This is a genomic window from Brevundimonas sp. FV1ye7S, assembly GCF_058680995.1.
On record NZ_CM178726.1, the window covers coordinates 1,844,262 to 1,955,813 of the forward strand.

Genomic DNA, 111,552 nt, shown 5'->3' on the forward strand with positions numbered 1-111,552 from the left:
CGACTTCCCCCTGGGCCAGTTCTCCGGCGTGACCGAGCAGATTCGCTACAAGCCGGCCGACCTCTATCTTCGTCAGTTGTTGAACCCCTCGCCTCGCGTGCTGGAGACCGCCGGCTCGCGCGGCGAACTGCTGGCCGAGGCCCACGCCCGCATCGCCGCCCCACTCTACGCCCTTGTCGCCATGGCCATGGCCCTGGCCGCCATCATGGGCGGATCGTTCAGCCGCACCGGCTATTCGCTTCGGATCGCCAAGGCGGCGGGCGTCTTCCTTTTGGTCCGGGTGATCGGCTACGGACTGGTGGCCGCCAGCGCCTGGAACCCGTGGATGAACATCCTGCAGTATCTGGCGCCCCTGATCGTCGTCGCAGCGGCCGTGCGGCTGCTGTTCCGCGCCCTCAAGCCCCGCAAGCGCCGAAAGTTGCCGGTCATCGACCGGCTGCGCGCGAGATTCGCATGACCCTGGCCCTTCTCTCGCCTTCCCGATTGCGTCTGCCTCGGCTGGGGCGGATCGAACGCTATGTGCTGATCCAGCAGCTTCGTTCCCTGGGCGTGGCCCTGGCCGTGATCTCCGCCCTGGTCATGCTCATCGACTTCGTCGAGGTGTCGCGCGGCGTGGGTTCGGATCAGGACCTGTCCGCCCTGCGTATCCTGGGCCTCGTAGCCCTGAAATCGCCGTCGGTGATCGTTCAGCTTCTGCCCTTCGTCTTCCTGTTCGGAACCTTGGCCGCCTATATCGGCCTGAATCGGCGCAGCGAACTGGTGGCCATGCGGGCGGCGGGCGTTTCGGCCTGGCGGTTCGTGCTGCCGGCTGCAGGCATGGCCCTGGTCCTGGGAGTTCTGACCGTGACCGTTCTGGGCCCGCTCGCTTCGGCCGGCGACGGGCTGTGGCAGCGCGAACGGGCGCGCATCTCTGGAACAGCCCCCGGCGCCAGTTCCAACGACGCCATCTGGCTGCGCGAGGGCGACGACCAGAGGCAGATGATCATTCGCGCCGGGCGGCAGGACCGCGCCAACGCCCGGCTGCTGGATGTCACCTTCTTCATCTACACGACCGATGCAGAGGGCAACCGGGACTTTTCGGAACGGATCGACGCCCGGTCCGCCGCTCTCAGCGCCGGCCGCTGGCGGTTGACCGATGCGGTGGGCGCCAGCATCGGCCAGCGCGCCGTGACCTATTCCAGCCTCGACCTCCTCTCCAGCCTGGCGGATGAAGAGGCCTTCGAGCGGTTCGCCCGCCCCCAATCGACGCCCTTCTGGTCGTTGCCGAATCAGATCCAGCGAATCGAGGACGCCGGCTTCGCCTCCACCGCCTACCGCCTGCGCTTCCAGCAGCTGCTGGTCACCCCGCTGGTGTTCGCGGCCATGTCGATCCTGGCGGCGGCGTTTTCGTTGCGGCTGATGCGCCTGGGCGACCTGGCGAAGATGAGCGTGGCGGCCGTTGTCCTGGGCTTCGCCTTCTTCTTCCTGAACCAGTTTTCGTCCGCCATGGGATCGGCCGAGGTGGTGCCCCCCTTCGCGGCGGCCTGGTTGCCGCCGATATTGACGGCGCTCGCCGCCTTCACCTTGCTGTTCTATACCGAAGACGGCTAAGCGAGCGCCTCGCTCAAGACAGACGGATGGTTCATGCAGGGTGATCGCGATCAGCGTTCGAAGGCCTTCCGGGCGCGGCTTCTGGCCGGCGCGGCCCTGTTCGTCTGCGTCCCCTTCGCCGGTGTCGCCGCAGCGCAGACGACGCCCGCCTCGGACGGCCTGCCTCAAGGCGCCGTCTATGTCGACGCCGCCAGCACCAGCCGCACCGGCGATCTTATCACCGCCGAAAGCAACGGCGGCGACCGGGTCTATCTGCGCGCAGACGGCAATGTGCTGCGTGGCGACAACCTCGCCTATGACCTGTCCAGCGGCGCCGCCTCGGCCAGCGGGCGCGTCGAAGCCGTGTCGGCGGATGGGACCATCGTCTACGCCAGCCATCTGGAAACCGATCGCGACCTGAAGGCGGCCATAGCGGTCGATTTCGCGACAAGGTTCGAGAACGGCGCCAGTCTGATGGCGGCGACGGCGGTTCGGCGGAGCGAAAACGTCAATGAACTGAACTACGCCATTTTCACCCCCTGCCCGATCTGTGATGCAAACGGTCCCAAACGGCCCAGCATCTCGATCCAGGCGGAAAAGGTGGTCCAGGACGAAGCCCTGCGCGCCGTCATCTATCGCAACGCCATTTTCCGGGTCGGCGGCGTCCCGGTCTTCTACACCCCGTTCTTCGCCCACCCCGACCCTACGGTGAAACGGGCGTCTGGCTTGCTGGTGCCGATCATCAACTATGATGAAGGCCGGGGCGTCTCGATCGAGGCTCCCTATCTTCACGTCGTGTCGCCGTCCGAGGACTGGCTCATCAGTCCGCAGATCAACACGCGCGTCGCGCCGCTGCTGAACCTGCAATGGCGCCGCCGGTTCGTGAACGCTTCGATCTTTGCGCGCGGCGGCTACACCTACGAACGCAATTTCGGCGATTTCGACCTGAACGGCGACGGCGCCTATGAAAGCAACGTCCGTTTCGGCGACAAGGAACACCGCAGCTATCTGCTGTCCCACGGCGAATACGATCCTGACGGCCCCTGGCGTTTCGGCTTCACGGCGGAGCGCACGTCCGACAAGACCCTGTTCGACCGGTATGACGTGCGCAACACCTATCAGGACAACGGGCTGTATTACGGTGACCGTCGTCGGCTGATCAGCCAGATCTACGCCGAGCGTCAGACCGAGCAATCCTATGTTTCGGTCGCCGCCTTCTCCATTCAAAGCCTGCGGCTGGACCCCGCCTTCGAGGCCAACGACTTCCGCGACGCCTCCGGCTTCAAGGTGTTCGAGGAGGACGACGATCTGCCCCTGGTCGCGCCGCTGATCGATGCGCGCTGGGAACCCGCAGGCTACGTCTTCGGCGGTCGACTGCGGCTGAAGGGATCGGCGGTTTCGCTGTACCGCGATAATTTCGTCGGCACGCCGATCCTGAACCCTGACATCGTGCCGGCGGTGACGACGGGCTTGTCCGGCGTGGATAGCCGGCGAGTGACCGCCCAGGCGGAATGGCGTCGAACCTTCATCACTGGCCTGGGTCTGCGGGTCGAGCCGTTTGTCGACGCGAGGGTCGATCTCTACTCCCTGTCCGATCTGCCGCCGATGATGGGGGTCGACAGCGACGAGTCGCTCAGCCGCACGCGCTTCAGCGCCGGGGTCGATGTCAGCTATCCGTTGATCAAACGCACCCAGCGCGCGGACATCATCCTCGAGCCGGTCGTACAGGTTTCGGTTTCCAACAAGGCCGACATAGATCCCCGCATCCCGAACGAGGATTCGCAGGTCATCGAGTTGGACGAGTCATCGTTGTTCCGCATGGATCGCTTCTCCGGATACGATCTGGTCGAGGGCGGATCGCGGGTCACGGCCGGCGGTCGTGCGACGGTTCGCTGGTCCGAAGGCCGTAGCGCCAGCCTGTTCGTCGGCCGAAGCTATCGCGCCGATGACGAAGACGCCTTCCGCACCACGGTGCCGGACAGCACGACCGGCGCGCTTTACGATCCGACCGGTCTTGCGTCCTCGGCGTCGGACTGGGTGGTGCAGGGCAGTTTCTCTCCTTCCGACCGAATTCGCAGCTGGGGTCACGCCACCATTGACGGGTCCGGCGACATTCGTCGCGCCGAGGCCGCAGTAGACGGCCGCTGGGGACGCCGAAATCTCGCGTCCGTCAGCTATATCGTCGATCGATCCAATCCCTTGTCCGGCGATCAGAATCGAAACTACGAATTCGTCCAGCTTTCGGGACAACAGTTCGTCTATGGCGACTGGGGCGTCGCCGTCACGGGCATCGCCGATCTCGAACGGAACGTCATCACCCGTCAGGAGGTCGGCGTGCTGTTCGACGACGACTGTTTCCGCGTCGAGTTCGGATATCGCCGCGACAATACACGCGTGCGGGCCAGCGGACCGTCGGACGGCGTCTATATACGCCTAAACCTCGCCACTTTCGGAGGTTCAGGTTATGGACAGGGTGAAATGCGTTGAGCATGACGCTTTACGGGGCGCGACCGTCTGCCGACCTGGCAAACGGACCGCTGTGAGGAATCAGGACGACCAATGGGTTTGATGCGTTATTCGACGGGGGCTGCGCTCGCGGCGGTCCTCCTCGCCGGTTCGGCTCATGGTCAGACGGCGTCCGCTCCGGCCGCTCCGCAGGCGTCCGCCGCCGGAGCGCCGAATCCTGCGGCCGGCGACGGTCCCGCAACGGCTCGCCCCGCCCCCCAGTTCGAGATGGCCGACGGCATCGTCGCCACGGTGAACGACAAGATCATCACGGGATTCGATCTGCGTCAGCAGATGCTGATGCTGATCGCCTCGTCGCAGGTCCAGCCGACCGAGCAGAACCTGCCGGCGATCCAGCAGGCCGCCCTCAACCGGCTGATTGAGCAGCGCCTGAAGGCGCAGGAGATCACCAAGTTCGAAAGCCTGAAAGTCACCGACCAGGAGATCGACGAGGAAATCGCCCAGATGGCGCGCCAGGCCGGCGTCACCCCCGCCGCCTATATGGAGTTCCTTCAGCAGGGCGGCATCCAGCCGAACGCCTTCCGCGAGAGCCTGCGCACCGAGATCGGCTGGGGACAGCTGGTGCCCGGTCGCTTCAACAGCCGCGCGCGTCCCAGCACGCTTCAAGTCGATCAGGAAGTCCGTCGTCTCAATGACGCGGCCGCCCAGCCCCAGTATCTGATCGGCGAAATCTATATCGAGGCGGCCCGAGTCGGCGGTCAGGAAGCCGCCATGAACGGCGCCCGCCAACTGGTGCAGCAGATTATCCAGGGCGCGCCCTTCCAGGCCGTCGCCCAACAGTTCTCATCGGCGCCTTCGGCTTCGGCCCGGGTGCCCGGCGACGCCGGCTGGGTGGTCAAGGGCACGGTCCAGCCCGCGCTTCAGACCATCTTCGACCAACTCCAGCCCGGCCAGCTGTCGAACCCGATCGCCGTCGATGGCGGGGTGTACATCATCTATATGCGCGATAAGCGCGACGGCGCGGCGACCAGCCTGGTCTCTCTGCGGCAACTGATGGTCGAACTGCCCGAGACGGCGTCGGAAGCCGATCTGGCCGCCGCGACCCGCACTCTGGAAGGCCTGCGTCAGGGACTGAACTGCGACAACATCCTGTCCCAGGCGCGCGCGACCCAGGGCGTGATCGGAGCGGACCTCGGCGAATCAGATGTCGCCAACCTCGCGCCCCAGTTCCAGCAGTTCGCCCGCACCGGCGAGATCGGCTCGGTCTCCACGCCGATCCGCACCCCGCTGGGCCTGCACCTGGTCGCCGTCTGCGGTCGCCGGGTCGGGGGCCCCGAGGCCCCGAACCGTCAACAGGTCGAGGGTCGTCTGCGTTCCCAGAACCTGGCCGTGCTCGAGCGCCGCTATCTGCGCGATCTGCGTAGCGACGCCCTCATCGAGTTCAAATGACCCGGCCTCTGGTCCTGACGCTGGGCGAACCCGCCGGCGTCGGGCCGGAGATCGTGGCCGCCGCCTGGAACGCCCTGAAGACCGAGCCGCTGGCCTTCGCCGTCATCGGCGACGCAGACCTGCTCCGCGCTCAGGGCGTGCTGGTGGTCGAAATCAACACCCCCGCCGATGCGCTGCAGCCTTTCGGGCGCGCCCTGCCGGTGATCCATCGCCCCTTGCCGGCCGCGGTCGAGGTCGGCCGTCCCGATCCGGCCAATGCGCCGGCCGTCGCCGACGGCATCGAAGAAGCGGTCAGTTTCGTCCTGTCCGGCGAGGCGTCGGGCCTTGTGACCGCGCCGATCGCCAAGGCCCCGATGTACGCCTCGGGTTTCCGCTTTCCGGGCCATACGGAATTCATCGCCGAACTGACTGCGGACGCCCCCTATCCGGGCACGCGGGGGCCGGTGATGATGCTGACCGCCAGGGATCTGCGGGCTTGCCTGGTCACCATCCACGTCGCCCTGGGACAGGTCGCGGAACTGATCACCGCAGACCGCGTGGCCCGCACCGCCCGCGTGGTTCACGAAAGCCTCAAGCGCGACTTCGCCATCGCCCGTCCGCGCCTGGCCATGGCCGCCCTGAACCCTCACGCCGGCGAAGGCGGCGCTCTGGGCGTGGAGGAGATCGAGACCCTGCGCCCGGTGGCTGCGCAGCTGCGGGCCGAGGGAATCGACATCACCGACCCCAGGCCCGCCGACACCCTGTTCCACGACGAGGCGCGGGCCGGCTATGACGCCGCCCTGTGCATGTACCACGATCAGGCCCTGATCCCGGTCAAGACCCTGGACTTCTGGGGCGGAGTGAACGTCTCCCTGGGCCTGCCGATCATCCGCACTTCGCCCGATCACGGCACCGGTTTCGACATCGCCGGCCAGGGGATCGCCCGCGCCGACAGCCTGATCGCCGCCGTCCGACTGGCTTCGGAGATGGCGGCGGCGCGCGCCGCGCGCTAACAGGGCCTGTGACCGACCTTCCTTCCCTCCGCGAAACCCTCGACGCCCACGGCCTGCTGGCCAAGAAGAGCTTCGGCCAGCATTTCCTGCTGGACCTCAATGTGACGCGCAAGATCGTCCGCATGGCCGGGCCGTTCGACGGCCGCGCCGTGATCGAGGTCGGCCCCGGCCCCGGCGGCCTGACCCGCGCCCTGCTGGAATCCGACGCCGGTCCCGTGGTCCTGGTGGAAAAGGACCCGCGCTTCATCCCCCTTCTGTCCGAACTCGACGACGGCTCCGGCCGTCTGACCATCGTCGAGGCCGATGCGCTGAAGGTGAAGGAGGCGGACCTGGTCTCCGGACCCGCCCACATGGTCTCCAACCTGCCCTACAACGTCGGCACCGCCCTGCTGATCAAATGGCTGACCGGTCCCTGGCTGCCCTACAGCCTGACCCTGATGTTCCAGAAGGAGGTGGCCGAGCGGGTCGCCGCCGGGCCGGGCGATGACGCCTATGGCCGGCTGGCGGTCATTTCCCAGGCCGTCTGCACCGCCCGCATCGTCATGCACCTGCCCGCCGCCGCCTTCACCCCGCCGCCCAAGGTGGCCTCGGCCGTGGTCCATCTGGTCCCGCTGGACGAGCGGCCGTCGCCTGAACGCCTGAAGAAGCTGGAACGCGTCACCGCCGCCGCCTTCGGCCAGCGCCGCAAGATGCTGCGCTCCAGCCTGAAACAGCTGGGCGGCGCCGCCCTGTGCGAGGCCGCCGGCATCGAGCCGGACGTGCGGGCTGAAACGGTGGACGTGGCGGGCTTCCTGCGGCTTGCGGATGCGCTGGCATGACCGTCGAACCCTTCCGCGCCATCACCATCAGCCGTCTGGCGCACCAGTTGAAAGCCGAAGGCCGGTCGATCATCCATATGGAGTTCGGCCAGCCCTCGACCGGCGCGCCCGCCGCCGCCATCGCCCGCGCGCATGAGGTGCTGGACGCCGACGCCATGGGCTATTGGGAAAGCCCCGACCTGCGCGCCCGGATCACGCGCCTGTACGACAAGCGTTATGGCGTCACGGTCGATCCCGACCGCATCCTCCTGACCTGCGGCGCCTCCCCCGCCCTCGTCCTGGCGCTCAGCACCCGCTTCAGGCCGGGCGACCGCATCGCCCTGGCCCGCCCCGGCTATGTCGCCTATCGCAACACCCTGCGCGCCCTGCACCTTGAACCGGTCGAGATCGCCTGCGGCCCCGAGACCCGTTTCCAGCTGACCGCCGCTCAACTGGAAACCCTGGATCCGGCCCCCGCCGGCGTCATCATCGCCAGCCCCGCCAATCCGACCGGCACCGTCATCCCCGACGCCGAACTCGCCGCCATCGCCGAGGTCTGTCGTGCGCGCGACATCGCCATCGTCTCGGACGAGATCTACCACGGCCTGTCCTATGTCGGCCCGACGCCGTCGATGCTGCAGTTCGCGCCCGACGCCATGGTGATCAACAGCTTCTCCAAATACTGGAGCATGGCCGGCTGGCGCCTGGGCTGGCTGCTGGTTCCCGAGACCCTGATCGACGCCGCCCGCGCCTATATCGGCAACATGTTCCTGACCCCGCCCAGCCTCAGCCAGCACGCCGGCCTGGTCGCCATGGACGCGATCGACGAACTCGAGGGCCATATCCAGACCTACGCCCGCAACCGCGACCTGATGCTGGCGGCCCTGCCGGCCCTCGGTCTGAAGAAGATCGCGCCGCCCGACGGCGCCTTCTACATCTGGGCCGATATCGGCCATCTGACGGACGACAGTGTGGCCTTCTGCGAACAACTGTTGCGCGATACCGGCGTGGCCACCGCGCCCGGCGTCGATTTCGATCCCGTCGACGGCCATCGCTTCATCCGCATCAGCTTCGCCGTTTCCACGGCCGAGGTTGAGACGGCCCTGGCGCGACTTACGCCCTGGTTCGCTGCGCGCACGCCGCTCTGATCGCATCCGCAAAACATCGACCTGGCAATCGTGGGGCGTACCTAAGCAATCGCCCCTAGATAGAAATTTACCCTCTGGAACTCCTGTTGTGGAATAAAGGGTGCAGTTGAGCAGCGCCGAAGTCGACGTCGCGTAGGACGCCCCCGCCTGGCGTGATGTCGGCGCCGCTTCTCAGCCGAAGACGACACCGCGGCGGCACTGTTCCCCCTCCGCCGGCCGCGGTGTCGTTGTTCTTTCCAGGTCGATTGCCCGGATCGGGTTCTTCTCAGACCGGCTCGCGCAGCAGGGCGGCCTTGTAGTCGCCCACCCACAGATTGCGGAAACGACGCGACCGTTCGGCATGATAGATGTGCGCCAGCTCGGCGTAAGACCGGTCGAAATCCTCGTTGACGATCACATAGTCAAAGGCGTCGCAGTGTTCGATCTCGCCCTTGGCGTTGGCGACGCGGCGCTCGATGACGTCGTCCGAATCCTGCGACCGGGTGATCAGGCGACGGCGCAGCTCTTCCAGGCTGGGCGGCAGGATGAACACCCGCACCGCATCCTCCGGGCATTTCTCGGCCACGTCCCGCGCGCCCTGCCAGTCGATGTCGAACAGCACGTCGCGACCCTCGGCCAGGGCGCGGTCCACGGGGCCGCGCGGGCTGCCGTACAGATTGCCGTGCACATCGGCCCATTCCAGGAAGGCGTCGGCGTCGATCAGCTTCTGGAACCGCTCACGATCGACGAAATTATAGTCGCGCCCATCGACCTCGCCCGGCCGGATGCCGCGGGTCGTCATCGACACGGACAGCTCCAGCCCGCCGTGATCCGCCATCAACCGGCGGCACAGCGACGTCTTGCCCGCGCCCGACGGGCTGGCGACGATCAGGAGGACGCCCCGGCGGGGCGTGCGTTCATTCGACATTCTGGACCTGTTCACGCAACTGTTCGATGACGGCCTTCAGTTCGAGGCCGATTCCGGTGAGCGCGGTCGTAGCCGATTTCGAGCAGAGCGTGTTGGCCTCACGCATGAATTCCTGCATCAGAAAGTCCAGTTTCCGCCCGGCGGGCGCCGAGACCAGCAGTTGGCGCGCCGCATCGATATGGGCCGTCAGCCGATCCAGCTCCTCGCGTACATCCGCCTTGGTCGCCAGGGCCGCCGCTTCAAGGAAGATTCGGTCTTCCAGACCCGGCGCATCAGGGGCCAGTTCGGCCATGCGGCGGCTGAACCGATCGCGGATGGCCGCGACCTGGGCCGTGGCCTCGCTTTCAGCCTGGGCCACCAGGGCCTCGATTCGGCGGGTGAACTCTTCCAGCACCGGCGTCAGCTGCGCGCCTTCGCCCTCGCGTGACATCTTAAGAGCGTCCAGCGCCGCTTCGACCGTTCCGGCCATGGCGGCTTCCAGAATGGCGCGGGCCTCGGGATCGTCCACCTCTTCCGGCGCCTCGATCACCCCGCGCAGGGCCAGAAGGCCGTCGGCGGACGGCGGGGTCGCCCCGTCCTCGGCCAGCTCATTGGCCAGGGTCAGATAGCGGGCCAGGACCGCCGCATTGATGGTGACGGCCGCCTCGCCGGTCTCGACCCGTTTGGCCTGAACGCCGATGGTGACCTGGCCGCGCGCCAGACGCGCCTGGGCCGCCGCCTTGGCGGCCCGTTCCAGACCATCGAATCCATTGGGGCCGCGGAACCGGACCTCCAGATTGCGGCCGTTGACCGAGCGGGCCTCGACAGACCAGGTCCAGCCCTCGCCCGCCCCGTCCGCCCGACCGAAGCCGGTCATGCCGGACAGCCGGCTCATGGCGCGCCTCGCGAGGCGCCGACGGGAAGGGTCAGGGTCGCCTGCCCGGACGTCTGAGGCGCCGGTTCGACCGGTTCCGCCATCGGGACAGCGCTGGTTCCCGGCGCGACCGGCGCCGGCGCCTCGGGCGGCAATCCGGCCTTCTGGCGCTCGATCTGACGCCAGCGGGCGACATTGCGCAGATGCTCCTCATAGGTGGCGGCGAAGGCGTGACCGCCCGATCCGTCCGCGACGAAGAACAGGGCCTGTTCAGCCGGCGGATTCAGCACGGCCTGCAGCGCCTCCTTGCCCGGATTGGCGATGGGCGTCGGCGGCAGACCATCGATCTGATAGGTGTTCCAGGGCGTCTGACGGTCCAGCTCCGACCGACGGATGCCCCGCCCCAGCGGACGACCCTGGGTGACGCCATAGACGATGGTCGGATCGCTCTCCAGCCGCATCCCCTGACGCAGCCGGTTGGAAAACACCGCCGCCACACGTGGCCGCTCCGCCGCCAACCCGGTTTCCTTTTCGACGATGGAGGCCAGGATCACCGCCTCCTCGGGGTTCCGCACCACGGTTCCCGGCCCACGTTGCGCCCACAGGAGACGAAGATTTTCGCTGGCGGCCCGCTGCATCCGGTCGATCACCGACTGGCGCGTGTCGCCGCGTGCGATCTCATAGGTGTCGGGCCACAGGCTGCCTTCCTCCGGCAGGACATCGACTGTGCCGGTCAGCACCGGCTCCTTGTTCAGGATGTCGAGCGCCTGGGCCGAGGACCAGCCTTCCGGCAGGGTCACGAAATGGCGCACCACCCGGCCATCGACCAACAGTTTGAGCACTCCGCCCAGCGACGTGCCCGAGGGCACCTCGTATTCGCCGGCGCGCAGCTTGCGGTCCGCCCCGGTGAAGGTCGCCGCCGCCTTGAACAGGTCGGTCGAGCGGATGACCCCCGCCGCCTTCAGCTGGGCGGCGATGGCCGAGACGCCCGATCCGCTGGCCAGGGTCACGACCGTGCGGTCTCCCTGACGGGCGCCAGGCCCCGGGCCGTAGTAGACGCCCCAGACAATCGCCAGGGCGGCGATCAGGAACAGGCTGAACGTCGCCGAGGCGGTCAGCAAGGTCACCGTCAGACCCGAACCGCCCCGCACCCTTTCAACCCGCCCCCGTCCGAACATGTCAGTCGACCTTCTTGAAGATCACCGAGGCGTTTGTGCCCCCAAAGCCGAAACTGTTGGACATGGCGACATCGATCTTCATCGGCCTGGCCTTGTTCGGGACCAGGTCGATCGGCGTCTCCATCTCCGGGTCATCCAGATTGATCGTCGGCGGCGCCACCTGGTCCCGGATGGCCAGGACACAGAAGGCCGCTTCTATGGCCCCGGCGGCGCCCAGCAGGTGGCCGGTCATCGACTTGGTGGAACTGACGGCCAGGTTCTGGGCGTGATCGCCGACCAGACCCTCGATCCCCTTCAGCTCAATCCAGTCGGCCATGGTCGAGGTGCCGTGGGCGTTGACATAGTCGAGGTCCGAGGGCTGCATTCCGGCCCGCTTCAGCGCCATCTTCATGGCCCGCACCCCGCCCTCGCCGTCCTCGGACGGGGCGGTGATATGGTGGGCGTCGCCGCTCATGCCGTAGCCCACGACCTCGGCGTAGATCTTGGCCCCGCGCGCCTTGGCGTGTTCGTATTCCTCCAGCACCAGGATCCCGGCGCCCTCGCCCATGATGAAGCCGGCGTGGCCCCGGTCATAGGGACGAGACGCCTTGTCCGGCGTGTCGTTATAGGCGGTGCACAGAGCCTTGCAGGCCAGGAAGCCGGCGATGCCCAGCGGCACGACCGAGCTTTCCGCTCCGCCGGCCACCATCACGTCGGCGTCGTCCAGGGCGATCATCCGGGCCGCATCGCCGATGGCGTGGGCGCCGGTGGCGCAGGCCGTCACGACCGCATGGTTCGGTCCCTTCAGGCCGTGGCGGATCGAGATCTGCCCCCCGGCCAGGTTGATCAGGGCGCTGGGGATGAAGAAGGGGCTGACGCGGCGCACCCCCTGTTCCTTCAGCACGATGGCCGTCTCGGCGATCGCGCCCAGGCCGCCGATGCCGGAGCCGACCATGACGCCGGTCCGTTCCTTGTCCTCGTCGGTCTCGGGCTTCCAGTCCGCGTCGGCCAGGGCCTCGTCCGCCGCCGCTATGGCGTACAGGATGAAGTCGTCGACGCGCTTGCGGTCCTTGACCGACATGATCTTCTCGGGGTCGAAGTCGCCTTCGCCGCCGCCGCCGCGCCCATTCACGCTCGGCACTTCGCCGGCGATGGTGCAGCCATAGCCTGTGGTGTCGAAGGCGGTGATCGGGCGGATGCCCGACCGTCCCTCGACGATGCCCTTCCAGCTCTTCTCGACACCCCAACCCAGGGGGGTCAGCAGACCGATGCCCGTAACGACGACGCGGCGCATGGTGCGTGCTCCTAAAATTCTCCAGTCCAAACCCGGAGAATCACTTCGGATTCGCATGGGTCAGAAACAGTAAAGGCCGCCGGGCGTCTCCGCTAGGAGCGCCGGGCGGCCCTGTGAACCGTCGGCCCAGCGGGCCGCCAGTCGGGGGCTGAAATCAGCCGGCCGACTTTTCGTCGATGAACTTGACCGCATCGCCGACCGTCTGGATGTGCTCGGCGGCGTCATCCGGGATCTCGATGTCGAATTCTTCTTCGAAGGCCATCACCAGCTCGACGTTGTCGAGCGAGTCGGCGCCCAGGTCGTCGATGAAGCTGGCTTTTTCCGTGACCTTGTCCGGATCGGCGTCCAGGTGGTCGATGACGATCTTGCGAACGCGCTCGAGGGTGTCGGACATGAGTGTCTCTCTGCCTGTTTGAAATCGCCGTAGAGGCGGGGGTAGCTTGTAAATCGCCGTCTCACGGCAGCGAAGGCGACGCAAGCCCGAAAGCCCGAACCGCCGTTGCGTTCTGCCCTTTAGCACAGGCTTTCGGGCAAGAAATAGTCTGTTGAATTTCGTGATCGCGATCAGATCATCGCCATGCCGCCGTTCACATGCAGGGTCTGGCCCGTGACATAGGCGGCTTCGTTCGACGAAAGATAGACGGCGGCGGCCGCGATCTCGTCGCCGGTGCCCAGCCGACCGGCCGGAATCCGGGCCAGAATGGTCTCACGCTGCTGCTCGTTCAGCACATCGGTCATCGGCGAGGCGATGAAGCCCGGCGCGATACAGTTCACCGTAATGCCGCGCGATCCGACTTCCTGCGCCAGCGACTTGGAGAAGCCGATCATCCCGGCCTTGGACGCGGAATAGTTGGTCTGGCCCGGATTTCCGGTGACGCCCACGACCGAGGTCACGCCGATGATTCGGCCCGACCGGCGCTTCATCATCCCCTTCACCGCCGCGCGGGTCAGGCGGAAATAGCTCTCCAGATTGATCTGGATGACCGACTGGAAGTCCTCGTCCTTCATCCGCATCAGCAGGCCGTCCTTGGTGATGCCTGCATTGGCCACCAGGATGTCCAGGGCTGAGCCCGCCGCCGTCTCGGCCGCGTTCACCAGATTGTCGACCGACTCGGGGTCCGACAGGTTCGCCGTGGCGAAATGCGCCCGTTCGCCCAGCTCCTTGGCCAGGTCCGCCAGCACCGCCTCGCGCGTGCCCGACAGCACCACGGTCGCGCCCTGGGCGTGCAGCGCCCGCGCCACCGCCCCGCCGATCCCGCCCGTCGCGCCGGTCACCAGCGCGGTCTTGCCTGCAAGATTGAACATCATGTCCTCCGAAGCACCGCCCCATCAGGCCGATGTCTGTCCAACAATAGAAAACCGCCGCCAACGATCAAACCGATGACGAAAGGTACGATATGTCCGGGCTTTACGCCCTCATGGCCGCTCACGAACAGGTCCAGCGCCACGCTGACCAGAACGCCTACGACCGCCGACCACCAGCCCACGCTCCTGCGATCCAGCACAAAAAGCGCGGTCGCACAGAGCGCCAGATAGGCCTGCGAAGCCCCAGACACATAGGCTTGCGGCTGCGCCAGCGCTGACGCCAACTGCCCGCAAGCGCCCCCGATCAAGCCCAAGGCCAGTACCGAAGGCCAGTTCATCCGCCGCGTCAACGCCGCCCCGACCAGGCCGATGATAGCGGCGTTGAACAACATATGTGGAAACTTGACGTGCAACCATTGCGACGCCAGCAGCCTCCACCCGTGCTCCACCGTTAAAGTGCGACCTTCGAAGGCCCCATAGGCCGTCAGGTCAATGGAATGCTGACGCGCCCACAGCGGTTGCCCAAGATCGACCGCAACCGCGATCCAGACGAGGACGATGCTCGCCGCCCAGGTCCATAGGATCGCTGAGCCCCGTGTCACGGCTTTTAGACCAAAGCCTTGGCGAAGGCTTCCAGCTCTTCCGGCGTGTTCAGCGGCAGGCACTCGGCGTCCGGCGCGATCCGCTTGGCCATGCCGGTCAGCACCTTGCCCGAGCCGATCTCGACGAAGCGCGTCACGCCGCCCCCGTCTTGCGAATCTGGGGTCGCCATCCACTCCATGCTCTCGCGCCAGCGCACCCGGCCGGTCACCTGCTCCACCAGCAGGCGGCGGATGACCTCAGGATCGCTTTCCGGCCGCGCCAGCACATTGGCCACCACGGGCACGACCGGCGCCAGGATGGTCGCCGACACCAGGGCCTGCGCCATCTCGTCCGCCGCCGGCTGCATCAGCGGGCAGTGGAAGGGCGCCGAGACGTTCAGCGGGATCGCCCGCGCGCCCAGTTCCTTGGCCTTTTCGATGGCCCGGTCCACGGCCGCCTTCTCGCCCGAGATGACGATGTTCCCGGCGTTGTTGTCATTGGCGACCACGCAGACGCCCAGTTCGGCGCCCGCCGCCGCCGCGGCCTCGGCCAGGGCCAGATCGGTCTTTGGTCCGATCAGCGAGGCCATGGCCCCCTGCCCCACCGGAACCGCGCGCTGCATAGCCTGGCCGCGCAGCTTCAGCAGCCGCGCCGTATCCGACAGCGAGATCGCCCCCGCCGCCGCCAGGGCCGAATATTCGCCCAGCGAGTGACCGGCCACATAGGCCGCCGTCGCGACGTCGAAGCCGAACTCGACCTTCAGCACCCGGATCGCCGCCACGGAGACCGCCATCAGGGCGGGCTGGGCGTTCTCGGTCAGGGTCAGCTGGTCCTCGGGGCCTTCGCGCATCAGCACCGACAGCTTCTGGCCCAGGGCTTCGTCCACCTCGGCGAAGACCTCGCGGGCGGAGGCGAAGGCGTCGGCCAGTTGCGCGCCCATGCCGACGGCCTGGCTGCCCTGTCCCGGAAACAGAAGTGCGAGGGTCATCGACCGCTCCCTGAATCATTGATCAAGGCGCGGACCCCTAAGGCCTGACTTCCCTCAGGGCAAGCGGCGGCGCATTCGTCGCCTTAGCCGACCCGCCGCGCCGTGACCTTGATCTGGACGCCGATCATCTTCGACACCCAGTCCCCAGTCGCGTCCGACTCCATGCCCATGTCCAGCGCCGTGCGGTCCAGCTCCAGCCGGCCGTCCACCGCGGCGACGCCGCCGGTTTCTCGGAAAGTGAAGGGCAGGACGACCGGCACGGTGGTCGTCTTGATCCGCAGCCTGCCCGTCGCCTCATAGCGGTCGCCGCCCAGGGCGCGGAAGCCCGTGGTCTCGAACCGGGCGGTCGGATACCGGCTCGGATCGAACCATTCGGCGCCTTGCAGCGAGCCCTCCTGCGTCGGGTCGCCGGTCCGGGCCGACGCCGTCTGCACCATGATCACGGCCTTGGATCCCGCCAGATCCGCCGGATCGAACCAGACCTGGCCCTCCCAGCGTTCGAACCGCCCCTTGAAGGCCGCGCCCGCATGGGTTCCGCCGAAGGCGATGCTCGAGGCGGCGGAGTCGATGGTCCAGGCGGCGGCCGTCCCCGGCGTGACCGGCGCCTCCGCCGAGACCGGGCCTGACGCCGGCGCCGAGACCGGAGCGGGCGCCTCCGTCCGGGTCATCTCCAGACCGGGCATGGCGTAGGGCCGCGCCGCCACCGCGCCCGCAACGGCTACGACGGCGATCAGGGCCACGCCCACGCCCCGCTCGACCCAGGGGGAGGACGGCGCCGAAACCGACGGCTCGTGTCCCGCCTTCAAGCCAGGTTTGAGAAAAGGGACCATGTGCGACAGCACGCCGTCGCGATCCACGAACTGATGCTTCAGCGCCGCCCCGACATGCAGGGCGACCAGGACGACCGCGCCCCAGGCCATCGCCGCATGCGCCCCCATGGCCTGGAAGGCCAGGGCCCGTTTCACGCCCGCCGCCAGTTCGGCCACGCCCGGCAGGTGCGGGATGGGAAACAGGCCGAACCAGCTGGTCGCCACCTCCAGCGCCCGGTCCTGCGACACAGCCCAGCCGGCCGAGACATACAGCCACCCGGTCAGCGGCAGGGCCAGCATCAAGGTGTAGAAGGCCACATGGGTCGTGTGGGCGGCGAAGGCCTCCCACCGCTTCATCCCGCGCGGCAGGGCCGGCCCCCGGTGCGTCAGCCGCCAGGCGATCCGCACCACGGTCAGGGCCAGGATCAGGAAACCGATCGACTTGTGGATCTGAAACACCCGATAGGCCAGGGCCTGGCTGTCGGGCTGTTCGATGGCCGCAGTCATCCACCACCCCATCGGAATCATCGACAGGATGCAGACGGCGATTACCCAGTGCAGGGTGACGGCGACGGCGGAATAGCGATGGGCGGCGTTCATGAGCAGTCTTCGATCAGGCGAAAAATGAGCACGGCGGCGGAGCCTGCCTCCGCCGCCGTTTCGGTGGTCTCGGTGCGGACGATCAGTTCGCCGGCGCGGCCGGGGCGGCCTGCTGGATGAACTCGCCGTCGAAACGGATCGTCACCTCGTCGCCGACCGGGCCCACGGCCATGCCGAAGTCGCTGCGCTTGAAACGCCCCTCGGCCGCGAAGCCGACGGCCGGAACCTGGGCGAACGGATGCCGTTCGATCTCGCCGTTGAAGGTCGCGTCCAGCGTCACCGGACGGGTCTGGCCCAGGAAGGTCAGGTCGCCCGTCACCTTGGCCGTACGCGCCCCGGTCTGTTCGACCGAGGTCGATACGAATTTGATCGTTGGGAAGGCCTTGGCGTTCAGGAACTTGGCGTTATTCGCCATGTCGTCGTTCCAGCTGTGGAAGCCGGTTCCCGCGTGCGAGGCCTCGTAGTCGGCGGGATAGGCGGCGTCGACCGAGGTCGGATCGATGGTCACCGTGATCCGGGAGTTCTCGAGATTGGCCGGATCCAGCGTCAGCGTCGCCTCAAGCTTGTCGAAACGGGCGGTGTAGTTCGAGATGGTGTTGTGCAGCACCGACCATTGCAGCGTCGCATGGGTCGGATCCAGCGCATAGACGCCGGCGGGCGCCTTCAGCGCCACGGCGGCTTCGGCCTCGGCGGCAGGCGCCGTGACCGGCGCCTCGCCCGGACGGTTGCAGGCGGCCAGCAGGGCCAGAAGGGACAGGGCCGCCAGATGTCTGATCGTCATGCGAAACTCCTCGACTAAGGTTCGCCATTAGCGGCGCCATATCCATACAGCAACTGAAACTGTGTCTTATGTTTGGCTTGTTGCGAACGACATGCAGAACAAATGTTCTTGCTCCGTTCTCTTTTCTGATCCATCCTCCGTCTCATGAAATCCGCCAAGGGAAGAGGCGCGCGTTCGAATGCCACAGGCCGTTACGAGCCCGAACAGCATGAGTCGTTCGACGATGGCTGGACGAACGACGACGCCCAGGCCGCGCCGCTGCGCACCACCCTCACGCCCGAACACGCCCGCACCATCATCGCCCGGAACGACAGTCCCGACGTCGGCTTCGACCGCTCCGTCAACCCGTACAAAGGTTGCGAACATGGCTGTATCTACTGCTACGCCCGTCCGTCCCATGCCTGGATGGGCCTATCCCCGGGCCTGGATTTCGAGAGCCGGATCTTCTTCAAGCCCGAGGGCGCACGTCTGCTGGAACAGGCCTTCCTCGCCCCCCGATACCGGTGCAAGCGCATCCACATAGGCGGCAATACCGACCCCTATCAGCCGGTCGAACGTGATCTGAAATCGACCCGCTCGATCCTCGAGGTCATGCGCCGGTTCAACCACCCGTTCAGCATCATCACCAAGTCGGTGCTGATCGCGCGCGACGCCGACATACTGGGGCCGATGGGCCAGGCCGGCCTGGCCTCGGCCTTCGTCTCCATCACCACCCTGGACCGGGGCCTGGCCCGCGCCATGGAGCCCCGCGCCTCGACGCCGGCCAAACGGCTGGAGGCGATCAGCCGCCTCGCCGATGCGGGCTGTCCGGTCGGCGTCGGATTCGCCCCGGTCATTCCCGGCCTGAACGACCACGAACTGGAATCCGTGCTTGAGGCGGCGGCCAAGGCCGGGGCCACGCGGGCCATGTATGTCACCCTGCGCCTGCCGCTGGAGATCAAGGATCTGTTTCGCGAATGGCTGGCCGACGCCCGCCCCGATCGCGCCGCCCGCGTCATGTCGCTGATCCGCCAGACCCGCGGGGGCAAGGACTATGACGCCGACTGGTCCCAGCGGATGAAGGGGACCGGCCCCGTCGCCGAACTGATCGGCGCCCGCTTCAAGGCCGCCGTCAAACGCTACGGGCTCGATGCGCCGCTGCGACTGCTGGACGAAACCCAGTTCCGCGTCCCCGCCGACGCCCGGCCGCAGTTGGAGCTGTTCGGTTAATCGGCGTCCGCCGCCGACGGATCGACCGCCCGCGTCACCAGATCGCGCCAGGTCGGGTCGGTGTCGTCGACCAGATCGACGTCCTCCATCAGGGCCACCGCCCCCTCCCCGTCCGGCAGGATCAGGCCCAGGATCTCCATCTCCTCGCCGTCCGGCCCCAGATGGCTCTCGGCCTGGACCGCGACCGCCGCCTGTTCGCCGTCCTCCTCCCACCAGATCACCGGCTGGGGCAGGTCCATGGCGATGGGGCGTGGATCGTCGGTCTCGCCCAGGGCGAAGACGGCCCGGCGCGCCTGGACGTCGTCCAGCGTCGCCACCGCCCCGACAAAGGGCTTCAGTCGGCTCCAGTCGTCGGCGTCGAACCCGCCGCCGTCGTCTTCAAGCCCGTCCTGCAGATCGTCGTCCATGTTCACGGCCTACCGCTTGAAAACACTGACCAGTTCGACATGGGCCGACCACAGGAACTGGTCCACCGGCGTGACCCGCTCCAACCGGAACCCGGCGTCGATCAGCACCCGCGCATCCCGCGCAAAGGTCTGCGGATTGCACGACACCCCGACCACCACCCCGGCCTTGGTCCCGGCGATCTGGGCCGTCTGGTCGATGGCCCCGGCGCGCGGCGGGTCGAACACGATGGCGTCGCAGCCCTTCAGGTCATAGGGGGTCAGCGGCCGCCGGAACAGGTCGCGCGCCTCGGCCGTGATCGCCTTCATCCCCTTGGCCGAGCCCACGCCCGCCTTCAGCGCCTCGATCCCCGCCTTGGACGCATCGGCTGCGATCACCGGCGCCACCGTCGCCAGCGGGAAGGTGAAGGTCCCGGCGCCGCAGAACAGGTCGGCGATCTTCCTGGCCCCCTTCACCGCCGCCACGGCCCGCTCGACCATGGCCGCCTCGGCCTGGGGCACGGCCTGCAGGAAACCGCCCGCCGGCAGGGGCACGGTCGCGGGACCGAAGCCGATCTTCGGCTGGCGCGCCATCACCAGGGTGTCGCCGGCCAGGCTCAGCCGCGCCAGATCCGCCCGGTGCGCCGCCGCTATGGCCCGCATCTGGGCGTCGGCCGACAGCCCCCCGCCCGAGCGCCGCTCGACGCCCGTCACATCCACGTCCAGCCCCGACAGGGTCCAGGTCACGTGCAGGGTCGGCGCCGACTTGGGATGCTCCAGAAAGGCCGCCGCCACCTCGGTCAGGGCCGGTATGGCGCGGATGATCCGGGGATCGGCCACCGGGCATTCGCGCACCTCGACCAGACGCCACGACCGCCGCGCCTTGAAGCCCAGCACCACCCGGCCGTCCTGGGTCCGGCGTGCGTGCAGGGCCAGCCGCCGCCGCGTCCCGGCCGGGCTCGCCACCGTCGCCTCGACCTCGGTCTCGATTCCCTCGCGCGCCAGGGCCAGCCGCACCTGCTCGCGCTTCCACTCCAGATAAGGCTTGTCCGCCCAGTGTTGCAGCGAACACCCGCCGCAGTCGCCGTACTGGGGCGACACCGGCGCGATCCGGTCCGGACTGGGGGCCACGATCTCGACCTGCTCCAGCCGCCCGTCCACGACCTCGCCCCGCACCGTCTCCCCCGGAAGGGTCAGGCCGGCGAAGACCGGCCCCTGCGGCGTCTCGGCGACGCCGTCGCCCTGTCCGCCGACGCGGCTGATCGTAAAGGTCTGCATCGTCGGGCTTCTAGCCGCGACGCCCCTCCGCGCCAAGCCACGGCCAAAAGCCCGGCCTCAAGTAGCGCCAAGCCACGGCCTAAAGCCCGGCCTCAAGTAGCGCGAAGCGCGATAGGCCAACAAAGATGAACGAAAATGAACGGATCGCTCAAAAGCCGTTCAGCTTCACTCCCTTAAACCCCAATGCAACAGACAGCCGGTCCACCCGTTCAGCCCTCGTCACTGAACGTCCGACCATAAGGGGTTGAAGATGCGTCTTTCCACCAAGTCCCTCGCCGCCGTCGCGGCCTTCACCCTCGGCGCCGTCGCCGCGCCCATGGCCGCCTCGGCCCAGAGTTACGGCTACAGCCAGAACTACGGCACGGGCGCCTACGCTCCCTCTTACGCCTACGGCAATGGCTACCAGCAACGGCAATACGACCCCTGCGCCCGTGAGCGTCAGGGCCGCACGGGCGCCGGAGCCGTCGTCGGCGGCGGCGCTGGCGCGGTCATCGGTTCGCAGCTGGCCGCGCGCGGCCGCCGGACCGAGGGCAGCATCCTGGGCGGGGTTCTGGGCGCCGTGATCGGGTCTCAGGTCGGCCGCTCCAGCTCCGAAGCCTGCCGCTCGTACCAGAGCAGCTACGGTCAGCAGGGCTACTACAACCAGAACGGCTATGCCCAGAACGGCTACAGCCAGCCGAGCTATTACGACGACCGCTACAGCGGCGATCAGGGCTATCGCTACGACGATTATGACCGTCGCGGCGACTATGTCCAGGATCGCGGCTACTACGACGACCGGTCGCGCCCGGTCGATTCCTATCAGAATTCAGATGGATGCCGTCTGGCCGAAAGCCAGATCCGTCTGCCCGATGGTCGCACGGACACCCGTTACGTCCGCACCTGCCCCGACCAGTACGGCCGCTATCGCGTCGTCGATTAATTTTCAGCCCCCCTGTCGATCGACGACGTGACGGAAGCCGCCGGAGGAGAAATCCTCCGGCGGCTTCTTATTTTTAAGGGGGCTATCGGCCTTCGGCCTGCTTGAGCCCGTCTCCTCCCCACAAGTGGGGAAGAGGATCGCGCGAAGCGTGGTGGAGGGGCTGCCGGCCTCAGACTCGCCTGGCCCACAGCAGGAACTCGATATTGCCGTCTCCGCCGGTGATAGGGCTCTCGGTCGTCGCCTGCACCGCCCAACCCAGGGCTTCCAGCCAGTCGGCGACGCGCGCCACGGCAGCGGCATGGGCCAGGGGATCCTTGACCACGCCCTTCTTGCCGACCCCGCCGGGCCCGTCAGCCTCGAACTGCGGCTTGACCAGGGTGATCAGGTCCGCCTCATCGGCCGCCAGATCGAGCGCAACCGGCAGGACCTTGATCAGGCTGATGAAGCTGGCGTCGCACACGATCAGCGAAGGCCGCTCCGGGATCAGATCCGGCGTCAGGTCGCGCGCATCGGTCCGCTCCAGACCGACCACCCGCGGATCGGCCGCGACCCGTTCGTGCATCTGGCCGAAGCCGACATCGACCGCGAACACCTTGGCCGCCCCGCGATCCAGACAGACCTCGGTGAAGCCGCCGGTCGACGCGCCGAGATCCAGCACCACCCGTCCCTCGACCGCCACGGGCCATACAGTCAGGGCGTGATCCAGCTTCAACGCCCCGCGCCCGACCCAGCGGTGGGCGTCGGCATAGCCGATCTCGGCGTTCGCTCCGACGGTCTGGGAGCCGGACTTGGCCGGCGCGCCGTCCACGGTGACGCCCCCGGCCTCGATGGCCGCCTTCGCCCTGGCCCGGCTTTCCGCCAGGCCGCGCGTGACGAGAAGCTGGTCCAGCCTCATCCGATCTCGCTCAGCCGCGCCAGCGCCGCCTGCAGCTTGACCTTGCCCGCCTCGGCCTCGGCCAGTTTGGCCCGCTGTTCATCGACCACTTCCGGCGCGGCGCGCGACACGAAGTTGGGATTGCCCAGCTTCTTGTTCACATGGCCGATGTCGCTCTCGAAGACGGCGATCTCCTTCTCCAGCCGCGCCCGTTCGGCGGTCAGGTCGATGATGCCGGCCAGCGACAAGGCGACCGTCGATCCGCCCGAGACAAAGGTCACGGCGCCCGTCGGCGCGGCCTCCGCCGATCCGACCTCGGACACCCGGCCAAGCGTCAGGATCAGGTCGCGATGGCGTGCGATCCGCTCGGCGGTCACCGCGTCCGGCGCGACAAAGGCCAGCGGCGGCTTGGCCGAAACCGGCACGTTCATCTCGGCCCGCAGTCCCCGGATCTCGCCGACCAGGTCGACCAGCCAACCAATCTCGGCCTCGGCCGAGGCGTCGATGAAGCCGTCGGGCAGCACCGGCCATTCGGCGCCGATCAGCAGGCCTTGCCGCGCCGGCCCCTCCTTGCCCAGTTCGGCCCACAGCTCCTCGGTGATGAAGGGCATGACCGGGTGCAGCAGCTTCAGCGTCTGGTCCAGCGTCCAGGCGGTCATGGCCCGCGTCTCGGCCTTGGCGGCCTCATCGGCGCCGTTGAAGACCGGCTTGGCCAATTCCAGATACCAGTCGCAGAAGACGTTCCAGACGAACCGATACAGCGCGCCCGCCGCATCATCGAACCGCCCGCCCTCGATGGCCTCGGACACGGCCCGCTCGGCCTTGGTCAGTTCGCCGCGGATCCAGCGGTTGATCGTCTGTTCGACCGTCGCGGGATCGAAGCCTTCCACGCGCCGCGCCTCGTTCATCTGACTGAAACGGGCGGCGTTCCACAGCTTGGTGCCGAAGTTGCGGTATCCTTCGATCCGCTGCTTCGACAGTTTGATGTCGCGCGTGCCCGACAGGATGGCCATGGTGAAGCGCAGCGGATCGGCGCCCAGCTCGTCGATGATGCCCAGGGGATCGATGACGTTCCCCTTGGACTTGCTCATCTTCTGGCCCTTCTCGTCGCGGACCAGGCCGTTGATGATGACCCGTTTGAACGGAACCTCGTCCATGAAGTGCAGGCCCATCATCATCATCCGGGCGACCCAGAAGAAGATGATGTCCGCCGCCGTGACCAGGTCGCTGGTCGGATAGAACCGCTCCAGATCCTCGGTCTTCTCGGGCCAGCCCATGGTCGAGAACGGCCACAGGGCCGAGCTGAACCAGGTGTCCAGAACGTCTTCGTCCTGGGTCAGGGCGACCTCGGAATCATAGTCCGCCATCGCCAATTCGCGGGCGTCCTCTTCCGTCTCGGCGACATAGATTTCGCCATTCGGGCCGTACCAGGCCGGGATGCGGTGACCCCACCACAGCTGGCGGCTGATGCACCAGGGTTCGATATTCCTCAGCCATTCGAAATAGATCTTCTCGTACGACTTCGGCTCGAACACCGTCTCGCCCTGCTCCACCGCCTTCAGCGCGGGCTGGGCCAGGACCTTGGCGTCGACGTACCACTGGTCCGTCAGCCAGGGCTCGATAACCACGCCGGAGCGATCGCCGTGCGGCACGACGTGCTTGGTCTTCTCGATCTCGCGCAGCCAGCCCTCTTCCTCGGCCCGGGCGACGATGGCCTTGCGCGCGGCGAAGCGGTCGACGCCGACGTAGTCCGACGGCACGTCCGACGTATCCACGTCGGTGATGCGGCCGAAGGCGTCGAGGATGTTCAGCGACGGCAGGCCCGCCCGCTTGCCCACGCCGAAGTCGTTGAAGTCATGCGCCGGCGTGATCTTGACCGCGCCCGAGCCCTTGGTCGGATCGGCGTAGTCGTCGGCGACAATCGGGATGCGGCGTCCCACGATGGGCAGGGTCACGAACTTGCCGACCAAGCCCGCATACCGCTCATCCTCCGGATGCACGGCCACGCCGGTGTCGCCCAGCATGGTCTCAGGCCGCGTCGTGGCGACCACGATGAAGTCGCGCGTCTCGAACTCGGTCGCCTTGCCCTCGTCATCGAAGGCGACCGGGTGTTCGTAGGTCACGCCGTCCGCCAGCGGATAGGCGAAATGCCAATAGGCGCCGTCGACCTCGCGCTGCTCGACCTCCAGGTCCGAGATGGCGGTCTGGAAATGCGGGTCCCAGTTCACCAGCCGCTTGTCGCGATAGATCAGACCTTCCTTGTGCAGTTGCACGAAGACCTTGCGGACGGCGGCGTTCAGCCCCTCGTCCAGGGTGAATCGCTCGCGCGACCAGTCGCACGAGGCGCCCAGCCGGCGCAGCTGGCGCACGATGGTCCCGCCGCTCTCGGCCTTCCACTCCCAGACCTTGTCGATGAAGGCGTCGCGGCCCATGTCGCGCCGCCCGACATTGCCGACGGCGGCCAGCTGACGCTCGACCACCATCTGGGTGGCGATGCCCGCGTGGTCCGTGCCCGGCAGCCACAGCACCGCCTTGCCCTTCATCCGGTGATAGCGGGCCAGGATGTCCTGAAGGGTGTTGTTCAGCGCATGGCCGATGTGCAGGCTGCCCGTCACGTTCGGCGGCGGAATAACGATCGAATAGGCGCCCTGCGCCCCTTCCGTGCGGGGCGCGAACAGGCCGCTCTCTTCCCACTGGGCGTACAGGCGGGGTTCGGCGGCCTGGGGTTCGAAGGTCTTCTCGAGCATGGGACTTCTTTGATCGTTGTCGTGCGGCCGAACGGCGGCCTGGAATGACAAAGGGCGGCCCCTGCAGGAGCCGCCCCTCGATTAGTCTGCGGTGAAGCGAAGGGCTAGGCGCTGCGCGCGATGCGTTCGACTTCCCTTTGCACCGCCGCCTCGACGATGGCGGGCAGGTTGTTGTCCAACCAGTCCTTCAGCATCGGACGCAGCATCTCGGCGACCATGGCCTCGACGGTGTTGCCGCTGACGAAGGGCATTTCCGTCGAAGACGCCGCAGCGGGCTCAGGCTTCTTGAACGAGGCGGCCAGACCGGCGAAAGCCGAAGCGGCGCTGGCGGCGGCGCTTTCGCCGACCAGCGCATCATAGGCCGGGGCGGGGGTTTCGGCCGGCTCGGGCGCGGAAACGACCGGCTCGGGCGCGGCCTCGACGATGTCCAGATCGCCGATGGTTTCCGATGCGGGCGCTTCATAGAGTTCGGTCAGCTCGAGGACATCGTCATCGGCGACCTCGGGTTCCGGCTGCGGCTCCGGCTCGGCGGGCGCGGCGAAAATACTCTCGGCCGCCGCAGGCTCGGGCTCAGGCTCAGGCGTCGGTTCGGGCGCTGGCTCCGGCGCGGGAGCCGGTTCGGGCGCGGCCGCAACCGGCGGCGTCTCGGCGGGCGCGTCGTCTTCGGAGATGATCCGGCGAATCGACGCCAGGATCTCCTCCATGGTGGGTTCCGGGGCGGACTGGTCGGTCATGAATTAACCCTGGGAGAGGCCTGGAATGAAACTGGGGGCGTGGAGGTCGCCCCCAAACGCCATGCACGGGTCCGGGACCGGAAGACCAAGCCTTCTCGACCCCAGGATATTGTCGTCGCATCAACGCCCGCCGGAATCAACGGGCGTTTTGCCCCTCGTTCGTCAGGCCGACGTCATGTGCCGGGCGCAGTGCGGATCACATCGCCCTTGAGTTGAGTGTCGATCGGCGCATCCCGCGCGTCGTCGGCGTCGACGACCGGCGGCGAGGCGACCCGGTCCAGGGCCTCGATCACGCCGTCCCAGGGCAGGCCGCCGCGATTGCGGACGCGGTCATAGTTGGTCTTGGCGTCATAGACATCCAGATTGGCGTTCAGGTTCGGCCCTTCGAGCTGGCCCATCGCCGACAGCAGCGAGGCGCGGGCCACATATTCGGCGGCGCGGGCGGCGGCCAACGAGGTCTGCGACGCCCGCAGGGTCACTTCCTGGTTCAGCACGTCCAGCGTGGTGCGCAGGCCGACCTGCGCCTCCTGCCGCACGCCCTCGGCGGCCACCGAGGCGGCGCGCACGGCCTCTTCGCCGGCGGCGACGTTCGACCGGGTCGACAGGACCTGGGCATAGGCCGAGCTGACGTTCTGCAGCACAGTGCGGCGCTCGCCCTCGACGGCGATCTGGGCGGCGTTGGCCCGTTCCAGGGCCTGGGCGACGCGCGACCGGTTCAGGCCGCCGGTGAACAGCGGCACCGACAGCGTGGCGCCGGCGGTGAAGCTGCGGCGGTCGGCCAATTCACTCAGATTGCCCAGATCGTTCGCCGTGCCGCCGTAGGAGGCGGTGGCGCGAACGGAAGGCAGATATTCGGCCCGCGCGGCGGCGACGGCGGCTTCGGCGGCCTGCAAGGAATAGGTCGCCGAAAGCACGCCCGGATTACGCGCCAGGGCGACTTCCATGGCGGCGTCGAAATCGTTCGGAACGGTCGGCAGGACCGGGGCCGCCTCAAGGTCGCTGGGCGACTGCCCCACGACGGCGGCATAGGCGGCGCGGGTGGTCGACAGCTGGGCCTGGGCGTTGGCCAGATCGGCTTCGGACTGGGCCAAGGAGGCCTCGGCCTGGGCCACGTCGGTCCGGGTGATCTCGCCGACCTCGAATCGGGCGCTGGTCTCTTCCAGCTGGCGTTGCAGCACGGCGAGGTTTTCCTGGCGGATGCGCAGGATTTCCATGTCGCGGGTGACGTTCACATAGGCCTGGATGACCGACAGCATGACCGACTGTTCGATCTCGCGCAGGTTCTCACGCCCCGCCATCACGCCGGCCCGGGCCTGGTCGATGGCCAGGGTGGTGCGGCCGGCGGTCCAGATGTTCTGCGACAGGCTGACGCCCACGGTGGCGCCGTCGCTCTCGGACGATGAACTGGACACCTGGGTGTCCGGCACATTGTCGCCGTTCGTATCGACGAACTGGGTGACGGTCGGGAAATCGTTGCGGGTGTAGTCGACCCCGGCCGAGGCGCTCAGCGTCGGGCGCAGGCCTGATCGCGCCTGGACCACGGTTTCGTCCAGCGCGCGCTGATTCGCCCGCTGGGCCAGCAGGCTGGGATTGGTCTGATAGGCCAGGGCGATCGCTTCCTGCAGCGTCTCGGCCCAGGCGGGCGCGCCAAGCCCTGTCACCAGAGCCACCACAGCGGCCGAAGCCAGCACACGCGAGCGTTTCAACATTGTCCGTCCTTGCCTGACGCCCCCGAGGAGCGCCCGAATGTCATCAAGCGTAACTGCGGCCTCAGTCGACCTGACGCCAGTTAAGTTTTTTTCACGCTTCCCGCGAGCGCTGCCGACTACGTCAGAATGCGAATGTAGGCGCCGGCGTCAGTTCCGCGAGAAGGGCCGGGGATGAATCGAACAGTTCGCGACGCGACAGGCCTTCGCGGCCCTTAACATAGAGGGCGGCCTTGCCGATGGCGCCACGCCGCTCGACCACAACCAGACGGCCGCCGGCCCGCAGGGCCTGCCCCCAGGCTTCCGGCAAGGCCGCCACGCCGCCTTCGCAGACGATCAGGTCCCAGCCCTCGCCCACCGGCGCATCCAGAGGCGCGACCGCCGTCGTCACCCCGTCCTCCGCCAGGGCCTCGCCCACGACCTCGAACACGGCCGCGTCAGACTCTTGCGCCGTGACCGTCAGACCCATGCGCGTCAGCACCGCAGCGGCGTAAGGGGCGGCGATGGCCAGGGCCTTCTCCCCTTCCCGCGCATCGGCGGCCTGCAACAGCTTGGAGACGTCGCGCGCCGGCATCAGCTTGCGGTCGCCCGCAATCTCGACCGATGCGTCCGAATAGGCGGCGAAGATGCGGTCCGGCGCACAGTAGCGTTCACGCGGAACCGCCATCATGGCCATGTGGATCTCGTGATTGGTCACATCGTTCACGCGGACCTGCGAGTCGACCATGGCCTTGCGCTCGGCGGTGAAATCCATCTTTGGGCAGCCTTCAATCGGTAGTCAGGGAGGAAATCTTGCGCGCTTATAGTTCCGCGCGTTGCAGCGGACAATCCGATCTGATAGCGAACGCCCCTCGCGATGATCGCCCCCGAGAAATCGGGGACAAGGCGGCCTGATGGCGGAGTGGTGACGCAGAGGACTGCAAATCCTTGCACCCGGGTTCGATTCCCGGTCAGGCCTCCATCGCGACAAACGAACAAAAGGCGCGGATCCCGGGATCCGCGCCTTTTTCGTCTCTATCGCCCCTGAAGGATCAGCTGATCGGCGCAGTCACCCAGCCGATCAGGCCCGCCGCGCCCAGACCGGCGACCCCGGCGGCGATGAAGATCGCCGCCCGGACGTTTCGGTTCAGAAAATACAGAATGTTCATTGCGCGCCCCCACACCAACGAGAACGATGGTCGCCACAGTTTCGGTCGCCGCGCAAGGTGTACAAAACCTTAACGACCTAACATCCTGGTGAACGCCGGCGTCAGCCTGCGGGCCGCCCGCTGGTCACATGATGAAGCGCCAGGGCGCTGGTCACGGCGACATTCAACGAATCAAAGCCCCCCGCCATAGGCACGCCGACGGCGCGGCACCGATCAATCACCGCACGGGGCAGACCCGGCCCCTCCGACCCCACCATCAGGGCGACGGGGCCCTGGGGCCGGTAGTCGGCCAGCCTCAGCGTCGCCGACGGGGTCAGGGCCAGCACCTCCACCCCCGCCGTCTGCATCGCCGCCACCAGATCCTCGGCCGATCCGCCGACCGTGAACGGGGTCCGCAGCACGGCCCCGACCGAAACCCGGATAGCCTTGCGATAGAAGGGGTCGCAGCAGGTCTCGTCCAGCAAGACGGCCCGCGCCCCGAAGGCCGCCGCATTGCGGAACACGCCGCCCATATTGTCGTGATTGCCGATGCCGCTGGCGATCACGAACACATCCTCGTCCGCGACGGCCGCCAACAGGTGCTCGACCGGCGGCGCGACGGGCTTCTCACCCAGGGCCAGGATGCCCCGGTGCAGCGGAAATCCGGCGATCCGGTCCAGAACGGTCTGGCCGGCGACATAGACGGGAACCGACGGCGCAAGCGCTGCGATGACGTCGCTCAGGGCCGCGACCCGTTTCTCCGCCAGCAGCAGGGCGCGGGGTCGGCATCGTGAGGCGGTCGAGGCCAGCACCCGCACCACCACCTCGCCTTCGGCCACGAACAGGCCCTCGCGGCCCGTCAGGTCGCGTTCGCGAATATCGCGAAAGCCGGAGATCCGGGCGTCATCGGGGTCATTGATCGAGATCGTGCGCATTCGTCGTTTTTCCCATTGCACGAATCGAATGGCCGCTGCTATAGGCCCGCCTCCCGAGCAGTTCCGCGGTAGCTCAGTGGTAGAGCAGCCGACTGTTAATCGGCTGGTCGTAGGTTCGAATCCTACCCGCGGAGCCACTCGGGGCTAAGACTGTCGGCATCAGACATCTCGCCGCCAGCGCTGTTTTAGCCTGAAAATCGGCGGCTTTAGCAAAGACCGCCCATTCGTTGGCGACGCCCTGACCGGTTCTCTTCTCCCCCTCATCGCCGCGCCTGGGCCTGACGATCACCCGTCTTCGCGTCGCCCCAGATGTTCCGTCCTGCGCAGACGGGCGAGCTCGATCTGTCTCTGACGTTCGGCGTAGCGTAGCCTCTGCGCGTCGTCGCGCGTATCCCGGCAGCGTTCGCAGCAGACGCCCTCGATGAAATGGGGCGACGCCCGGCCTTCGGCGTCCAGGGGCATACGGCACCCCCGGCACAGGGTGTGGTCGCCCTGAACCAGGCCATGACCGACCGAGACCCGCTCGTCGAAGACGAAACAGTCGCCGCGCCACAGGCTGTCGGCCGGTTCGACCTCTTCCAGATAGCGCAGGATCCCGCCTTCCAGATGGTGGACGTTCTCGACCCCCTCGGCCTTCAGGAAGGCGGTCGATTTCTCGCAGCGAATGCCGCCGGTGCAGTACATGGCCACCCGCTGCGGCTTCATCTGGTCCATCAAGGCGCGGCCATCGGTGCGGAACCAGTCGGGAAAGTCGCGGAAGCTGCGGGTGTTCGGCTGCACCGCCCGCTCGAAGGCGCCGATTTCGCCCTCGTAGTCGTTGCGGGTGTCGATCACCAGGGTGGTCGGATCGGCGATCAGGGCGTTCCAGTCCGCAGGCGCGACATAGACTCCGGCCTGCCGCGCCGGATCCAGGTCCGGCTGACCCATGGTCACGATCTCGCGCTTGATCCGGACCTTCAGCCGCAGAAACGGCATGTCGCCGGTCCAGGCGTATTTGACCTCCAGATCGGCGAAGCCCGGAATGGCGCGGATGTCGGCCAGCACCGCTTCAATACCCGCTTCAGGACCGGCGATCGTGCCGTTCAGCCCCTCGGTCGCAACCAGCAGCGTGCCTTTGACCGCGCCGGCGTCGCACACGCTGTGCAGCCGCGCCTGCACCGCCTCGACGTCCTTGATCGCGGCGAATCGATACAGGGCGGCGACGCGAATCTCGCCGGGGTTCAGAGATTTTGAGTCGGTCATGGCGTGGCTTTCAGCGGCGCCGTCGCGAGAATGGCGCGCCCTGCAGGACTCGAACCTGCAACCGTCCGCTTAGAAGGCGGGTGCTCTATCCGGTTGAGCTAAGGGCGCTCGGCAGCGAGCCGGGCGTCAATGCGTCCAGGGCTGTTTGCGATTGGGGGCGAAATTGTCGGCGTAGGCCTTCAGGATCGTCGGGGCTTCGTTCGGCTCGTGCAGGCGGAACGGAATGCCGTGGCGTTCGGCATAGGCGACGGCTTCTTCCTTCGAATCAAAGGCGAGACGCACCTGACCGTTCATGTCCGACGAACTGGTCCAGCCCATCAGCGGATCGAGGCTGCGGGCCGAGGCCGGTTCAAACTCCAGACGCCAGTCGCGGCTCTTGGCCTTGCCGGACTGCATAGCGGTCTTGGCTGGGCGGTAGATGCGGGCGAGCATGGCGAAATCCCTAGTAATCGGCAGGTCCAGTGGACCTGCCATAACGCGCGCGGGACACGGAATCCAGCGGCCGTTCCTTGGTCGGGGCGAGAGGATTCGAACCTCCGACCCTCTGGTCCCAAACCAGATGCGCTACCAGGCTGCGCTACACCCCGGACCGAACGGAGCGCTCTATTGGCACTTCGCGACGCGATCCGCAATCAAGGCTTGAAATAAGGATGCAAAACCCTGTCGCCGGGCTTGGCGCCGATCTCGGCCGCCCGACCCGCGCGCAGTTCCAGCACGCCGTTCGCCGCCCCGTTCGACGGTATCGGAGCCTCGGAAAAGGGCGTGGCGTGAGACGCGATCGACACGATCCGGCCTTTCGGATCGATATAGAGAATGTCCAGAGAACTGGGCGTGTTGCGCATCCAGAAGCTCTGTTCCCGCGGCGCTTCTCCGGGCCACTGGAACAGCATGCCCCGATCATCGTCCAGCGGGGGGCGGAACATCAGGCCTCGCTGGCGTTCAGGCTCTTCGTCGGCGATCTCGACCCAGAACGGGTGTTCGCCCGACGCCGTCACTACGGCCAGTTTCTGCAAAGGCTCGCCATTCGGCCCGTCCGGCGCTTTCGCGGCGCATCCGGCGACGGCGAGCGCCATCAGCCCGGCCATAACTAAACGTCTTGTCGCGTTGATCATGCGCCCTTCCTGGGGCCGCTCGATCAGCCGCCCGGTCTGATTTCAGCCACCACCAGCCCCTTGGGGCCGCTGGCGAATCGCACCTGCACCGTGTCGCCTGGCACGAGATCGTCCAGGCCGCAGCGCCGCAGGGTTTCGATGTGGACGAAGATATCGCCCGGTTCGCGATCACGCACCACGAATCCATAGCCCTTGGTCCGATTGAACCATTTGACCACGGCCGGCTCCAGGACCGCATCGATTTCGGGCGACGTCGCGATAGCCTCGGCCATGGGCGCCGAACGACGCACGATGACGCTCGCCTCGCCCGCTCCCAGGTCATGGATCTCGACGGCCTGCCAGCCTTTGGATCGCCGAACACAATCGCAGACAATAGGCGCGCCTTCATCTGCCGTTTCGCGGCCGGTGTCGCGCAGACTGCTGATGTGCAGAAGAACATCCCGTAGCTCGGTCAACGTCGGGTCATCCGGCACGATGAAGCCATAGCCCTTCGCCGGATCGAACCACTTCACGCGCCCGACGACACGAACGGTCTCCGCCGTTTCCATCTCATCGTAGTCAGACAAATTATCAAACCCCCGTCCGCTCCTCATACGGACACGATTACGTTTAACACTGTTCCGCGAATCTTTGGAAAGGTCAAAATGGGGGAAAGGCGCCCGAAACTTGCACCTTCTGGCGGAAACCTTCCAGTTGTGTCGCACGAATGACACCACCCGTGATGGTTTTCGCCCATGGCGACGACGGGGTTGGTGCAGGACTCAAATGAAGAGGCGAACGCCGCTCGGGCGGCCTATCGGCACGGCCCGTATTCATCCCGCGTGGCAGTCCCTAGGGGAGTCGAACCCCTCTTTTCAGGTTGAAAACCTGACGTCCTAACCGATAGACGAAGGGACCGCTGCGCGGGAGAGCCGGCGATATAGCCGCGCCCTCGGACGGGTGCAAGCGCGGATTTCGAGTTTTTTGCGACGGTCCAGGGCGTGCCCGCGCCGCTCAAACCCTGCGAGGATCGGCGACGTCCTCGATCTCGAACTGCACGCCGCGACGGCCGTTCCAGTCGTCGGCCTTCAGACGGCCGACGACATTCAGCCCGCCCTGCCCGCTCAGCAGCGCCTGGCCGGTCGGCAGATCGGCGCATCGCCAGGCCACGGCCCGCACCGAGGCGCCGTCCGGCCCGACCAGTCGACAGCGGACATGGCCGCCGTTCATCTGCACCGGTTCGCGGGCCTGAACCCCGTTCAGGGCGAAGACCGGCTCGGGGTTGGCGGGGCCGAAGGGGGCCAGTTGCTCGAACGATTCGAACAGGGCCCGGGTCGCTGCGCCTGGATCGATCAGGGCGTCGATCTCCAGCGCATCCATCGCCACCGCCTCGATCCGTTCGCCGGCCAGCCGGTCGTTCAGGAAGTCGGTCAGTTCAGCCAGTCGTGCGCCGTCCATCGTCAGACCGGCCGCCATGGCGTGCCCGCCGCCGGCCAAAAGAATACCCGCCTCCCACGCCGCCTGAATGGCGCGGCCCAGGTTCATGCCCGGCTGCGACCGGCCCGACCCCTTGCCCAGACCCGTCACCGGATCCAGCCCGATGACGATCACCGGCTTGCGCCAGCGTTCGCGCAGGCGCCCGGCGACGATGCCGACCACGCCGGGGTGCCAGTCCTCGCCCGCCACGACGACCAGGGCCGTCTCGTCGGCGTGGGCGCCGGTCGCCTCGACGCGGCGGACGGCGGCCTCCGTCACGGCGCGTTCGACCTCGCGGCGCGACAGGTTCAGGGCGTCCAGCTCCAGCGCCAGGGCCTGGGCCTCGGCGGGATCGTCGGTCGACAATAGCCGCGCGCCCAGGTCCGATCGGCCGATCCGCCCGCCGGCGTTGATGCGCGGCCCCAGTATAAAGCCGGCGTGGTTGCTCTTGGCCGGCCCTTGTTCGGCGCCGGCGGCGGCCAGCAGGGCGCGCAGGCCCGGGTTCTTCCAGTCGCTCATGACCTTCAGTCCCAACCCCGTCAGGGCGCGGTTGAACCCGGTCAGGGCCGTGACGTCGCAGATGGCGCCCAGGGCGGCCAGATCCAGCCACTGGCGAATATCGGGCTCGGGCCGGTCCGCGAACAGGCCGCGCCGCCGCGCCTCGCGATTCAGGGCGGCCAATAGAACAAAGACCACCCCGGCCGCCGCCAGATTGCCCTGGCCCGAGTTGCAGCCCGGCCGATTCGGATTGACGACCGCCAGCGCCCTGGGCGGTTCGCTGCGCATCAGATGGTGGTCGATGACGACGACGTTCAGGTCGATGGCCGCCGCATGGGCCAGGGCCTCATTCGCCGCCGCACCGCAATCGACCGTCACCACCAGGTCGGCGCCGGCCGCCTTCAGCGTGTCAAACGCCTTGGCGCTGGGGCCATAGCCCTCGGTCAGCCGGTCAGGAACATAGATGGGCAGGTCCGCCCCCATGGCCCGGAACCAGCGCACCAACAGGGCCGCGCTGGAGGCGCCGTCCACATCATAGTCGGCGAAGATGTGAACCTGAGACCTGGCCTGGAACGCATCCAGCAAGGCCTCGGCGGCGGCGTCCATGTCCATGAAGCTGGACGGATCGGGAAACAGGGCGCGCAGGGTCGGGGTCAGGAAGTCGGCGCCCTGGTCGGCCCGCACGCCGCGCGAGGCCAGGGCCCGCGCCAACGGCTCCTCCAGGCCCAGCCCCTGCATGTGGGCGCGGATGGTCGCGGCCTCGGCCGGGCGCTGACGCCAGGTCCGACCGGACAGGGACTGGGTCACGCCCAGAAATGCGTTATCGATCTTGAAGCCGCCGTCGTCCGCCATCGTCGCATCATCCGGGGATTCTCGATCCCCGGCGACAAGCTCATTCAATCGGACGCCGATCAATCGGCGGCGGGGCCTTGGCGCGATCCCGCAGGCTCTGGGCGAAGGCGTCGATCTCGGCCTCGGTGCGGGCCGCATCCGGCGACACGGGAACGGCTCCGACCTGAGCGCGGGTCTCGGCGGCCAGGGTTTCGGCGTCGCCCAGCGTCCAGTCGATCCGCGCCACCTCGCCGCCCAAGGCCCCGCCCTGGCCTTCCAGAGCCTGGACCCGGGCCGCGACCTGGGTCACCTGCGGCAGGTCGACCGGCGCGGCGGGGAAGTTCTCCCAACTGGGATAATGGCGATTGGCGTCGACCAGGGCCTGAACCCGCGGCGCGATCGGCGACGTCGGATCGGTGCTCGGCGCAAACGCGCGCGCACAGGCCCCCAGAGACGCCGACAGCGTCGCCAGGCAGAGCAACGAAGCCATCAGCCCCGTTCTTTTTCGAAAGTGCGCGTTCATGTCGGGGTCGGTCTTATGCCATCATCGCTTCGTGCGGAAGGGCGAGGCGTCGAACCAGTCCTCCGAACCCAGGAAGGCGAAGGAAATTCATGGCCCAAGCTCCGAAGAACAAGACCCCGACGTCCCAGCCCGCTCCAAAGGGCGACGCCCGGAAGGCCAAGCCCGGCGTGTCCAAGTCAGCGGTGTCCAAGTCAGCGGCGTCCAAACCTGCGGCGGCCAAGACGCCCGGGCCCATGGCGCTTGATGACGCCCCGGTCGCCAAGACGCCGCGCAAGCCCGGTCGCCCGACCTCGGCCAAGCCCCGCCCGCCCCGCGCCAAGACTCCGGCGCCTGACCCCAGGATCGACTCGTCGGACGCCGCTCCTTCCGCCGAGACGCCTGCTGAACCCGCCCCCGCCCCCTTCCCCGGCGCCGACCAGGCCCAACTGCTCGAAACCCTGTCGATGAACCTGGCCAAGGCGGCCATGATGGCCCAGAGCGCGCTCGCCGAGGCCGCCCTGTTCCAGGCGGACCGCCCCGCCGCCCTGTCGCCCGACCCGTTCCATGTCGCCCCCGCCATGACCTCGATCATGAGCAGCCTGGCCTCCCGTCCCGAAAAGCTCTTCCAGGCCCAGGCCGACCTGTTCAGCCGCTATATGGACCTGTGGACCGGCACGGCGCGTCAGGCGGCCGGCGAGCCGATGCCGCCCGCCCCCGTCGACAAGCGGTTCAAGGATCCCGCCTGGTCGGACAATCCGATGTTCGACATGATGCGCCGCTCCTATCTGCTGACCTCGGACTGGATGAACGGGCTGATCGCGGGGGTCGAGGACGTCGATCCGGCGGTCAAGCAGCGCGCCCAGTTCTTCACCCGCCTGCTGACCGACGCCTTCTCGCCGTCCAACTTCCTGGCCTCCAACCCGGTGGCCCTGAAGGCCCTGGCCGAGACCAGCGGCGAATCCCTGGTGAAGGGGATGCAGAATTTCGCCGCCGATCTGGAACGCGGCGGCGGTTCGCTGCGCATCAGCCAGGCCGATGACGGCAAGTTCGTCGTCGGCGAGAACGTCGCCACCGCGCCGGGGCAGGTGGTGTGGCGCGACGACCTGTTCGAACTGATCCAGTACGATGCGGCGACCGAGACCCAGCATCAGATCCCCCTGCTGATCTTCCCGCCCTGGATCAACAAATTCTATATTCTCGACCTCCAGCCGACCAATTCGATGATCCGCTGGCTGTCGGCCCAGGGCTTCACCGTCTTCGTCTGTTCCTGGGTCAATCCGGGCCTCGACAAGGCGGGCCTCGGCTTCGACGACTATCTCGAAAAAGGCGTCTATCGCGCCATCGACAAGACGCTGGAGCAGACCGGCGCAGACCGGCTGAACGCGGTCGGCTATTGCATCGGCGGCACCCTGCTGGGCGCAGCCCTGGCCCATATGGCGGCGAAGGGCGACACGCGCGTCGCCGCCGCCACCTTCTTCGCCGCCCAGCACGACTTCGCCGAGGCCGGCGATCTGCTGCTGTTCACCGACGAACACTGGATCGCCGAGATCGAACGCCAGATGGACGCCGCCGGCGGGGTCCTGCCCGGCGCCGCCATGGCCGACACCTTCAACGCCCTGCGCTCCAACGACCTGATCTGGTCCTTCTTCATCAGCAACTATCTGCTGGGCAAGGATCCGCCGGCCTTCGACCTGCTGTTCTGGAACGCCGACCAGACCCGGATGCCCAAGACCCTGCACCTGGCCTATCTGCGCCAGATGTACGGCGCCAACGCCCTGGCGCGCGGCGTGTTCGAGATCGGCGGCCTGACGGCGGACCTGTCGAAGGTCGCCATCCCCCTGTATTTCCAGGCCAGCCGCGAGGATCACATCGCCCCGATGAACTCGGTCTATCGCTCGGCCCGTCTGTTCGGCAGCCCGGACGTGACCTTCACCCTGGCCGGGTCCGGCCATATCGCCGGGGTGATCAACGCCCCGGCGGCGCGGAAATACCAGCACTGGACCAACCCCGCCCTGCCCGGGACCCTGGCCGAGTGGCAGGCCGGGGCCGTCGAACATCCGGGCAGCTGGTGGGACCACTGGGCCGGCTGGCTGCATGATCGTTCGGGGGCCAGGATTCCGGCGCGCGACCCTGCTAAGGGTCCGCTCCCGCCCCTGGCGCCGGCGCCGGGTCTGTATGTGAAAGTGAAGTCTTGAACCGTATCGAACCCAATATCCTGCTGGCCGTCAGCACGGGCGTCGCCCTGATCCTGCTGATCATGACGGCGGCCACCTTCGGCGAGCCGGGCAATACGGCGAAATATGTGATCAGCGCCGTCGTCTGTTCGGTCCTGTTCGTCGCCCTGAACGGCTGGATGGCCCGCCGGATGAACCGCCCGACGCCGCAGCCGGTCATCCGTGCGGCCTCGCCCGGAACCGCCGCCTGGGCCGGCCTGTTTCCCGCGCTGGTCATCGCCGCCGCCGTCGCCCCGGTCTTCCTGCCGGGCCACGACTACGGCCTGCTGATCATCATTGCGGCGGTCTGGTTCGGGGTGACGGTCGATTCGGCTGTGCGCGCCAATCGCGGCTAGGCGGCCACGAACTTCAGCGCCACGCCGTTGTTGCAATAGCGTAGGCCTGTGGGGCGCGGTCCGTCGTTGAACACATGCCCCTGATGCCCCAGGCAGCGGGCGCAGTGGTATTCGGTGCGGGGAATGCCGATGGCCAGGTCGCGCTTGCGGCCGATGTTGGCGGCGATGACCTGATAGAAGCTGGGCCAGCCGGTGTGGGAGTCAAACTTCCAGTTCGAGCGGAACAGCGGCAGGTCGCAGCCCTTGCAGACGAAGGTCCCACGGCGATGTTCGTCGTTCAGCGGGCTGGTGTAGGGGCGTTCGGTGTCCTCGTGACGCATCACGCGCCAGGCCGCGTCGCCGAGCCGCCGTCGCCAGTCGGCGTCCGACACGCGACGATAGGGCGAGGCGGCGTAGGCCCCCTGCCCCGCCTGGGACGGTTCGGGCGAACAGGCGGCCAGGGCCAGAGCGCCGGCGCCTGCTAGAAGGCCGCGTCGATGGAGGATCGGGGACTGGGTCATGCCACCCAGTACGACGGGACGAGGGGAAAGGTTTCTCGCCTCGTTTCTTCTCCCGATCAGGGCTTCAGATCAGACCGGTCGCCTCATCCAGGCCCAGCAGGATGTTGAGGTTCTGCACCGCCGCGCCCGAGGCCCCCTTGCCCAGGTTGTCCAGCAGAGCGACCAGACGCGCCTGTTCGCCGGACCGGTCGCCGAACACGTGCAGACGCAGGCGGTTGGTGCCGTTCAGCCCCTCGGGCTCCAGACCCGTCATGGCCTCGGTCTCGTCCAGATCGGCCACCTCGACGAAATACTGGTCGTCATAGGCCTCGACCAGGGCGCCGTGGATCCGCTCGACCGACGGGGTTTCCGGCAGGGCGGCCAGGTGAAGCGGAACCTCGACCAGCATGCCCTGGCGGTAATTCCCCACTGCGGGGGCGAACAGCACCTCGCGGCTCAGCCCCGTGTGTTTCGTCATCTCCGGCACGTGTTTGTGCTTCAGCGACAGACCATAGGCGCGATAGGCGGTTGCAGCGCCTTCCGCTTCGAACTCGGCGATCATAGCCTTGCCGCCGCCAGAATAGCCCGAGACCGCATTGACCGTGACCGGATGGCCGGCAGGAACCAAGCCCGCCTTCACCAGCGGCCGCATCAGGCCGATGAAGCCGGTAGGATAGCAGCCGGGGTTGGATACGAACTGTGACCGCGCGATCAGATCGCGCTGGCCTGCATCCATTTCGGGAAAGCCATAGGCCCAGCCCGGCGCGACCCGAAAGGCAGTCGAGGCGTCGATCACCTTGACCGACGGGTTCTCCACCATGGCCACCGCCTCGCGCGCCGCATCATCGGGCAGGCACAAAATCACGGCGTCGGCGCTGTTCAAGGCCTCTCGCCGCGCCTCGACATCGCGCCGACGGTCGCCCAGCAGGATCAGCTCCAGATCGGAACGCGCCTCCAGCCGCTCGCGGATCTCGAGGCCCGTGGTGCCGGCTTCGCCGTCGATGAAGATGGTGTGGGTCATAGGCTGCTCCTGACCCTCCTCACATGCGAGAGGAGAGAGGCAAGAAAAAGGGCGCTCCGGGTCTCCCCGAAGCGCCCCAAATCCAAATCGCGAAACTGCGATTAGCGCTTCGAGAACTGGAAGCTGCGGCGAGCCTTGGCGCGGCCGTACTTCTTACGCTCGACGACGCGGCTGTCGCGAGTCAGGAAGCCGTGCGGCTTCAGAACCTTGCGCAGTTCCGGTTCGAAATGCGTCAGGGCGTGCGACAGGCCGTGGCGGATGGCGCCGGCCTGGCCGGACAGGCCAGAACCTTCGACGGTGCAGACGACGTCATATTGCGTGGCGCGGTCCGAGACGGTCAGCGGCTGGGCGATCATCATGCGCAGCACGGGACGAGCGAAATACTGCTCCTGGTCCTTGCCGTTGATGGTGATCTTGCCGGTGCCGGGCTTCACCCAGACGCGGGCGATGGCGTTCTTGCGCTTGCCGGTCGAATAGGCGCGGCCCTGGGCGTCCAGCTTCTGGACATAGACGGGGGCGTCGTTCTCGACCGAAGAGCTCAGGCCCTTCAGGGCGTCGAAACCGGTGGCGGCTTCGGTGTTGGTCACGTCGGTCATGCTCAGACGCTCCGGGTGTTCTTGGGCGACGCCGACTTGAAGTCGATCGTTTCCGGTTGCTGGGCTTCATGTTCGTGCGCGCCGCCGGCGAACAGGCGCAGGTGCGTCATCTGCTTGCGGGCCAGCGGGCTTTCCTTCGGCAGCATGCGCTCGACGGCCTTCTCGAGCACGCGCTCGGGGAAGCGACCGCCCAGAACCTTCTCCGGGGTCGTCGACTTGACGCCGCCCGGGTGGCCGGTGTGGCGATAATAGACCTTGTCGGTCGACTTCTTGCCGGTGAACACCACCTTGTCGACGTTGGTGACGACGACATAGTCGCCGCAGTCAACGTGCGGGGTGTAGTCGCCGCGGTGCTTGCCGCGCAGACGGTTGGCGATGAAGGTCGCGAGACGGCCCACCACGACGCCTTCGGCGTCGATGTGGATCCATTTCTTCTCGACCTCGGCCGGCTTCAACGAAGCCGTGGTGCTCTTCAGCATTGAGGGGGTTCCTGGAGACGAAAATCGGGTCCGGCCCCCGAGGGAACCGAATGAAGGCGCGCTGATACAGGAGACGATACGCCGCGTCAACGCGCCTTAAAGCCGAACAGTAGAGATAACCTATTGTTTTAATGAGGTATTTCATATACGGTATTAAAATACCCGTCAAATTGACCTGCCTGCCGTTACAAATTAACGGCGTTCGTCATCAAACCATAGCCATTCGGAGTCATCGGGGGACCAAATCCTTCGGAGCTCTCCCATGATCCTTCACCGCCGCGGCCTCATAGCCTCCAGCGCCGCCCTCGCCTTTTCGGGCCTGGCGCAGAGCGTCAAAGCCGCCGAGGAGGAGACCTACCTCAACGAGGTCATCGGCTACGGCCCTCTCAAGCGTGATCCCAACGGCGTGCTGGACCTGCCGGAAGGCTTTTCCTACCGCATTGTCTCTCAAGGCGGAGAGACCATGGCCGACGGCCTTCTGGTGCCGGGACAGTTCGACGGCATGGGGTGTTTCGCCCTGGACGACACCCGCGTCGCCCTGGTCCGCAATCACGAACTGAAGGGTTCATCGGCCAGCCACCGCAACTGGGGGCCGGGCGGCTATAATCAGGAACGGATCGGCCGGCTGGACGTCAGCCGCGCCTATGACACCTACAAGGACGGGCGCCCCCTGCCCGGCGGCACGACCACAGTCATCTATGACCTGTCGACCGGCCGCACCGAACGTCAACACCTCAGCCTGGCCGGCACCAGCACCAACTGCTGCGGCGGTCAGACGCCCTGGGGGTCATGGCTCAGTTGCGAGGAGACGAGCGAGCTTCCGACCGACTCGGACGTGACCAAGGATCATGGCTATGTCTTCGAGGTGCCGGCTCGCGCCGAGGGTCTCGTCGATCCGGTCCCGCTGAAGGCCATGGGGCGGTTCGAGCACGAGGCCGTCTGCGTCGATCCCCGGACCGGGATCCTCTATCTGACCGAGGATCAAGGCGACGGTCTCTTCTATCGCTTCATTCCCGACACCCCCGGCGAACTGGCCAGGGGCGGCCGACTGCAGGCCATGGTCCTGCGCGGCCACCGGGGCGCCGACACCTCGAACCACGCCGATCGCATCTGGTCTATCGGAGACTGGCGCGAAGTGGACTGGATCGACATGGAGGAGGTCGAAAGCCCCAAAGGCGACCTGCGTCGACGCGGTCATGCTCAAGGCGCCGCCCTGGTGGCCCGCGCCGAGGGCATCTGGTGGGGCGACGGCGAGCTGTATCTGACCGCCACCTCGGGCGGACCGATCCAGCGCGGTCAAATCCTGCGCTATGTCCCCTCGCCCGAAGAAGGTCGTTCCGGCGAGACGCGTCATCCCGGCCGTGTGCAGTTGTTCGTTGAAAGCACCGATGTGAAGACCCTGAACATGGGCGACAACATCACCATCGCGCCTTGGGGCCATCTGATCGTCTGCGAAGACAACTATTCGACCGAAGTCCGCAACCACCTGAAGGGCGTCACGCCCGAGGGCAAGCTCTACACCCTGGGGCGCAACGTGTTTCAGGGCAATTCCGAGTTCGCGGGCGCGGTATTCGCCCCCGACGGCCGGACCCTGTTCGTCAACATCCAGTACCCGGGTCTCACCGTGGCCATCACCGGACCATGGTCCTCGGTCCGGACATGAAGATCCGGGGCTGAGCCCGCAGCACCAGCCAAAGGTTCGCCGTCGCCACAGCCAGGACGACGGCGGCCCCGGCCTGGTGCAGCACGCCCAGCCATACCGGCACGGCGTGCATCAGGGTGACGATCCCCAGCACGGCCTGAAGCCAGACCACGGCGGCCAGGACAAAGGCCGCAAGCCCCATTCCCTCGGCCACGCGCCAACGCCAGGCCTGGAAGGCGTAGATGCTGACGGCGATCAGCAGCCCATAGGCCACAAGCCGGTGATTGAACTGGATCAGGGCCTTGTCATGCAGGAAGGCCCCGGCGCCCAGGCTCCAGTCGGCCGGCGGCAGGACCGTCCCGTCCATCAGCGGCCAGTCGGTATAGACCAGTCCCGCGTGACCGCCCGCGACCAGGGCGCCCAGCAGACACTGGACGAAGACCACGCCCAGCAGAATCCCGGCACCGCGCGCCCATCCGCCCGGCGCGCGCCCGTGATCCTCGCCGTTCCAGGCCTCAAGCCCGGTCCAGATCAGGGCGGCGAACAGAACGAAGGCAAGACCCAGGTGGGTCGCCAGACGCTCGGGCGCGACGCTGACCCGCTCCGACAGGCCGCTGGACACCATCCACCAGCCGATCAGCCCCTGAAGCCCGCCCAGGGCCAGCAACAGCAGGCAGCGCCAGATCAGCCGGTCGGGCATGGCCCATTGGCGCAGGACCGAACGCTGCGGCGACATCCTGCACGCCAGGAAGAAGACCAGCGGCAGGGCGAACACCAGGCCGACCACACGCCCGATCAGGCGGTGCAGCCATTCCCACCAGAAGATGCCCTGGAATTCGCCCAGGCTCATGCCGGCGTTGATCTGGGCGTACTGGGGAATCTGTTTGTACTTGTCGAAGGCCTCGGCCCACTGGGCGTCGTTCAGCGGCGGAACCGCGCCCATGATGGGCTGCCATTCCGTGATCGACAGACCCGATCCGGTCAGGCGGGTGATGCCGCCGACCACCACCATCAGGAAGACGACGGCCGCCGTGGCGAACAGCCACACGGCGACGGCGCGATTGCGATCTGGATTTCCGAAACGGTTCATTCGACGCCCGACACTGACCCGGATATGGTGTCGCGCTCGACCGTGACCAAATCGCGACCGTGGCGGTATGCCCGCCCGACGCGACAAGATCGAGTCGGATTGAGTTAACGGCGCTGACGCCGCAGGAGATCAGGGTTGGAATACGCCGACATCGTCGCCGCCGTTCTGGGCGGACTTCTGCTGGCCTGGATCGCCGATCTGCTCACCGGCCGCCGTGGCTTTGGCGGAACCAGCCTGGTGTCCGGCGTGGGCCTGGCCTGCGGCTGGTTCCTGGCGGTGCGGGTTTTCGCCGTCAGCACCATGGACAGCTGGGCCTGGGTGCCCTGGGCCCTGATCGGCTCCGGCGTCTGCCTGGTCGCCTTCTTCCTGTTCCGGAACAAGCGCTGATGCCGCCCCGTGCGCGCCGATTCGTCGCGGCGGTCGGCGTGCTGGCCTTTTTGATCTTCTGGGTCTGGGGCCTGATCGCCCTGCGCGGGCTCCTGCCGGCCTCCCCCTGGATCGACTTCCTGTTCTTCGGCGTGGGCGGCACAGCCTGGGGCCTGCCGCTCATTCCCCTGTTGAAGTGGGCCGAGCGGGGCTGACCCTTCATGGGACCTGACAGTTCCAGGTCACCGATCACAGTCTCCCATCCGCCACAGGCCTTGAGGATGAAGCGCGCGGGGGCTGCGACAGTCTTGACCAAGTGTGATGTTATCTCATAACTACATCACCCTCCGGTGAAAGATTTCTCATGCGTCTGACTTCCTCCTCCCGCTCCTTGTTGCTTGGAGCCGCCGCCTCCGCCTTGCTCGCGGGCGCCGCTTCGGCCCAGACCGCCCCGACCCCGACCGCCCCCAAGCCCGTCGATCTTGACGACATCATCGTCACCGGCGCGCCCTATGGCATAAGCCAGCGCGCCACGACGATCGCCACAGACGTGATCGACGCCCAGACCCTGGCCACCGCGCCGGCCGTTTCTCTGGGCGATCTGGTCAGCACTCGCCCCGGCATCCGTTCGACCGACTTCGCCCCCGGCGCGAGCCGCCCGGTCATTCGCGGTCTCTCCGGCCCCCGCGTGCAGGTGTTGACCAACGGCATCGGCTTGATCGACGCCAGTTCAGTCTCGCCCGACCACGCCGTGGCCACAGACCCGGCCGAGGCCAGCCGCATCGAAATCATCCGCGGACCGGCGACGCTGGTGTATGGCGGATCGGCCATCGGCGGCGTGGTCAATGTCATCGACGAACGCATCCCGACTGCAATTCCCGAGGGTGGTATGTCGGGCGTCGTCTCGACCCAGGCGTCCAGCGTCGACGACGGCCGCAGCGCGTTCGGCCGCGTCACCCTCGGCCGCGGCAATTTCGCCTTCAACATCGATGGCGTGAAGCGCAAGTCGGACGATTACGACATTCCCGCCCCGGCGCTGTCCGCCCGCAAGGCCGCCGTCGACGGCGTGGATCGTGGCGAAGGCGGATCCCAGCCCAACAGTTATTCGGATCTGGAGGCCTGGGGCGTCGGCGGATCCTATATCGGCGACAAGGGATTCCTGGGCGCCTCCTACAAGAATACCGACAGTGAATACGGCACGGTCGCCGAGGAGACCGTCTTCATCAAGCTGAACCAGGAACGCTATGATGTTCGGGGCGAATATCGCTTCGACGACGGCCCCTTCTCGGCTTTGCGCGGATCCTACGGCCACGCTGAGTACACCCACACCGAGTTTGAGGATGTCGGCCAGCCCGGCACCGTCTTCAACTCAGACGGCTGGGAAGGCCGCGCCGACCTGGTGCAACGCAAGCGCGGCGATTGGAACGGCGCGGTCGGGGTGCAATCCCTTTCGCGCAACTTCCAGGCCATCGGCGAGGAAGCCTTTGTTCCGACGACCGACATCGACGAACTGGGCGTCTACACGGTCCAGCGTCTGGACCGCCAAGGCTACGGTTTCGAGGGCGGCCTGCGTTATGATCGTCGCGAACTGAGCGCCACGCCGATCGGCGAAGACCGCCAGGTGGATCGCACATTCGACAACTGGTCGGCCTCGGCCGCCGCCTTCCTGCGGCCCGCGCCCGGCCTGTTCCTGGGACTGAGCCTGGCGCACAACGAACGCGCGCCCAGCGAGGTGGAGCTTTTCGCCGACGGGGTGCACATCGCCACCGCCGCCTACGAGACCGGCGACGTCAATCTGAACAGCGAAAAGGTCAATACGCTCGAAGCCACCGCGCACTATGATCGCGGCCGGTTCACAGGCGACCTGCACGTCTACCATTCCTGGTACGACGGCTTCATCGACGAGCGCGCCACCGGCGAAACCTTCCTGTTCGAGGAAGAGAACGAGGAATTCCCGGTCTATCAGTTCGTCCAGACCGACGCCCGCTTCTATGGTTTCGAAGCCGAAGGCTCCTACACGGCCTGGCAGAACGGCGACCGCAAACTGTCGCTGGAAGCCGCCGCCGACTTTGTCCACGCCCAGACGGACCTGGGTCCGGCGGCGCGTATTCCGCCCTATTCCCTGACCGGCCGCGTCGCCTGGACCTCCACGCCGTTCGACGCCAGCGTCGAGGTGCGCCATGTCGGGGAACAGGACCGGGTCGCGAACGAATACGAACTGCCGACCGACGACTACACCCTGCTGAACCTGGCCGCCGCCTGGCGTCCGCTGACGGATCGAAACGTCACCGTCTTCGCCGAGGCGCGCAACCTGACCGACGAGGAAGCTCGCGAACACGTCTCCTTCCTCAAGGACATCGCGCCTCTGCCCGGTCGCAACCTGCGGGTCGGCGTCGCCTACCGCTTCTGATCCGGGCGGAAACCGTGTCGGGGCGGCGTCGCATCAGCGACGCCGCCCCTTTTCTTTTGTATTGATCACCCGCGCCCGGCGAACTCGCTTCGCCAACCCGCAGCTTCGACCGCAATATCATAGCGATGGTTGGCGTCGTCCCAGGCGAGATCCATCCGGTGTTCGCCGTCGACGGCGAGGGATCGAACGCCTGCGCCGGTCGTCACCTCCGCCGCGCCCCTGCCTGTCAGGACCAGAACGGGCGCCGCGCCGCGCCAGTCCAGGCGCGCGGACACGACTTCGTCCCCCGCGCCGACGAACCGTCGGTGGAAGCCGTCCGGCCCCATGACCTGCAGATCGACGCCGCCGGCCGTGCTCCAGTCGTCCTGAAGCCGTTGGCCGCCTTCGACCGTATAGCGGCGCGGCCCGGCCTCCAGGTTCATCCGGTCATAGACATGAAAGACCGCCGCGCGGTTGCCCGTGTTGACGAAGCTCAACCGCACCCGGTCGCCCGCCGTCTCGCGCTCGCATTCCAGGGCGTAGACGCTGGGACAGGCCGGGCGGAAGCCGGCGACCTGGTGCGGGCGCGTCGGTTCGGCGGGGGTCGGCGGGGTGGTGCGGCCGTCCAGGGCGGCGGCGCGCGCCGCGTCCGCCTGGGTCGCCGGCAGAGGCACGGGCCGGGCGTCCACGCCGGAGAAGTCGAGGCAGGACGTCAGGTCGCCGCACACTGCGCGCCGCCAGGGCGAGATATTGGGCTCCATGACCCCGAAACGGGCCTCCAGGAACCGGATCACCGAGGTGTGGTCGAACACCTCGGAATTGACCCGACCGCCCCGGCTCCAGGGCGACAGCACATACATGGGCACCCGCGGTCCCAGGCCGTAGGGACGGCCGCGGTATTCCGGCAGGTCCAGACGCGCGTCGGCGGGGCTGGGCTGAACGTGATATTCGCCCGCCAGATCGACGGTCGAGCCGCCCTTCAGTCCGCCCGCCGCATCGCGCGACGGCGGCGCCGGCGGCGGCACATGGTCGAAGAAGCCGTCGTTCTCGTCGAAATTGACCAGCAGGACCGTGCGCGCCCAGACCTCGGGGTCGGCGGTCAGGGCGTCGATCACCTGGGCCGTATAGTCGGCGCCCTGGGCCGGGCTGGACGGGCCGGGGTGTTCCGAGCCGCTGGCGGTGGCGATGACATAGGACACCTGCGGCAGACGTCCGGCCAGGACATCGGCCTTCAGCCCGTCCAGCGCCCGCGTGGTCAGGCCGCGCTCGACCAGGGCCGGGTCGGACCCCGGCGCCCCGGCGACCGCCTTCTGGAAGGCCTCGAACCCGACCAGGGGGTTGTCGGTGAAGTTGTCGGCCATGTCCTGATAGACGCGCCAGTCGATCCCCGCCGCCTGCAGCCGCTCGACATAGGTGGTCCAGCGATAGGGCTCCATGGCCTCGCCCTCGCCCGGCAGGGTGTCGTGGGAATTGCCGATACAGGGGCCGCCGCGCTCACCCGACCCGTCGTTACAACCCGACCACAGCATGACCCGGTTCGGATTGGTGCCGGTCTGAAGCGAACAGAAATAGGCGTCGCACAGGGTGAAGGCGTCGGCCATGGCGTACTGGAACGGAATGTCGGCGCGCTCATAATAGCCCATCGAATGGGCGTGCTTGGCCTCGGGCCAGCGGCCCATCCGGCCGTCGTCCCAGGCCGCCTGGGCGTCGGGCCAGCTGTGCGGCGTGCCCTCGACCCGCATATGGGCGAAGGTCTGACGCGTGTTCAACGGGAAGGGCGCCAGCCAGGCCGGCCCCTCGCCGCCGCCGTCATGTTGAAGCAGCACGTCGCGCGCGCGGCCGTCGACGCCGGGCGCAGGGGCCGGATGAGGATCGGAGAAGCCTCGCACCCCGTTCATCGTGCCGAAATAATGATCGAAGGAGCGGTTCTCCTGCATCAGGATGACCACATGGTCGACGTCCTGGATCGTACCCGTTCGCACCTTCGGCGCGATGCTCAGGGCCCGCGCCAGCGAGGGAAAGGCGGCGGCGGCGGTCAGGCCGGCCAACAGGCCGCGGCGGTCGATCTTGGGCATGGGTGATCCCCGTTTAACTTGGAACGGTCGAACCCGCCGGCTTGAAATACGTGCGGTTCAGGCGAGCGTGAAGACGACAGCGCCGTCATCAGCGCTGCTTCCGCCGGGCTTAGAACTCGACTGTGACAATCAACACCACGCGCCGGCTCAAGAGGATGCGCCGTTCAGCTCCAAGGCAGCGCGACGATCAACCCTTAAGCCGGTAGGGCGCGACGGCGGCGAACAGTTGCTCGCGATTGCTCACCCCGATCTTCAAATAGGAACGCCGGACGTGAGTCCGTGCGGTCTCGACGCTGATGCCGAGATCTTCGGACAGGGTCTTGATATTGGCGCCGCCGACCAAAAGCTTGATCAGACGATCCTCCGACGGCGTCAGGCCGAAGATCACGCCCATGTTCGCCCACAGGCTTTGATCCTCGTCCTGGGCGATCGGGAAAAGCTGAACGGCGATCACATCGGTCTCGTCGACCCTTTCCACGCGCATGAGAAGCGGCCTGTGGTGATCGCCGACCATGTGGATCTCGGGGGCTCCGTCGAGACTGTAGACGAACCGGCGGAACTGTTCCGCCGCCGCCTTGCCACGGACGACCAGCTTGCCGCCGCTGAGCGCGAGTTCATCAGACGCATCGACCAGGCGGATGGCTGCGGCGTTCGCATCCAGCACCTCCAGGGTCTGTGCGGAAAGGAAAAGGCAGGCGATGGCGTGGTTGGCGAACCAACGGGACAGGTGAAGAGAGGGAGCCTCATCCTCCCGTCCCGTTCCGCCTGCCAGCGCAACGAGCCGAGAAGTCATCGGGAGCGACATGGTTTACCAGAGATTAATAGTCTGGCTTGGCTATAAGTACGCCCCATCCCCAAGTGTGGGTATTGCGCCCTTGATCTCACGATTGAGACTGGAGGATCGGATTCGCTTCGTCTGCTGAGGATGGCGCCAATCCTGCATCACCATCTCGCCGAGATCAGGATAGTCAGTGCCGCGTACCAAACAGGGATTCACTTCCCCGCTTTTCATCTTGCCCGTTGGGCGCACAGTATCGCTTCCGACAGACCACGTGCGGAGCCCCCGACGGGCCAACGCCGGGTCATGATCGAAAGCTTCAGCTTTTCGACGCAAGGCCTGACGCCGCCCGAAGCCGCCGAAGCCTATCGCGGCCTATATGACGGCGGCGCGGACGTGGTCTCAAGCGGACAGGCCGTGTCCGCTCAAGTCACGGCTCATCGGCTGGATCGTCTCATCCTGTTTGATCGTCGGCTGACGGGCGTCGGACACGCGCGACCGGCGCAGCGCGTCGGTCTCAACGGCTTTTCCCATTTCGTCGTTCATCTGGTGGTCGAGGGCGTTCTCGTCGGCAGCGAGGTCAGCGGTTTCGAACAGGCCCACCCGGGCGACCTGGTGCTTCAGGATCTTCGCCGACAGACCCGAACCACGATCCCGGATGGACGTCTCATCACGGTCAGCGTGGCCCGTGATCTGATCGAGGCCGCGGCCGGCGCCGCCAACGGCCTGCATGGCCGGGTGCTGGACCCCGATCAAGCCGGTCTGCTGGGGGACTATCTTCTTTCCTTGTGTCGCCGGGCCGACGCGCTCGAGCATGATGCGCTTCCGACGGTGTCCCGGACCTTTGTGGATCTGCTGGGTCTCGCCGTCGGCCCGACAGGCGGCGGCGCCACGGCTTCGAAACGGCGGATGGAATTTGATCGCCGCGAGGCCATCCAGAGGATCATCGAGCAAGGTCTCGGCGATCCCGGGCTCAATGCAGGCGTCATCGCCAGGGAGACCGGCGTTTCCAGGGCCACGCTATACCGGCTGCTCGCGCCCCACGGCGGCGTCGACAGTTTCATTCAAAGCCGGCGGCTGGCGGCGGTTCGCACCACGCTGGATCGCTCGGACGACACCACGCCGCTCGCCGAACTGGCGCTCCGATACGCCTTCCGCAACGAAGCGGACATGCGCAGCCGTTTCCGCGCCCGCTTCGGCCTATCCCCTGCCGCCTACCGCCAGATGGTCGATGACCCGACGCGTCGCCTGGAGACGATCAAACGGCGCTGGGCGTCCTGGATGGTCGAGGTAAGGTAAACAGGCGTTGACCACGCCGGTTAAAGTGACTTTCAGGCGGAGCGGATAAATGTGAAGCCTAGCTCCTGGAAGGACGCCTGATGGTTTCGCGCTCTGACATTCTGAAAACGGCCACGCTTGCCGCGGCCATCTCCCTGCTGGGCGTCGCCCCTGCCCTCGCCGGCGGGGTTTCGATAGGCATTCGAGCGACAGTTCGAACCATCTGCCGGGTCGAGGTCGGCGCGGCCGTCATCCCCGCCTTCGAAACCGGCGAAACCGGCCTGGGCCGAATGACCGAGCTCTGCAACAACGTCGAGGGTTATCGCCTGATCCTCAACCATCCCGCCGGCCTGGTCGACGCCTTCGCCGTGGTCGACGGCCAGCGTGTGCCGCTTTCCTCGACGGCCACCCAGACGGTCATCATCGACAGCAATCAGCCGGCGTTCCGCCAGCGCGACCTCGGCATCATCCTGTCGTCGCCTCAGGACGCCATGAGCCTGAGCCTCCGGGCCGAAGCCAAAGGCATGATCTTCTAGATCGAACAGCCGGCGCCGGGCGACAGCCCGAGCCGCGGAGAAAAGGTCAGGGTCACCACGTCGCTGTAGGCGCCGGCGGGCTGGGCGGACACGTCCTCGCCGCTGACCGTGACCTGCAGCGGATGGCTGCGGCCAGAGGGCGCCGGCGTGCGGTCGCACACCAGAGCCGCCCCCGCCTCGACCGGAATTCCGCCCAGACGCATCGAATAGCGAAGGCCGGCGGCATCCGCGTCGCCACGACGCAGCACGCCCCATTTCGACGACACGCTCAACTCGTAGGGCGAGGTCGACTGCGCGGTCACGACCACGGTTCCGCTGAAGGACTGATCGGGATTCAGGACGCCCAGGTCGATCTCGCCCCGTCGCATGCCTGCGGATCCGATAAAGGCCGAAATCATGTCCGGCGTTTCCATATCCAGCGCGACCCGGCCGGCCTGCTGAATCTCCGCCGCGTCGAGCCGCTCCTCGCCCGAGTAGCAGACGTAACGAACCTCGAGCGGTTCGTAATAGTCTCCCGATCCCACAGACTGGCCGGCCGGCGCCATCAGCCGGAAACTCTCGTTGACGACGTCGCCCGCAGGCCCGGCCTTGAAGCTGACCACGGCGCCATTGGTCGCATTGGGCTGTTCTGCGCCGCTGAAAAACACCGGCCGGGAAGAGTCCCGCGCCCATTCGACATCGTAACCCTGTGGCCCGCCCGCCCCGAACTGCGAACGACCGCCCCGGGGGTCAGGGTCGACCAGGATGAAGCGGACAGCCGTCACGGAAGGATCGGTCCGGCTGACCCGGATGTTGAATGCATGATTGATTGGCGCGCCCGAGAACGGATCGTAGCGAACGGACAGACCCGTTCCCTGCGACTCGAACCCTGCGCATCCGGCCTGTGCGGCGGCGGGCGCGAACATCAGCGCGAGCGCGGCGAGACCGGTCGGCAAAACGATCTTCATGGGCGGGGCTCCGGTGTGATGACGCCCAGACGGACCAGGCCGTCCGCGCCAGCGGGAATGACGATCATATAGGTCTGCGCGCCGTCGACCCCGGCCTCGATCCGCCAACGGCCCGGCCGAAGGCCCTGAACGGCGAAGCGGCCGGCGTTGTTCGTGAACATCCGCACGCCGGGTTGATCCGGTCGCGCCATCTCATAGGCAGTGCCGACCAGGAGCTTCAGCGGCCCGCCGTCCGCCTGGACAAGCTGGCCGGTGGCCGAGACCGAATAGTCCGAACCGACGGTGATCAGATAGCCGGACCGGTAGGGCGGAAGCAGTTGCACCGAGCCGGCGCCGATGTCGTAGCCGGTAGGCGCGTCCGGCACGTCGAACATCACCGTGCGCGGCGAATAGGCGCTGAGTTCAGGCGTAACGGCCCCGCCCAGCCGACCGGACCGTGCAGTGTAGTTCCCCTCACGGGGCTCCACATAGACTTGGGAATCCTTCAGGCTGGCGTGAGGCGCGAACAGGGCGAAACTGTCGTAGATCGGGCGCGACACCGCCATCTTGCCGTCCGCATAGACCAGCGCGCCCCCGGCCCGGAACGAGGTCCGCTGATCCGAGATTTCGCCGCTGTCGGCGTTGAACGACGTCAGATGGGACCCGCCGATTTCGGCGCGGTTCAGCAGGGCTGTGAACGACCCATTGACCCCGGCCGCGTCTTCGGACGTGTCCAGGTTCGCCGCCGCGCTCCAGGAGCCGACGCCCCGTCCGCGCGAGGTCTGGTACCCGACACGCGCCCGATTGCGGCGACTGTCGACCTCCGCCGTCGCGCTGGCGTAGGAGCCCATGCGATAGGTGAGGCCAAACCGGATGCCGGTCTCGGTGCGGTTCTGGCGCTTCTCGAAATTAGCCTCGGCGTTGAACAGCAGCCGGCCGCTGGCGCGCCAGCCGTAGCTTGCGCGGGCCGACGCCTGGTCTTCTCGTGCGCCCCGCCCCACGGAATAGAAGACGTCCGCCGACACATACTGGGTCGTGCCGATCGACTGCGAATAGGTGACCCCGGCCTCATAGGCGAAGGGATTGTCCGCCAGTTCGACGCCGGGCGTGGCGAAGGATTCACTGATGGTTTGGACCGTGGCGTTCAAGGAACGGGCGCTGCTTCGGTCGGCGCCGAAGACGCGTTCGAAGCTGAGGTTCAACGCATAGCCTTCGCCGATATCGGCGATGGACGATCCGGCCAGATTCATGCCGATCGTGCCGATCGGCGCCGCCCAGACGATTTCACCGCCCACCACGCCGCCGCGTGCGCTGGCCTGGAAGTTGGCGCCCGCCGTCAGATCGTCGGTCAGGCCGCGCCGATAGAAGCCCGACCCGGCCGCGTCCCCCGAGTATTTCCGGCCGCCCTGATCGAAGTCTGTGCGTGTGCCCGCGTAGAAGCCGAATTCCGTCAAGCCGGCCGCAAGCAGGCTTCGGTCGAAGAAGATGGAGAAGGAGAAGACGCTCTCGACGCCCGCATCGTCGCGGATCACCAGCCGCACGTCATTGCCGCCCTGGGCGAAGGGAAAGTCGCTGACGTCATAGGAGCCGGGGTTCAGCCGCGTCTGCTGAACCGAGCGGCCGTTTATGAACACCTCCACCGTCGAAGGCCGTACCAGGGTGAAGGACCGTTGGCCCCTCGGCTGGATGTTCCGTTGGGGATCGAGATCGGCGTAGACCCGCTCCAGCGACAGGCCCGCGATAGGGCTGGCCCCCGAAAAACCCCGCGCCTGGGGTCTCAGATCACCGGCCGTCCAGCGCCCGGTGCGTGCGACGTCGTCGTAGACCAGACGCGTACCCTCGCGGATGAACGAATCCTCCAGGGTCGCTTCGTTCTCGAGGACGACCCCCCGGAATCGGACCGCGCTGTCGATCAGCAGGCTGGGCGTGCCGAAGCCGGTGTCTTCGCCCACGTGTACATAGTCGGTCGTCAGATAGGTGGTCACATAGGCCGAAAGGTTTGCGGGCTTGGCCACGGGCCCGCGAAACTGTTCACGTCCCCCGGAAATGCTCAGGCTGGTTCTGGGCCGCACATCAGGGCTGATCGACAGCGTCAGACCGAAGGTGGCCGGATCATAGGCGATCGGAAAGCCGAGGTCCGTCAGTTCGACGGTCGAGACCCGCTGCCGGCCCGCCAGGGCGCTGGCCAGCGCCTGCCAGGAGGCCGGCGAAATCACGGGCTGAAGCAGGTCCAGAAGCGGATCGACGTCCACCTGGATACGCGCGTCGGCGGTCAGCAGGTAAGAAATCTCGCCCAGGATGAAGGGGCCGTCCTTCAGCGGTCCGCCGAGGTAGACGTCGCGGCCGGAAGGGTTCAGCGCCGGCGACGGGGGTGCGGTCTGAATCACTTCGAACGCCGCCTCTGACGCGGCGGAATAATAGGAAGGCGGTTGAGCGTCGATCACACGATCACCGATCCTGAACCGGCGTCAGTTCGACCGTCACCGCGCCATTCGGCTGCGGCAGGCGAATATTGATCGGCAGCCGGCGCGTGGCGCCCGAAGGCACCAGGCCCAGGCCCATCAGCTGCTGCAGTTGCTCGGGCTCCCAGGATTCGCGCAGGATTTCGTCGCCATTCGGCGCGCGCTGCACCAGGGTCAGACGGTTCTTGCCGACATAGCCGTAGGTGTTGCCGGAGTTGCTGACCATGAGCACAGGGCGGCCGACGCCGTCCTCGCCGGTCTCGATCGCCACCGATTGGACTGCGAGGGCGGACACGGCTCCGGGCGCGCCGACGCTGACCAGAACCTTGAAATTATACAGCACCTGAATCGCGTTCTGGTTTTCAGGCAGCACGACAGGCAACTGGGCGACCGTGACGAAGAAGTGCTGGCTGGCCTGCATCTCGGGGTCGCCGACCCACTGAATCCGGAACGCCTGGGACTGGCCCGGCTCCACGGTGGCCTGGGCCGGGAAGACCAGAAGGTCTTCGGCCTCGACATCGGTTTCGCGCAATTCGCCGTCGACGACGTCCAAGCGGCGGGCGGTCAGTTCGACCGGAACTGTGGTGGAAAAAGTGTTCTGGAGCGTCAGCACCGTCGAGGTGCGCCGGCCAGAAGACAGGAGATCGATGATCACCGGCTGAACATTCAACGCCGTGGCGGGAATGCCCGAGGCCAGCAAGGCCGCAGCAGTTAGAAGGACTCCGACGAGGCGTCGGGCGGCGGCGGGCATCATGGGAAACTACCTGGTGGATCCAAAGGGGGGTCGGACCGGCCCTGTGCGGGGGGACCGGTCCGACGGACGCCGACGCCCCGTGGGAACGTCGGCGCTTATTGGGGCTTAGGCGCCCGGAGCAACGGTCACATTGACCGAGCCGGTGTAGGCGCCAGCGGCCAGCCTACGGTCGGTGTTGGAACCCCAGTTGGTCGCGATGTCGCTCGAACCGCCCGACGTCGCCACAGCGCCGCCGTTCGACGCCGCTTGGGCGAAACGAACGTGCGTGTTGCTGTCGCTCAGGCTGACGTGGCCGCCGAAGCGCTGGGCCACGTTCGAGGCGCCGGCGGTGCTGGTGGTGTCCAGGGCCAGACCGTTGATCGTGGTGTCCAGGTTGTAGCGGATGAACTGGGCGAAGCCGCCCTCGGTCAGGCCGTTGCCGGTGGCGCCGGTGCGGGCCAGAACGGCGCGGTCGACGGTGACCGAATTGTTCACGCCGTTGCAGAAGGCGATGATGCGGGCGCCGTTCAGGGCGTCTGCGATTTCAGTGGTCACGCCGCTGCGGACCTTGGCTTCCGAGTCGGTCAGGTCGCCGGCCAGGGTCACGGTGGTGGCTTGAGCCGAGACGCCGCACTTGGCGGCGACCGAGGCGTTGATCGCGACGGATTGGCTGTCTTGAGCCGAGGCGGCGCCGGCGGCGGTCAGGGCGAGAGCAGCGGCCGAGGCCGCGAAAACGATACGCTTCATAGGGTAGTCTCCGTCTTGGATTGAGCGCCGGAGAAGCCCGGCGTGTTTTCGAGCGGGCGGAAGGCCCGTCGAGGGCTCCGTCGCCCGCGATATGCGGTCGACGAATTCGATAGGGCGCGATGCGCCGATCCGGCCGAGGGCGTGCGCATCAGGCGCGCGCTCCGACGACAAGAGTAATGGTGTCGCTGTAGTCGCCCGCGGCGAGGCGCTGGTTCAGCGTGGACTGGTCCGGCCAGTCGATGGTCAAGGTCACGCCGCCCGGCGCCGCGATGCCTGAGCCAGAGCCCAGGCCCCTGCCCGGCTGGTCCGATGCGAAGTCGCAGTTTCCACCGGCCACGATCTGGTCGGACAGGCAGCGACCGCTGCGCACGTCGCCTTCGCTGGTTTCCAGCGTCAGACGTACGCCATAGGTCTTGTCGAAGGCGTATCCCGACCCGTCGGGTGCGCCGGTGGTGTTGACCAGACGGCCCTTTTCACCCCGAACGCCGACGGCGAAAGGCGTGTTGCAGTCGAGCGGCAGAGAGACGCTGAACGTCTGGGCTGTCTCCAGATCCGGGGTGACGCCGCGCAGAGGCGTCGGCGCAATCCGGCTGAAACCACACCGACCTGGAATGACGGCTGAGACGGTGATGTCCACGCCGGCGTCCTGCGCGGCGGCAGGCGCTGCGGATGCGAGGACGGTGAGGATCGCCAGACCCAGGGCGGCGTAACCGGCTGGGTGTCGCGCACGGCGGCGCATCCACGTCGGCTCACCGCCGACATTCGCGTGCTGGATAGCGTGCAATGCCCGTCCCCCCGCGGCGCCCTAGGTTCGGGCGTCTCGCTGACCGGACTGTTGCAGTTAAGAAAACATTAAGCGTCGCCAGATTTGGGTATATCGCTGTGGACGATATAATTTTCCTCAGCGTTTTTATGTATTTCGCCTGATTGGGGAATTAAACGCCACCGGCATCCGAGGGGGCTCAGACCCGAAACCAGGGGCATTTGGGCCGGAAATCCAGCGCCGGCCTTGCCAGAGCGCCAGGGGAATCACGACCGCGGCTACAACCATGACGACACACGCCAGGCTGGTCGCAAGACCGAACCGCGTATCGATATTCCGGTCGCTGACCACGCCGGTGACCCACGGCCCCAGTCCGACGCCGACGACGGACACGGCGGCCAGGAAGATGGCGTTCACCCCGCTGCGGATCGGATCAGGCGTCAGCGGCTGCAATCCGATCAGCGCCGACGCGGCGGCCATGCCGCTGCTCGCGACCAGCAGACTCAGGCATGCAAGCGTCATCGGCAGCCAGGTCGTGGTCATCAATCCAAAGGCGGCGAGCACCGAAACGGCCAAGGCGCCCGCCATGACCGGCGCCGGTCCCGACGCCTTCATGCGTTCGAGCCCCAACAGCCATCCGGCCGTCAAATGGCCCGCAGGAGCCGCGACCAGCACCACGCCGCCGATCGCGATCGCGGCGTGACCGCTGCTGAGTTCATGCGCGCGCGCAAGGATGGACGGCATCCAGGCGCCCGCCGCCTGAATCGACAGCACGCACCCGGCGCTTGCCCCCATAAGCCCGAACACCGCTCGTCCGTCCCCGGCGAGCCAGCTGACGGCCGTGCGCAGGCCCCGCGTCGGTTCCGCCGAAACCATCCGACGCCCTCGCGCCTTCCAGAGAAGGCCGCCGATCAGGCCGAGGTTGAGCAGGATCGGAATCAGGGAGGCCGAGCGCCAGGGTGAAAGGCCCGCCACGGTCTGCCCTCCGACCAGCAACAGAATTGCGCCCACCAGAAAGAAGCTGCCGCTTCGTCCGGCGGCCGACCCGCTTGTGAACATCGAAACGGCGCGCGCCCGCCCCATGCCGACGCTCGACGACCCAAGGATCATAAGAGCGGTAGGCGCAAAGGCGGCCTGGCCGACCCCCAGCACCATCCGCGCCGCCATCAGGGCTTCATAACTCGAGGCCAGAGCGAAGGCTGCGCCGCCGACCGTCCAGACGGCCACGCAAAGCGCCATCAGCCGGAAGGGCTCGATCCGCCGCCCCCAGTGCCCCGCCGCCAGCATGGCCCCCGCATAGGTCAGGGCGAAGGCCGGGCCCTGCAGAGCGCCGATCTGGCGGTCCGTCAGGTCGAACTCGCCCTTCAGCGCTCCAGCGACGACAGACGGCACAGCGCGATCCACAAAGGCCGCGAACTGCACAGACGCCAGAAGCAACACTGTGCCCAGCCCGACCTTCGACGACGCAGCGTGCGCCGACTGGCCGGGCCGCAGGACCGCCCCCGAGGCAAAACTCATATGTAATACAGACCCTTTTCACTTCAGGCGGTCTGCAATAGGCGCTGCAGGCGTCTTCCGATAGTCCCGTTTTGAAACAGGCCGCAGTCCAGGCCTGGCGGTCGCGCAGGCTCCCAATACGCGTTCCACAATGGGATCTCAGGGGGTTTCAGAATTCGTCAGGGGCAGGACGTCCGCGACGCCCTCACCCTTGGCGATCAGCCATCCACAACGCCCTGAGCGAGACCGGCGAGGTCTCGCTCAGGTCCTCGGCGATCAGGCCCGGTCCGAATCGGTCGGCGGCGTCGGCGTGGATCCACACGGCGGCGCAGGCGGCGTCAAAACTGTCCATGCGCTGGGCCATCAGACCGCCGATCATCCCGGACAGGACGTCGCCGGTTCCCGCGGTGGCCAGCCAGGGCGACCCGTTGCGATTGATGCGAAGACGACCGTCCGGCGCGGCGATGACGGTCTCGGCGCCCTTCAGCACCACGACGGCCTGGGCGCGCTCCGCCGCCTCGGCTGCGGCGGCCACTCGCCCCCTGTGAAGCAGACCCGGGAAGAGGCGTTCGAACTCACCCTCGTGCGGGGTGAGAACATCATCGCGGTCCAGCAGGGCGAACAGTTCGGCGCTGCGCCCCTTGAACACCGACAGGCCGTCGGCGTCGATCACCAGGGCGGCGCCGCTGGACGCCAGGGCCTGGATATTGGCCACGGTCGCCTCGTCCAGACCCGCCGCCGGGCCCACCACGACCGCGTCCATCTCCTCGACCTCGCGCGCCAGCGCCTCGGCCGAGGCGAAGGGAGTCAGCATGACGGCCTCGATCGCCGGGGCGATCACAGCGACCGCGTCGGGGGGGCAGTAGATACGCACCACCCCGGCCCCGATCCGCAGTCCGGCCCGCGCCGCCAGCCGCGCCGCCCCGGTCTGGTGCGCCCGACCCGAGACGACCCCAAGGCGCCCCCGCGCATGCTTGTGCGTTTCCGCGCCCGGCCACGGAAGAAAATTGCGCCAGATCGCCGGGTCGTTGGTTTCTATCATCCGGGCTCCGAATATCCGTGACTTTTCTGCGAAAACCGCTTGCTTTGAACGGCCTTGATGTGTCCCATTCCCGCCCGAGCGCCGCTGCATTCCGCACGCCGCTCAGGGGTCGCCATGAAGAAGATTGAAGCCATCATCAAGCCTTTCAAGCTGGATGACGTCAAAGAGGCGCTCCAGGACGTCGGCGTGCAAGGCATGACTGTGTTGGAGGCCAAGGGATATGGCCGCCAGAAGGGTCATTCAGAGCTGTATCGCGGCGCCGAATACGTCATCGACTTCCTGCCCAAGATCAAGATCGAGGTGGTCGTCGCCGACGATCTCGCCCCTGCGGTCGTCGAGGCCATTCAGACCTCGGCCCGCACTGGCAAGATCGGCGACGGCAAGATTTTCGTGTCCGACGTCGCCGAGGTGATCCGTATCCGCACCGGCGAGACCGGGGCCCAGGCCGTCTGAGTTCGCGTACCCCTCCTCCGGCGGCCGGCGCGTCCATGCGCTGATCGATCGGTTCCTCCCCAACGACCAAGAAACAGGACTTCCGAGAATGAGCGCCAGCAAGATCCTCAAGGAGATCAAGGAGAAGGACGTCAAATACGTCGACGTTCGCTTCACCGACACCCGCGGCAAGCTGCAGCACGTCACCTTCGACATCGACCTGGTCGATGAGGACTTCCTGAACGAAGGCACGATGTTCGACGGCTCGTCCATCGCCGGCTGGAAGGCCATCAACGAGTCCGACATGCTGCTGAAGCCGGACCTGACCACGGCCTATATCGACCCGTTCTACCAGCAGACCACGATGTTCCTGTTCTGCGACGTGCTGAACCCGGACACCGGCGAACCCTACAACCGCGACAGCCGCTCGATGGCCAAGAAGGCCCTGTCCTATGTCCAGTCCTCGGGCGTGGGCGACATGGTCTATTTCGGCCCGGAAGCCGAGTTCTTCATCTTCGACGACGTGCGCTGGTCGACCCAGCCGCACAACACCTCCTATTCGTATGATTCGACCGAGCTGCCGGCCAACACCGGCGCCGAATACACCGAGGGCAACATGGGCCACCGCCCTGGGCCCAAGGGCGGCTATTTCCCGGTCAACCCGGTCGATTCCGGCCAGGACCTGCGCGGCGAGATGCTGGGCGTCATGCGCGACCTGGGCCTCCAGCCCGAGAAGCACCACCACGAGGTGGCCCCGGCCCAGCACGAACTGGGTCTGAAATTCTCGGACCTGCTGACCATGGCCGACCGGCTGCAGCTCTATAAGTACGTGATCCACAACGTCGCCGCCGCCTACGGCAAGTCGGCGACCTTCATGGCCAAGCCGATGTTCGCCGACAACGGTTCGGGCATGCACGTCCACATGTCGATCTGGAAGGACGGCAAGCCCCAGTTCGCCGGCGACAAATACGCCGGCCTGTCGCAGGAATGCCTGTGGTACATCGGCGGCATCATCAAGCACGCCAAGGCCATCAACGCCTTCGCCAACTCGACCACCAACAGCTACAAGCGTCTGGTCCCCGGCTACGAAGCCCCGGTGAAACTGGCCTATTCGGCCCGCAACCGTTCGGCCTCGATCCGTATCCCGCACGTCTCGTCGCCGAAGGCCAAGCGTTTGGAAGCCCGCTTCCCCGACCCGATGGGCAACCCATATCTGACCTTCGTCGCCCTGCTGATGGCGGGTCTGGACGGGATCGAGAATCGCATCGATCCGGGCGCGCCCGCCGACAAGAACCTGTACGACCTGCCGCCGGAAGAGCGCGGCTCGATCCCCGAGGTCTCCGGCTCGCTGCGCGAAGCCCTCGAGAACCTCGACAAGGACCGCGCCTTCCTCAAGAAGGGCGGCGTCATGGATGACGACTTCATCGACAGCTACATTGAGCTGAAGATGGAAGAGGTGATGCGCCTGCAACTGCACCCGCACCCCGTCGAATTCGACATGTACTACAGCTGCTGATCCCTTCAGCAGTCTGACTTCAGGAAAGCCCCGGACGGTCCGCCGTCCGGGGCTTTTCTTTTCCGTGCGTCACGCGGCCGGCCCAGACGCGACCGGCCCAGACGCGGCTGGCTTACACGCCGCCGGCGCCCATGCCATAAGGCCGCATCGGCGGCATACGAGGCTCGAAATGGTCAAGCGTCTCAAGGGGTCTGTTCCCGCGCGTCCCAAGGGCGCCCCGGTCCGCGCGGCCGAAACCGAACTGGTCTGCTATGTGCGCGAGGGCTGGGCCCCGCGCGTGGCGCCGGCCTCGCCCAGGCGCGACTGGATGACCGAAACGCCCGACAGTTTCGCCTATCGCTGCCTGCCCCTCGCCATCGCCAACACCCACGGCTGGGAGATGCTCAGCCCCTGCGGCTTCAAGGCCCGCTGGCATGGCGGCGTTGACGCCAGCTCGGTCGAGATCGTGCTTGATCCCGGCTCGGACCCGAAGCGGGGTCCGGTCTCCCTGTTCGGCAGCGGGACCCTGACCTTCCACGTCGACGGCATCGTGCGCACCTCCGAAGGCTGGAACCTGTGGGTCGGCGGCCCACCCAACGCCATGAAGGACGGCATCGCCCCGATGGGCGGGGTGATCGAAACGGACTGGTCGCCCTACACCTTCACCATGAACTGGCGCTTCACCCGCCCCGACGTCTGGATCCGGTTCGAGGAAAACGAGCCCTTCTGCTTCTTCTTCCCCACCCCGCGCGGCGTGCTGGACCGGCTGAAGCCGGAGCTGCGGCCGATGGAGGACCAGCCCGAGATGCTGCAGACCTTCGACGCCTGGCGAGCCTCGCGGCTGGCCTTCCAGGAGTGGGTCAAGAAGACCAAGCCCACGGCCCCCGCCGATCAATGGCAGAAACTCTACTATCGCGGACTGCATCCGGAGGGCCATGCCGGGCCGGCCGACCATGAGTCCAAGCTCAGACTGTCGCCCTTCCGCCAGACCGGCTCACGACGGGTCTGCCCCGTCGATCACGCGGACGGCAAGAAGCGGGGCTAGAGCGACGGGGCTCAGGCCGAGGCCAGCCCCTCCTCGTCATCCGCCTTCCTGCGGCGCAGTTCGATCAGCCGCACGCACCAGATCGAGACCTCGTAGAGGATGACCAGGGGCACGGCGAGCATCAGCTGGCTGATGGGGTCCGGCGGCGTCACCACGGCGGCGACCACCACCACGGCGACGATCGCATAGCGCCGCCCGGCCGCCATGGCCTTGGAACTGATCATGCCGGCGAGACCCAGCAGGGTCGTCACGACCGGCAGCTGGAAGCACAGGCCAAAGGCGAGCAGCAGCGAAGTCACCAGGCTCAGATAGTCCGAGATCTTGGTCGTCTGGGCCACGGAAATCCCGTCGCTGACCACCTGCTGACCCAGCGAGAACAGCATGACGAAGGGCAGCATGACATAATAGACCAACGCCCCGCCCAGGCAGAACATCACCGGCGCCGCGATCAGGAACGGCAGGAAGGCGCCCCGCTCGTTTCGGTACAGGCCCGGCGCGACGAACCGGTACATCTGCCAGGCGATGACCGGGAAGGTCAGAACCGCCGCGCCGAAGGCCGCGATCTTCATCTTGGTGAACAGCTGCTCCAGCGGCGCGGTGGCGATCAGTTGCACCACGGCGGCGCTGCCGGGCGGATAGGGGCGCAGGCCGGTCATGGTCGCGATCAGCTCCAGCGGGTTGGCGTGTCCGCCGGACGCCAGGGCCGCCGCATGAATGGCCGCCGCCGCCTGATAGGGTTTGATCAGGGCGATCTGGATCTGGTTGGCGAAGGCGAAACACAGGATGAAGCCCAGGCCGAAGGCGATCACGCAGATCAGCAACCGGCTGCGGAGCTCGATCAGGTGGTCCATCAGCGGCGCGCGCGACGCCTCGATCTCGGCCTCGTCACGATCGGAGAAAGTCAAAGCTCGACGGCCTTCTTGCGCGGGGTCCGGGGCTTGGCGGGCGTCTTGGTCGCGGGGATCGTGGCCGTGGACGCGGCCTTCGGCTTCGCCTTCGGTCGCGGCTTGGGCTTAGTCTCGGCCGTTGCCGATACGGCGGACTTGGCGGCGGTCTTCGCCGTCGCGCGCTTCGTCTTGGACTCAATCGTCGGCGTCGGCTCAACGAGCGGCGGGGCATCGGGCCATTCGTCGGCTGCGGGCGTCATGATCGGCGCCTCGGCGGTCGGCGCCGGCAGGGCGGCCGGCGCGCCCGGCCCGGTCAGGCCGGCGTTGATGTCCTTGAAGGCCGCATCGGCGTCTGCGCCCAGGGGATACATGGCCCCCTGCCCGCTCCGCAGCGCCTCGACCTCCTTGCGCAGGTCGTCCAGTTCGGACTGACGCGCCATCTCGTCGAAACTGGAGCGGAACTCGTTGGCCATGGCGCGCGCCTTGGCGACCATCTGGCCGACGCGACGCATCAGAACAGGCAGATCCTTTGGCCCCACCACAAGCAGGGCCACCAGGCCGATCACCACTAATTCGAAGCCCCCGATACCGGGGCCGAGCCCGCCCATGCGTCAGCCCTTACAGACGACGACTAGCGCTTCAGCTCTTCCTTTTCCGCATCGGTGCGGGGCAGCGAGCTGACGCCGTCGTGCAGGCCGTCCTTCTTGTCGTCGTCCTTCAGGCCGTCCTTGAAGGCGCGGATGCCCTTGGCGGCGTCGCCCATGATGCCGGACAGCTTGCCGCGTCCACCGAACAGGACGGCGACGACGACAATGACGATGGCCCAGTGCCAGATGCTCATGGAGCCCATGGCTCGTTCTCCTCACGCGGACCGATCATCGATCCCGTCACTTATCTTCAGCGCATATAGGCGCAGTGATGGCCCCGCGCCAAGGGAGGCTGTAGGTCTTCGCGACCATGAGTCCCACCGATCACGTCATCATCCACACCGACGGCGCCTGCAAGGGCAATCCCGGCCCCGGCGGCTGGGGCGCCCTGCTCCAGACCGGGGGCGGCCACGAAAAGGAATTGTGGGGCGGCGAGCCCAATACGACCAACAACCGCATGGAGCTGATGGCCGCCATCATGGCGCTGGAGGCGCTGAAACGGCCCTGCAGGGTCGAGCTTCACACCGACAGCAAATACGTCATGCAGGGCATCACCGAATGGATGCGCGGCTGGAAGGCGCGCGGCTGGCTGACCGCCGACAAGAAGCCGGTCAAGAACGCCGACCTATGGCAGCGTCTGGACGCCGCCCGGCTGAAGCACGACGTCAAATGGCGCTGGGTCAAGGGCCACGCCGGGCACGAACTGAACGAACGCGCCGACCAGCTGGCGAATCGCGGGGTCGCCGACCTCAGGCGCGTCTAGACCGCCTCGACTTCCTTTTCCGGCTCGACGATGCGGCGTCGGATGCGCGCTCCGCTCATCACCGCGCCGAACAGGGCCGCGACGGCGGCCAGCTCGAAGCCGTGACGCACGCCCGTGACCGGGGCCGCCGACAGCAGGAAGGCGACCACGACCGCCCCCATCGACTGACCCAGCACCCGCGCCGTGCCCAGGGCGCCGCCCGCCGCCCCGGCCCGCTCACGCGGAGCCTCCGACAGCAGGGCGCGGTTGTTGGGCGACTGGAAGAAGCCGAACCCGGCCCCGCACAGGGCCATGCGCCAGATGATGTCGAACCGCGACGAATCCCCGTCGAGGAAGCTCAGCGCCATCAGACCGCAGGCGAACAGGCTCAAGCCGACGGCGCCCAGTATCCCCGCCGAATGCCGATCCGACAACCACCCGGCCAGCGGGGCGGCGAACATGGTCGCCAGCGGCCAGGGCGTCATCAGCAGCCCCGTTTCCACTGCGCTGAGCCCCAGCGAGCCCTGCAGGAAGAACGGCAGGGAGATGAAGGCCATCATCTGGGCGGTGAAGGAGATGATGGAGGTGGCGACCGACAGGGCGAACATCGGCCGCGCCAGCAGGTCCAGCGGGATCAGCGGCGTCTTGCTGGGCCTCTCATGCCGCACCAGCAGCACCCCGGCCGCCAGCCCGAGCCCCGTCAGGCCGAAGCCCAGGATCGAAGCCTCGCCGTGAGCAAGGGCCTGCATCCCCGTGATGACGAGGCCGAAGGCCGCCGCGCTCAGCGCCGCCCCGGTCAGGTTCAGCCTGCGCTTCTGCAACGGATTGTGCGGCAGGGTGAAGCCCGCCATCGACACCGCCAGAACCCCCAGCGGAATGTTCAGGGCGAACAGCCAGCGCCATTCGCCGAGGCTCAGCACGGCGCTGGCGATGGTCGGGCCGGCGGCGGCGGCCATGGAGACGATCACCGCATTGATCCCGACCGCCCGGCCCAGCATCCGCTGCGGATAGGTGAAGCGCACCAAGGCGCCGTTGACGCTCATGATCCCCGCCGCCCCAAACCCCTGCAGCACCCGAGCCAGGCTCAGGGTCAGGATCGAATCGGACAGGGCGCAGGCCAGCGAAGCCAGGGTGAAGACCGCCAGCCCCACCTGCGACACCCGACGATAGCCGACGATCTCGCCCAGCGACGCCAGCGGCAGAAGCGCGACCACGATGGCGATCTGATAGGCGTTGACGATCCAGATGGAGGCGGCCTCCGACGCCTGGAGATCCCGGGCGATGGACGGAAGCGCGACATTGGCGATGGCGCCGTCCAGGACGGCGAGGGTGATGCCCAGGCCGATGGAGACGATGGCCCAATAGCGCCTCGGAACCGGCAGTCCATCCTGGGCCGGGACGACGGAGGCGATACGGCTGTCTGACATCAGCGTCGAACGTCGTCCCACGGCAAAGGTTGCGCGGGACGGCTCAGGTCGCGGCGCGCACCGTCAGCAGCGAGCCGCTGACCCCGTGCACCACGACATCCTGCCCGACCTCGGGCTGCCCCGTTTCGGGCGCGGCCCCGTCGATGACGGCCGACCATTCGGCGCCGGAGACGAACACCCGGCCTCGACCGCCGACGAAGGCCTCCACCACCCGGGCGCGCTGGTCGATCAGACGACTGTTCCGGTCGTTGATGTCGACCCCGTCCGGATTGGCCTTCTGGATCAGGCGTCGCGACAACAGGGTGGCGATGACCGTCAGCACGGCGAAGACCGCCACTTCGCCGGGCAGGCCCAACCGCACCCCGACCGCCGTCATCACCGCCACCAGCCCGGCCGAAACCGCCGGCCACAACAGCCATTCGGTCGAGAACATCGACTCGACGGCCAGCAACAACACCCCGACGGCCAGCCAGATCCAGAACGGCTGGGCGGCGTACAGATCGGCGACGACGGTCATGACCTGGGCTCCCGGATCAGGCGGTGGGCGGAACGGACGGACGACGCGGGGCGGCGGCGGGCTTGACCGGGGTCGCCTGCTGCTGCTGCCCCTTGGCCAGGTTCACCATCTCGCCGATGCCGGCGATGGTGCCGACCAGGGCGCCCATTTCGGCGGGCACGATGACGGTCCGCTGCTGCGGGCTGCGGGCCAGTTCGGCGAAGGCCTCGACATATTTCTGCGCCACGAAATAGTTGATGGCGTTGACGTCGCCCCGGGCGATGGCTTCCGACACCATGGTGGTGGCGCGGGCCTCGGCCTCGGCTTCGCGTTCGCGCGCCTCGGCGTCGCGGAAGGCGGCCTCCTTGCGGCCTTCGGATTCCAGGATGGCCGCCTGTTTGGCGCCCTCGGCGCGGGTGATGGCGGCCTGTTTCTCGCCGTCCGCCTCGGTGACCACGGCGCGGCGCTCGCGCTCGGCCTTCATCTGGCGGGCCATGGCGTTGGTGACGTCGGTCGGCGGGGTCAGGTCCTTGATCTCGATCCGGTTGACCTTGACGCCCCAGGGCTCGGTCGCCGCGTCGATGACGTGCAGCAGGCGGGTGTTGATGCTGTCGCGCTGGCTCAGCACCTCGTCCAACTCCATAGAACCGACCACGGTGCGCAGATTGGTCATGCACAGCTGGGAAATGGCGTAGGGCAGATCATCGACCCGATAGGCGGCGCGGGCGGCGTCCATCACCTGGATGAAGACGATGCCGTCCACCCGGACCATGGCGTTGTCCTTGGTGATGACTTCCTGGGTCGGCACATCAAGAACCTGCTCCATCATGTTCATCCGCTTGCCGACCCGTTCCACGAACGGGGTCAGGAAGCCGATGCCGGGGCTCAGGGTCTTGGTGTATTTGCCGAACCGTTCGACCGTGAATTCACGGCCTTGCGGCACGATCTTGATGACGCTGAACAGGAGCGCGATCGCGAGCAGCAGCAGAACGCCGGCGAAGATGGTGAGAACGTCCATGTGTATCCTCCGTATGCGAGGAGGTTACGCGCGGGACGCGAGCCGCGCCACCGAAACCGGACGACCTTCGTCCGATTTTCAACCGGTCTGCCGAGCGTAGGTTGCAAGCCGTTCCGCCACATCTGCTTCCAGATCGCCGTAGAACAGGTTGTAAGGCCGCGCCTTTCTCCGGTCAGCCCAGTTGCCGGTCTCCCGGAAGGATTCAAGATCGGGCCAGGTGTGGCGCAGCAGCCCTTCGCGGCACTGGGTCGCGACCTCGCGCGCCATCAGCGCCGGACGCGCCCCCCATTCCAGCCCCGTCGCATTGGTGGCGCCCCGGTGCAGGCGCGCGGGAACGGGCTCTTCGCCCGTGCCCCCCGTCACCGGGTTCACACAGACCGCCGGCCGCCCCGCCAGATCGACCAGATGCCCCCGCGCATCCCATACGGTCGCCCGCCGCAGTCGCCGACGGGCGGCCGAGTCGTCGCGGTCGCCGACCTGCGACCAGGCGATCACGCAATGGATCTGGCGCCGATCGGCGCAGGCCGGAATGGAGTCCGGCAGATTCTCGGCGGCGATGATCGTGTCCATCAGATAGGCCGCCACCAGACGGTCCCGGACCGCCGCATCCGGCGCGATCCGTTCGCGGATCAGCCGGTCCAGCAGATCGGCGCCCTGCTCAACCCCCGCCAGGACGATGGGGCCCTTGGGATGACGCGCCAGCCAGGCGTCGAAGGCCGCCAGGACGTCCCCATAGGCGAAGGCCCGGGCCTCGCGCGCATCGTCGCGCAGGGTCAGGCGCGTATAAAGGCTGGCCTGCCGATAACGCGGCGCGCTGACCGCGCCCGCCCGTGCGAAGGGTCCGGCGTAGTTGGGCAGGACCACCCGGTACAGATAGGCGTCGGCCTTGGGGTCGCCGATGGCCCCGTTCCAGTCGCGCCCGCCGTTGAAGGTGGTCGAATGAACGAAGAAGACGTTGGCCCCGCCCGCCCCCGGCGCCCGCGCGTCCCGCAAGGCCCAGGTCCTGGGATCGGCGTAATCGGGCGCCGGCGGGGGCTTGTAGGTCTGGAACGGCACCTGGGGATCCAGTCCGGCGCGCAGAATGTCCCCGCGCCACACCGCGACTGCGGCGGTCAGCAGAAACACCAGGACGAACCCGATGTAGCCGATCCATTGCCGGGTCGTCAGGCGCTTCATCTGTATTGATCGGGCTGGGCCAGGAAGTTCTGGACGTAGCGACGCACGCCCTCTTCCAGCGGCGTCGACTGTCCCTCGAACCCGGCGGCGCGGATCCGGTCCATCCGGGCCTGGGTGAAATACTGGTACCGGTCGCGGATCGCCTCGGGCATGTCGACATACTCGATCGAGGGCGCCTTGCCGGCGGCGGCGAAGGTGGCCTTGGCCAGATCGTCGAACGACCGCGCCTGGCCCGATCCGGCGTTGAAGATCCCCGAGACCTCCGGCGACTGCAGCAGGAATTCGATGATATCGACCACATCGTCCACATAGACGAAGTCACGCAACTGGCCGCCGTCGGCATAGTTGGGATTGTGCGACCGGAACAGGCTGACGGTCTCGCCCGCCGCGACCTTGGGCCAGATCTGGGCCACGACCGACTTCATCCCGCCCTTGTGCCCTTCGTTGGGCCCATAGACGTTGAAGAATTTCAGCCCCGCCCACTGGGGCGGCGCCTGGCCGCGATCCGACTGGCGCACCGCATACTGGTCGAACAGCATTTTCGAATAGCCATAGGCATTTAGCGGCCTCAGCTTCGACAGGGACTCCGCATCGTCGTCGTCATTGAACCCCGTCTCGCCGTCGCCGTAGGTCGCCGCCGACGAGGCGTAGATCATCCGGGCGTCCCGGATCGCGCACCAGTCCCACAGATCGCGCGACAGGGTGAAGTTGGTGCGCAGGATCAGGTCCGCATCCGGCTCGGTCGTGGACGAGATGGCGCCCATATGCACCACGGCCTCGATCCGCTCCGCATGACGCTCCAGCTGTTCGAACAGTTCCTCCGGCGCCCAGAAGTCGGCGATCGGATGTTTGGCCAGGTTCTTCCACTTGGCCAGGTCGGCGGTCTCCAGGCGGTCGCAGACCACCACGTCATAGGCCGTCTCTGCCGTCAGCCGCGCCACGATATTGGAGCCGATGAAGCCGGCTCCGCCCGTCACAACAATCATTCTGGGCGTCATTGCGCGCTTCCCGTCATCTTCTCGATCGTCCGGGTCGTCGAATACCCATCCTTGAATTCCGCCAGACGGACCACGCCGCCCCAGCTCTCCACCAGGTCGCCGCCCACCACGCCCTCGCGGGTATAGTCCGATCCCTTGATCAGCACGTCGGGCCGCAGCCGCTCGATCAGGGCGATGGGGGTGGGATCGTCGAAACTGGTCACCCGATCCACGCTGCTCAGGCCGCCGATCACGACGGCGCGGCTGTCCAGGTCATTGACCGGCCGCCCCTCGCCCTTCAGCCGCCTGACCGAGGCGTCGGTGTTCAGCGCCACCACCAGCCGGTCGCACCACGACCGCGCCTGGGCCAGATAAGCCACATGGCCCCGGTGCAGAATGTCGAAACAGCCGTTGGTGAAGCCGACCTTCAGCCCCTGTCGGCGCCAGGCCTCGACCTCGGTCGCCAGTTCGTCCAGCGGCGTCACCTTGGCCTGGGCCGCGACGGCGTGCTGGCTCAGCTCCGCCTCGATCAGGTCTGCGGGCGTGACCACGGCCGTCCCGGCCTTTCCGACCACCACGCCCGAAGCCAGGATGGCGAACTGCACCGCCGTCTCCAGCGAGGCCCCGGCGCCCAGGGCCAGGCCCAGCGAAGCCAGCACCGTGTCCCCGGCCCCGGACACGTCGAACACTTCGCGGGCCCGGCCGGGAAAATGCCGCACCGGCCCGTCGCGCCGCGCCAGGCTCATGCCCTTGCCGGCGCGGGTGACAATGATGGCCTTCGCCGTCGTCGCCGCCAGCAGGGCCGCCAGCGCCGCCTCGACCTCGGCGTCGGTCTCGACCGGCAGGCCCGTGGCCCCGGCCAGTTCCGACGCGTTCGGCTTGATGACATCGACGGCGCCGTAGCGGGCGAAATCCCGACCCTTGGGATCGACGATGACCGGCGCGCCGGTCTCGCGCGCGGCTTTCAGGGCCAAGGCGATCAGGGCGTCGCCGACCACGCCTTTGGCGTAGTCTGACAGCAGAATGGCGGAGACATTTGAAAACGCGTCCGATTCAGTCAAGGGCGAAGCCGCCGCCTCCTCGTCCAGCCGCAGCAGCTGCTGCCCCGCCGCCACGAACCGAGTCTTGACGATGGTCGCGGCGCCGGCCGGCCGGGCGATGAAGTCGACGACCCGGTCCTCTGCGGCGATCAGGTCGCGCAGTTCCGCGCCGGCCGCATCCTCGCCCGTCACGGCGCCCAGATGCGCCACCCCGCCCAGGGCCGCGACATTGCGCGCCACATTGCCCACGCCGCCGGGCATGGCCGTGGTCCGGCGCGTGCGCAGCACCGGGATCGGCGCCTCGGGCGAGATGCGGCTGACCTCGCCATAGACGTAGCGGTCCAGCATCAGGTCGCCGACGCAGGCCGCCTTCAGGCCACGCACGCGCTCCAGCAGCTTCTGCAGGGCGCCCAGATCAAGGGTGTCAGACATGCGCCCGACCTAGAGGATTCAGGCGGCCTGCGCCACCGGCGCCTTGGCCCCGATCTGGATGGCCAGGTCGTCAAAGGCGATCAGCTGCGCGGCCAGGGCCTCGAACTGATCCAGCGGCACCATGTTCGGGCCGTCCGACGGGGCGTTGTCTGGATCCGGGTGGGTCTCCATGAAGACCGCGTCCACGCCGACCGAGACGGCGGCGCGCGCCAGAACCGGCACGAACTCGCGCTGACCGCCCGAAGACGTGCCTTGCCCGCCGGGCTGCTGCACGCTGTGGGTCGCGTCGAACACGACCGGGCAGCCGATCTCGCGCAGCACCGGCAGGGCGCGCATGTCGCTGACCAGGGTGTTGTAGCCAAAGCTGGCGCCCCGCTCGCAGGCCATGACGTTCGGATTGCCGGCCCCGACCACCTTGGCGATGACGTTCTTCATGTCCCAGGGGGCCAGGAACTGGCCCTTCTTGATGTTGATCGCCTTGCCGGTGGCGGCGGCGGCCAGCAGCAGGTCGGTCTGGCGACTCAGGAAGGCCGGGATCTGCAGCACGTCGACCACCTCGCCCACCGGGCCGCACTGGGCCTCGGAGTGGACGTCGGTCAGGGTCGGCAGGCCGACGGTTTCGCGGATCTCTGCGAAGATCGGCATGGCGTCCTTCAGGCCGATGCCGCGCGCGGCGCTGGCGCTGGTGCGGTTCGCCTTGTCGAAACTGGTCTTGTAGATGATGCCGACGTTCAGCCGCTCGCCGATTTCCTTCAGCGCATGGGCCGTCTCCAGCGCGTGCTGGCGGCTCTCCATCTGGCAGGGACCGGCGATGAAGGCGATTCGTGCGCCGCCGCCGATGACGACAGGCGTCCGAAGACCTTCGGACAACGTAATGACGGCGTTGGGTCGGCTCACGAGGCGGCTCTTTCGAAGTTCGGGCGTTATGGGAGCGGCGTTTGCCGCAGCTATGAGGCCATCAGGTGGCGCTCGTTTTGTGTGAGCGCAAGTTATCATGGAGTTCGCCTGCGTGGCCACCAAGCCTGTCGTCCTTTGGTTTCGCCGCGATCTGCGCCTGAACGACAATCCCGCCCTGTATCACGCCGTCGCCACCGGCCGTCCGATCCTGCCGGTCTTCATCCTGGAGCGCGACCCGGATCGTCCGGCGGGCGCGGCCTCGCTGTGGTGGCTGGACAAGTCCCTGCGCGCCCTGGACGATTCGCTTAGGGAACGCGGTTCGCGGCTGATCCTGCGGCGCGGCGATTCGCTGACCCAACTTCAGAGCCTGATCCAGGACACCGGCGCCGACGCCCTGTTCATGAACCGGTTGTTCGAACCCGCCGCCTTCGCCCGCGACACCGAGATCGCCCACGCGCTGACATCAAGCGGCGTTGATTGCCAGGACTGCAACGGGTCGTTGCTGGCCCGACCGGGCGCCGTGCTGAACGGATCCGACGCGCCCTACAAGGTCTTCACCCCCTTCATGAAGGCCCTGCTGGCGACAGCCGAGCCGCCGCCGCCCACGACCGCCCCGCGCCGCATCGCCACGCCCGACGCGGTCCAGACAGAATCGATCGACGACTGGGGTCTCCACCCGGCCCGCCCCGACTGGTCCGAGGGCTTCGACTGGACGCCGGGCGAGGCCGGCGCCGACGCCGCCCTGTCCGATTTCCTCGCACGGGGCCTCAAGACCTACGCCAAGGGCCGCGACCATCCCGCCCTTCCGACCACCAGCCGCCTCTCCCCCCACCTGCACTGGGGCGAGATCAGTCCCTGGCGTGCGACCCGGCGGGCGCGAGACGCGGCGGACGCGGGCGCGGTCCCGGCGGGCGAGGCGGACAAGTTCGTCGCGGAACTGGGCTGGCGCGACTTCTCGGCCCATCTGCTCCACCATTTCCCAACCATAACCGACCGGGCCTTCCGCCCGGAGTACGAATCCATGCCCTGGCGCGACGATCCCGAGGGGCTGGAGGCCTGGAAGCGCGGCCGCACCGGCTATCCGCTGGTGGACGCCGGCATGCGTCAACTGTGGACGACCGGCTGGATGCACAACCGGGTGCGGATGGTCGTCGCCTCCTTCCTGGTCAAACATCTGCTGATCGACTGGCGCGAGGGCGAGGCCTGGTTCTGGGACACGCTGGTCGACGCCGACCTGGCCAGCAATGTGCAGAACTGGCAGTGGGTCGCCGGTTCGGGCGCCGACGCCGCCCCCTATTTCCGCATCTTCAACCCCATCACCCAGGGCGAGAAGTTCGACGCGACGGGCGGCTATGTCCGCCGCTGGGTTCCCGAACTGCGCCGCCTGCCCGACCGCTGGCTCCAGTCGCCCTGGACAGCACCGCCCGAGGTGCTGCGCGACGCCGGCGTGCGCCTTGGCAAAGACTATCCCCACCCCATCTTGGATCATGCCCAGGCCCGCGCCCGCGCCCTCGACGCTCTGAAGACCGTCACTGGACGAGACGAACAGGCCGGCCATGACTGACGACGTCCAAAGAGGGTCCCGCATGAGTGTCGCCACCGTCGATATCGAGGCCGCCGCCGCCCGCACGCCGCGCATGTTCGCCATGCTGCTGCGTCTGCTGGCGTCGAACTGGACCTTCGGCCGCCTGACCGTCCACCTGCCCAATGGCGAGACCCATGTGCTGGACGGCGCCCGCCCCGGCCCCAGCGGGGTGCTGTACGTCAAGGACTACGGCTTCGCCCGCCGCGTCCTGGCCGCCGGCGACATCGGCTTCGCCGAGGCCTATATGGCCGGCGAGTGGGACAGCCCGCATCTGGCCGCCCTGCTGGAGACCCTGGTCGAGAACTACGACCATATCCGCCGCCTGTTCGACGGCAATTGGCTGATGATGGCGGTCAACTGGCTGGCCCATCGCCGCAATCGCAACAGCAAGACCGGGTCGAAGAAGAACATCCACGCCCACTACGATCTGGGCAACGCCTTCTATCAAACCTGGCTCGACCCCTCGATGACCTATTCGTCGGCCCGGTTCGAGCGGGCGGACGCCCCGCTGGACGCGGCGCAGAAGGCCAAATACGCCGCCCTGGCCCGGATGATGGATCTGAAGCCGGGCATGTCGGTGCTGGAGATCGGCTGCGGCTGGGGCGGTTTCGCCGAGTTCGCCGCCCGCGAGATCGGCGCCCAGGTCACCGGCGTGACCATTTCCAGGGAACAGCACGACTTCGCCCGCCAGCGTCTGTTCAACGCTGGTCTGTCGGACCGCGCGACGATCGACCTGATGGACTATCGCGACGTCCAGGGCCGGTTCGACCGCGTCGCCTCCATCGAAATGTTCGAGGCCGTCGGCATGGAATACTGGCCGACCTATTTCGAAAAGATCCACGACGTTCTGAACCCCGGCGGCCGGGCGGGTCTCCAGATCATCACCATCCAGGAGCCCCTGTTCGAGGAATACAACGCCCGCACCGACTTCATCCAGAAATACGTCTTCCCTGGCGGCATGCTGCCGTCCGAGGAGCGGCTGAAGCCGGTCGTCGCCGCCGCCGGCCTGAACTGGGGCTCCATCGAACGGTTCGGCCAAGACTATGCAGAGACGCTGAAACTCTGGGACGACCGGTTCCAGGCGGCCTGGAGCGACATCCGCCGCATCGCCGGCTTCGACGAGCGGTTCCGCCGGCTGTGGCGCTTCTATCTGGCCTATTGCGAGGCGGGCTTCCGGTCGCGCCGGACCGACGTGGTGCAACTGGTGCTGGACCGCGCCTGACATTAGGCTGGGGGCATGACCCAGTCCTCGCCGTCCTCGCCCCTGATCTCCACCGCCGCCCTCGCGGCCCTGATGGACGACCCGACCCTGCGGATCGTCGATGGGTCCTGGCATCTGGACGGCCGCGACGCCCAGGCGGACTTCGATCAGGCCCGGCTTCCGGGCGCGGTCTTCTTCGATCTCGAGGCGGTCTCGGACCACAGTTCGGACCTTCCGCACATGCTGCCGACGGCCGCCGCCTTCGCCGAGGCGGTCGGAGCCCTCGGCATCGCCGCGACCGACACCATCGTCATCTATGACACGGTCGGCCTGCGCTCCGCCCCGCGCGTCTGGTGGACCTTCCGGCTGATGGGGGCGACCAATGTGCGGGTGCTGGACGGCGGCCTGCCGCTCTGGCGGGCCGAAGGGCGGCCTCTGGTCTCGGGTCCGGCGCAGACGCCGACCCCGGCGTCGTTCAACGCATCACGACGCAGCGACGCGGTCGCCGACCTGCCGACCGTCTTGGCGGCCCTGACGGGCGAGGCGCAGATTCTGGATGCGCGGCCGGCGGCCCGGTTCGCGGGTCAGGCGGCGGAACCCCGGGCCGGCCTGCGCTCCGGCCATATGCCGGGGGCGCTGAACCTGCCCTTCCTCTCCGTGATCGGCGAGGACGGACGACTTCTGGAGCCCGAGGCCCTGCGCGCCCGGTTCAGCGACGCCGGGGTGACCTTCGACCGCCCGATCATCACCAGCTGCGGCTCGGGCGTCACCGCCGCGATCCTCACCCTGGCCCTGGCCACGCTCGACGCGCCGTCCAGCCTCTACGACGGCTCATGGGCCGAATGGGGGTCTCGGACCGACACCCCCGTCGTCCTCGACTGACTCAGCCCGCCGTTCCGTGCTTCAGGCCGCGTCGGGCGGCCCCCGGAAGATCTTCGGGCGCCGCAGGCTCGACCGGCTCGACCGGATCGTCCTTCTCGCCGCGCGAGACCACCGTGGCCAGAACCAGATCGCCGGTGACGTTCAGCGTGGTCCGGCACATGTCCAGGAAGCGGTCGACGCCCAGGATCAGGCCGATCCCTTCCGGCGGCACCTTCACCATGACCAGGATCATGGCCACCACCGGCAGCGAACCCGCCGGCACCCCGGCCGTGCCGATCCCGCCCAGGATACAGACCAGCATGACGATGACCTGCTGGGTCAGGCTCAGTTCGACGTTGAAGAACTGGGCCAGGAACAGCACCGTCACCCCCTCGAACAGGGCTGTGCCGTTCTGGTTGGCGGTGGCCCCGACCGTCAGGACGAAACGGGCGATCTTCCTGGGCAGTTTCAGCTCCTGCTCGGCCGCCTTCAGCGACACCGGCAGCGAGGCGTTGGACGAGGCGGTGGAGAAGGCCACCACCATCGGCTCGCGCACCGCCCTGAAGAAGGCGATCGGCGAACGCCCGCCCAGCAGCCAGATGACCAGCGGATAGACCACGAACATGTGGATCGCCATGGCCCCGACGGCGACGCCGACGAAGGCCGCCAGCCGCACCAGCAGATCCCAGCCGAACAGGGCCGCCAGGTTGAACATCAGGCAGGCGATGGCGAAGGGCGCCAGTTTGATGAAGAGGTTGATCAGCTTCATCGTCACTTCCAGCAGCCCCTCGATCACCTCTTGCAGGCGGTCGGTTGCAGGGCTCTTGGCCATGACCAGGCCGATGCCGAAGAACAGGGCGAAGACCATCAGGGGCAGGATCTGGTTCTCCGCCGCCGCCGTGACCGCGTTGGACGGCACCAGTCCCAGGAAGAAGTCGCCCAGTTGAATGGTCTCCGGCGCGTTCTGGACGATGCCGGCGGCGCCGTCGCGTCCCTGTTCCAGTAACTGCTGCGCCATGGCGGGATCGACGCCCCGGCCGGGCTGCAACAGATTGACCATGACCAGGCCGATCACCACCGCGATGCCCGAAACCAGTATGGTCAGCAGCAGGGTCTTGATCCCCGCCCGTCCCAGCGAATTCAGGTCGCCCATCTCGGCCACCCCGATCACCAGGGCCGAGAACAGCAGCGGGATGACCATCATAAACAGCAGGCGCAGGAAGATCTGCCCCGCCGGTCCTGTGATGTTGTCGGTGACCCAGACCACCCAGGCCGTATCGGCGCCCAGCGCCAGATTGACCCACAGCCCCCCGCCCAGGCCGACGGTGAAGCCGATCAGCATCAGCCAGTGGAGGGCTATGCCCCCAGGTTTCGTCTCGGTCATCTGCCCCCCAGGAAAAGACTCAAGCTGCGGCGCTTAACGGATCGGCAATCCATAGATCAAGCCGGCCGGCCGCGCGTTCCACTGTGCGTTCAATCCGCGCGCCAGGTCGAGCGGCGATTGCGAACCCAGATTCCGGTCGAAGATCTGGCCGTAATTTCCGACCGACAGTATGGCGTCCTTCGCCCAGTCGTCGGACAGACCCAGCAGAGCGCCGTATTCGCCCTCAGACCCCAGCAAACGCTTGATGCGCGGGTCGTTCGACGTCTTCGACAGGGCTTCGGCGTTCTCCTGCGTGACCCCGAATTCCTCGGCCAGGACGACGGCGTTCAGGGTCCATCGCACCACGTCGGCCCAGCGTTCGTCCCCGGCCCTGACGACGGGTCCCAGCGGCTCCTTCGACACCACGTCTGACAATATCGTGTGCGCCTGAGAATCCGCCAGAACCGTGCGGGCGGCGGCCAGGGCCGATATGTCGGCGCTCAAGGCGTCGCAGTCTTCCCGGCCATAGGCGTCCCGCGCCGCCTCCTCGCTGGGCAGAACCACCGGGCGATAGGCGATGCCGCGCGAGCGGAAGAAGTCGTCGGCGTTGGCCTGGGCTGTCGATCCCGCCTGGACGCAGATTCGGGCGCCGTTCAGTTCCGTGGCGCTGGCCAGGCTCAGAGACCGCCGCACCAGGAAGCCCTGGCCGTCGTAATAGTTGATTCCCGCGAAGACGAAGCCCTCGCCGGCGTCCCGGCTCATGGTCCAGGACGAATTGCGCCACAACACGTCCACTCGGCCTTCCTTCAGCGCCGCGAACCGGTCGGACGCAGACAGGGGCACGAACCGAACCGCGTTCCCGTCGCCGAAGATGGCCGCCGCCATGGCGCGACAGAAGTCGGCGTCGAACCCACGCCACTGACCGCGGTTGTCGGTATAGGCGAAGCCGACCAGCCCCTGATGCACGCCGCAGTTCAGCCGCCCGCGTCGCTTGACCGCGATCAGGGTCGGGCTGTCGGGGCGATCCGTGGCCACGCTGGGCGTCGGCAGGGTCTGCGAGGCGGTTTCCGGCGTCGGGTCGGGATTCCCGCGTCCGCAGGCCGCCGTCAGCAGGGCCGCCGCCATAACTCCGATCGTCAAGACCCGCATCGCGTTTCGTATCCTCCGCCGCTTGCGCCCCGCTGACTTTAGAGGCCTTTAGGCCCTGATCCGCAACCCATCGGAGAGGCCATGTCGCCGCATTCGGACCGCACCCGTCTGATCTCGTCCGCCACCCGGCGGGGCGGGGGACGCCGCCCGGTCAACCCGCCCATCGAACGCGCCTCGACCATGCTCAGCGACCGGGCGGAGACCATGCGAAACGACGCCGATGGTCCGACCTACGGCCTGGACGGCGGCTCGGCCGCGCGCCAGCTGCGCGCCGCCCTGGCCGATCTGGAAGGCGCGGCCGACGCCTTCATCGTCCCGTCCGGCCTGGCCGCCGTGACCGTGCCCCTGCTGGCCCTGACCCGGCCGGGCGACGAGGTGATCACGAGCGACGCGATCTATGGCCCGTCCCGCCGGTTCCTGGCCCGCTACCAGGCCGCGCGCGGGGTCACGACCCGCTTCCTGCCCGCCGATACGGATGCGGCCGGCCTGATCGCCGCTCTCAGCGATCGCACCCGTCTGGTCCTGATGGAATCGCCCGCCTCCCTGACCTTCGAGATGATTGACGTGGCCGCCGTGGCGTCGGCCTGTCGCGACCGCGGCGTCCTGACCGTGATCGACAACACCTGGGGCGCGGGCCTGGCCTTCAAGCCCCTGGCCCACGGCGTCGACGTCAGTGTTCAGGCCCTGACCAAATATGTCTCCGGCCATTCCGACGTCCTGATGGGCGGGATCGCCTCCAGCGTCCCCGCCTGCCTGCGCGCCGTCGCCGACACGATCGAGGATCTGGGCTGGCACGTCTCGCCCGACGACGCCTGGCTGGCCCTGCGCGGCCTGCGCACCCTGCCGCTGCGCTATGCCGAACAGGGGCGGTCGGGCCTGATCGTCGCCGAGTGGCTGCAGGCCCGGCCCGAGGTGGCGCGCGTCCTCTATCCGCCCCTGCCCGGCTCGGTCGGCCATGACCTGTGGACGCGGGACTTCACCAGCGCCGCCTCCCTGATGGGCGTGGTGCTGAAGGGCGGACACACGGCCGCAGCCTGCGCCTTCCTCGACGCCCTTTCCCTGTTCGGCATGGGCTATTCCTGGGGCGGGTTCGAAAGCCTGATCACTCACGAAACCCACCAGATGGCTTATCGGGATCATCCGCCGGCGCTGGAGGGCGAGCTGATCCGCCTGCATATCGGGCTGGAAGACCCCGCCGACCTGATCGCCGACCTCGAACACGGCTTCGCCGCCTTCCGCGCGGCGCTCACCCTTCCTTAAGCGGCCGGGGCGACAGTCGCCCGGTGCACGCCTCGCCCGTCCAGATCGATGATTCGGACGCCCCGCCCGCCTGGGAACAGTGGGCGGCGGGTTTCGTCGTCTTCATGCTGACCGGCGCCCTGATCGCCCCGGTCATCGCCCCGGACCAGGGCGAGACCCCGATCCTTCGCCTGATCTGGCTGCCCGTCTACGCCGTCACCGCCGGCCTGATCGTGTTTCGCTTCGAAAAAATCATCCGCGCCTGGCCCGCCTGGCTGATGGTCGGCGGCCTGGTCGGCCTGGCCTATGTCTCGCAGTACTGGTCCATCGATCCCGGCGTCACCGACCGGCGCGTCATCGCCTTGGCGATCAACAGCGCCTTCGCCGTCTATCTGGGCGCGGTCTTCCGGGACGCGGCCCTGCCCCGCGTCCTGATGCACACCTGTCTGGTCATGGCGGTCGGCAGCCTGATCATGGTCTTCGCCTTTCCCCGCATCGGGGTTCACCAGTACGACAACGCCGGTCTGTGGCGCGGCCTCTGGTACGAGAAGAACCAGATGGGCCTGGTCATGGTGGTCGGCGCGGTCTCGGCCGCCGCCAGCCTGGCCGCCGACCATCTGGCCGGAAACGGGCGCAAGCCCTGGGTCGCCCTGCTGACCTTCGCCCTCACCACGCTTCTGGTCGTGGCCACCCAGTCCAAGACCTCGCTGCTGTGCTGGATGCTGGGCGTCGGCATGGTCGGCGGCTGGTGGACGCTGAAACAGGGCGGCGCGGCCGTGACCGTCGCGGCCGTCTGGCTGGGCGTGGTGATCGCCGCCGTCGGGACCTGGTTCTGGAACACCGATTCCGCCGCCATTCTCGAAGCCCTGGGCAAGGACCCGTCCCTGACCGGCCGGACCCTGATCTGGGAGGCCCTGATGCGCAAGGTCGCCGAACGCCCCTGGACCGGTTACGGCTTCAGCGCCTTCTGGGGCGTCGATTCCATTCCCGCCCGCGAGATCCGGCTGGAGACCCAGTGGCCCGTCCCCTCGGCCCACAACGGCTGGATCGATCTGCTGGTCCAGCTCGGCTGGCCCGGCGCAGTGGCCGTCGGAACCCTGATGGCCGTGTCCGCCGTCATGATCCTGGCCCGTCTGAACGGCCTGGGCGCGCGGGAGGGGTTCTGGAGCGTCGGCTATCTGGCGGTCTTCTTCGCGCTGAGCCTTTCGGAGAGCGTCCTTCTGACCCACGCCAACCTGCCGTGGATCCTGATGCTGGCGATTCTGGCCCGCGCCGTGACCTTCGATCCGGTTCCGGTGCGACCGCCGCTTGCTCGACCGGCGACACGCGCCTACCAGAACCGGCTCCGAATCGCCTCAGACTATGTGAATGGCCGACGACCTCTTCGCTTTTAACGACACGCCCGAGGCGCCCAAGCCCGAGGCGCCCAAACCTGTCGCGGCGACGCCGCCCCAGGCTGCGCCCGCCCCTGCGCCAAAACCGGTCCCGACGCCTGTCGCCGCAGCCCCGACCGCCCTCGCTCCGACTACAGGCGCCCAGAACGCCTATTCCGCCTCCTCCATCGAGGTTCTGGAAGGGCTCGAGCCCGTTCGCAAACGCCCCGGCATGTATATCGGCGGCACCGACGAACGCGCCCTGCACCACCTGTTCGCCGAAGTCCTCGACAATGCGATGGACGAGGCCGTGGCCCGTCACGCCAAGCTGATCACCGTCGAACTGGACGCCGAGGGCTATCTGTCGGTCCGCGACGACGGCCGGGGCATCCCGGTCGATCCCCACCCCAAACATCCCGGCAAGTCGGCGCTGGAGGTGGTGATGACCGTCCTCCACTCGGGCGGCAAATTCTCCGGCAAGGCCTATGAGACCTCGGGCGGCCTGCACGGCGTCGGCGTCTCGGTCGTCAACGCCCTGTCCGAGCACCTGGACGTCACCGTCTGGCGCGACGGCTTCGAGTGGAAACAGTCCTTCTCGCGCGGCAATGTCCTGGGCCCGATCCAGCAGATCCAGCCGTCCAGGAAGCGCGGCACCCAGATCCGCTTCAAGCCGGACGACGAGATCTTCGGCATGGGCGCTGCCTTCAAGCCGGCCCGTCTGTTCCGCATGGCCCGCTCCAAGGCCTATCTGTTCCGCGGCGTCGAGATCAAATGGACCTGCGCGCCCGAGCGGATCACCGACGCCACACCGACCCAGGCCCTGCTCCACTTCCCCGGCGGTCTGGCCGACGCCCTGATCGACCGGATCGGCGAGCTGGAGACCGTCACCCCCACCTTCGCCGGCCGCGCCGAGCGTCAGGGCGAGGCGGGCGCCTTCGAATGGGCCGTCACCTGGTCCCCCATCGGCTTCGGCGAGGCTGACGGCTTCATCCAGTCCTACTGCAACACCGTCTCCACCCCCGACGGCGGCACCCATGAGGCCGGCTTCCGCGCCGCCCTGGTCAAGGGTCTGAAATCCTACGGCGAACTGACCAACGAGAAGCGCGCCGCCATCATCACGGCCGAGGACGTCACCGCCAACGCAGGCGCCCTGATCAGCGTCTTCATCCGCAATCCCGAATTCCAGGGCCAGACCAAGGACCGTCTGTCCTCGCCCGAGGGCGCCCGCCTGGTCGAACAGCTGCTGCGCGACCCGCTGGACCACTGGCTGACCGAAAGCCCCAAACAGGCCAACGCCCTGCTCGGCTTCGTCGTCGATCGCGCCGAGGACCGTCTGCGCCGCCGCAAGGACAAGGAGGTCCAGCGCGCCGCCGCCACCCGCAAGCTGCGCCTGCCGGGCAAGCTGTCGGACTGTAGCCGCCAGTCGGCCCAGGGCACCGAACTGTTCATCGTCGAAGGCGATTCGGCCGGCGGCTCGGCCAAACAGGCGCGCGACCGCACCACCCAGGCCATCCTGCCCCTGCGTGGCAAGATCCTGAACGTCGCGTCGGCCACGGCGGATAAGCTGCGCCAGAATATCGAACTGTCCGACCTGGCCCTGGCCCTGGGCGTCCAGCCCGGCAATCGGTTCAACATCGACGACCTGCGCTACGAGCGAATCGTCATCATGACCGACGCCGACGTGGACGGCGCCCATATCGCGGCCCTGCTGATCACCTTCTTCTACCGGGTCATGCCCGAAACCATCCGCCAGGGCCGGGTCTTCATGGCCCTGCCGCCGCTGTACCGCATCTCGGCCGGCCCCTTGAGCGAATACGCCCGCGACGACGCCCACCGCGACGAGCTGCTGGCCACCGTCTTCAAGGGCAAGAAGACCGAGATCGGCCGGTTCAAGGGCCTCGGCGAAATGATGGCCTCCCAGCTGAAGGAGACCACCATGGACCCGAAGAAGCGCACCCTGGCCCGGATCACCGTCCCCGACGCCGAAACCAGCGTCGAGGATCTGGTCGAACGCCTGATGGGCAAGCGCGCCGACGCCCGCTTCCAGTTCATCCAGGAAAACGCCCAGTTCGTGAAGGAAGACCTGGACGTCTGAGGCCGACGGCCCTTCCACCTCGCCCTCGCGCCTGACAAAAGGGAGCCATGCAGACGCCCGCCCCCTCTCCCGCCGTTCTGGACGAACTGAAAGCCGCCCTGGGTCCGGGCGGCTGGACCCAGGATCCCGAGGTCATCGCCCCGGCCCTGACCGAATGGCGCAACCGCTGGACCGGCCATACGCCGATCCTGCTGACCCCGCGCTCGACCGAGGAAACGGCCAGGGCGGTCGCCATCTGCGCCCGCGAAGGCGTGGCCATCACGCCCCAGGGCGGCGGCACCGGCCTGGTCGGCGGCCAGATCCCCTTCGGTGAAGTCCTGCTGTCGACTCGCAAGATGCGCGCCGTCCGCGACGTCACCCCCCTGGACGACGCCATGACGGTCGAGGCCGGTCTGACCCTGCTGGAGGCCCAACAGGCGGCGACCGCGGCCGGTCGCTATTTCCCGCTCAGCCTCGCGGCCGAGGGCTCGGCCACCATCGGCGGCGTCATCTCCACCAACGCCGGCGGCACCCAGGTGCTGCGCTACGGCATGATGCGCGACCTGGTCCTGGGGCTGGAGGCCGTCCTGCCCAACGGCGAGATCTTCCGGGGCCTGAAGCGCCTCAGGAAGGACAACACCGGCTACGACCTGAAACAACTGCTGATCGGCGCCGAGGGCACCCTGGGCGTGGTCACCGCGGCCACCCTGAAACTCTTCCCCATCATGCGCTCGCGCGCCGTCGCCGTCGTCGGCCTGGAGACGGCCGCCGCCTCGGTCGAGTTGTTGGCCCGCGCCAAGGCCGAGACCGGCGGCGGGGTCGAGGCCTTTGAGCTGATGAAGCGTCTGGGCATGGAACTGGTGCTCAAGAACATCCCCGACACCCGCGAACCGCTAGATTCAACGCCCGACTGGTACGTCCTGATCGAGATCGCCTCCGGGACGCCCGGCGGCGCCGAGGCCCAGATGGAGGCCCTGCTGGAGGTCGCCTTCGAACAAGGCCTGATCACCGACGCCGCCATCGCCCAGAACGACGCCCAGCGCGCCGCCTTCTGGCGCCTACGCGAAGAACATTCGGCGGCGCTGAAGCCCGAGGGCGGCGGCTGGAAACACGACGTCTCCGTCCCCATCAGCCGCATCGCCGAATTCATCGACGAGGCCTCGGCCGCCGTCGAACGTTTCCACCCCGGCGCCCGGATCTCGGTCTTCGGCCACGTCGGCGACGGCAATCTGCACTACGACATCCTGCCGGGCGTGGGCCAGGACATCCCCGCCTTCATCGGTCGCTGGAAGGAAGGCTCGCAAGTGGTTCACGACGTTGTCGGAAGCTACGACGGCTCCATCTCCGCCGAGCACGGCCTGGGCCGGCTGAAGACCGAAGAGGTCAAACGCTACAAATCCCCCCTCGAGATCGAAACCATGGCCGCCCTGCGCCGCGCCATCGACCCCAAGCGGATCATGAACCCGGCGGTGTTGTTCTAGCGCTCGGCGACGCGCCCCCTCCGTCACGGCGCTCCGCGCCGCGCCACCTCCCCCAAGGGGGGAGGATCTCCGTCATCCCATTCCTCCCCCTCTGGGGGAGGTGGATCGCCGGCGAAGCCGGCGAGACGGAGGGGGCCCGAACGGCGCCAACTGTCACAATGACGCTGGTCTCACTCCAGCAATTCCAACTCCTCGCCCGGTCTCGTCGCTTGGAGGGCTCGTAAGGCCTGCGACCTTGCGGCGGCGGGAGCGGATGGAACGGGAGCGGGGGTGAGATCCCCCCGCGCCGACGGCGTCTCAGGACGTTGTCGGAGGGTCGAGGGGGATACTCGATCGCACTCGGGACGGGGTTTCGCAGACCCTGCCGACCCGTCGCAGGCTTATGGGGTTAGGCGATAAGACCGCCACCGCTCGGCGCCCCGAGCTTGCAGGCCAACCATTCGCGCGGGGCGTCAAACCTTCGTCGAAACGGTATTTCTAGATCATACTCCGGGCGAAGGCCCGGCGCCCCGCCCAGCCCTCCATGAACTTCGCAGCGAAAGCGCGAGGGCGATCCCCCACGCCGTCATCGCACCCGGTTCAAATCGTCACCAAGGCGCCCTATGTCAGCGGGCCACCACGGAGCCGCCTCTTGCTGATCGTTCTTTCTCCCGCCAAGCGGCTGGACTTCACCGAAGCCGATCCCGCCATTCCCGGCACGGACCGTCGCTTTCTGGACGACACGGCCAGCCTGGCCGTGACGGCGCGGCGTCAGACCAAGGCGGACCTGCGTCGTCTGATGGGGATTTCCGACGACCTAGCCACCCTGAACCTGGAACGGTTCAAGGCCTTTGATTCGGACTCGACCGACGGGGTCCAGGCCGCCTTCGCCTTCGCCGGCGACGTCTATGAAGGCCTGAAGGCGCGCGAACTCGACGCCGAGGCCCTCGACTTCGCCCAGGACCGGTTGCGCATCCTGTCGGGCTTCTACGGCCTGTTGCGCCCGCTGGACCGGATCCAGCCCTATCGGCTTGAAATGGGCACGCGGCTCAAGACCCGGCGCGGGTCCAGCCTCTATGATTTCTGGGGCGACCGGATCTCGAAACAGCTGAACGCAGACGCCGAGGGCCACGCCGACCCGACCCTGGTCAATCTGGCCAGCCAGGAATATTTCGGCGCCGTCGACGCCAAGGCCCTGAAGCTGCCGGTCGTCACCCCCCAGTTCCGCGAAGAGAAGAATGGCGAGAGCCGCATCATCTCCTTCTTCGCCAAGAAGGCCCGCGGGGCCATGGCCCGGTTCGCCATCGACGAGCGGGTGGAACGGGTCGAGGACTTGAAGGCTTTCGACCGCGACGGCTACAGGTTCGACAAGGCCGCCTCGACGGACAACGAGTGGATATTCATCAGGTCGGGAAATTCTTGATCCCCGCCCCGTCCTGCCGCTAGTCTCTCGACAAAACACGAAGGGCGGATTCATGTTCAACTGGTCGAAGTCATCCAAGGGCCCCAGCGCCGCACCAGCCGCCGCACACGGCGACGCCCCGGTGTTTCGCGACATCGGCGACCTGAAGGGTCAGGTCGCCGTCATTTCGGGCTCGACCTCGGGCATCGGCCTGGCCCTGGCGCGGGCCGTGGCGGCGCGCGGCGGCGACGTGGTGCTGAACGGGCTGGGCGATCCAGCCGAGATCGAACGCACCCGCGCCGGGCTGGAAGCCGGCTCCAGCGGCCGGGTCCGCTATCACGCGGCCAATATGATGCGCGGCGATGAGATCGCCGACATGGTCGCCTTCGCCAAACATGAGTTCGGCCGCCTCGACATCCTGGTCAACAACGCCGGCATCCAGCACGTCGAATCCGTCGAGAAATTCCCCACCGACAAGTGGGAGCAGATCATCGCCATCAACCTGTCCTCGGCCTTCTACGCCACACGGGCGGCCATTCCGATCATGAAGGCCCAGGGGCGCGGCCGGATCGTCAACATGGCCTCGGCCCACGGCCTGGTCGCCAGCCCGTTCAAGTCGGCCTATGTCGCGGCCAAGCACGGGATCGTCGGCTTCACCAAGACGGTGGCCCTGGAACTGGCCCAGGACAATATCACCTGCAACGCCATCTGCCCCGGCTTCGTCGAGACCCCCATCGTCGAGAAACAGATCGCCGACCAGGCCCGCACCCGCGGCATCTCCAAGGAACAGGTCCTGCACGACGTCATCCTGGCCGCCCAGCCGACCAAGAAATTCGTGACGACCGACCAGTTGGCGGGCCTCTTCCTCTATCTGGTCAGCGACCTGGGCGCCTCGGCCAACGGCGCCAGCTTCTCCATCGACGGCGGCTGGACCGCGCAATAGACCAATGACTTAGGGGACGGCGGCATGGCGATCTTCAGACGCAAGGCCGCCGAACCGGCGGACATCGTCCCGTCGACCTCGGGACGACGGCCCCTGTCCCTGGCGCTGCAGGGCGGCGGGGCGCACGGCGCCTTCCAGTGGGGCGTGCTGGACCGGCTGCTGGAGGACGGCCGGCTGGAGGTTCGCGCCGTCTCGGGCGTCTCGGCGGGGGCCATGAACGGCGCGGCCCTGGTTTCGGGTCTCGCCGCCGGCGACGCCCGCGCCGCCCTCGACAAACTGTGGCGCGAGATCAACCAGTCGGGCGGCCGCAACGTCTTCGGCGACAGCACCCTGTGGAACCCGGCCCAGACGCCGGACTGGATCAAGGACACCCCGCTATGGCGCGCCGGCGAGACCTTGGCCATGTCCATGAGCCCCTATGAATTCAATCCGCTAAATCACAACCCTCTGACACGGGTTCTAAAGGCGGCGGTCGATTTCGGCGCGGTTCAGGCATCCGACATAAAGATGTTCGTCGCCGCCACCGCCGTGCGCCAGGCCCGGGCCCGCATCTTCGAATCCGGCGAGATCACCGCCGACATCCTGATGGCCTCGGCCTGTTTGCCCCATCTGTTCCAGGCGGTCGAGATCGACGGTGAACCCTATTGGGACGGCGGCTACCTGACCAATCCGCCGCTGTGGCCCCTGACCGGCGATGACACGCCCGACGACGTCCTGCTGGTGACGCTGAACGCCCTGGTTCGCGATGAGACGCCGCGCAGCGCCGGCGACATCGTCGAACGGCTGAACGAGATCGTCTTCAACGCCCCCCTGGTCGCCGAGCTGCGCGCCATCGCCATGGCCGCCGAGATGATCGCCGGGGGCCAGCTGAAACACGGCGGCGGGTCCTATCGTCAGGTCCGGCTGCACGCCATCGAGGCCGACGGCTGGCTGTCGGACCTGTCGCTGAGGTCCAAGTTCAACACCGAATGGAGCTTCCTCAATGATCTGAAGGCGCGGGGACGGGCCGCCGCCGACGACTGGCTGGAGACCTGCCTGCCCTGCGTCGGGCGGCACTCCAGCGTCGATCTCCAGGCCCGGTTCGGCTAGCCGACGAAGCCGGCGGCGCGGCGCAGACGGTCGTTGATCGCCTCGCCCAGACCCTGTGACGGAATCGGCGACACGGCGATGCCGGCAGGATGCGTGCGATCCGCTTCCCTGAACAATCTGAACAGGTTGGCCGCCGCTTCTCGCAGATCGCCCGAGACGCTCAAGCTCCAGCGCGGATCGCCCGCCCCCGGTCCGAAGCCCAGCAGGATCTCGCCGTCACGCGGCGCGACGACGTCGATCCGAACCGGGGCGTCGGGGGCGTAATGCGCCGCCAGCCGGCCCGGCGACCTGTGCCCGTCGCCGCCGTCCGCCAGCGGCCCGACCACGGCCTCGATCTCGGCGCGGGTCACCGCGCCCGGCCGCAGCAGCGACACCCGCCCGCCCAGCACCGACACGACCGTGCTCTCCAGCCCCACCGCGCAGGGGCCGCCGTCCACGGCCGCCGTGACGGCGAACCCCGTCTCCTCCACCGCATCGGCGAAATTCGTCGGACTGGGCCGTCCCGACCGATTGGCCGAGGGCGCCACGACCGGCCCGCCAAAGGCCGACAGCACCGCCCGCGCCGCCGCATGGCCCGGAACCCGGATGGCCACGCTGTCCAGCCCGGCCCGGGCCAGATCACAGACCCGCCCTCCGTCCCGCACCGGCGTCACCAGGGTCAAGGGGCCCGGCCAGAAGGCCTCGGCCAGCGCCCGGGCCGAGACGTCGAACACCCCGACAGCCTCGGCCGCGACGGCGTCGGCGACATGAGAAATCAAGGGATTGAAGCGCGGCCTTCCCTTGGCCTGAAAGATGGCGGCCACCGCCTCCGCGTTGCCCGCGTCGGCGCCCAGGCCATAGACGGTCTCGGTCGGCAGCAGGATCAGTTCGCCCCGGCGCAGGGCCGTGGCCGCCTGATCGGCCGTATCGCCGGACCTTTGGGTCATGGCCGACGCGGGATCGGCGGGATCATCCGGTGCAGCACATTGTCACGATTGATGAATTGATGCTTCAGCGCACCCAGCACATGAAGCGCGATCAGGACATACAGGCCCTTCATCACCACCTCATGGACCTCCATGAACCGACCCGCCGTCTCGCGACCGCCGCCGACCGGCAGCAGGGGCCAGTCGAACAGACCGAACCAGGCGATCTCCCGCCCGGCCGCCGATGAGGCCAGCCAGCCGGTCATCGGCATGGCGATCAGGACGACATAGAACAGCACATGGGTCGCACGCGCCGCCAATCTTTCCCAGCGCGGCAGGTGGCCCGGGAGGGGGATGGCCGGATGCGCCAGCCGCCAGCCGATTCGCGCCAGGGTCAGGACCAGGATGGTGATGCCCACCGACTTGTGCAGCATGACGAATTGGCCCGACAGGACGCCTTCCGTCTTCTCATGCGCCGTGATCAGCAGCACCTGGGCCAGCACGCCCAGGGCGATGATCCAGTGCAGCGCCAGCGACACCGTCGAATAGCGATTGCGAGGTTCGGCCATGACTTCCCTTCCGTGGCGGCAGGGCGCCACTGTGCCCCGACGAAGAGCCTTGCGCCAAGCCGCTTGCGACGAGGGGCGATGACGAGGCACTTAGGCCTGAATATGCATCGAGGAAACCCATGAGCTACCGCGCACCCGTTCGTGATCTGGCCTTCACCCTGGAGGCCATCGCCGGCATGGCCGACGTCGCCGCCACCGGAGCCTTCCCGGACTATGATTCCGACGTCGCGGGCGCGGTGCTGGAAGCGGCCGGACAGTTTTCCGAGGAGGTGCTGGCCCCATTGAACCGCATCGGCGACCAGCAGGGCTCGCACTATGCGAACGGCGCAGTCACGGCCGCCCCCGGTTTCGCCGACGCCTATCGCCAGTTCGCCGCCGGCGGCTGGACCGGCCTGTCGGCTCCGGTCGAGGTCGGCGGCCAGGCCCTGCCCAAGGCGCTGGAGCTGGCGGCCTATGAGACCGTTCACGCCGCCAATATGGCCTTCGGCCTGTGCCCCATGCTGTCGCTGGCGGCTATCGAGGCGCTGGACCAGGTCGGGACCGAGGAACAGAAGGCCAAATACCTGACCAAGCTGGTCAGCGGCGAATGGACCGGCGCCATGGTCCTGACCGAACCGGGCGCCGGCTCGGACCTGGGGTCTCTGATCACCACGGCGACGCCGAACGGCGACGGCACCTACGCCCTGAACGGCCAGAAGATCTACATCACCTGGGGCGACCACGACGCCACCGACAACATCATCCATCTGGTTCTGGCCCGCCTGCCCGACGCGCCCAAGGGCCCCAAGGGCATCAGCCTATTCCTGGCGCCCAAGTTCGCGGTCAATGACGACGGCAGCCTGGGCGACCGCAACGGTTTCCGCCCGGTCGGGGTCGAACACAAGCTGGGCATCCACGCCTCCCCGACCTGCGTCATGAGCTATGAAGGCGCGCGCGCCGAACTGGTCGGCCGACCGAACGAGGGCCTGGCCCACATGTTCGTGATGATGAACGCGGCCCGCCTCGCCGTGGGCGTCGAGGGCGTCGGCATCGCCGAACGCGCCTATCAGCACGCCCTGGCCTATGCGCTGGACCGTCGTCAGGGCCGCTCGGTCTGGACCGGCGAGGCCAACGCTCCGATCTTCGACCATCCCGACGTGCGGCGCATGCTGGGGGTGATGAAGGCCAAGACATCGGCCGCCCGCGCCATCTGCCTGTCGACCGGCGTCGCCGCCGACCTGGCCCGTCATGGAACTGAGGAGGATCGTCGGCGCTGGAAGGCCCGCGAGGACCTGTTCACCCCCATCGCCAAGGCCTGGTCCACCGACGTCGGCTGCGAGGTGGCGTCGCTGGGCGTCCAGATCCACGGCGGCATGGGCTTCATCGAGGAGACGGGCGCCGCCCAATACTACCGCGACGCCCGGATTGCACCGATCTACGAGGGCACCAACGGCATCCAGGCCATGGATCTGGTCGGCCGCAAGCTGTCGATGGACGGCGGGGAAGCGGCCCGGGCTCTGATCGCCGACATGAAGGCGACCCTGGCGGAACTGGCCGACCTCTATTCCGGAAAGCCGCTGGAACGGTTCGCCACGGGGATCGAGGCGGTTCAGGACGCCACCCTGTGGCTGCTTGATCGCAAGGCCGAGGCCGAGGCGGCCGCCGATGTCCTGGCCGCCGCCGACGCCTATCTCAAACTGCTGGGCGACGTGGTCGGCGGATGGATGCTGGCCAAGGGCGCCCTGGCGGCCAAGGCGCGCCTCGACGCCGGCGAGGGCGACCCCGTGTGGCTGCAGGGCAAGCTGGACCTGTATGAGGTCTATGCCGCCAATGTGCTGGGCCATGTCTCCAGCCGCCTGGCGGCCGTGGGCCAGGGCGGCGACCTGTTGAAGCGGTTGACGGCGGAAGCCCTGACGGGCTGAAGCAGCGGCGTCAGGGCGCCGGCGCGGCCTTCTGGTCCAGCAGGTCGACCGCCTCACGGATATAGTCGGCGTGGACCACCACGCCGATCCTCAGGCGCTCGTCCTGGACGATGACTTCCTGGGTCAGAACCCCCGCGACACACGGATGGACCGGCGACACCTGAGTCGCCAGCGTCCAGAACACCGGTCCGCCCGAATCGCCCGGAAAGACGGCCAGATCGAGCAGGAAGGTCGGAAAGGCGCTGATCGGCGTCAGCGGCCAGGATGCGATCCGCCCGACGCGCAGGATCGGAAACCCGGCGCGGTTGGCTGACCGCCCTCGGGGAAAGCCCAACGTCCGCATAGCGTCGCCCGGCCCGACTGCGGTCGTGTCGAACGCCTCCCTGTCCGCCAGCCATGCGATCGGAATGGCGTCACGGGCGAAGGCGGCCGGCGCGCTGATCTCCATGACCGCAATGTCGCGGTCGCCCGGCTTGGTCCATAGCGGGTCAGACTCTGCGTCCCGAATGATCAGCGGCTGGGGATCGAAACGCCACCCGCCGTCCGGCAGTTCGACGCGCCATCCGATCCGCGCCTCGCTGTCGGGCATGCGGCTCAGCACGTGATCGGCGGTGACCAGGACGGTGCGCGGCGTGCCGTCCGCGCGGGGCGCATTCAACAGAAAACCCGCGCCCACGGTTCGCGTGCCGTCGCCGTTCGGCTGGTCGATCTGGACCGTCGCACGGATCATGGTCACGGTCAGGTCTCTGGCCGAACGCGACACGGTCTGCGTCGCCTCGGCGGAGGTCGTCGGCAGGGTCTGGAGGTCGAACATCAAGGCAAAGCGCCTCTCTGGGCTTTTCTTCATTTGACGCCGCCGTGGGCCACGCACAAGGTTCGGGTCCGAACAAGGGGGCCTAACCGATGAACCGTCGCCAACTGATCGTCTCGACCGCCGCAACCGCCGTCGCGGTCGCCTCCCCCGCCCTCGCCAAGCCCGCTCAGACTACCGGACCCTCGATGCCCCAGCCCCCCGTCGCCAAGAAGATCCCTGTCGTCATCGAACAACTGGGCCGCACCCGGACCGACGACTATCAATGGATGAAGGACGACAACTGGCAGGCCGTGCTGCGCGATCCGACCCTGATCAAGACCGAGGTCAAGGAACATCTGACGGCCGAAAACGCCTACCGCGAGGCCATGATGGCCTCCACCCTGCCGCTGCAGCAGGCGATGTTCGCTGAGATGCGCGGTCGTATCAAGGAGGACGACAGCTCGGTTCCGGCCCCGGACGGCGATTGGAACTACTACGTCGAATACCGCACCGGCGACCAGCATCCCCGTTACATGCGCGTCGAACGCCAGGGCGCGTGGATGGTGGACGGTCAGCCGGTGACGAAGAATTTCGTCGTCGCGCCCACGCCTCAACTGCTCCTCGACGCCAACGCACTCGCCGATGGCAAGGCCTATTCGGAAGTGTCGGCCGCGAGCCACAGCCCGGACCACAGCCTGTTCGCCTATGCCGAGGACGCCCAGGGCTCCGAGGTCCACAAGATCTACGTCAAGGACCTGGCGACCGACGAAGTTCTGCCTGACGTGATCGACAGCGCCACCGGCGACTTCGTCTTCTCGCCCGACAGCCAGTGGATCTTCTGGACCAATCGCGACGACAACGGTCGCCCGGACAAGATCTTCCGTCGCCCGGCGCGCGGCGGTGAAGCCACCCTGGTCTATGAAGAGGCCGACGACGGCATGTTCATCGGCGTCGGCCGCACCGCCGACGACCAGTTCATCGTCATCGGCATCCAGAACCAGGAGACGTCGGAAGCGCGCTACATTCCGGCCGCGACGCCCACGGCCGAACCCGTTATTCTTGAGCCTCGTGTGGTGGCCCTCCGCTACGACGTCGATCACTGGGGCGACCGCTGGGTGATCCGAACCAATGCGGACGACGCCATCGACTTCAAGATCGTCCAGGCGCCGACCGCAACGCCGGCCAAGGCCCACTGGACCGATCTGGTGCCGCACACGCCCGGCCGCTTCATCGAAGGCCTGGACCTGACGATGGATCACCTGGCTCGCCAGGAACGGGCCGACGCCAACACCCGGATCATCATCCGCGACCGCGCCGGCGCCGAACACGAGATCGCCGTCGATGAACCCGCCTTCGCCCTGTCGCTGTCCGGCGCGTCCGAGTTCGAGACGACCCACACGCGATACAGCTACAATTCGCCGTCCACCCCGACCCAGACCTTCGACTACGACATGGCGACGCGCGAGCGGACCCTGCGCAAGACGCAGCAGATTCCGTCGGGCCACAATATTGCGGACTATGTGGTCGAGCGGTTGAACGCCCCCGCTTCGGACGGACAGCTGGTGCCGGTCACGGTGCTGCGTCGAAAATCCACGCCGCTGGACGGTTCGGCGCCCCTGCTGCTCTACGGCTACGGCTCCTACGGCATTCCCATGCCGGCCAGTTTCTCGACCAACCGGCTGTCGCTGGTCGATCGCGGCTGGATCTACGCCATCGCCCATATCCGGGGCGGCTCGGACAAGGGCTGGGGCTGGTTCCTGGACGCCCGCCGGATGACGAAGAAGAACACCTTCACCGACTTCATCGCCGCCGCCGAACACCTGATCGACCGGAAATACGCGACCGCGGGACACATCGTCGCCCAGGGCGGTTCGGCCGGCGGCCTGCTGATGGGCGCGGTCAACAACATGCGGCCCGACCTGTGGGCCGGCGTCATCGGCCAGGTGCCCTTCGTCGACGTGATCAACACCATGAGCGATGTCTCCCTGCCGCTGACGCCGCCGGAATGGCCCGAATGGGGCAATCCGATCGAGGACCCCGAGGCCTACGACTATATGATGAGCTACAGCCCCTATGATCAGGTGGGGCCGAAAGCCTATCCCGCCGTCCTGGCGACCGGCGGCCTGTCCGATCCCCGCGTCACCTATTGGGAGCCTGAAAAATGGGTCGCCAAGCTGCGTCCGGCGACGACCTCGGGCAAGCCTGTGCTGCTGAAGATCAATATGGAGGCTGGGCACGGCGGCGCCGCCGGCCGGTTCGACTATCTGAAAGAGGTCGCCCACGACTACGCCTTCGCCGTCTGGGCCGTCGAAAAGGGCTGGGAAGCGGCCTGATCCGCCACCTCCCTTGCGCGGCTTCAGTCCCTCGACTGAAGTCGCGCCGCCAGGCTTGAGGTGTCCCAGCGGTTGCCCCCCATGGCCTGGACCTCGGCATAGAACTGATCGACCAGGGCCGTCAGGGCCAGACGCGCCCCGTTCGACCGCGCCTCGTCCAGCACCAGGCCCAGATCCTTGCGCATCCAGTCGACGGCGAAGCCGAATTCGAACTCGCCCCTGGCCGCCGTCTTCCAGCGGTTGTCCATCTGCCAGCTCTGGGCCGCGCCCTTGGAGACGGCGTCAAAGGCGGCGTCGGTGTCCAGGCCCGCGACCTGGGCGAAATGCACCGCCTCGGCCAGGCCTTGGACCACCCCGGCGATGGCGATCTGATTGACCATCTTGGTCAGTTGGCCCGATCCGGCCGCCCCCATATGCTTGATCGCCTTGGAATAGGCCTGGAGCGCCGGTTCCGCCTTGGCCAGGGCCCCGGCGTCGCCGCCCGCCATGACGCTGAGCTGGCCGTTCTCGGCGCCCGCCTGGCCGCCCGACACCGGGGCGTCGACGAAGCGCCGCCCCTGCCCTTCTGCCAACGCCGCCATCTCGCGCGCCACCTTCGCCGACGTCGTCGTGTGATCAACGATCACAGCGCCTTCAGCCAGATGCGGCAGCCCCTCGGTCACGACGGCGCGCACGTCGTCGTCATTGCCGACACACAGGATGAACAGATCGACGCCCTTCGCCGTCTCGGCCACCGTCTTCGCGAAACGGCCGCCCGTCGCCTCGGCCCAGGCCTGCGCCTTGGATATGGTGCGGTTGAAGCCGACGACATCATGGCCGGCCCGCACCAGGTGACGCGCCATCGGGGCGCCCATGACGCCCAGGCCGGCGAATGCGATCTTCATGACAGGCTCCGTGTTTCAGGGCACGGACTAGGCCGGGTCGAGCGGGGGTTCAAGCCGCTGTGGCGCGGATCAACGCCCGGTTAACCTCGGCGCCCCACATTGGGACAGTAAATTCCCGGGGTGCGTCCATGTCCGTGAGCGATCGTCCGATCCTCATCAAGAAGGTCAAGAAGGTCTCCGGCGGCGGCCACCATGGCGGCGCCTGGAAGGTGGCCTATGCGGACTTCGTGACCGCCATGATGGCCTTCTTCCTGCTGATGTGGCTGATCAACACGACCGATCCGGAGCAGAAGAAAGGCATAGCCGAGTATTTCGCTCCGGCCAGCGTTTCCGAAACCACCTCCGGATCGGGCGGCATCCTGGGCGGCACGGCCCTGGGCGACGACGGCCCCAAGAGCTCCGGATCCCAGTCGGTGCTTGAGCAACTCGCGCCCGAGGCCCCGGCCGACGCTGCAGCCGTCGGATCCAGCACCAATCTCGCATCGGCCAGCGAGGCCGCGCTCCAGGCCGAGATCCAGAAGCGCGAGGCGGCGGAGTTCGCCAGCGCCGCCGAATCCCTGCGTCAGGCCATGCAGTCGATGCCGGAACTGGCCGAGCTGTCGAAACAGCTGATCGTCGACCAGACGCCCGAGGGCCTGCGCATCCAGTTGGTCGATCAGGAGGGCCGCTCGATGTTCGACAACAACTCGGCCCGGCCGAACGCCCGGGCTCAGGTCCTGCTGCGCGCCGTGGCCAAGGTCATCAACCAGCTGCCGAACCGCATCTCCATCACCGGCCACACCAGCGCCACGCCCGGCTCCAATCGCGCCAGCGGTCCGGCCGACTGGACCCTGTCCTCGGAACGGGCCAACGGCTCGCGTCTGGTGCTTCAGAGCGCCGGCGTGGACGCCGACCGGGTCTATTCCGTCGCCGGCAAAGCGGGTTCGGACCCCCTCTATCCCGACGACCCGACCCTGGCCGGCAACCGCCGCATCGCCATCGTCCTGCTGCGCGAGGCGCCGGTCCTGCCGATGGACACCTCGCTGTGATCCCGCTCGGCTGTGGCGCGAACGCGCTTGCGGCCCGGCGAGGAATGACGCCAAATCCCGGAATGAGCCTTCGACCGTCACACTCTCGGCAAGATCGGGTGCGGATCTAGCGCCGTGACGCAGCATGTCCCGACACGACAGCTCCGGTTCTTCATGACCTCGGTCGCGCCGTGTCCCTATCTGCCCGGCAAGACCGAGCGCAAGGTCTTCGCCAACCTGCCCTTCTCGGACGGCGCCCACGTCAATGACGAACTGACCGTGGCCGGTTTTCGCCGCAGTCAGAACATCGCCTATCGCCCGGCCTGCGAAGCCTGTGACGCCTGTGTCTCGGTCCGCCTGCCCGTGCCCGAGTTCGCCTTCACACGGTCGCAGCGCAAGGTTTTGACCCGCAACGACGACCTGTCGCGCAGCCTGGTCGAGGCCGAAGCCACGACCGAACAGTTCCAACTGCTGCGCCGCTATCTGACCACCCGCCATCCGACCGGCGGCATGAGCGACATGGGCTGGCTCGACTATGTCGCCATGGTCGAGGACACGACTGTGCGCACCCATCTGATCGAATATCGCCTGGCCTCCACCGACGGCGGGCCGGGCGATCTGGTCGCCGTCACCCTGACCGACCTGCTGAAAGACGGTCTGTCGATGGTCTACAGCTTCTATGATCCGGCGATGGAGCGCCGCAGCCTGGGTCGGTTCGCCATCCTCGACCATATCCGCCAGGCCGCCCAGGTCGGCCTGCCCTTCGTCTATCTGGGCTACTGGGTCCAGGGCTCCGACAAGATGGACTACAAGTCGGGCTTTCGCCCGATGGAAGTGCTGGGCAAGCTGGGATGGTCTCGGCTGCAGGACTAGGCGAACCGCCTCTCCCTCCCCGTCCGGGGAGGGGCGTCGCGCAGCGACGGGGTGGGGGCGGCCCGGCAGCAGCGCACCAACGGAGCAACAGCGAAGTATCGCCCGGCCCCTCCCACCCGGCTTCGGCTACGCCTCCGCCCCCCTCCCCCGCAGGGGGAGGGAGAGGCCAACTCTACCTGAACTTCCTCAGGCCTCGCGGCCCCTGGCGGCCGGCGCCGGCGCGCTTGCCCAGCCAGTCCTTCCAGTCGGGCCAGTTGCGGCGGCGTCCGCCGCCGTCGGCCCATTCCGGCCCCTGTTCGGCGTTGAACACGGTGACGTCGGCCAGACCGCCCTGTTTGAAGTTCTGCAGCCGCACGCCCTTGCCGCGCCCCATCTCGGGCAGTTCGTCCAGCGGGAAGATCAGGGTCTTGATGTTCTCGCCGATGGTCGCGACATGGTCGGCCGTCGGCGTCTGCGGGATGCGCAGCATGGCCAGCATGTCGCCGTTCAGCACCTGTTTGCCGCCCCGCTTCTGGGCCAGGGTGTCGTCTTCCGGCGCGATGAAGCCATAGCCGGCCTTCGACGCGATCAGCAGCTTGCCGCCCGGCTGGTGCGCCAGAACGTTGATGATCTCGGCCTTCTCATCCAGGTCGATCATCAGGCGCAGTGGCTCGCCATGCCCGCGACCGGACGCCAGCTTGTCCGCCCCGATGGTGAAGATTCGTCCGTCCGACGCCCCGACCAGCAGCTTGTCGGTCGTATAGGCCGGCACCAGATAGGCCAGCTGGTCGCCTTCCTTGAACTTCAGCTCCGACGGATCCTCGACCTTGCCCTTGGCGGCGCGGATCCAGCCCCGTTCCGACAGGATGACGGTGATCGCCTCGCGCGGAATGAAGGCCTCGGGCGCCACGAAGGCCGAGCTGTCCACGGCGTCGGCGATGGTCGTCCGGCGCGGCGAGATCAGCGCCTTGCGCACAGCCTCCAGCTCCTTGGAGATGGCCTTCCACTGCTTGCCTTCCGAAGACGTCAGGGCCTGCAGGTGCGCCAGCTCCTCCGAGAGTTCCTTGAACTCCTTCTCGATCGTCATCTCTTCCAGACGCGCCAACTGACGCAGCCGGGTGTCGAGGATGAAGTCGGCCTGGACCTCGGTCAGGCCGAAGCGCGCGATCAGGACGGCCTTGGGCTGTTCCTCCTCGCGAACGATGCGGATCACCTCGTCGATGTTGAGGAAGACGATGCGCAGGCCTTCCAGCAGGTGCAGCCGCTTCTCGACCCGCGCGATCCGCCACTGCGACCGCCGGTTCAGAACCTCGCGGCGGTGATCCAGGAAGGCCCTCAGGCAGGCCTTCAGCCCCATGACGCGCGGGGTGCCGTCTGCATCCAGCACGTTCATGTTGATCGGGAAGCGGACTTCCAGATCCGACAGCTTGAACAGGCTCTCCATCAGCATCTCGGGCTCGATGGTGCGGTTCTTGGGCTCAAGGATCAGGCGGATGTCCTCGGCCGACTCGTCGCGCACGTCGCCCAGCAGCGGCGCCTTCTTGTGCTCGATCAGATCGGCCAGCGCCTCGATCAGGCGCGACTTCTGCACCTGGTACGGCATCTCGGTGACGATGATCCGCCACACGCCGCGCCCCAGGTCCTCAGTCTCCCAGCGCGCCCGCAGCCGCACCCCGCCCCGGCCCGTCTCATAGGCGTCCAGGATCGAAGCATGGCCTTCCACGGCGACCCCGCCGGTCGGGAAGTCAGGACCGGGGACCAGTTGCACCAGTTCAGCCGTCGTCGTCTCGGGCCGGTCCAGCAGCATCTGGCAGGCGTCGATCAGTTCGCCGACATTGTGCGGCGGGATCGAAGTCGCCATGCCCACGGCGATGCCGGACGAGCCGTTGGCCAGCAGGTTGGGGAAGCCGGCCGGCAGAACCACCGGCTCCTCGTCCTGGTCGTCGTAGGTGGCGCGGAAATCGACGGAATCCTGATCGATCCCGTCCAGCAGCAGCACGGCGGCGGGCGTCAGCTTGCACTCGGTATAGCGCATGGCCGCGGCGCTATCGCCGTCGATATTGCCGAAGTTCCCCTGGCCGTCGACCAGCGGATAGCGCTGGGCGAAGTCCTGGGCCAGACGCACCAGGGCTTCATAGATCGAGGCGTCGCCGTGCGGGTGGTATCCACCCATGACCTCGCCGACGACCTTAGCGCATTTGCGCGCGGCCGCCTGCGGATTCAGCCGCATCTGGTGCATGGCGTACAGGATGCGCCGGTGCACGGGTTTGAACCCGTCCCGAACGTCGGGAAGGGCGCGGTTGGTGATGGTCGACAGGGCGTAGGCCAGATAGCGACGGCTGAGGGCCGTCTCCATCGGCTCGTCGATGATACGGCCGCCTTCCGGCGGCGGAGCGTGGATCGTCATGGGCCAGCGAATCGGGGATCGGAAGCGCGAAGTCTAGCCCGTTCGACACAAGACAGGTCGTCTATCTGTGGGAGATCGTACGCCGAAGGGTAACCGAACGCCTCCCGGCTTCGTATGTGAGTGACCCCGTCACGTCAGGCCCGTCTCCATGATCCTGTTCCTGCTCTCCTATCTGGCCGGCGCCCTGACCATCGTCAGCCCCTGTATCCTGCCCGTCCTGCCCTTCGTCTTCGCCCGCGCCGGTCGGCCCTTCGTGCGCAACGGCCTGCCCCTGCTGGTCGGCATGGCGGTCACCTTCGCCGGGGTTGCGACCCTGGCGGCCCTCGGCGGCGGCTGGGCGGTGCGGGCCAATGAGGTCGGTCGCTGGATCGCGCTCGCGGTCATGGCCGTCCTGGGCCTCAGCCTGCTCGTGCCCTCCATCGGCGAGCGGCTGATGCGCCCCTTCGTGGCGGCCGGCTCCTGGCTGACCGATCGCGTCGAGCGCCGCTCCGCAGACCAGGGCGACGTCCGCGCCTCCCTGTTGCTGGGCGTGGCCACCGGCCTGCTGTGGGCGCCCTGCGCGGGTCCGATCCTGGGCGTCATCCTGACCGGCGCGGCCCTGCAAGGCGCCGGCGTCGGCTCGACCGTGCTGTTGCTGGCCTATGCGGCGGGCGCCGCCACCTCCCTGGCCTTGGCCCTGCTGGTCGGCGGACGGGTGTTCAAGGCCATGAAGGGCGCGCTGGGCGTCGGCGAATGGGTGCGGCGCGGCCTGGGCGCCTTGGTGCTGATTGGCGTGGTCGCCATCGGCCTGGGCCTGGACACGGGCCTGCTGACCCGGATTTCGGCCGGAAGCACCGGCCGTCTGGAACAGGCGTTGTTGAGCACCATCGGTCGCGGCGCGCCGATGAACGCGGCGCCGACGGATCTGGCCAATCTGCCGGTCGAGGGAACCATGCCGCCCCTGACCGACGCCACCACCTGGATCAACTCCCCGCCCCTGACCCCGGCGCAGTTGCGCGGCAAGGTCGTGGTCGTCGATTTCTGGACCTACTCCTGCATCAACTGCCTGCGCGCCCTGCCCTATGTCCGCGCCTGGGCCGAGAAGTACAAGGACCAGGGCCTGGTCGTGATCGGCGTCCATACGCCCGAATTCGCCTTCGAGAAGTCGGAGGCCAACGTCCGCGACGCCGTCCGCCGCCTGGGCGTCGACTATCCGGTCGCCATGGACAACGACTTCGCCATCTGGCGCGCCTTCAAGAACCAGTACTGGCCCGCCCATTATTTCATCGACGCCCAGGGCCGCATTCGCCACCACCATTTCGGCGAGGGCGACTATGAGGGCTCGGAACGGGTCATCCAGCAACTGCTCAAGGAGGCCGGAGCCGCCGATGTCGCCGCCGACGTCGTCCAGATCCAGGCCCAGGGCGCCGAGGCCGCCGCCGCCATGGACCAGCTCGGTTCGCCCGAAACCTATGTCGGCTACGCCCGCGCCGAGAACTTCCGTTCGCCGGGCGGCCTCGCCCGCGACGCCGTCAAAACCTATGTCGCCAGCCCGCTGGACCTCAACGACTGGAGCCTGGTCGGGCGCTGGCGCGTGACGCGCGAGCACGCCGAACTGGCGGCGGCCGGCGGCCGGCTTTCCTTCCGCTTCAAGGCGCGCGACCTGCACCTGGTCATGGGGCCCGGGTCCAACGGCGCCATGCCGCGTTTCCGCGTTCTGATCGACGGCCAGGCGCCGGGCGTGGACGCCGGGTCCGACATCGACGCCCAGGGCGTGGGACGCATCGACCAGCAGCGCCTGTATCAGTTGATCCGCCAGTCCGGCGCCGTTCGCGAACGCACCTTCGAGATCGAATTCCTCGACCCCGGCGTCCAGGTCTTCGCCTTCACCTTCGGCTAGAGATCCAGCAGCAGTCTCAACCGGTTCTTCGCCAACTGGCGACGCTTGCGCACCAGTTCCCGGCTGATGTTCAGATGGGCGGCGATCCGTTCGTCGCTCCAGTCGTCGAGATGGAGCCGCAAGGGCTCGACCAGGGCGGCCGGAAGAGCGTTCATGGCCCGCCCCCAGGCCGCGTCGCTTTCCTGTTGCGACAGCGCCTCTTCCGGCGAGGGCGCCGCCTTGACCCAGGCGGCGGCGGACGGCGGCGGCAGATCGGCGTCCTCTGCCACGATGGGAATGCGATTGGCGTTCTGGCGGTGCTGATCCATGCAGGCGTTGTGCAGGATCCGCACCAGCCAGGCCCCAGGGTTCTGCACCGGCTGGCGGTCAAAGGCCTGGGCCGCCCGCACCATGGCTGCGCTCAACGCGTCCTCGGCGTCGGCCCGATTCCCGCCGGAGAGCCGCAGGCTTCGATGCCGCAGACTGTTCTGATGCGCCATCCAGATCGCCCAGAAACGGTCCATCGACGGCGGCCGGTCCAGAGCGCGCGCGATCACGCCCGCAGGCGTCAACCCGGCTTTTGGAATCCCGCCCCGATCGCCGCCGGCCGCTCGGGCCAGAACCTCGACAGGAGACGGCGGACGCGGCGCTGAAGGATGAGAAGCAGAACGCCGCTCAGGCGGCGCAGCCGTCGCGGGCGCCCTCTCTTCCTCGCCTTGCGTCTCCCAATCCGGAAACAACCGGACGACATTCATATTCGTCACTCCCCCTCGGCGTGGGGAGCGACCGTCAAGCCCAAAGCGAGCTCATCCCCCTACGCTTGGCCTGGCAGAACCAACGGGGCGTATCGGTCGAGGCCTCGTCGCGATTCTGGATCACCGACGTCGCATCAACCAGAGTTTGCAAGAACCCCGTTATCACTACTTAGACGGGTGTATTTGCTTTTTGTGAAGCCGTTTGATGCGGTGCTGGAAAATACTGACGGCTACTGGCCGCCTGACGCCCCGTCAGCCGGCGCGGCGGCCGATGGCGATGCGGCGGTCCGTTCGATCATTGCGCAGATCGCGAGGTCCAACTGCCGCGTCACCTCGCGCGCGATGATCTTCTGCAGGGCCTCGACGATCTCGAGACTGACCTGGGCGGAAGGCCCCCTCGCCGCGCGCTGCATGTCCTCGGGCATGGCCGCCAGGCGTTGCTCGGCCACGGCGCGTTTCAACAGCTCGCGCTGATCGGCGAAACTGTCGACGACCGTGTGTTTCTGCTCCGATATGGAGTCATAGAGATGCCGCCCCGTCGCCCCTTGCGCATCCGTCATCGGGCGGATCCGTCTTCATCGGGCGGCAGCCCCAGAGCCCGGGTCAGCTGCGCCTGAAGCTGCTCGATCATGGCCTCGGTGAACTGGGGAATCGGCGTGTCCGGCGGCGACTGAGCCGCCAGCAACTCCGGCAGGCGCGCGGCCGAGGTCCTGAAGACCTCGGCGACCATCCGCCGAGCCGCCACGACAATGGGATCCGCAGCCGGAACCGGCGGCTCGCCGGCGGCGGCCTCAGGCGAGGGAGAATCGTCGGTCATCAAACCCTCCTGTCCGGCCTCATTCCTTGTCGGATCCGGCGGGAACGAACGAGATCTTCTCGACCAGCTCGCCGTCTTCGATATCGGTCAGCAGGCCCCGCGCCTTGACCATCAGCTTCGCCGCCCAGGGCGCATAGGGATCGGTCAGCAACGGCTCCTGCATCCGGTACAGGATGGCGACCATCGCCTCCGCCGCAGCACGCAGTTCCCGATATCTGGACTGGCTTTCCTCAAACCCTTCGGCCGAGGGTCTGTCTTCTGCGGCGTCGCTCCACCGCTCGGTCTCGCATCGCGTCTCCCATTCCAGCGTCTGCGCTTCCTGAACGACGGCCTCGGCGTCGCTCATCTTCGATAGGGTCAAACGGGACATGGCTGCTCCTTCTCTCTCTTCGACTAGTTTCTGGGAAAGGTCTTGACCGCCGTGGTGACGGATTCGGCCGCCAGGCCCGCCGCGATCGGCGCCGCGAACGAACTGACCAGGGCCATGGCGTAGGCGACAAGCGCCGGTTCGTTCATCCCGCCCGACGCCAGCATCATGGCCATGGCCTTGCCCTGGACGGTGGTGCTGATGGACAGCATGTTGCGCTGGTAATCGGCGGCGTCCTGCACCGACAAAGCCGCCGCCTGGGTGGCCTTGTCGTAGGCGATGGCGCCGCCGGCCGAGACGCGCGTCGAGGTCGAGGGGGTGCCCTGCTCGAGCGGCGCGAAGCCCAGCGCCCAGTTCGTCGAGGTCTGAACGGCGTCCTTGATCTGGCTGTTGACGGTCGGTTCGGTCACGGCGCGAAAGCTCTCGTTTCAGATGAAGGCGCTATTTCTGCGCCGCGTTCATGATCATGGTGACGGCGCTGGAGGTGACGGCGTTGCCGATCTGCTGCAGCCCCCCTTGCGCCTGCTGGGCGTTCTGCATGGCCAGAGAGATCGAATGGGCCATGCTCTGATAGACCAGCGCCATCGATTGGGCCGGCGCTTCGCCCAGCACCTTGACGTTGGTCTGGGTGACCGCGTCGGTGACTTGCGAGTTGACGGGCGTGTCGGCGGCCATGGTTCAGATCCTGACAATTCTAGAGATTCAGCAGTTTGGCGGCGATAAGCAGAACAAGGGCGTTTTCGAGCGGGCTGGGCGGCGGCGATCTGGCGGCGATCCGCGTGGTGGCGATGGCCGAGACCATGCTGCCCATCTCGTAGACCTGCATCACGCCCTGGTTGGTGGCGGCCTGGGCGCAGATCGAGGCCTGGCGCTGGGCCTGGACCGCGTTCTCGAACACGATCGCCGTCGAATGGGCCGCGCTCTGGTAGATCGAGCCCATGGCGATCGTCGATGCGGCGCCCAGGACCATCAGGTTCTGCTGCGTCACCGCATCGGTGATCTGACTGTTCACGGCGGTCGGATAGGCCATGGCTCAGACCGCGATTTCGAGGATCTTGGCGATCAGGGCGCCGACGGCGGCGTTGTTGATCTGCTGCATGCCCCCCTGGGTCTGGCTGGCGTTCTCGACCGACAGGCTGGTGGCGTGCGCCACCGCCTGGACCGATACGGCCATGGCTTCCGCAGGCCCCTCGCCCAGCACCTTGACGTTGGTCTGGGTGACTGCGTCGGTGATCTGTGCGTTGACGGTGTCGCTCATGACGAAGCCTCCCCCTTTTCTTGATGCTCAGGTGACGACCGGCGCGCCGTAGAAGGCCGATGGCGCAGGCTCCTGACGAACTTGCGACACCGACCGCACGCCGACGTCGGCGGTCCGGACCGTGCGGATTTGCTGCATGTCGGCCAGGCTGGTCGCCAGTTGCCGGATCTGCAGCGTCGACAGTTCCGCCGCATGCTGCGTCGAAGCGGCCAGGCGCGCTGCAAAGGCGTCCGCCGAGGCCATGATGGTGATCAGACCGGCGTTGCACACGCCGGCTCCGGCGCACAGCAGCAGGGCGTCGTCGCGACAGGCCGCGACGGCCAGCCCTTCTTCGGTTCTCAATCGCTTTTCCTCGCGTGTCATTCGAACGGCTCCTCACGACGCGGACCGATGTCCGGCCACGGAATGACGGACGGCTTGTCCATCAGCGCCTGGACGCAGTTCATGGTCGCGACCATGCCCAGGATGTTGGTGGTCTGCTGGTTGGCGACGGCGTTGTGGTACATCATCCCGCTGGCCTGATTAGCGGCCACCAGGCTCTGCATCGCCGCGAAGCTGGGCCCCGAGCCGATGACGGTCAGCAGGGTGTTGGCGACCGATTCCGCCGTGGGGGCCGTCGCGGGGTTCTTGCTGAGCTCCAGCATGAGCTTCAGAATCTCCTCGAAGTCGCCGAGGGTCTGGGCGGATTTTTCCGCCGTCTTCTCGTTCATCTTCGCCTCGACCATGGTGGTCCTCCAAGGGGTGGCGCGGCGGGCGCCAGTCTCCCGCCGCGGCCGTCACGGATATCCAGGGATCGGCGTCAGGCCGCCGTGGCGCGCAGGGCCGTCAGCAGGGACAACAGATTGTCAGGCGTGTCCGACTGGCTGATCTTGCTGGCCGCGACAGCGCCGGCCATGGTGTCGACGCTGTAGATCTGGATGACCCCCTGATTGGTCGCGGCCTGGCCGGCGATGGCCAGTTGCTGCTGCGAAGAGGCTGCATTCTCGTAGAGAATGCCGGTGGAGTGGGCGAGCGACTGATAGATCGCGCCCATGGCCATGGCCGGAGCGTCGCCCAGCACCTTGACGTTGGCCTGGGTGACGGCGTCGGTGATCATGCCGTTGACGGGTGTCGGAAGCGCCATGTCTCAAGTCCTTCTTTTGGAGTTTGCGGGACGAAAAATCAGGAAACCGCGGCCGTGGGACCGACGGCGCGCAGGGCCGTCAGAAGGGCCATCATGTTGTCGGGCGTATCGGACTGGGCGATCTTCGACGTGGCGACCGCGCCGGCCATGGTGTCGACGCTGTAGATCTGGATCACGCCCTGATTGGTCGCGGCCTGGGCGGCGATCGCCAGCTGCTGCTGCGATGAGGTCGCGTTCTCGTAGAGAATGCCGGTGGAGTGGGCGAGCGACTGATAGATCGCGCCCATGGCCATCGCCGGGGCGTCGCCAAGGACCTTCACATTCGCCTGGGTGACGGCGTCGGTGATCTGACCGTTCACCGGGGTCGGAATAGCCATGCTTGTCTCCTTCCATTCGATTGAGGCCTCGGATGGAGGGTCGCGTGGCCCCGTTGAAAGTCGACCCCCACAACCATGACGCGCCATGGAGCGTGGCGTGAATTTCCCGCGGTTGTTTTTCGAGATCTGAAGCACGGCTCAGGCGACGCAGCGGCGTCAGGCCTGCTAGGCGCCCAAGAAAGCGAGCCCCGCGCCGAATTGGCTATGGGGCTTGAACCCGAGGCCGTCGCTTAGAGACGTCCCGTCTCGGCCAGCCGGTCCAGCATCCAGACCCGTGCGGCCGGCAAGGGCTTGTTCTGCGGGTGGAAGACGAACTGTTCCAGAAAATGGCCGGTCAGGTCGAACCCCGCCCTGACGTCGCCCTCGACCAGCCCCGCCTGCGCCCCCAGCATGAAGGGCGGCAGGCTCAGCATCTTGTCGGCATAGGGGGCGCCGGCTTCGCGGCTGACCGCCCGCCCGGTGCGAGGGCTGACATAGATCAGGTCGTCCGCCGTCCCCGTCGCCGCACATTTCGACAGATCAAGGCCGAAGCCCAGGTCTTCCAGCAAGCCCGCCTCGAACCGCACGAAGATGGCCGGCCAGACGTCCGGCAGGGCGAAGGCGGCCATCAGGGCCTCGAAGGCCAGGAAGACGCCGGGATGCGGCTCCCGCTCAGGCAAGGCCCCCTGCGCCACCCCCGCGGCGGCCGCGAGGCCGGTCAGGGCCAGGGCGTCGTCGAACAGGGCGCTGGGCCCCTCGCCCACCGGCTCCAGCCGCGCCCCGCCCAGATGATCCGATGTCCGCGCGCGATAGTCGGCCACGACCCGCGCCCCGGCCTGCAGGAAGGGTCGCATCTTGCGGGACGCCCCGCCGGCCACATAGGCCGCGCGCCGTCCATGGCTTTCGGTCAACAGGTCCACCACGGCGCCGGTGTCCCCATGGGCGCGCGCCGACAGGACAAAGGCCTCTTCATGAAAATCCATCAGTGCGCGGGATCCGCGTCAGGCCGGGCCTCGACCGGAGACTGAACCAGAGCCACCACGGCCTTCGCCTTGTCGTTCGGAATGGGCATGCTCAACACATACTGCTCGATCTTCCAGCCGTCCTCGGTTCGGCGCAGCACGCCGGAACCGCGCGTCAGCCCATAGGCGTCGTTGTCCAGCAGTTCGTCGAACCAGACGATGCAGCGACAGTCGCCGGGCGCCAGGGTCGTGACCCGGTCGTGGGGCCGATAGGTCCACCCCTGCCCCCGCGAGAAATAGGGCGCCGCATAGGCCTTGAACTGAGCCAGCGACCACCGCTCGGTCGCGTCGGTGCCGATGAAGCGGGCGTCGGGCGTGAACAGGCCGAAATAGGCGTCGGCGTCAGCATGCGAAGCCGCCGCATGCATCTGATCCACCACGGCCTCGGCCGCGACCACGGGGTCCTCCGTAGATTGCAGGGGGACGGACATCAGGGCCAGGGCGGCGAGAGCGGCGATCATGGGTTCGTTCTACTCCTGTTCTCGACTTTCGAAAACAGGCTAGCCGCCGGAGCCGGCCCTCTGAATATTTGACGAGGATCATGGACGAAGCGGGCAAGCTCGACCAAGGTCTAATGGACCGTCGAGACCGCGACGCCCAAGTCCAGCCCCGCCTTGCAGGCCCTCCCCGGCCGTAACCTTGAAGAGCTCCATGTCGCGTATCCGCAGCCAATCCCTGCGCTCCAAGCTGATGTCCGCCCAGGACGCCGCCGCCCTGATTCCCGCAGGCTCGACCGTGGGCATGAGCGGCTTCACCGGCTCGGGCTACCCCAAGGCGGTGCCCTCGGCTCTCGCGGCGCGGATCGAGGCCGCCCACGCGGCCGGCGACGCCTTCCGGCTGAACCTCTGGACCGGCGCCTCCACCGGGCCGGAACTGGACGGGGCCCTGGCCAAGGCCGACGGGATCGAACGCCGCCTGCCCTACAACTCCGACCCCATCGCGCGTGAGAAGATCAACTCGGGCCAGATGGACTATCTGGACATGCACCTCAGCCAGCTGGCGCCCATGGTCTGGCAGGGCGTCCTGGGTCCGCTGGACACCGCCGTGGTCGAGGTTTCGGCGATCAACGCCGACGGCAGCCTGGTGCCCTCCTCCTCCATCGGCAACAACAAGACCTGGCTGGACCGGGCCGAGCGCGTGATCCTGGAGGTCAACGCCTGGCAGAACCCGGCGCTGGAGGGGATGCACGACATCTATTACGGCACCGCCCTGCCGCCCAACCGTGTGCCCATCCCCCTGACCCGGCCCGACCAGCTGATCGGCCAGCCGACCCTCCGCTGTGATCCGGCCAAGATCGTCGCCATTGTCGAGACCGAGGCCCCCGACCGCAACCTGCCCTTCGCCGCGCCCGACGCCAACGCCCGCGCCATCGCCGGCCACCTGATCGAATTCCTCAAGCACGAGGTCCGAGTCGGCCGCCTGCCGACCGCCCTGTTGCCGCTGCAATCGGGCGTCGGCAATGTCGCCAACGCCGTGCTGGCGGGCCTGATGGACAGTCCGTTCGAGCGGATGGCCGCCTATACGGAGGTGATCCAGGACGGGATGCTGGACCTGCTGGACGCCGGCAAGTTGACGGTCGCCTCCGCCACCGCCTTCTCCCTCAGCCCGGAGGCGGCGGCGGACATGAACAGTCGCATGGAGCAGTTCCGCGGCAAGATCATCCTGCGCCCGCAGGAAATCTCCAACCACCCCGAGCTGATCCGCCGCCTGGGCTGTATCGCCATGAACGGCCTGATCGAGGCCGACATCTACGGCAACGTCAACTCGACCCAGGTCATGGGCTCGCGCATCCAGAACGGCATCGGCGGCTCGGGCGACTTCTCGCGCAACGCCTTCATCTCCTGCTTCGTGACGCCTTCGACGGCCAAGGGCGGCGCCATCTCGGCCATCGTGCCCATGGCCAGTCACGTCGACCACATCACCCAGGACGTCCAGGTCATTGTCACCGAACAGGGCCTTGCCGACCTGCGCGGCCTGTCGCCGAAACAGCGGGCCAAGCTGATCATCGCCCACTGCGCCCACCCCAAATACCGCGATGCGCTGAACGACTATTACGACCGTGCGCTGAAGGGCTCCTACGGCCTTCAGTCGCCGCATCTGCTGAACGAAGCCCTGTCCTGGCACCAGCGCTACATCGAAACGGGGTCGATGCTGCCGACCTGACGGGCGGTCAGCGGGCCAGGGTCGTGGGGAAGTCCCGGCCCAGGGCCTCGGCCATGGCCTGCTGGCTGATCAGGAAGACCTGGTCGCGGAGGTGATAATTGTTCGACAGCACGATCACCGTCACATCGGCCTCGGGCTGATAGAGCATCAGGTTGCGGAACCCGCCCCAGCTGCCGGTGTGATAGATTTGGCGATCCTGGAAACTGGGCCGAACCTGATCGCCCAGCCGGTTCGAGAAGATCCCGTAGCCCCAGTCGCGGCGCGGACGGCCCCGCTCCTTGGGCGTGTCGGCCGGGGCGTGGTCGGCCAGCATCTGCTGATAGCTGAACGGCTTCAGCAGCGCCCCCCTGTGCAGCGCCCTTTGCCAGACCAGCAGATCGTCCAGGGTCGAATAGACCGCCCCCGCCCCCGCCACGATGGAGGTGTTGGCGTTCGGCTGGGCCGCCAGTCCGGCCGGGAAGTTGGCGTAGCCCATGATCACCCCATGGTCGCCGCCGTCCAGGTCCAGCCCGCTGTCCTTCATCCCCAGTGGGCCGAAGAAGGTCTCCCGCATATAGGCGTCATAGGGCCGGCCGCTGGCCTTCTCGACGATGGCCGCCGCCAGGTTGAAGCCCGCATTGTCGTATCGGACCTTGGTTCCCGGCGCGAACTGCAGGCCGAACCGCTTCGAATCCTCGGTCAATTCGGCCAGGGTCGCCGGCGTGGTCCGACGCATGCCCCAGCCCGGCCGCGCCATCAGGTCCGGTATTCCGGAGGTGTGCGACAGCAGGTGGCTGATCCGCACCGGCTCCCACGCCTTCGGGCACGGCTGGATCCATTTGCACACGGGGTCGGAGATGCGCAGCCTTCCCTCGTCCTGAAGACGCAGGATGGCCGTGGCGGTGAACTGTTTGGAGATCGAGGCCAGGCGAAACCGGGAATCCAGCTTCAGCGGCCGATCCTGCTCATAGTTCGCCTCGCCATAGACCTGACGGAACAGCACCCGGTCGCCCTTGGCCACCAGCACCGCGCCCATGAAACGCCCGGCGGCGGCCTCACGGTCCAGCCGTGCGGCCAGTTGCGGCAAGTCCTCGACCACCACCAGGGGCGGTCGCGGCGGCGTGTCGGGACGTATGGAAGCCAGAACGGCATCGCTGGCGGGTTTGACGGCCGTGGAGAAGCCGGCCCAGACCGCGCCGCCGAGGATCAGCGCCCCAAGGACGCCCAGAACGAGCCGGGGATGGCCCCCAGGGGTACGCGGCACTTCAAACACGGGAACTCAGACGTCGAAATCCAGACCGAACTGGGCGTAGAGCGCCCGTGAATCCTGCCATTTGGGATCAACCTTGACGGTCAGGAACAGGTGGACCTGGCGGCCGAGGATCTCGTTCAGCTCCTCGCGCGCCTTCTGGCCGATCCATTTCAGGGTCTGGCCGCCCTTGCCCAGGACGATGGGCCGCTGGCTTTCGCGCTCGACATAGATGGTCTGTTCGATCCGGGCCGAGCCGTCGGCGCGGTCCTCGAAACTGGTGGTCTCCACCGCCGCCGAATAGGGCAGTTCCTCATGGACGCGCAGATAGACCTTCTCGCGCGTGATCTCGGCCGCCAGCACCCGCACCGGCACGTCCGCCGCCTGGTCCTCGGGATACAACCACGGCCCCTTGGGCATCGACCGCGCCAGACGCTGCTTCAAGTCCTCGACCCCATCGCCGTTGGCGGCGGAGATCATATAGACCTCCTCATAGACGCCGCTCTCGAACATCTTCTGCGACAGGGCCAGCAGGGTGTCGCGGCGCATGCCGTCGATCTTGTTCAGCGCCAGGATGACCTTCGTCCCGATGGACTGAAGATTGGCGATGATGGTCTCGGTGTCCTCAGCCGAGCGGCGGTCCGCCGCCGTGCCTTCACGGCCCTCGGCGTTGATGTGCGACTGGGCGTCGATCAGGTGCACCACCACGTCCGCGTCCTGAGCCCCGCCCCAGGCCGAGGCGACCATGGCCCGGTCCAGCCGACGGCGCGGGGTGAAGATGCCGGGGGTGTCCACCAGAACGATCTGGGCGTCGCCTTCCATGGCGATGCCGCGCACCGGGAACCGTGTCGTCTGCACCTTCTGGGTGACGATGGAGACCTTGGATCCGGTCAGCCGGTTGACCAGCGTGGACTTGCCGGCGTTCGGCGCGCCGATGATGGCGGCGAAGCCCGCGCGCTGGTTTTCGATATCGGTCAAATGACGCCTTCACGTTTGAGGAGAGCCGTTGCGGCCGCCTTCTCCGCCTCCTGACGCGAACGCCCCTGCGCGGTCAAGGGCTCCACGCCCTCGACGGACACCTCGATGGTGAATGTCGGCGCATGATCCGAACCCGTCCGATCCGCGACGCGATAGGTCGGAAGCGGTCGGCCCTTGGCCTGGGCCCACTCCTGCAGCGCCGACTTGGGGTTGGTCACGGTCCGCGACGGCGGGGCGGAAAACTCTTCCGCCCAGGCCTTGTCGAAGAAGGCTCGCGCCGCCTCCAGCCCGCCGTCCAGATAGACGGCCGCCAGGATGGCCTCGACCGCGTCGGCGATGACCCCGGCCTTGCGGCGCCCCCCCGTCTTGGTCTCGCCCGGCGACAGACGCAGCGCAGCGCCGACGCCCAGGGCCTCGCCCACGCGCGCGCAGGCGGTCTTGTCGACCAGGGCGTGCAGGCTGGACGAGAGCTGGCCCTCGTTGGCGGTGGGATAGTCCCGCGACAGCTTCTCGGCCACCAGCAGGCCCAGCACCCGGTCGCCCAGAAACTCCAGCCGCTCGTTGTCGCGCGGACCGTGCACGCCGACCGGCGCGCCCTCGCCCACGCTGGCGTGGGTCAGGGCGCGTTCCAGCAAGGCCGCATCCCTAAAGGCATGACCAATGCGTGTCTGAAGCGCCGCGACCGCCTCGGCCCGTAAATTGGCCATCAGTGCAGGACGTTGAAGAACCGGTCGAGCCGCACGTTGAACCAGCTGACGGGGTTCCACAGCGACGATCCGGGCTTCCACGAGAACAGGATGATCTGC

Annotated in this window: 110 protein-coding genes and 5 tRNA genes (2 of these 115 running past the window's edge); 39 read left to right on the plus strand and 76 right to left on the minus strand. The window is 67.4% G+C overall.

Annotated elements, in window-relative coordinates:
- The 7 genes from ACW18C_RS08880 to ACW18C_RS08910 form a co-directional block, all read left to right on the plus strand.
- Positions 1-457 carry the final stretch of an LptF/LptG family permease gene (locus ACW18C_RS08880; protein WP_492070531.1) on the plus strand. 614 nt of this gene lie to the left of the window's left edge, so only the last 457 of its 1,071 coding nucleotides appear in the window; its start codon lies off the left edge, out of view; the stop codon is at positions 455-457.
- A complete protein-coding gene (gene lptG / locus ACW18C_RS08885) occupies positions 454-1,590 on the plus strand; it encodes an LPS export ABC transporter permease LptG (RefSeq protein WP_492070532.1) in 1,137 nt (378 codons plus the stop codon). Before ACW18C_RS08880 ends, lptG begins: the two co-directional genes overlap by 4 nt.
- A 33-nt stretch (positions 1,591-1,623) precedes the next feature.
- The gene (locus ACW18C_RS08890) at positions 1,624-4,056 is read left to right on the plus strand and encodes an LPS-assembly protein LptD (RefSeq protein ID WP_426025934.1); all 2,433 of its coding nucleotides are present in this window, start codon (positions 1,624-1,626) and stop codon (positions 4,054-4,056) included.
- A gap of 72 nt (positions 4,057-4,128) precedes the next feature.
- Complete coding sequence (locus ACW18C_RS08895) at positions 4,129-5,484, plus strand: peptidylprolyl isomerase (RefSeq protein WP_230307514.1); 1,356 nt, start codon at positions 4,129-4,131, stop codon at positions 5,482-5,484.
- Positions 5,481-6,476: a 4-hydroxythreonine-4-phosphate dehydrogenase PdxA gene (pdxA, locus tag ACW18C_RS08900; protein ID WP_372704495.1), complete on the plus strand. Its 996-nt coding sequence runs from the start codon at positions 5,481-5,483 to the stop codon at positions 6,474-6,476. Before ACW18C_RS08895 ends, pdxA begins: the two co-directional genes overlap by 4 nt.
- An 8-nt stretch (positions 6,477-6,484) precedes the next feature.
- Positions 6,485-7,294 carry a 16S rRNA (adenine(1518)-N(6)/adenine(1519)-N(6))-dimethyltransferase RsmA gene (gene rsmA / locus ACW18C_RS08905; RefSeq protein ID WP_492070533.1) on the plus strand — a complete coding sequence of 270 codons (810 nt, stop codon included), beginning with the start codon at positions 6,485-6,487 and terminating at the stop codon, positions 7,292-7,294.
- The gene (locus tag ACW18C_RS08910; RefSeq protein ID WP_492070534.1) at positions 7,291-8,421 is read left to right on the plus strand and encodes a pyridoxal phosphate-dependent aminotransferase; all 1,131 of its coding nucleotides are present in this window, start codon (positions 7,291-7,293) and stop codon (positions 8,419-8,421) included. Before rsmA ends, ACW18C_RS08910 begins: the two co-directional genes overlap by 4 nt.
- Before the next feature lie 265 nt (positions 8,422-8,686).
- Here the strand turns inward: ACW18C_RS08910 and gmk are convergent, their stop codons facing one another.
- The 10 genes from gmk to ACW18C_RS08960 form a co-directional block, all read right to left on the minus strand.
- Positions 8,687-9,328 carry a guanylate kinase gene (gmk, locus tag ACW18C_RS08915; protein WP_008262586.1) on the minus strand — a complete coding sequence of 214 codons (642 nt, stop codon included), beginning with the start codon at positions 9,326-9,328 and terminating at the stop codon, positions 8,687-8,689.
- Positions 9,318-10,202 carry a YicC/YloC family endoribonuclease gene (locus ACW18C_RS08920; protein ID WP_492070535.1) on the minus strand — a complete coding sequence of 295 codons (885 nt, stop codon included), beginning with the start codon at positions 10,200-10,202 and terminating at the stop codon, positions 9,318-9,320. The genes gmk and ACW18C_RS08920 overlap by 11 nt, the downstream gene beginning before the upstream one ends.
- Complete coding sequence (gene mltG / locus ACW18C_RS08925) at positions 10,199-11,359, minus strand: endolytic transglycosylase MltG (protein WP_492070536.1); 1,161 nt, start codon at positions 11,357-11,359, stop codon at positions 10,199-10,201. The genes ACW18C_RS08920 and mltG overlap by 4 nt, the downstream gene beginning before the upstream one ends.
- Before the next feature lies 1 nt (position 11,360).
- Positions 11,361-12,632 (minus strand): beta-ketoacyl-ACP synthase II, encoded by a 1,272-nt coding sequence (fabF, locus tag ACW18C_RS08930; RefSeq protein WP_492070537.1) that lies wholly within the window; start codon positions 12,630-12,632, stop codon positions 11,361-11,363.
- Between the two features lie 154 nt (positions 12,633-12,786).
- Complete coding sequence (locus ACW18C_RS08935; protein ID WP_008264317.1) at positions 12,787-13,026, minus strand: acyl carrier protein; 240 nt, start codon at positions 13,024-13,026, stop codon at positions 12,787-12,789.
- A 170-nt stretch (positions 13,027-13,196) separates the two neighbouring features.
- A complete protein-coding gene (gene fabG, locus ACW18C_RS08940; RefSeq protein ID WP_035308603.1) occupies positions 13,197-13,937 on the minus strand; it encodes a 3-oxoacyl-[acyl-carrier-protein] reductase in 741 nt (246 codons plus the stop codon).
- On the minus strand, positions 13,937-14,602 hold the full coding sequence (locus ACW18C_RS08945; protein WP_492070538.1) for a rhomboid family intramembrane serine protease: 666 nt from the start codon (positions 14,600-14,602) through the stop codon (positions 13,937-13,939). The genes fabG and ACW18C_RS08945 overlap by 1 nt, the downstream gene beginning before the upstream one ends.
- Entirely contained in the window at positions 14,545-15,507 is a 963-nt protein-coding gene (gene fabD / locus ACW18C_RS08950) for an ACP S-malonyltransferase (protein WP_492070539.1), read from the minus strand. Before fabD ends, ACW18C_RS08945 begins: the two co-directional genes overlap by 58 nt.
- Positions 15,508-15,590: 83 nt before the next feature.
- A complete protein-coding gene (locus ACW18C_RS08955) occupies positions 15,591-16,916 on the minus strand; it encodes a cytochrome b/b6 domain-containing protein (RefSeq protein WP_492070540.1) in 1,326 nt (441 codons plus the stop codon).
- 82 nt (positions 16,917-16,998) lie between these two features.
- Positions 16,999-17,697 (minus strand): YceI family protein, encoded by a 699-nt coding sequence (locus ACW18C_RS08960; protein ID WP_492070541.1) that lies wholly within the window; start codon positions 17,695-17,697, stop codon positions 16,999-17,001.
- A 144-nt stretch (positions 17,698-17,841) separates the two neighbouring features.
- On the opposite strand from ACW18C_RS08960, the gene ACW18C_RS08965 reads away from it, so the two are divergent.
- Positions 17,842-18,906: a PA0069 family radical SAM protein gene (locus tag ACW18C_RS08965; RefSeq protein WP_492070542.1), complete on the plus strand. Its 1,065-nt coding sequence runs from the start codon at positions 17,842-17,844 to the stop codon at positions 18,904-18,906.
- Here ACW18C_RS08965 and ACW18C_RS08970 read toward each other — a convergent pair.
- Both ACW18C_RS08970 and ACW18C_RS08975 read right to left on the minus strand, forming a co-directional pair.
- Positions 18,903-19,313, minus strand: a complete 411-nt coding sequence (locus ACW18C_RS08970; protein ID WP_035308614.1) for a hypothetical protein — start codon at positions 19,311-19,313, stop codon at positions 18,903-18,905. The two genes, ACW18C_RS08965 and ACW18C_RS08970, sit on opposite strands and share 4 nt — an antisense overlap.
- 9 nt (positions 19,314-19,322) lie before the next feature.
- Positions 19,323-20,567, minus strand: coding sequence for a class I SAM-dependent RNA methyltransferase (locus ACW18C_RS08975; protein WP_492070543.1), 1,245 nt, complete (start codon positions 20,565-20,567; stop codon positions 19,323-19,325).
- Between the two features lie 250 nt (positions 20,568-20,817).
- Here ACW18C_RS08975 and ACW18C_RS08980 point away from each other — a divergent pair, with 250 nt between their 5' ends.
- On the plus strand, positions 20,818-21,489 hold the full coding sequence (locus ACW18C_RS08980; RefSeq protein WP_492070544.1) for a glycine zipper 2TM domain-containing protein: 672 nt from the start codon (positions 20,818-20,820) through the stop codon (positions 21,487-21,489).
- A 169-nt stretch (positions 21,490-21,658) separates the two neighbouring features.
- On the opposite strand, the gene ACW18C_RS08985 is transcribed toward ACW18C_RS08980, so the two are convergent.
- The 5 genes from ACW18C_RS08985 to ACW18C_RS09005 form a co-directional block, all read right to left on the minus strand.
- Positions 21,659-22,384: a TlyA family RNA methyltransferase gene (locus ACW18C_RS08985; protein WP_492070545.1), complete on the minus strand. Its 726-nt coding sequence runs from the start codon at positions 22,382-22,384 to the stop codon at positions 21,659-21,661.
- Positions 22,381-25,110 carry a valine--tRNA ligase gene (locus ACW18C_RS08990; protein ID WP_492070546.1) on the minus strand — a complete coding sequence of 910 codons (2,730 nt, stop codon included), beginning with the start codon at positions 25,108-25,110 and terminating at the stop codon, positions 22,381-22,383. The genes ACW18C_RS08985 and ACW18C_RS08990 overlap by 4 nt, the downstream gene beginning before the upstream one ends.
- 104 nt (positions 25,111-25,214) lie before the next feature.
- The gene (locus ACW18C_RS08995; RefSeq protein WP_154725407.1) at positions 25,215-25,844 is read right to left on the minus strand and encodes a DUF2497 domain-containing protein; all 630 of its coding nucleotides are present in this window, start codon (positions 25,842-25,844) and stop codon (positions 25,215-25,217) included.
- Positions 25,845-26,017: 173 nt separating this feature from the next.
- Positions 26,018-27,553, minus strand: coding sequence for a TolC family outer membrane protein (locus tag ACW18C_RS09000; RefSeq protein WP_492070547.1), 1,536 nt, complete (start codon positions 27,551-27,553; stop codon positions 26,018-26,020).
- A gap of 121 nt (positions 27,554-27,674) precedes the next feature.
- Positions 27,675-28,304: a protein-L-isoaspartate O-methyltransferase family protein gene (locus ACW18C_RS09005; protein ID WP_492070548.1), complete on the minus strand. Its 630-nt coding sequence runs from the start codon at positions 28,302-28,304 to the stop codon at positions 27,675-27,677.
- Positions 28,305-28,437: 133 nt separating this feature from the next.
- Between ACW18C_RS09005 and ACW18C_RS09010 the strand changes: the two genes are divergently transcribed.
- Positions 28,438-28,511 (plus strand) — tRNA-Cys (locus tag ACW18C_RS09010).
- Between the two features lie 288 nt (positions 28,512-28,799).
- Here the strand turns inward: ACW18C_RS09010 and ACW18C_RS09015 are convergent.
- Positions 28,800-29,612 (minus strand): TrmH family RNA methyltransferase, encoded by an 813-nt coding sequence (locus ACW18C_RS09015; RefSeq protein WP_426025950.1) that lies wholly within the window; start codon positions 29,610-29,612, stop codon positions 28,800-28,802.
- 62 nt (positions 29,613-29,674) lie between these two features.
- Here ACW18C_RS09015 and ACW18C_RS09020 point away from each other — a divergent pair.
- Positions 29,675-29,749 (plus strand) — tRNA-Asn (locus tag ACW18C_RS09020).
- 148 nt (positions 29,750-29,897) lie between these two features.
- Here ACW18C_RS09020 and trhO read toward each other — a convergent pair.
- The 9 genes from trhO to ACW18C_RS09065 form a co-directional block, all read right to left on the minus strand.
- Positions 29,898-30,854 (minus strand): oxygen-dependent tRNA uridine(34) hydroxylase TrhO, encoded by a 957-nt coding sequence (gene trhO / locus ACW18C_RS09025; protein ID WP_492070549.1) that lies wholly within the window; start codon positions 30,852-30,854, stop codon positions 29,898-29,900.
- A gap of 31 nt (positions 30,855-30,885) precedes the next feature.
- Positions 30,886-30,962: transfer RNA gene (locus tag ACW18C_RS09030), tRNA-Arg, on the minus strand.
- Between the two features lie 18 nt (positions 30,963-30,980).
- Positions 30,981-31,286: an ETC complex I subunit gene (locus ACW18C_RS09035; protein ID WP_035308636.1), complete on the minus strand. Its 306-nt coding sequence runs from the start codon at positions 31,284-31,286 to the stop codon at positions 30,981-30,983.
- A 78-nt stretch (positions 31,287-31,364) separates the two neighbouring features.
- Positions 31,365-31,441, minus strand: a tRNA-Pro gene (locus tag ACW18C_RS09040).
- Positions 31,442-31,486: 45 nt separating this feature from the next.
- On the minus strand, positions 31,487-31,966 hold the full coding sequence (locus ACW18C_RS09045; protein WP_492070550.1) for a DUF192 domain-containing protein: 480 nt from the start codon (positions 31,964-31,966) through the stop codon (positions 31,487-31,489).
- A 23-nt stretch (positions 31,967-31,989) separates the two neighbouring features.
- On the minus strand, positions 31,990-32,514 hold the full coding sequence (locus ACW18C_RS09050; protein WP_008264262.1) for a cold-shock protein: 525 nt from the start codon (positions 32,512-32,514) through the stop codon (positions 31,990-31,992).
- A gap of 274 nt (positions 32,515-32,788) precedes the next feature.
- Positions 32,789-32,863: transfer RNA gene (locus ACW18C_RS09055), tRNA-Glu, on the minus strand.
- A 96-nt stretch (positions 32,864-32,959) separates the two neighbouring features.
- Positions 32,960-34,771, minus strand: a complete 1,812-nt coding sequence (recJ, locus tag ACW18C_RS09060) for a single-stranded-DNA-specific exonuclease RecJ (protein ID WP_492070551.1) — start codon at positions 34,769-34,771, stop codon at positions 32,960-32,962.
- A gap of 40 nt (positions 34,772-34,811) precedes the next feature.
- Positions 34,812-35,240: a hypothetical protein gene (locus ACW18C_RS09065; RefSeq protein WP_292150717.1), complete on the minus strand. Its 429-nt coding sequence runs from the start codon at positions 35,238-35,240 to the stop codon at positions 34,812-34,814.
- A gap of 122 nt (positions 35,241-35,362) precedes the next feature.
- On the opposite strand from ACW18C_RS09065, the gene phaC reads away from it, so the two are divergent.
- A complete protein-coding gene (gene phaC, locus ACW18C_RS09070) occupies positions 35,363-37,447 on the plus strand; it encodes a class I poly(R)-hydroxyalkanoic acid synthase (RefSeq protein ID WP_492070552.1) in 2,085 nt (694 codons plus the stop codon).
- Positions 37,444-37,821, plus strand: coding sequence for a hypothetical protein (locus ACW18C_RS09075; RefSeq protein WP_035310266.1), 378 nt, complete (start codon positions 37,444-37,446; stop codon positions 37,819-37,821). Before phaC ends, ACW18C_RS09075 begins: the two co-directional genes overlap by 4 nt.
- On the opposite strand, the gene msrB is transcribed toward ACW18C_RS09075, so the two are convergent.
- From msrB to rplM, 4 genes are all read right to left on the minus strand, one after another.
- On the minus strand, positions 37,818-38,321 hold the full coding sequence (msrB, locus tag ACW18C_RS09080; RefSeq protein WP_426025955.1) for a peptide-methionine (R)-S-oxide reductase MsrB: 504 nt from the start codon (positions 38,319-38,321) through the stop codon (positions 37,818-37,820). The two genes, ACW18C_RS09075 and msrB, sit on opposite strands and share 4 nt — an antisense overlap.
- A 64-nt stretch (positions 38,322-38,385) precedes the next feature.
- Positions 38,386-39,321: an N-acetyl-gamma-glutamyl-phosphate reductase gene (gene argC, locus ACW18C_RS09085; RefSeq protein ID WP_492070554.1), complete on the minus strand. Its 936-nt coding sequence runs from the start codon at positions 39,319-39,321 to the stop codon at positions 38,386-38,388.
- Positions 39,322-39,422: 101 nt separating this feature from the next.
- A complete protein-coding gene (gene rpsI, locus ACW18C_RS09090) occupies positions 39,423-39,917 on the minus strand; it encodes a 30S ribosomal protein S9 (protein WP_008260755.1) in 495 nt (164 codons plus the stop codon).
- A 2-nt stretch (positions 39,918-39,919) separates the two neighbouring features.
- Positions 39,920-40,393, minus strand: coding sequence for a 50S ribosomal protein L13 (gene rplM / locus ACW18C_RS09095; protein ID WP_183196355.1), 474 nt, complete (start codon positions 40,391-40,393; stop codon positions 39,920-39,922).
- Between the two features lie 265 nt (positions 40,394-40,658).
- On the opposite strand from rplM, the gene ACW18C_RS09100 reads away from it, so the two are divergent.
- Complete coding sequence (locus ACW18C_RS09100; RefSeq protein WP_492070556.1) at positions 40,659-42,059, plus strand: alkaline phosphatase PhoX; 1,401 nt, start codon at positions 40,659-40,661, stop codon at positions 42,057-42,059.
- On the opposite strand, the gene ACW18C_RS09105 is transcribed toward ACW18C_RS09100, so the two are convergent.
- The gene (locus ACW18C_RS09105; protein WP_492070558.1) at positions 42,028-43,128 is read right to left on the minus strand and encodes a COX15/CtaA family protein; all 1,101 of its coding nucleotides are present in this window, start codon (positions 43,126-43,128) and stop codon (positions 42,028-42,030) included. The genes ACW18C_RS09100 and ACW18C_RS09105 overlap by 32 nt on opposite strands.
- A gap of 135 nt (positions 43,129-43,263) precedes the next feature.
- Between ACW18C_RS09105 and ACW18C_RS09110 the strand changes: the two genes are divergently transcribed.
- The 3 genes from ACW18C_RS09110 (at position 43,264) to ACW18C_RS09120 (ending at position 45,904) form a co-directional block, all read left to right on the plus strand.
- Positions 43,264-43,515 carry a hypothetical protein gene (locus ACW18C_RS09110; RefSeq protein ID WP_008260584.1) on the plus strand — a complete coding sequence of 84 codons (252 nt, stop codon included), beginning with the start codon at positions 43,264-43,266 and terminating at the stop codon, positions 43,513-43,515.
- Positions 43,515-43,709: a DUF2842 domain-containing protein gene (locus ACW18C_RS09115; protein WP_035310276.1), complete on the plus strand. Its 195-nt coding sequence runs from the start codon at positions 43,515-43,517 to the stop codon at positions 43,707-43,709. The genes ACW18C_RS09110 and ACW18C_RS09115 overlap by 1 nt, the downstream gene beginning before the upstream one ends.
- 149 nt (positions 43,710-43,858) lie before the next feature.
- Positions 43,859-45,904: a TonB-dependent receptor gene (locus ACW18C_RS09120; protein ID WP_492070560.1), complete on the plus strand. Its 2,046-nt coding sequence runs from the start codon at positions 43,859-43,861 to the stop codon at positions 45,902-45,904.
- A gap of 65 nt (positions 45,905-45,969) precedes the next feature.
- Here ACW18C_RS09120 and ACW18C_RS09125 read toward each other — a convergent pair whose 3' ends face one another.
- Both ACW18C_RS09125 and ACW18C_RS09130 read right to left on the minus strand, forming a co-directional pair.
- Positions 45,970-47,958 (minus strand): phosphocholine-specific phospholipase C, encoded by a 1,989-nt coding sequence (locus tag ACW18C_RS09125; RefSeq protein ID WP_492070561.1) that lies wholly within the window; start codon positions 47,956-47,958, stop codon positions 45,970-45,972.
- A gap of 187 nt (positions 47,959-48,145) precedes the next feature.
- The gene (locus ACW18C_RS09130; RefSeq protein ID WP_492070563.1) at positions 48,146-48,763 is read right to left on the minus strand and encodes a helix-turn-helix transcriptional regulator; all 618 of its coding nucleotides are present in this window, start codon (positions 48,761-48,763) and stop codon (positions 48,146-48,148) included.
- Between the two features lie 279 nt (positions 48,764-49,042).
- On the opposite strand from ACW18C_RS09130, the gene ACW18C_RS09135 reads away from it, so the two are divergent.
- Together ACW18C_RS09135 and ACW18C_RS09140 are read left to right on the plus strand one after the other, a co-directional pair.
- Positions 49,043-50,035 carry a helix-turn-helix domain-containing protein gene (locus tag ACW18C_RS09135; protein ID WP_492070564.1) on the plus strand — a complete coding sequence of 331 codons (993 nt, stop codon included), beginning with the start codon at positions 49,043-49,045 and terminating at the stop codon, positions 50,033-50,035.
- Positions 50,036-50,115: 80 nt separating this feature from the next.
- On the plus strand, positions 50,116-50,550 hold the full coding sequence (locus ACW18C_RS09140) for a hypothetical protein (RefSeq protein WP_492070566.1): 435 nt from the start codon (positions 50,116-50,118) through the stop codon (positions 50,548-50,550).
- Here ACW18C_RS09140 and ACW18C_RS09145 read toward each other — a convergent pair.
- From ACW18C_RS09145 to ACW18C_RS09175, 7 genes are all read right to left on the minus strand, one after another.
- A complete protein-coding gene (locus ACW18C_RS09145) occupies positions 50,547-51,497 on the minus strand; it encodes a hypothetical protein (RefSeq protein WP_492070568.1) in 951 nt (316 codons plus the stop codon). The two genes, ACW18C_RS09140 and ACW18C_RS09145, sit on opposite strands and share 4 nt — an antisense overlap.
- Positions 51,494-53,920, minus strand: coding sequence for a fimbria/pilus outer membrane usher protein (locus tag ACW18C_RS09150; protein ID WP_492070569.1), 2,427 nt, complete (start codon positions 53,918-53,920; stop codon positions 51,494-51,496). Before ACW18C_RS09150 ends, ACW18C_RS09145 begins: the two co-directional genes overlap by 4 nt.
- A 4-nt stretch (positions 53,921-53,924) precedes the next feature.
- On the minus strand, positions 53,925-54,692 hold the full coding sequence (locus ACW18C_RS09155; protein ID WP_492070571.1) for a fimbrial biogenesis chaperone: 768 nt from the start codon (positions 54,690-54,692) through the stop codon (positions 53,925-53,927).
- Between the two features lie 105 nt (positions 54,693-54,797).
- Positions 54,798-55,418 (minus strand): hypothetical protein, encoded by a 621-nt coding sequence (locus ACW18C_RS09160; RefSeq protein WP_008263118.1) that lies wholly within the window; start codon positions 55,416-55,418, stop codon positions 54,798-54,800.
- Between the two features lie 148 nt (positions 55,419-55,566).
- The gene (locus ACW18C_RS09165; protein ID WP_492070573.1) at positions 55,567-56,157 is read right to left on the minus strand and encodes a hypothetical protein; all 591 of its coding nucleotides are present in this window, start codon (positions 56,155-56,157) and stop codon (positions 55,567-55,569) included.
- A 171-nt stretch (positions 56,158-56,328) separates the two neighbouring features.
- Positions 56,329-57,699 (minus strand): MFS transporter, encoded by a 1,371-nt coding sequence (locus ACW18C_RS09170; protein ID WP_492070575.1) that lies wholly within the window; start codon positions 57,697-57,699, stop codon positions 56,329-56,331.
- Positions 57,700-57,883: 184 nt separating this feature from the next.
- Entirely contained in the window at positions 57,884-58,720 is an 837-nt protein-coding gene (locus ACW18C_RS09175) for an NAD(P)H-hydrate dehydratase (protein WP_426025967.1), read from the minus strand.
- A 114-nt stretch (positions 58,721-58,834) separates the two neighbouring features.
- Here ACW18C_RS09175 and ACW18C_RS09180 point away from each other — a divergent pair, with 114 nt between their 5' ends.
- The 3 genes from ACW18C_RS09180 (at position 58,835) to ACW18C_RS09190 (ending at position 61,692) form a co-directional block, all read left to right on the plus strand.
- Positions 58,835-59,173 carry a P-II family nitrogen regulator gene (locus tag ACW18C_RS09180; RefSeq protein ID WP_008261682.1) on the plus strand — a complete coding sequence of 113 codons (339 nt, stop codon included), beginning with the start codon at positions 58,835-58,837 and terminating at the stop codon, positions 59,171-59,173.
- Positions 59,174-59,261: 88 nt separating this feature from the next.
- Positions 59,262-60,668, plus strand: coding sequence for a type I glutamate--ammonia ligase (glnA, locus tag ACW18C_RS09185; RefSeq protein WP_008258959.1), 1,407 nt, complete (start codon positions 59,262-59,264; stop codon positions 60,666-60,668).
- Between the two features lie 169 nt (positions 60,669-60,837).
- Positions 60,838-61,692: a DUF6065 family protein gene (locus ACW18C_RS09190; protein WP_492070578.1), complete on the plus strand. Its 855-nt coding sequence runs from the start codon at positions 60,838-60,840 to the stop codon at positions 61,690-61,692.
- A gap of 11 nt (positions 61,693-61,703) precedes the next feature.
- Here the strand turns inward: ACW18C_RS09190 and tatC are convergent, their stop codons facing one another.
- Genes tatC through ACW18C_RS09205 form a run of 3 tightly spaced genes read right to left on the minus strand, consistent with a single transcriptional unit; the run spans position 61,704 to position 63,429 of the window.
- Positions 61,704-62,597: a twin-arginine translocase subunit TatC gene (tatC, locus tag ACW18C_RS09195; protein WP_292148489.1), complete on the minus strand. Its 894-nt coding sequence runs from the start codon at positions 62,595-62,597 to the stop codon at positions 61,704-61,706.
- Complete coding sequence (gene tatB / locus ACW18C_RS09200; RefSeq protein ID WP_035308512.1) at positions 62,594-63,187, minus strand: Sec-independent protein translocase protein TatB; 594 nt, start codon at positions 63,185-63,187, stop codon at positions 62,594-62,596. The genes tatC and tatB overlap by 4 nt, the downstream gene beginning before the upstream one ends.
- A 23-nt stretch (positions 63,188-63,210) precedes the next feature.
- Positions 63,211-63,429 (minus strand): twin-arginine translocase TatA/TatE family subunit, encoded by a 219-nt coding sequence (locus ACW18C_RS09205; protein ID WP_492070579.1) that lies wholly within the window; start codon positions 63,427-63,429, stop codon positions 63,211-63,213.
- Positions 63,430-63,536: 107 nt separating this feature from the next.
- On the opposite strand from ACW18C_RS09205, the gene rnhA reads away from it, so the two are divergent.
- Positions 63,537-63,989, plus strand: a complete 453-nt coding sequence (gene rnhA / locus ACW18C_RS09210) for a ribonuclease HI (protein ID WP_008263255.1) — start codon at positions 63,537-63,539, stop codon at positions 63,987-63,989.
- On the opposite strand, the gene ACW18C_RS09215 is transcribed toward rnhA, so the two are convergent.
- The 7 genes from ACW18C_RS09215 to kdsA all read right to left on the minus strand — a co-directional run bounded on the left by ACW18C_RS09215 (position 63,986) and on the right by kdsA (position 71,431).
- Positions 63,986-65,395 carry an MFS transporter gene (locus ACW18C_RS09215; RefSeq protein ID WP_492070581.1) on the minus strand — a complete coding sequence of 470 codons (1,410 nt, stop codon included), beginning with the start codon at positions 65,393-65,395 and terminating at the stop codon, positions 63,986-63,988. The two genes, rnhA and ACW18C_RS09215, sit on opposite strands and share 4 nt — an antisense overlap.
- A 43-nt stretch (positions 65,396-65,438) precedes the next feature.
- On the minus strand, positions 65,439-65,912 hold the full coding sequence (locus ACW18C_RS09220) for an NfeD family protein (RefSeq protein WP_154726603.1): 474 nt from the start codon (positions 65,910-65,912) through the stop codon (positions 65,439-65,441).
- Between the two features lie 16 nt (positions 65,913-65,928).
- Positions 65,929-66,909 carry an SPFH domain-containing protein gene (locus ACW18C_RS09225; protein WP_008263714.1) on the minus strand — a complete coding sequence of 327 codons (981 nt, stop codon included), beginning with the start codon at positions 66,907-66,909 and terminating at the stop codon, positions 65,929-65,931.
- A 78-nt stretch (positions 66,910-66,987) separates the two neighbouring features.
- Positions 66,988-68,085, minus strand: a complete 1,098-nt coding sequence (locus tag ACW18C_RS09230) for a DUF3089 domain-containing protein (protein ID WP_492070583.1) — start codon at positions 68,083-68,085, stop codon at positions 66,988-66,990.
- Positions 68,082-69,071: an ADP-glyceromanno-heptose 6-epimerase gene (gene rfaD / locus ACW18C_RS09235; protein ID WP_492070584.1), complete on the minus strand. Its 990-nt coding sequence runs from the start codon at positions 69,069-69,071 to the stop codon at positions 68,082-68,084. Before rfaD ends, ACW18C_RS09230 begins: the two co-directional genes overlap by 4 nt.
- Positions 69,072-69,079: 8 nt before the next feature.
- Complete coding sequence (rfaE2, locus tag ACW18C_RS09240) at positions 69,080-70,534, minus strand: D-glycero-beta-D-manno-heptose 1-phosphate adenylyltransferase (RefSeq protein WP_492070586.1); 1,455 nt, start codon at positions 70,532-70,534, stop codon at positions 69,080-69,082.
- 18 nt (positions 70,535-70,552) lie between these two features.
- Entirely contained in the window at positions 70,553-71,431 is an 879-nt protein-coding gene (gene kdsA, locus ACW18C_RS09245) for a 3-deoxy-8-phosphooctulonate synthase (protein ID WP_425485656.1), read from the minus strand.
- 112 nt (positions 71,432-71,543) lie between these two features.
- Here kdsA and ACW18C_RS09250 point away from each other — a divergent pair, with 112 nt between their 5' ends.
- The 3 genes from ACW18C_RS09250 to sseA are packed head-to-tail and all read left to right on the plus strand — an operon-like array spanning position 71,544 to position 75,099.
- Positions 71,544-72,995, plus strand: coding sequence for a cryptochrome/photolyase family protein (locus ACW18C_RS09250; protein ID WP_492070588.1), 1,452 nt, complete (start codon positions 71,544-71,546; stop codon positions 72,993-72,995).
- Between the two features lie 22 nt (positions 72,996-73,017).
- On the plus strand, positions 73,018-74,238 hold the full coding sequence (locus ACW18C_RS09255; protein WP_492070590.1) for a class I SAM-dependent methyltransferase: 1,221 nt from the start codon (positions 73,018-73,020) through the stop codon (positions 74,236-74,238).
- A gap of 15 nt (positions 74,239-74,253) precedes the next feature.
- A complete protein-coding gene (gene sseA, locus ACW18C_RS09260; protein ID WP_492070591.1) occupies positions 74,254-75,099 on the plus strand; it encodes a 3-mercaptopyruvate sulfurtransferase in 846 nt (281 codons plus the stop codon).
- A 1-nt stretch (position 75,100) separates the two neighbouring features.
- Here sseA and ACW18C_RS09265 read toward each other — a convergent pair whose 3' ends face one another.
- Together ACW18C_RS09265 and ACW18C_RS09270 are read right to left on the minus strand one after the other, a co-directional pair.
- A complete protein-coding gene (locus ACW18C_RS09265; RefSeq protein ID WP_040349573.1) occupies positions 75,101-76,462 on the minus strand; it encodes a dicarboxylate/amino acid:cation symporter in 1,362 nt (453 codons plus the stop codon).
- A 33-nt stretch (positions 76,463-76,495) separates the two neighbouring features.
- Positions 76,496-77,590, minus strand: coding sequence for an amino acid ABC transporter substrate-binding protein (locus ACW18C_RS09270; RefSeq protein ID WP_322298616.1), 1,095 nt, complete (start codon positions 77,588-77,590; stop codon positions 76,496-76,498).
- Positions 77,591-77,671: 81 nt separating this feature from the next.
- On the opposite strand from ACW18C_RS09270, the gene metC reads away from it, so the two are divergent.
- The 7 genes from metC (at position 77,672) to ACW18C_RS09305 (ending at position 87,170) form a co-directional block, all read left to right on the plus strand.
- A complete protein-coding gene (gene metC, locus ACW18C_RS09275; RefSeq protein WP_492070594.1) occupies positions 77,672-78,850 on the plus strand; it encodes a cystathionine beta-lyase in 1,179 nt (392 codons plus the stop codon).
- Between the two features lie 23 nt (positions 78,851-78,873).
- Positions 78,874-80,223, plus strand: a complete 1,350-nt coding sequence (locus tag ACW18C_RS09280) for an O-antigen ligase family protein (RefSeq protein ID WP_492070596.1) — start codon at positions 78,874-78,876, stop codon at positions 80,221-80,223.
- Entirely contained in the window at positions 80,198-82,297 is a 2,100-nt protein-coding gene (gene parE / locus ACW18C_RS09285) for a DNA topoisomerase IV subunit B (RefSeq protein ID WP_492070597.1), read from the plus strand. Before ACW18C_RS09280 ends, parE begins: the two co-directional genes overlap by 26 nt.
- Positions 82,298-82,344: 47 nt before the next feature.
- Complete coding sequence (locus ACW18C_RS09290) at positions 82,345-83,757, plus strand: FAD-binding oxidoreductase (RefSeq protein ID WP_492070599.1); 1,413 nt, start codon at positions 82,345-82,347, stop codon at positions 83,755-83,757.
- Positions 83,758-84,388: 631 nt separating this feature from the next.
- Entirely contained in the window at positions 84,389-85,159 is a 771-nt protein-coding gene (gene yaaA / locus ACW18C_RS09295) for a peroxide stress protein YaaA (protein ID WP_492070601.1), read from the plus strand.
- Positions 85,160-85,211: 52 nt separating this feature from the next.
- Positions 85,212-86,081 (plus strand): 3-hydroxybutyrate dehydrogenase, encoded by an 870-nt coding sequence (locus ACW18C_RS09300; RefSeq protein ID WP_008259939.1) that lies wholly within the window; start codon positions 85,212-85,214, stop codon positions 86,079-86,081.
- 24 nt (positions 86,082-86,105) lie between these two features.
- The gene (locus ACW18C_RS09305; protein WP_492070603.1) at positions 86,106-87,170 is read left to right on the plus strand and encodes a patatin-like phospholipase family protein; all 1,065 of its coding nucleotides are present in this window, start codon (positions 86,106-86,108) and stop codon (positions 87,168-87,170) included.
- Here ACW18C_RS09305 and ACW18C_RS09310 read toward each other — a convergent pair.
- On the minus strand, positions 87,167-88,096 hold the full coding sequence (locus tag ACW18C_RS09310; protein ID WP_008264089.1) for an L-threonylcarbamoyladenylate synthase: 930 nt from the start codon (positions 88,094-88,096) through the stop codon (positions 87,167-87,169). The two genes, ACW18C_RS09305 and ACW18C_RS09310, sit on opposite strands and share 4 nt — an antisense overlap.
- The gene (locus ACW18C_RS09315) at positions 88,093-88,644 is read right to left on the minus strand and encodes a cytochrome b (protein WP_492070605.1); all 552 of its coding nucleotides are present in this window, start codon (positions 88,642-88,644) and stop codon (positions 88,093-88,095) included. Before ACW18C_RS09315 ends, ACW18C_RS09310 begins: the two co-directional genes overlap by 4 nt.
- A gap of 119 nt (positions 88,645-88,763) precedes the next feature.
- On the opposite strand from ACW18C_RS09315, the gene ACW18C_RS09320 reads away from it, so the two are divergent.
- A complete protein-coding gene (locus ACW18C_RS09320; protein WP_492070606.1) occupies positions 88,764-90,545 on the plus strand; it encodes an acyl-CoA dehydrogenase in 1,782 nt (593 codons plus the stop codon).
- 10 nt (positions 90,546-90,555) lie between these two features.
- On the opposite strand, the gene ACW18C_RS09325 is transcribed toward ACW18C_RS09320, so the two are convergent.
- Complete coding sequence (locus ACW18C_RS09325) at positions 90,556-91,359, minus strand: trypsin-like serine peptidase (protein WP_492073995.1); 804 nt, start codon at positions 91,357-91,359, stop codon at positions 90,556-90,558.
- Positions 91,360-91,448: 89 nt separating this feature from the next.
- Here ACW18C_RS09325 and ACW18C_RS09330 point away from each other — a divergent pair, with 89 nt between their 5' ends.
- Positions 91,449-93,671, plus strand: a complete 2,223-nt coding sequence (locus tag ACW18C_RS09330) for a S9 family peptidase (RefSeq protein WP_492070608.1) — start codon at positions 91,449-91,451, stop codon at positions 93,669-93,671.
- 23 nt (positions 93,672-93,694) lie between these two features.
- Here the strand turns inward: ACW18C_RS09330 and ACW18C_RS09335 are convergent, their stop codons facing one another.
- On the minus strand, positions 93,695-94,555 hold the full coding sequence (locus tag ACW18C_RS09335; protein WP_492070609.1) for an NAD(P)-dependent oxidoreductase: 861 nt from the start codon (positions 94,553-94,555) through the stop codon (positions 93,695-93,697).
- A gap of 128 nt (positions 94,556-94,683) precedes the next feature.
- Between ACW18C_RS09335 and ACW18C_RS09340 the strand changes: the two genes are divergently transcribed.
- Positions 94,684-95,583: a flagellar motor protein MotB gene (locus ACW18C_RS09340; protein ID WP_154726690.1), complete on the plus strand. Its 900-nt coding sequence runs from the start codon at positions 94,684-94,686 to the stop codon at positions 95,581-95,583.
- Between the two features lie 114 nt (positions 95,584-95,697).
- Entirely contained in the window at positions 95,698-96,435 is a 738-nt protein-coding gene (locus ACW18C_RS09345) for an arginyltransferase (protein WP_492070611.1), read from the plus strand.
- Positions 96,436-96,607: 172 nt separating this feature from the next.
- Here ACW18C_RS09345 and parC read toward each other — a convergent pair whose 3' ends face one another.
- A complete protein-coding gene (gene parC, locus ACW18C_RS09350) occupies positions 96,608-98,821 on the minus strand; it encodes a DNA topoisomerase IV subunit A (protein WP_492070613.1) in 2,214 nt (737 codons plus the stop codon).
- A 148-nt stretch (positions 98,822-98,969) separates the two neighbouring features.
- On the opposite strand from parC, the gene ACW18C_RS09355 reads away from it, so the two are divergent.
- Positions 98,970-100,700 carry a cytochrome c biogenesis protein DipZ gene (locus ACW18C_RS09355; protein WP_492070615.1) on the plus strand — a complete coding sequence of 577 codons (1,731 nt, stop codon included), beginning with the start codon at positions 98,970-98,972 and terminating at the stop codon, positions 100,698-100,700.
- Here the strand turns inward: ACW18C_RS09355 and ACW18C_RS09360 are convergent.
- The 14 genes from ACW18C_RS09360 to ACW18C_RS09425 all read right to left on the minus strand — a co-directional run bounded on the left by ACW18C_RS09360 (position 100,697) and on the right by ACW18C_RS09425 (position 106,838).
- Complete coding sequence (locus tag ACW18C_RS09360) at positions 100,697-101,236, minus strand: RNA polymerase sigma factor (protein ID WP_492070617.1); 540 nt, start codon at positions 101,234-101,236, stop codon at positions 100,697-100,699. The two genes, ACW18C_RS09355 and ACW18C_RS09360, sit on opposite strands and share 4 nt — an antisense overlap.
- 428 nt (positions 101,237-101,664) lie before the next feature.
- Positions 101,665-101,994 carry a hypothetical protein gene (locus tag ACW18C_RS09365; protein ID WP_008261577.1) on the minus strand — a complete coding sequence of 110 codons (330 nt, stop codon included), beginning with the start codon at positions 101,992-101,994 and terminating at the stop codon, positions 101,665-101,667.
- On the minus strand, positions 101,991-102,251 hold the full coding sequence (locus ACW18C_RS09370; protein WP_154726198.1) for a hypothetical protein: 261 nt from the start codon (positions 102,249-102,251) through the stop codon (positions 101,991-101,993). Before ACW18C_RS09370 ends, ACW18C_RS09365 begins: the two co-directional genes overlap by 4 nt.
- Before the next feature lie 19 nt (positions 102,252-102,270).
- Positions 102,271-102,621, minus strand: a complete 351-nt coding sequence (locus tag ACW18C_RS09375; protein WP_492070619.1) for a hypothetical protein — start codon at positions 102,619-102,621, stop codon at positions 102,271-102,273.
- Positions 102,622-102,644: 23 nt separating this feature from the next.
- A complete protein-coding gene (locus ACW18C_RS09380; protein ID WP_008259273.1) occupies positions 102,645-103,028 on the minus strand; it encodes a hypothetical protein in 384 nt (127 codons plus the stop codon).
- A 31-nt stretch (positions 103,029-103,059) separates the two neighbouring features.
- Complete coding sequence (locus tag ACW18C_RS09385) at positions 103,060-103,293, minus strand: RebB family R body protein (protein WP_008262209.1); 234 nt, start codon at positions 103,291-103,293, stop codon at positions 103,060-103,062.
- 19 nt (positions 103,294-103,312) lie between these two features.
- Complete coding sequence (locus tag ACW18C_RS09390) at positions 103,313-103,648, minus strand: RebB family R body protein (protein WP_492070620.1); 336 nt, start codon at positions 103,646-103,648, stop codon at positions 103,313-103,315.
- Positions 103,649-103,651: 3 nt separating this feature from the next.
- Entirely contained in the window at positions 103,652-103,876 is a 225-nt protein-coding gene (locus tag ACW18C_RS09395; RefSeq protein WP_008260453.1) for a RebB family R body protein, read from the minus strand.
- A 27-nt stretch (positions 103,877-103,903) separates the two neighbouring features.
- A complete protein-coding gene (locus tag ACW18C_RS09400) occupies positions 103,904-104,218 on the minus strand; it encodes a hypothetical protein (protein ID WP_154726195.1) in 315 nt (104 codons plus the stop codon).
- Positions 104,219-104,235: 17 nt separating this feature from the next.
- The gene (locus ACW18C_RS09405) at positions 104,236-104,601 is read right to left on the minus strand and encodes a RebB family R body protein (protein WP_035310418.1); all 366 of its coding nucleotides are present in this window, start codon (positions 104,599-104,601) and stop codon (positions 104,236-104,238) included.
- Between the two features lie 74 nt (positions 104,602-104,675).
- Complete coding sequence (locus tag ACW18C_RS09410; RefSeq protein WP_008259391.1) at positions 104,676-104,999, minus strand: RebB family R body protein; 324 nt, start codon at positions 104,997-104,999, stop codon at positions 104,676-104,678.
- Between the two features lie 38 nt (positions 105,000-105,037).
- Positions 105,038-105,376, minus strand: coding sequence for a RebB family R body protein (locus ACW18C_RS09415; protein WP_008262254.1), 339 nt, complete (start codon positions 105,374-105,376; stop codon positions 105,038-105,040).
- A 230-nt stretch (positions 105,377-105,606) separates the two neighbouring features.
- Complete coding sequence (gene recO / locus ACW18C_RS09420; protein WP_008262763.1) at positions 105,607-106,338, minus strand: DNA repair protein RecO; 732 nt, start codon at positions 106,336-106,338, stop codon at positions 105,607-105,609.
- A complete protein-coding gene (locus ACW18C_RS09425; protein WP_035309694.1) occupies positions 106,338-106,838 on the minus strand; it encodes a nuclear transport factor 2 family protein in 501 nt (166 codons plus the stop codon). The genes recO and ACW18C_RS09425 overlap by 1 nt, the downstream gene beginning before the upstream one ends.
- A 190-nt stretch (positions 106,839-107,028) precedes the next feature.
- Here ACW18C_RS09425 and scpC point away from each other — a divergent pair, with 190 nt between their 5' ends.
- Positions 107,029-108,540, plus strand: coding sequence for a succinyl-CoA:acetate CoA-transferase ScpC (scpC, locus tag ACW18C_RS09430; protein ID WP_492070622.1), 1,512 nt, complete (start codon positions 107,029-107,031; stop codon positions 108,538-108,540).
- 7 nt (positions 108,541-108,547) lie between these two features.
- Here scpC and ACW18C_RS09435 read toward each other — a convergent pair whose 3' ends face one another.
- The 4 genes in view from ACW18C_RS09435 to lepB are tightly spaced (at most 15 nt apart) and all read right to left on the minus strand, a layout consistent with a single transcriptional unit that may run on beyond the window.
- On the minus strand, positions 108,548-109,783 hold the full coding sequence (locus ACW18C_RS09435) for a serine hydrolase domain-containing protein (RefSeq protein ID WP_231492544.1): 1,236 nt from the start codon (positions 109,781-109,783) through the stop codon (positions 108,548-108,550).
- A gap of 15 nt (positions 109,784-109,798) precedes the next feature.
- Positions 109,799-110,746, minus strand: coding sequence for a GTPase Era (gene era / locus ACW18C_RS09440; protein WP_492070624.1), 948 nt, complete (start codon positions 110,744-110,746; stop codon positions 109,799-109,801).
- Complete coding sequence (gene rnc, locus ACW18C_RS09445; protein ID WP_008260468.1) at positions 110,743-111,453, minus strand: ribonuclease III; 711 nt, start codon at positions 111,451-111,453, stop codon at positions 110,743-110,745. Before rnc ends, era begins: the two co-directional genes overlap by 4 nt.
- Positions 111,453-111,552, minus strand: partial view of a signal peptidase I gene (gene lepB / locus ACW18C_RS09450; protein WP_292148440.1) — the end only. It continues 866 nt past the right edge of the window; 100 of the gene's 966 nt are visible here — the last part of the coding sequence; the start codon falls outside the window, past its right edge; it ends in the stop codon at positions 111,453-111,455. Before lepB ends, rnc begins: the two co-directional genes overlap by 1 nt.

Excerpts from the sequence above, each read along its gene's own strand:
- ACW18C_RS09170 (WP_492070575.1), bottom strand. The coding sequence starts at position 57,699 with ATGAGTTTTGCCTCGGGGGCGGTCCTGCGGCCCGGCCAGTCGGCGCAC.
- ACW18C_RS09365 (WP_008261577.1), bottom strand. The coding sequence starts at position 101,994 with ATGACGGATGCGCAAGGGGCGACGGGGCGGCATCTCTATGACTCCATA.
- ACW18C_RS09000 (WP_492070547.1), bottom strand. The coding sequence starts at position 27,553 with ATGTTGAAACGCTCGCGTGTGCTGGCTTCGGCCGCTGTGGTGGCTCTG.
- ACW18C_RS09315 (WP_492070605.1), bottom strand. The coding sequence starts at position 88,644 with ATGGCCGAACCTCGCAATCGCTATTCGACGGTGTCGCTGGCGCTGCAC.
- ACW18C_RS09255 (WP_492070590.1), top strand. The coding sequence starts at position 73,018 with ATGAGTGTCGCCACCGTCGATATCGAGGCCGCCGCCGCCCGCACGCCG.
- ACW18C_RS09220 (WP_154726603.1), bottom strand. The coding sequence starts at position 65,912 with ATGACCGTCGTCGCCGATCTGTACGCCGCCCAGCCGTTCTGGATCTGG.
- ACW18C_RS09015 (WP_426025950.1), bottom strand. The coding sequence starts at position 29,612 with ATGCGCACGATCTCGATCAATGACCCCGATGACGCCCGGATCTCCGGC.
- ACW18C_RS09120 (WP_492070560.1), top strand. The coding sequence starts at position 43,859 with ATGCGTCTGACTTCCTCCTCCCGCTCCTTGTTGCTTGGAGCCGCCGCC.
- ACW18C_RS09300 (WP_008259939.1), top strand. The coding sequence starts at position 85,212 with ATGTTCAACTGGTCGAAGTCATCCAAGGGCCCCAGCGCCGCACCAGCC.
- phaC (WP_492070552.1), top strand. The coding sequence starts at position 35,363 with ATGGCCCAAGCTCCGAAGAACAAGACCCCGACGTCCCAGCCCGCTCCA.
- ACW18C_RS09265 (WP_040349573.1), bottom strand. The coding sequence starts at position 76,462 with ATGACCGAGACGAAACCTGGGGGCATAGCCCTCCACTGGCTGATGCTG.
- ACW18C_RS08985 (WP_492070545.1), bottom strand. The coding sequence starts at position 22,384 with ATGAGGCTGGACCAGCTTCTCGTCACGCGCGGCCTGGCGGAAAGCCGG.
- rfaD (WP_492070584.1), bottom strand. The coding sequence starts at position 69,071 with ATGATTGTTGTGACGGGCGGAGCCGGCTTCATCGGCTCCAATATCGTG.
- ACW18C_RS09215 (WP_492070581.1), bottom strand. The coding sequence starts at position 65,395 with ATGTCAGACAGCCGTATCGCCTCCGTCGTCCCGGCCCAGGATGGACTG.
- ACW18C_RS09140 (WP_492070566.1), top strand. The coding sequence starts at position 50,116 with ATGGTTTCGCGCTCTGACATTCTGAAAACGGCCACGCTTGCCGCGGCC.
- ACW18C_RS08970 (WP_035308614.1), bottom strand. The coding sequence starts at position 19,313 with ATGGACGACGATCTGCAGGACGGGCTTGAAGACGACGGCGGCGGGTTC.
- ACW18C_RS09165 (WP_492070573.1), bottom strand. The coding sequence starts at position 56,157 with ATGCGCCGCCGTGCGCGACACCCAGCCGGTTACGCCGCCCTGGGTCTG.
- ACW18C_RS09105 (WP_492070558.1), bottom strand. The coding sequence starts at position 43,128 with ATGAACCGTTTCGGAAATCCAGATCGCAATCGCGCCGTCGCCGTGTGG.
- ACW18C_RS09190 (WP_492070578.1), top strand. The coding sequence starts at position 60,838 with ATGGTCAAGCGTCTCAAGGGGTCTGTTCCCGCGCGTCCCAAGGGCGCC.
- ACW18C_RS09410 (WP_008259391.1), bottom strand. The coding sequence starts at position 104,999 with ATGGCGCTTCCGACACCCGTCAACGGCATGATCACCGACGCCGTCACC.
- ACW18C_RS09155 (WP_492070571.1), bottom strand. The coding sequence starts at position 54,692 with ATGATGCCCGCCGCCGCCCGACGCCTCGTCGGAGTCCTTCTAACTGCT.
- metC (WP_492070594.1), top strand. The coding sequence starts at position 77,672 with ATGTCGCCGCATTCGGACCGCACCCGTCTGATCTCGTCCGCCACCCGG.
- parC (WP_492070613.1), bottom strand. The coding sequence starts at position 98,821 with ATGACGATCCACGCTCCGCCGCCGGAAGGCGGCCGTATCATCGACGAG.
- gmk (WP_008262586.1), bottom strand. The coding sequence starts at position 9,328 with ATGTCGAATGAACGCACGCCCCGCCGGGGCGTCCTCCTGATCGTCGCC.
- fabG (WP_035308603.1), bottom strand. The coding sequence starts at position 13,937 with ATGTTCAATCTTGCAGGCAAGACCGCGCTGGTGACCGGCGCGACGGGC.
- scpC (WP_492070622.1), top strand. The coding sequence starts at position 107,029 with ATGTCGCGTATCCGCAGCCAATCCCTGCGCTCCAAGCTGATGTCCGCC.
- ACW18C_RS08955 (WP_492070540.1), bottom strand. The coding sequence starts at position 16,916 with ATGAACGCCGCCCATCGCTATTCCGCCGTCGCCGTCACCCTGCACTGG.
- ACW18C_RS08990 (WP_492070546.1), bottom strand. The coding sequence starts at position 25,110 with ATGCTCGAGAAGACCTTCGAACCCCAGGCCGCCGAACCCCGCCTGTAC.
- ACW18C_RS09415 (WP_008262254.1), bottom strand. The coding sequence starts at position 105,376 with ATGGCTATTCCGACCCCGGTGAACGGTCAGATCACCGACGCCGTCACC.
- fabF (WP_492070537.1), bottom strand. The coding sequence starts at position 12,632 with ATGCGCCGCGTCGTCGTTACGGGCATCGGTCTGCTGACCCCCCTGGGT.
- ACW18C_RS09175 (WP_426025967.1), bottom strand. The coding sequence starts at position 58,720 with ATGATAGAAACCAACGACCCGGCGATCTGGCGCAATTTTCTTCCGTGG.
- ACW18C_RS09405 (WP_035310418.1), bottom strand. The coding sequence starts at position 104,601 with ATGGTCGAGGCGAAGATGAACGAGAAGACGGCGGAAAAATCCGCCCAG.
- fabD (WP_492070539.1), bottom strand. The coding sequence starts at position 15,507 with ATGACCCTCGCACTTCTGTTTCCGGGACAGGGCAGCCAGGCCGTCGGC.
- lptG (WP_492070532.1), top strand. The coding sequence starts at position 454 with ATGACCCTGGCCCTTCTCTCGCCTTCCCGATTGCGTCTGCCTCGGCTG.
- ACW18C_RS08910 (WP_492070534.1), top strand. The coding sequence starts at position 7,291 with ATGACCGTCGAACCCTTCCGCGCCATCACCATCAGCCGTCTGGCGCAC.
- ACW18C_RS09290 (WP_492070599.1), top strand. The coding sequence starts at position 82,345 with ATGCAGACGCCCGCCCCCTCTCCCGCCGTTCTGGACGAACTGAAAGCC.
- ACW18C_RS09145 (WP_492070568.1), bottom strand. The coding sequence starts at position 51,497 with ATGAAGATCGTTTTGCCGACCGGTCTCGCCGCGCTCGCGCTGATGTTC.
- parE (WP_492070597.1), top strand. The coding sequence starts at position 80,198 with ATGGCCGACGACCTCTTCGCTTTTAACGACACGCCCGAGGCGCCCAAG.
- ACW18C_RS09320 (WP_492070606.1), top strand. The coding sequence starts at position 88,764 with ATGAGCTACCGCGCACCCGTTCGTGATCTGGCCTTCACCCTGGAGGCC.
- ACW18C_RS09310 (WP_008264089.1), bottom strand. The coding sequence starts at position 88,096 with ATGACCCAAAGGTCCGGCGATACGGCCGATCAGGCGGCCACGGCCCTG.
- argC (WP_492070554.1), bottom strand. The coding sequence starts at position 39,321 with ATGACCCACACCATCTTCATCGACGGCGAAGCCGGCACCACGGGCCTC.
- ACW18C_RS09100 (WP_492070556.1), top strand. The coding sequence starts at position 40,659 with ATGATCCTTCACCGCCGCGGCCTCATAGCCTCCAGCGCCGCCCTCGCC.
- rpsI (WP_008260755.1), bottom strand. The coding sequence starts at position 39,917 with ATGACCGACGTGACCAACACCGAAGCCGCCACCGGTTTCGACGCCCTG.
- ACW18C_RS08965 (WP_492070542.1), top strand. The coding sequence starts at position 17,842 with ATGAAATCCGCCAAGGGAAGAGGCGCGCGTTCGAATGCCACAGGCCGT.
- ACW18C_RS09355 (WP_492070615.1), top strand. The coding sequence starts at position 98,970 with ATGATCCTGTTCCTGCTCTCCTATCTGGCCGGCGCCCTGACCATCGTC.
- ACW18C_RS09005 (WP_492070548.1), bottom strand. The coding sequence starts at position 28,304 with ATGGATTTCACCGCCGAGCGCAAGGCCATGGTCGACTCGCAGGTCCGC.
- rnc (WP_008260468.1), bottom strand. The coding sequence starts at position 111,453 with ATGGCCAATTTACGGGCCGAGGCGGTCGCGGCGCTTCAGACACGCATT.
- ACW18C_RS09385 (WP_008262209.1), bottom strand. The coding sequence starts at position 103,293 with ATGGCCGCCGACACGCCCGTCAACTCGCAAGTCACCGACGCGGTCACC.
- trhO (WP_492070549.1), bottom strand. The coding sequence starts at position 30,854 with ATGACCGACTCAAAATCTCTGAACCCCGGCGAGATTCGCGTCGCCGCC.
- ACW18C_RS09135 (WP_492070564.1), top strand. The coding sequence starts at position 49,043 with ATGATCGAAAGCTTCAGCTTTTCGACGCAAGGCCTGACGCCGCCCGAA.
- ACW18C_RS09370 (WP_154726198.1), bottom strand. The coding sequence starts at position 102,251 with ATGACCGACGATTCTCCCTCGCCTGAGGCCGCCGCCGGCGAGCCGCCG.
- ACW18C_RS09230 (WP_492070583.1), bottom strand. The coding sequence starts at position 68,085 with ATGAAGCGCCTGACGACCCGGCAATGGATCGGCTACATCGGGTTCGTC.
- mltG (WP_492070536.1), bottom strand. The coding sequence starts at position 11,359 with ATGTTCGGACGGGGGCGGGTTGAAAGGGTGCGGGGCGGTTCGGGTCTG.
- ACW18C_RS09330 (WP_492070608.1), top strand. The coding sequence starts at position 91,449 with ATGAACCGTCGCCAACTGATCGTCTCGACCGCCGCAACCGCCGTCGCG.
- ACW18C_RS09270 (WP_322298616.1), bottom strand. The coding sequence starts at position 77,590 with ATGCGGGTCTTGACGATCGGAGTTATGGCGGCGGCCCTGCTGACGGCG.
- ACW18C_RS09375 (WP_492070619.1), bottom strand. The coding sequence starts at position 102,621 with ATGTCCCGTTTGACCCTATCGAAGATGAGCGACGCCGAGGCCGTCGTT.
- ACW18C_RS08980 (WP_492070544.1), top strand. The coding sequence starts at position 20,818 with ATGCGTCTTTCCACCAAGTCCCTCGCCGCCGTCGCGGCCTTCACCCTC.
- pdxA (WP_372704495.1), top strand. The coding sequence starts at position 5,481 with ATGACCCGGCCTCTGGTCCTGACGCTGGGCGAACCCGCCGGCGTCGGG.
- ACW18C_RS09050 (WP_008264262.1), bottom strand. The coding sequence starts at position 32,514 with ATGGAAACGGCGGAGACCGTTCGTGTCGTCGGGCGCGTGAAGTGGTTC.
- ACW18C_RS09115 (WP_035310276.1), top strand. The coding sequence starts at position 43,515 with ATGCCGCCCCGTGCGCGCCGATTCGTCGCGGCGGTCGGCGTGCTGGCC.
- ACW18C_RS09125 (WP_492070561.1), bottom strand. The coding sequence starts at position 47,958 with ATGCCCAAGATCGACCGCCGCGGCCTGTTGGCCGGCCTGACCGCCGCC.
- ACW18C_RS09325 (WP_492073995.1), bottom strand. The coding sequence starts at position 91,359 with ATGTTCGACCTCCAGACCCTGCCGACGACCTCCGCCGAGGCGACGCAG.
- ACW18C_RS09335 (WP_492070609.1), bottom strand. The coding sequence starts at position 94,555 with ATGAAGATCGCATTCGCCGGCCTGGGCGTCATGGGCGCCCCGATGGCG.
- ACW18C_RS09390 (WP_492070620.1), bottom strand. The coding sequence starts at position 103,648 with ATGGCCTATCCGACCGCCGTGAACAGTCAGATCACCGATGCGGTGACG.
- ACW18C_RS09425 (WP_035309694.1), bottom strand. The coding sequence starts at position 106,838 with ATGATCGCCGCTCTCGCCGCCCTGGCCCTGATGTCCGTCCCCCTGCAA.
- ACW18C_RS09160 (WP_008263118.1), bottom strand. The coding sequence starts at position 55,418 with ATGAAGCGTATCGTTTTCGCGGCCTCGGCCGCTGCTCTCGCCCTGACC.
- sseA (WP_492070591.1), top strand. The coding sequence starts at position 74,254 with ATGACCCAGTCCTCGCCGTCCTCGCCCCTGATCTCCACCGCCGCCCTC.
- ACW18C_RS09340 (WP_154726690.1), top strand. The coding sequence starts at position 94,684 with ATGTCCGTGAGCGATCGTCCGATCCTCATCAAGAAGGTCAAGAAGGTC.
- ACW18C_RS08975 (WP_492070543.1), bottom strand. The coding sequence starts at position 20,567 with ATGCAGACCTTTACGATCAGCCGCGTCGGCGGACAGGGCGACGGCGTC.
- ACW18C_RS09305 (WP_492070603.1), top strand. The coding sequence starts at position 86,106 with ATGGCGATCTTCAGACGCAAGGCCGCCGAACCGGCGGACATCGTCCCG.
- msrB (WP_426025955.1), bottom strand. The coding sequence starts at position 38,321 with ATGACCCAGTCCCCGATCCTCCATCGACGCGGCCTTCTAGCAGGCGCC.
- ACW18C_RS09045 (WP_492070550.1), bottom strand. The coding sequence starts at position 31,966 with ATGATCAACGCGACAAGACGTTTAGTTATGGCCGGGCTGATGGCGCTC.
- ACW18C_RS09130 (WP_492070563.1), bottom strand. The coding sequence starts at position 48,763 with ATGTCGCTCCCGATGACTTCTCGGCTCGTTGCGCTGGCAGGCGGAACG.
- ACW18C_RS09065 (WP_292150717.1), bottom strand. The coding sequence starts at position 35,240 with ATGGCTTCGTTGCTCTGCCTGGCGACGCTGTCGGCGTCTCTGGGGGCC.
- ACW18C_RS08935 (WP_008264317.1), bottom strand. The coding sequence starts at position 13,026 with ATGTCCGACACCCTCGAGCGCGTTCGCAAGATCGTCATCGACCACCTG.
- ACW18C_RS09395 (WP_008260453.1), bottom strand. The coding sequence starts at position 103,876 with ATGAGCGACACCGTCAACGCACAGATCACCGACGCAGTCACCCAGACC.
- ACW18C_RS09225 (WP_008263714.1), bottom strand. The coding sequence starts at position 66,909 with ATGGACGTTCTCACCATCTTCGCCGGCGTTCTGCTGCTGCTCGCGATC.
- ACW18C_RS09035 (WP_035308636.1), bottom strand. The coding sequence starts at position 31,286 with ATGCTCGCCCGCATCTACCGCCCAGCCAAGACCGCTATGCAGTCCGGC.
- rfaE2 (WP_492070586.1), bottom strand. The coding sequence starts at position 70,534 with ATGTCTGACACCCTTGATCTGGGCGCCCTGCAGAAGCTGCTGGAGCGC.
- glnA (WP_008258959.1), top strand. The coding sequence starts at position 59,262 with ATGAGCGCCAGCAAGATCCTCAAGGAGATCAAGGAGAAGGACGTCAAA.
- ACW18C_RS09205 (WP_492070579.1), bottom strand. The coding sequence starts at position 63,429 with ATGGGCTCCATGAGCATCTGGCACTGGGCCATCGTCATTGTCGTCGTC.
- ACW18C_RS08920 (WP_492070535.1), bottom strand. The coding sequence starts at position 10,202 with ATGAGCCGGCTGTCCGGCATGACCGGCTTCGGTCGGGCGGACGGGGCG.
- ACW18C_RS09180 (WP_008261682.1), top strand. The coding sequence starts at position 58,835 with ATGAAGAAGATTGAAGCCATCATCAAGCCTTTCAAGCTGGATGACGTC.
- ACW18C_RS08995 (WP_154725407.1), bottom strand. The coding sequence starts at position 25,844 with ATGACCGACCAGTCCGCCCCGGAACCCACCATGGAGGAGATCCTGGCG.
- tatB (WP_035308512.1), bottom strand. The coding sequence starts at position 63,187 with ATGGGCGGGCTCGGCCCCGGTATCGGGGGCTTCGAATTAGTGGTGATC.
- ACW18C_RS08960 (WP_492070541.1), bottom strand. The coding sequence starts at position 17,697 with ATGACGATCAGACATCTGGCGGCCCTGTCCCTTCTGGCCCTGCTGGCC.
- recO (WP_008262763.1), bottom strand. The coding sequence starts at position 106,338 with ATGGATTTTCATGAAGAGGCCTTTGTCCTGTCGGCGCGCGCCCATGGG.
- ACW18C_RS08895 (WP_230307514.1), top strand. The coding sequence starts at position 4,129 with ATGGGTTTGATGCGTTATTCGACGGGGGCTGCGCTCGCGGCGGTCCTC.
- rnhA (WP_008263255.1), top strand. The coding sequence starts at position 63,537 with ATGAGTCCCACCGATCACGTCATCATCCACACCGACGGCGCCTGCAAG.
- ACW18C_RS08890 (WP_426025934.1), top strand. The coding sequence starts at position 1,624 with ATGCAGGGTGATCGCGATCAGCGTTCGAAGGCCTTCCGGGCGCGGCTT.
- recJ (WP_492070551.1), bottom strand. The coding sequence starts at position 34,771 with ATGGCGGACGACGGCGGCTTCAAGATCGATAACGCATTTCTGGGCGTG.